The 115,343-nt window shown below is 33.3% G+C and carries 106 protein-coding genes and 9 pseudogenes; 73 read left to right on the top strand and 42 right to left on the bottom strand.

Features of this window, described 5'->3' with window-relative positions; translation table 11 throughout:
* Positions 1-478 precede the first annotated feature (478 nt).
* Positions 479-622 (top strand): hypothetical protein, encoded by a 144-nt coding sequence (locus AC0L8O_RS27425; RefSeq protein ID WP_251683047.1) that lies wholly within the window; start codon positions 479-481, stop codon positions 620-622.
* 576 nt (positions 623-1,198) lie between these two features.
* On the opposite strand, the pseudogene AC0L8O_RS27420 reads toward AC0L8O_RS27425, so the two are convergent.
* The 6 genes and pseudogenes from AC0L8O_RS27420 to AC0L8O_RS27395 all read right to left on the bottom strand — a co-directional run.
* Positions 1,199-1,474 (bottom strand): annotated as a pseudogene (locus tag AC0L8O_RS27420) (P-loop NTPase family protein); the annotation flags it as partial.
* 101 nt (positions 1,475-1,575) lie between these two features.
* The gene (locus AC0L8O_RS27415) at positions 1,576-2,463 is read right to left on the bottom strand and encodes a serine/threonine-protein kinase (RefSeq protein ID WP_251683046.1); all 888 of its coding nucleotides are present in this window, start codon (positions 2,461-2,463) and stop codon (positions 1,576-1,578) included.
* 455 nt (positions 2,464-2,918) lie between these two features.
* Positions 2,919-4,178 carry a group II intron reverse transcriptase/maturase gene (gene ltrA / locus AC0L8O_RS27410; protein ID WP_368657309.1) on the bottom strand — a complete coding sequence of 420 codons (1,260 nt, stop codon included), beginning with the start codon at positions 4,176-4,178 and terminating at the stop codon, positions 2,919-2,921.
* A gap of 660 nt (positions 4,179-4,838) precedes the next feature.
* The gene (locus tag AC0L8O_RS27405) at positions 4,839-11,564 is read right to left on the bottom strand and encodes a LamG-like jellyroll fold domain-containing protein (protein WP_251683045.1); all 6,726 of its coding nucleotides are present in this window, start codon (positions 11,562-11,564) and stop codon (positions 4,839-4,841) included.
* 214 nt (positions 11,565-11,778) lie between these two features.
* On the bottom strand, positions 11,779-12,936 hold the full coding sequence (locus AC0L8O_RS27400) for a hypothetical protein (RefSeq protein ID WP_251683044.1): 1,158 nt from the start codon (positions 12,934-12,936) through the stop codon (positions 11,779-11,781).
* 437 nt (positions 12,937-13,373) lie between these two features.
* Positions 13,374-13,849: pseudogene (locus AC0L8O_RS27395) on the bottom strand (transposase); the annotation flags it as partial.
* A gap of 46 nt (positions 13,850-13,895) precedes the next feature.
* On the opposite strand from AC0L8O_RS27395, the gene AC0L8O_RS27390 reads away from it, so the two are divergent.
* A complete protein-coding gene (locus tag AC0L8O_RS27390; protein ID WP_251683043.1) occupies positions 13,896-14,162 on the top strand; it encodes a hypothetical protein in 267 nt (88 codons plus the stop codon).
* Positions 14,163-14,184: 22 nt separating this feature from the next.
* Positions 14,185-14,421, top strand: coding sequence for a hypothetical protein (locus AC0L8O_RS27385; protein ID WP_251683042.1), 237 nt, complete (start codon positions 14,185-14,187; stop codon positions 14,419-14,421).
* Positions 14,422-15,927: 1,506 nt separating this feature from the next.
* Here AC0L8O_RS27385 and AC0L8O_RS27380 read toward each other — a convergent pair.
* From AC0L8O_RS27380 to AC0L8O_RS27290, 19 genes are all read right to left on the bottom strand, one after another.
* On the bottom strand, positions 15,928-16,422 hold the full coding sequence (locus AC0L8O_RS27380) for a peptidase M23 (RefSeq protein WP_251683041.1): 495 nt from the start codon (positions 16,420-16,422) through the stop codon (positions 15,928-15,930).
* Between the two features lie 18 nt (positions 16,423-16,440).
* The gene (locus AC0L8O_RS27375; protein ID WP_251683040.1) at positions 16,441-16,818 is read right to left on the bottom strand and encodes a hypothetical protein; all 378 of its coding nucleotides are present in this window, start codon (positions 16,816-16,818) and stop codon (positions 16,441-16,443) included.
* Positions 16,819-16,887: 69 nt separating this feature from the next.
* On the bottom strand, positions 16,888-17,058 hold the full coding sequence (locus AC0L8O_RS27370; protein WP_251683039.1) for a hypothetical protein: 171 nt from the start codon (positions 17,056-17,058) through the stop codon (positions 16,888-16,890).
* A gap of 50 nt (positions 17,059-17,108) precedes the next feature.
* Entirely contained in the window at positions 17,109-17,279 is a 171-nt protein-coding gene (locus tag AC0L8O_RS27365) for a hypothetical protein (protein ID WP_251683038.1), read from the bottom strand.
* 93 nt (positions 17,280-17,372) lie between these two features.
* Positions 17,373-17,522, bottom strand: a complete 150-nt coding sequence (locus AC0L8O_RS27360; protein WP_251683037.1) for a hypothetical protein — start codon at positions 17,520-17,522, stop codon at positions 17,373-17,375.
* Between the two features lie 12 nt (positions 17,523-17,534).
* Entirely contained in the window at positions 17,535-17,687 is a 153-nt protein-coding gene (locus AC0L8O_RS27355; protein WP_251683036.1) for a hypothetical protein, read from the bottom strand.
* A 182-nt stretch (positions 17,688-17,869) separates the two neighbouring features.
* Positions 17,870-18,775 carry a hypothetical protein gene (locus tag AC0L8O_RS27350; protein ID WP_251683035.1) on the bottom strand — a complete coding sequence of 302 codons (906 nt, stop codon included), beginning with the start codon at positions 18,773-18,775 and terminating at the stop codon, positions 17,870-17,872.
* An 11-nt stretch (positions 18,776-18,786) separates the two neighbouring features.
* Positions 18,787-19,767: a hypothetical protein gene (locus tag AC0L8O_RS27345; protein WP_251683034.1), complete on the bottom strand. Its 981-nt coding sequence runs from the start codon at positions 19,765-19,767 to the stop codon at positions 18,787-18,789.
* Positions 19,757-21,307, bottom strand: coding sequence for an ATPase, T2SS/T4P/T4SS family (locus AC0L8O_RS27340; RefSeq protein WP_251683033.1), 1,551 nt, complete (start codon positions 21,305-21,307; stop codon positions 19,757-19,759). Before AC0L8O_RS27340 ends, AC0L8O_RS27345 begins: the two co-directional genes overlap by 11 nt.
* A 2-nt stretch (positions 21,308-21,309) precedes the next feature.
* Positions 21,310-22,491, bottom strand: a complete 1,182-nt coding sequence (locus AC0L8O_RS27335) for a CpaE/TadZ family protein (RefSeq protein ID WP_251683032.1) — start codon at positions 22,489-22,491, stop codon at positions 21,310-21,312.
* Between the two features lie 19 nt (positions 22,492-22,510).
* Positions 22,511-23,239 (bottom strand): hypothetical protein, encoded by a 729-nt coding sequence (locus AC0L8O_RS27330; RefSeq protein WP_251683031.1) that lies wholly within the window; start codon positions 23,237-23,239, stop codon positions 22,511-22,513.
* A complete protein-coding gene (locus AC0L8O_RS27325; RefSeq protein ID WP_251683030.1) occupies positions 23,236-24,783 on the bottom strand; it encodes a hypothetical protein in 1,548 nt (515 codons plus the stop codon). The genes AC0L8O_RS27330 and AC0L8O_RS27325 overlap by 4 nt, the downstream gene beginning before the upstream one ends.
* 379 nt (positions 24,784-25,162) lie before the next feature.
* On the bottom strand, positions 25,163-25,756 hold the full coding sequence (locus AC0L8O_RS27320; RefSeq protein WP_251683029.1) for a hypothetical protein: 594 nt from the start codon (positions 25,754-25,756) through the stop codon (positions 25,163-25,165).
* A 2-nt stretch (positions 25,757-25,758) separates the two neighbouring features.
* Positions 25,759-26,166, bottom strand: coding sequence for a hypothetical protein (locus AC0L8O_RS27315; protein ID WP_251683028.1), 408 nt, complete (start codon positions 26,164-26,166; stop codon positions 25,759-25,761).
* A gap of 457 nt (positions 26,167-26,623) precedes the next feature.
* Positions 26,624-27,469 (bottom strand): coiled-coil domain-containing protein, encoded by an 846-nt coding sequence (locus tag AC0L8O_RS27310; protein ID WP_251683027.1) that lies wholly within the window; start codon positions 27,467-27,469, stop codon positions 26,624-26,626.
* A gap of 469 nt (positions 27,470-27,938) precedes the next feature.
* Complete coding sequence (locus AC0L8O_RS27305; RefSeq protein ID WP_251683026.1) at positions 27,939-28,388, bottom strand: S1 domain-containing RNA-binding protein; 450 nt, start codon at positions 28,386-28,388, stop codon at positions 27,939-27,941.
* Between the two features lie 260 nt (positions 28,389-28,648).
* Positions 28,649-29,161 carry a hypothetical protein gene (locus AC0L8O_RS27300; RefSeq protein ID WP_251683025.1) on the bottom strand — a complete coding sequence of 171 codons (513 nt, stop codon included), beginning with the start codon at positions 29,159-29,161 and terminating at the stop codon, positions 28,649-28,651.
* A 126-nt stretch (positions 29,162-29,287) separates the two neighbouring features.
* On the bottom strand, positions 29,288-29,755 hold the full coding sequence (locus AC0L8O_RS27295; RefSeq protein WP_251683024.1) for a GNAT family N-acetyltransferase: 468 nt from the start codon (positions 29,753-29,755) through the stop codon (positions 29,288-29,290).
* A 177-nt stretch (positions 29,756-29,932) separates the two neighbouring features.
* Entirely contained in the window at positions 29,933-30,127 is a 195-nt protein-coding gene (locus tag AC0L8O_RS27290) for a hypothetical protein (protein ID WP_251683023.1), read from the bottom strand.
* A gap of 245 nt (positions 30,128-30,372) precedes the next feature.
* Here AC0L8O_RS27290 and AC0L8O_RS27285 point away from each other — a divergent pair, with 245 nt between their 5' ends.
* Positions 30,373-30,801 carry a DUF3888 domain-containing protein gene (locus tag AC0L8O_RS27285; RefSeq protein ID WP_251683022.1) on the top strand — a complete coding sequence of 143 codons (429 nt, stop codon included), beginning with the start codon at positions 30,373-30,375 and terminating at the stop codon, positions 30,799-30,801.
* A gap of 159 nt (positions 30,802-30,960) precedes the next feature.
* On the opposite strand, the gene AC0L8O_RS27280 is transcribed toward AC0L8O_RS27285, so the two are convergent.
* The 6 genes from AC0L8O_RS27280 to AC0L8O_RS27255 all read right to left on the bottom strand — a co-directional run bounded on the left by AC0L8O_RS27280 (position 30,961) and on the right by AC0L8O_RS27255 (position 38,397).
* Entirely contained in the window at positions 30,961-31,371 is a 411-nt protein-coding gene (locus AC0L8O_RS27280; RefSeq protein ID WP_251683021.1) for a hypothetical protein, read from the bottom strand.
* A gap of 305 nt (positions 31,372-31,676) precedes the next feature.
* Positions 31,677-32,243, bottom strand: coding sequence for an HD-GYP domain-containing protein (locus AC0L8O_RS27275; protein ID WP_251683020.1), 567 nt, complete (start codon positions 32,241-32,243; stop codon positions 31,677-31,679).
* 23 nt (positions 32,244-32,266) lie between these two features.
* A complete protein-coding gene (locus AC0L8O_RS27270; RefSeq protein WP_251683019.1) occupies positions 32,267-33,220 on the bottom strand; it encodes a hypothetical protein in 954 nt (317 codons plus the stop codon).
* Positions 33,220-34,122: a S1 RNA-binding domain-containing protein gene (locus AC0L8O_RS27265; protein ID WP_251683018.1), complete on the bottom strand. Its 903-nt coding sequence runs from the start codon at positions 34,120-34,122 to the stop codon at positions 33,220-33,222. Before AC0L8O_RS27265 ends, AC0L8O_RS27270 begins: the two co-directional genes overlap by 1 nt.
* A gap of 185 nt (positions 34,123-34,307) precedes the next feature.
* Positions 34,308-37,109 carry a type IV secretory system conjugative DNA transfer family protein gene (locus AC0L8O_RS27260; protein ID WP_251683017.1) on the bottom strand — a complete coding sequence of 934 codons (2,802 nt, stop codon included), beginning with the start codon at positions 37,107-37,109 and terminating at the stop codon, positions 34,308-34,310.
* Positions 37,081-38,397, bottom strand: a complete 1,317-nt coding sequence (locus AC0L8O_RS27255; protein ID WP_251683016.1) for a replication-relaxation family protein — start codon at positions 38,395-38,397, stop codon at positions 37,081-37,083. The genes AC0L8O_RS27260 and AC0L8O_RS27255 overlap by 29 nt, the downstream gene beginning before the upstream one ends.
* 1,119 nt (positions 38,398-39,516) lie before the next feature.
* On the opposite strand from AC0L8O_RS27255, the gene AC0L8O_RS27250 reads away from it, so the two are divergent.
* From AC0L8O_RS27250 to AC0L8O_RS27180, 15 genes are all read left to right on the top strand, one after another.
* Positions 39,517-39,825 (top strand): cell division protein FtsZ, encoded by a 309-nt coding sequence (locus tag AC0L8O_RS27250; RefSeq protein ID WP_251683015.1) that lies wholly within the window; start codon positions 39,517-39,519, stop codon positions 39,823-39,825.
* A 22-nt stretch (positions 39,826-39,847) separates the two neighbouring features.
* On the top strand, positions 39,848-41,161 hold the full coding sequence (locus AC0L8O_RS27245; protein ID WP_251683014.1) for an FtsZ/tubulin family protein: 1,314 nt from the start codon (positions 39,848-39,850) through the stop codon (positions 41,159-41,161).
* Positions 41,162-42,142: 981 nt separating this feature from the next.
* Positions 42,143-43,108: a hypothetical protein gene (locus AC0L8O_RS27240; protein ID WP_251683013.1), complete on the top strand. Its 966-nt coding sequence runs from the start codon at positions 42,143-42,145 to the stop codon at positions 43,106-43,108.
* A gap of 250 nt (positions 43,109-43,358) precedes the next feature.
* Positions 43,359-44,204, top strand: a complete 846-nt coding sequence (locus AC0L8O_RS27235; protein WP_251683012.1) for a tyrosine-type recombinase/integrase — start codon at positions 43,359-43,361, stop codon at positions 44,202-44,204.
* 133 nt (positions 44,205-44,337) lie between these two features.
* The gene (locus AC0L8O_RS27230; RefSeq protein ID WP_251683011.1) at positions 44,338-44,934 is read left to right on the top strand and encodes a hypothetical protein; all 597 of its coding nucleotides are present in this window, start codon (positions 44,338-44,340) and stop codon (positions 44,932-44,934) included.
* 3 nt (positions 44,935-44,937) lie between these two features.
* Positions 44,938-45,603 carry a hypothetical protein gene (locus AC0L8O_RS27225; protein ID WP_251683010.1) on the top strand — a complete coding sequence of 222 codons (666 nt, stop codon included), beginning with the start codon at positions 44,938-44,940 and terminating at the stop codon, positions 45,601-45,603.
* 19 nt (positions 45,604-45,622) lie between these two features.
* Positions 45,623-45,838, top strand: a complete 216-nt coding sequence (locus AC0L8O_RS27220) for a hypothetical protein (protein ID WP_473449822.1) — start codon at positions 45,623-45,625, stop codon at positions 45,836-45,838.
* Positions 45,839-45,846: 8 nt separating this feature from the next.
* Positions 45,847-46,482, top strand: coding sequence for a hypothetical protein (locus tag AC0L8O_RS27215; protein WP_473449820.1), 636 nt, complete (start codon positions 45,847-45,849; stop codon positions 46,480-46,482).
* Positions 46,483-46,688: 206 nt separating this feature from the next.
* Entirely contained in the window at positions 46,689-46,961 is a 273-nt protein-coding gene (locus tag AC0L8O_RS27210) for an HU family DNA-binding protein (RefSeq protein WP_251683008.1), read from the top strand.
* Positions 46,962-47,310: 349 nt separating this feature from the next.
* Positions 47,311-47,556 (top strand): helix-turn-helix domain-containing protein, encoded by a 246-nt coding sequence (locus AC0L8O_RS27205; protein WP_251683007.1) that lies wholly within the window; start codon positions 47,311-47,313, stop codon positions 47,554-47,556.
* The gene (locus tag AC0L8O_RS27200) at positions 47,525-48,541 is read left to right on the top strand and encodes a hypothetical protein (protein WP_473449818.1); all 1,017 of its coding nucleotides are present in this window, start codon (positions 47,525-47,527) and stop codon (positions 48,539-48,541) included. The genes AC0L8O_RS27205 and AC0L8O_RS27200 overlap by 32 nt, the downstream gene beginning before the upstream one ends.
* Positions 48,538-49,005, top strand: a complete 468-nt coding sequence (locus AC0L8O_RS27195) for a hypothetical protein (RefSeq protein WP_473449816.1) — start codon at positions 48,538-48,540, stop codon at positions 49,003-49,005. Before AC0L8O_RS27200 ends, AC0L8O_RS27195 begins: the two co-directional genes overlap by 4 nt.
* 550 nt (positions 49,006-49,555) lie before the next feature.
* On the top strand, positions 49,556-49,771 hold the full coding sequence (locus AC0L8O_RS27190) for a hypothetical protein (RefSeq protein ID WP_473449814.1): 216 nt from the start codon (positions 49,556-49,558) through the stop codon (positions 49,769-49,771).
* 59 nt (positions 49,772-49,830) lie between these two features.
* A complete protein-coding gene (locus AC0L8O_RS27185) occupies positions 49,831-50,832 on the top strand; it encodes a DUF3854 domain-containing protein (protein ID WP_473449812.1) in 1,002 nt (333 codons plus the stop codon).
* 542 nt (positions 50,833-51,374) lie between these two features.
* Positions 51,375-52,118: a YwmB family TATA-box binding protein gene (locus AC0L8O_RS27180; protein WP_251683004.1), complete on the top strand. Its 744-nt coding sequence runs from the start codon at positions 51,375-51,377 to the stop codon at positions 52,116-52,118.
* A gap of 298 nt (positions 52,119-52,416) precedes the next feature.
* On the opposite strand, the gene AC0L8O_RS27175 is transcribed toward AC0L8O_RS27180, so the two are convergent.
* Positions 52,417-54,993 (bottom strand): heavy metal translocating P-type ATPase, encoded by a 2,577-nt coding sequence (locus AC0L8O_RS27175; protein WP_251683003.1) that lies wholly within the window; start codon positions 54,991-54,993, stop codon positions 52,417-52,419.
* A 12-nt stretch (positions 54,994-55,005) separates the two neighbouring features.
* Entirely contained in the window at positions 55,006-55,305 is a 300-nt protein-coding gene (locus AC0L8O_RS27170) for an ArsR/SmtB family transcription factor (RefSeq protein ID WP_372496281.1), read from the bottom strand.
* A gap of 243 nt (positions 55,306-55,548) precedes the next feature.
* Here AC0L8O_RS27170 and AC0L8O_RS27165 point away from each other — a divergent pair, with 243 nt between their 5' ends.
* The 14 genes and pseudogenes from AC0L8O_RS27165 to AC0L8O_RS27100 all read left to right on the top strand — a co-directional run bounded on the left by AC0L8O_RS27165 (position 55,549) and on the right by AC0L8O_RS27100 (position 68,066).
* Positions 55,549-56,229 carry a DsbA family protein gene (locus tag AC0L8O_RS27165; protein ID WP_251683001.1) on the top strand — a complete coding sequence of 227 codons (681 nt, stop codon included), beginning with the start codon at positions 55,549-55,551 and terminating at the stop codon, positions 56,227-56,229.
* Position 56,230: 1 nt separating this feature from the next.
* Positions 56,231-56,668, top strand: coding sequence for a disulfide oxidoreductase (locus AC0L8O_RS27160; protein WP_251683000.1), 438 nt, complete (start codon positions 56,231-56,233; stop codon positions 56,666-56,668).
* Between the two features lie 30 nt (positions 56,669-56,698).
* On the top strand, positions 56,699-57,283 hold the full coding sequence (locus tag AC0L8O_RS27155; protein WP_251682999.1) for a copper resistance CopC family protein: 585 nt from the start codon (positions 56,699-56,701) through the stop codon (positions 57,281-57,283).
* Positions 57,280-58,377: a copper resistance D family protein gene (locus AC0L8O_RS27150; protein WP_251682998.1), complete on the top strand. Its 1,098-nt coding sequence runs from the start codon at positions 57,280-57,282 to the stop codon at positions 58,375-58,377. Before AC0L8O_RS27155 ends, AC0L8O_RS27150 begins: the two co-directional genes overlap by 4 nt.
* A 166-nt stretch (positions 58,378-58,543) precedes the next feature.
* A pseudogene (locus tag AC0L8O_RS27145) lies at positions 58,544-58,913 on the top strand (ArsR/SmtB family transcription factor).
* A 28-nt stretch (positions 58,914-58,941) separates the two neighbouring features.
* Positions 58,942-61,035: a heavy metal translocating P-type ATPase gene (locus tag AC0L8O_RS27140; RefSeq protein WP_285844064.1), complete on the top strand. Its 2,094-nt coding sequence runs from the start codon at positions 58,942-58,944 to the stop codon at positions 61,033-61,035.
* A gap of 772 nt (positions 61,036-61,807) precedes the next feature.
* The gene (locus tag AC0L8O_RS27135) at positions 61,808-62,140 is read left to right on the top strand and encodes a carboxymuconolactone decarboxylase family protein (protein WP_251682995.1); all 333 of its coding nucleotides are present in this window, start codon (positions 61,808-61,810) and stop codon (positions 62,138-62,140) included.
* A gap of 24 nt (positions 62,141-62,164) precedes the next feature.
* Entirely contained in the window at positions 62,165-62,893 is a 729-nt protein-coding gene (locus AC0L8O_RS27130) for an AMP-binding protein (RefSeq protein ID WP_251682994.1), read from the top strand.
* Positions 62,894-63,011: 118 nt separating this feature from the next.
* Entirely contained in the window at positions 63,012-63,950 is a 939-nt protein-coding gene (locus AC0L8O_RS27125; protein WP_473449808.1) for an AMP-binding protein, read from the top strand.
* Between the two features lie 81 nt (positions 63,951-64,031).
* Positions 64,032-65,026, top strand: a pseudogene (locus tag AC0L8O_RS27120) (flavin-containing monooxygenase).
* A gap of 15 nt (positions 65,027-65,041) precedes the next feature.
* The gene (locus AC0L8O_RS27115) at positions 65,042-65,302 is read left to right on the top strand and encodes an acyl carrier protein (RefSeq protein WP_251682991.1); all 261 of its coding nucleotides are present in this window, start codon (positions 65,042-65,044) and stop codon (positions 65,300-65,302) included.
* Positions 65,299-66,468: a LuxE/PaaK family acyltransferase gene (locus AC0L8O_RS27110; protein ID WP_251682990.1), complete on the top strand. Its 1,170-nt coding sequence runs from the start codon at positions 65,299-65,301 to the stop codon at positions 66,466-66,468. The genes AC0L8O_RS27115 and AC0L8O_RS27110 overlap by 4 nt, the downstream gene beginning before the upstream one ends.
* Positions 66,469-66,876: an iron-sulfur cluster assembly scaffold protein gene (locus tag AC0L8O_RS27105; RefSeq protein ID WP_251682989.1), complete on the top strand. Its 408-nt coding sequence runs from the start codon at positions 66,469-66,471 to the stop codon at positions 66,874-66,876.
* Entirely contained in the window at positions 66,873-68,066 is a 1,194-nt protein-coding gene (locus tag AC0L8O_RS27100; protein WP_251682988.1) for a cysteine desulfurase family protein, read from the top strand. The genes AC0L8O_RS27105 and AC0L8O_RS27100 overlap by 4 nt, the downstream gene beginning before the upstream one ends.
* Before the next feature lie 65 nt (positions 68,067-68,131).
* On the opposite strand, the gene AC0L8O_RS27095 is transcribed toward AC0L8O_RS27100, so the two are convergent.
* Positions 68,132-69,316 (bottom strand): YhgE/Pip domain-containing protein, encoded by a 1,185-nt coding sequence (locus AC0L8O_RS27095; RefSeq protein WP_251682987.1) that lies wholly within the window; start codon positions 69,314-69,316, stop codon positions 68,132-68,134.
* A gap of 185 nt (positions 69,317-69,501) precedes the next feature.
* Between AC0L8O_RS27095 and AC0L8O_RS27090 the strand changes: the two genes are divergently transcribed.
* On the top strand, positions 69,502-70,110 hold the full coding sequence (locus AC0L8O_RS27090) for a TetR/AcrR family transcriptional regulator (protein ID WP_251682986.1): 609 nt from the start codon (positions 69,502-69,504) through the stop codon (positions 70,108-70,110).
* A gap of 65 nt (positions 70,111-70,175) precedes the next feature.
* The gene (locus AC0L8O_RS27085; protein ID WP_251682985.1) at positions 70,176-70,499 is read left to right on the top strand and encodes a nucleoside triphosphate pyrophosphohydrolase; all 324 of its coding nucleotides are present in this window, start codon (positions 70,176-70,178) and stop codon (positions 70,497-70,499) included.
* A 1,210-nt stretch (positions 70,500-71,709) separates the two neighbouring features.
* Here the strand turns inward: AC0L8O_RS27085 and AC0L8O_RS27080 are convergent.
* Positions 71,710-72,342 (bottom strand): hypothetical protein, encoded by a 633-nt coding sequence (locus tag AC0L8O_RS27080; protein ID WP_251682984.1) that lies wholly within the window; start codon positions 72,340-72,342, stop codon positions 71,710-71,712.
* 74 nt (positions 72,343-72,416) lie between these two features.
* Positions 72,417-73,796: an alkaline phosphatase gene (locus AC0L8O_RS27075; protein WP_251682983.1), complete on the bottom strand. Its 1,380-nt coding sequence runs from the start codon at positions 73,794-73,796 to the stop codon at positions 72,417-72,419.
* A 580-nt stretch (positions 73,797-74,376) separates the two neighbouring features.
* Here AC0L8O_RS27075 and AC0L8O_RS27070 point away from each other — a divergent pair.
* A complete protein-coding gene (locus AC0L8O_RS27070; protein ID WP_251682982.1) occupies positions 74,377-74,607 on the top strand; it encodes a hypothetical protein in 231 nt (76 codons plus the stop codon).
* 639 nt (positions 74,608-75,246) lie between these two features.
* Here AC0L8O_RS27070 and AC0L8O_RS27065 read toward each other — a convergent pair.
* Both AC0L8O_RS27065 and AC0L8O_RS27060 read right to left on the bottom strand, forming a co-directional pair.
* Complete coding sequence (locus tag AC0L8O_RS27065; RefSeq protein WP_251682981.1) at positions 75,247-75,453, bottom strand: capping complex subunit for YIEGIA; 207 nt, start codon at positions 75,451-75,453, stop codon at positions 75,247-75,249.
* A gap of 2 nt (positions 75,454-75,455) precedes the next feature.
* Entirely contained in the window at positions 75,456-76,364 is a 909-nt protein-coding gene (locus AC0L8O_RS27060) for a YIEGIA family protein (RefSeq protein ID WP_251682980.1), read from the bottom strand.
* A 405-nt stretch (positions 76,365-76,769) separates the two neighbouring features.
* Here AC0L8O_RS27060 and AC0L8O_RS27055 point away from each other — a divergent pair, with 405 nt between their 5' ends.
* The 14 genes and pseudogenes from AC0L8O_RS27055 to AC0L8O_RS26990 all read left to right on the top strand — a co-directional run bounded on the left by AC0L8O_RS27055 (position 76,770) and on the right by AC0L8O_RS26990 (position 88,281).
* Entirely contained in the window at positions 76,770-77,114 is a 345-nt protein-coding gene (locus tag AC0L8O_RS27055; protein WP_251682979.1) for an ArsR/SmtB family transcription factor, read from the top strand.
* A gap of 15 nt (positions 77,115-77,129) precedes the next feature.
* Positions 77,130-78,428, top strand: coding sequence for an arsenic transporter (locus AC0L8O_RS27050; protein ID WP_251682978.1), 1,299 nt, complete (start codon positions 77,130-77,132; stop codon positions 78,426-78,428).
* 25 nt (positions 78,429-78,453) lie between these two features.
* The gene (arsC, locus tag AC0L8O_RS27045; protein WP_251682977.1) at positions 78,454-78,873 is read left to right on the top strand and encodes an arsenate reductase (thioredoxin); all 420 of its coding nucleotides are present in this window, start codon (positions 78,454-78,456) and stop codon (positions 78,871-78,873) included.
* 84 nt (positions 78,874-78,957) lie between these two features.
* Positions 78,958-79,326, top strand: a complete 369-nt coding sequence (gene arsD / locus AC0L8O_RS27040; protein ID WP_251682976.1) for an arsenite efflux transporter metallochaperone ArsD — start codon at positions 78,958-78,960, stop codon at positions 79,324-79,326.
* A gap of 21 nt (positions 79,327-79,347) precedes the next feature.
* Positions 79,348-81,119 (top strand): annotated as a pseudogene (arsA, locus tag AC0L8O_RS27035) (arsenical pump-driving ATPase).
* Positions 81,120-81,137: 18 nt separating this feature from the next.
* On the top strand, positions 81,138-82,085 hold the full coding sequence (gene trxB, locus AC0L8O_RS27030) for a thioredoxin-disulfide reductase (RefSeq protein ID WP_251682974.1): 948 nt from the start codon (positions 81,138-81,140) through the stop codon (positions 82,083-82,085).
* A gap of 14 nt (positions 82,086-82,099) precedes the next feature.
* Positions 82,100-82,528 carry a protein-tyrosine phosphatase family protein gene (locus AC0L8O_RS27025; RefSeq protein WP_251682973.1) on the top strand — a complete coding sequence of 143 codons (429 nt, stop codon included), beginning with the start codon at positions 82,100-82,102 and terminating at the stop codon, positions 82,526-82,528.
* Positions 82,529-82,548: 20 nt separating this feature from the next.
* Entirely contained in the window at positions 82,549-82,824 is a 276-nt protein-coding gene (locus AC0L8O_RS27020) for an adhesin (RefSeq protein WP_251682972.1), read from the top strand.
* Positions 82,825-82,972: 148 nt separating this feature from the next.
* Positions 82,973-83,428 carry a MarR family winged helix-turn-helix transcriptional regulator gene (locus AC0L8O_RS27015; RefSeq protein ID WP_251682971.1) on the top strand — a complete coding sequence of 152 codons (456 nt, stop codon included), beginning with the start codon at positions 82,973-82,975 and terminating at the stop codon, positions 83,426-83,428.
* A gap of 55 nt (positions 83,429-83,483) precedes the next feature.
* Positions 83,484-84,542: a flavin-containing monooxygenase gene (locus AC0L8O_RS27010; protein ID WP_251682970.1), complete on the top strand. Its 1,059-nt coding sequence runs from the start codon at positions 83,484-83,486 to the stop codon at positions 84,540-84,542.
* Positions 84,543-84,777: 235 nt separating this feature from the next.
* Positions 84,778-86,154, top strand: a pseudogene (locus AC0L8O_RS27005) (NAD(P)-binding domain-containing protein).
* A gap of 75 nt (positions 86,155-86,229) precedes the next feature.
* On the top strand, positions 86,230-86,439 hold the full coding sequence (locus tag AC0L8O_RS27000) for a hypothetical protein (protein WP_251682969.1): 210 nt from the start codon (positions 86,230-86,232) through the stop codon (positions 86,437-86,439).
* Positions 86,430-87,692, top strand: a complete 1,263-nt coding sequence (locus AC0L8O_RS26995) for an MFS transporter (RefSeq protein WP_285844050.1) — start codon at positions 86,430-86,432, stop codon at positions 87,690-87,692. The genes AC0L8O_RS27000 and AC0L8O_RS26995 overlap by 10 nt, the downstream gene beginning before the upstream one ends.
* An 86-nt stretch (positions 87,693-87,778) precedes the next feature.
* Positions 87,779-88,281 (top strand): annotated as a pseudogene (locus tag AC0L8O_RS26990) (GNAT family N-acetyltransferase).
* Positions 88,282-88,567: 286 nt separating this feature from the next.
* Here the strand turns inward: AC0L8O_RS26990 and AC0L8O_RS26985 are convergent.
* Entirely contained in the window at positions 88,568-89,530 is a 963-nt protein-coding gene (locus AC0L8O_RS26985) for an arsenic resistance protein (RefSeq protein WP_251682966.1), read from the bottom strand.
* A gap of 129 nt (positions 89,531-89,659) precedes the next feature.
* Here AC0L8O_RS26985 and AC0L8O_RS26980 point away from each other — a divergent pair, with 129 nt between their 5' ends.
* Together AC0L8O_RS26980 and AC0L8O_RS26975 are read left to right on the top strand one after the other, a co-directional pair.
* Positions 89,660-90,220 (top strand): bifunctional transcriptional activator/DNA repair enzyme AdaA, encoded by a 561-nt coding sequence (locus AC0L8O_RS26980; RefSeq protein ID WP_251682965.1) that lies wholly within the window; start codon positions 89,660-89,662, stop codon positions 90,218-90,220.
* Positions 90,221-90,596: 376 nt separating this feature from the next.
* A pseudogene (locus AC0L8O_RS26975) lies at positions 90,597-91,875 on the top strand (IS110 family RNA-guided transposase).
* A gap of 711 nt (positions 91,876-92,586) precedes the next feature.
* Here the strand turns inward: AC0L8O_RS26975 and AC0L8O_RS26970 are convergent.
* Positions 92,587-92,985, bottom strand: a complete 399-nt coding sequence (locus AC0L8O_RS26970) for a FixH family protein (protein WP_251686042.1) — start codon at positions 92,983-92,985, stop codon at positions 92,587-92,589.
* A 60-nt stretch (positions 92,986-93,045) separates the two neighbouring features.
* Between AC0L8O_RS26970 and AC0L8O_RS26965 the strand changes: the two genes are divergently transcribed.
* From AC0L8O_RS26965 to AC0L8O_RS26935, 7 genes and pseudogenes are all read left to right on the top strand, one after another.
* Entirely contained in the window at positions 93,046-93,147 is a 102-nt protein-coding gene (locus tag AC0L8O_RS26965) for a PCYCGC domain-containing protein (RefSeq protein WP_251686078.1), read from the top strand.
* A complete protein-coding gene (locus AC0L8O_RS26960; protein ID WP_368659689.1) occupies positions 93,110-93,223 on the top strand; it encodes a PCYCGC motif-containing (lipo)protein in 114 nt (37 codons plus the stop codon). The genes AC0L8O_RS26965 and AC0L8O_RS26960 overlap by 38 nt, the downstream gene beginning before the upstream one ends.
* A 268-nt stretch (positions 93,224-93,491) precedes the next feature.
* Positions 93,492-93,698 (top strand): hypothetical protein, encoded by a 207-nt coding sequence (locus AC0L8O_RS26955; RefSeq protein ID WP_473449800.1) that lies wholly within the window; start codon positions 93,492-93,494, stop codon positions 93,696-93,698.
* Positions 93,699-93,777: 79 nt separating this feature from the next.
* A complete protein-coding gene (locus AC0L8O_RS26950) occupies positions 93,778-94,020 on the top strand; it encodes a FeoA family protein (protein WP_251686044.1) in 243 nt (80 codons plus the stop codon).
* A gap of 1 nt (position 94,021) precedes the next feature.
* On the top strand, positions 94,022-94,738 hold the full coding sequence (locus AC0L8O_RS26945) for a FeoB small GTPase domain-containing protein (protein WP_251686045.1): 717 nt from the start codon (positions 94,022-94,024) through the stop codon (positions 94,736-94,738).
* A gap of 2 nt (positions 94,739-94,740) precedes the next feature.
* A pseudogene (locus AC0L8O_RS26940) lies at positions 94,741-96,113 on the top strand (nucleoside recognition domain-containing protein).
* Positions 96,114-96,576: 463 nt separating this feature from the next.
* Positions 96,577-97,500 (top strand): cation diffusion facilitator family transporter, encoded by a 924-nt coding sequence (locus AC0L8O_RS26935; protein WP_251686047.1) that lies wholly within the window; start codon positions 96,577-96,579, stop codon positions 97,498-97,500.
* A gap of 29 nt (positions 97,501-97,529) precedes the next feature.
* On the opposite strand, the gene AC0L8O_RS26930 is transcribed toward AC0L8O_RS26935, so the two are convergent.
* Positions 97,530-97,853: an ArsR/SmtB family transcription factor gene (locus AC0L8O_RS26930; protein WP_251686048.1), complete on the bottom strand. Its 324-nt coding sequence runs from the start codon at positions 97,851-97,853 to the stop codon at positions 97,530-97,532.
* A gap of 345 nt (positions 97,854-98,198) precedes the next feature.
* Here AC0L8O_RS26930 and AC0L8O_RS26925 point away from each other — a divergent pair, with 345 nt between their 5' ends.
* Positions 98,199-98,399 (top strand): hypothetical protein, encoded by a 201-nt coding sequence (locus AC0L8O_RS26925; protein ID WP_251686049.1) that lies wholly within the window; start codon positions 98,199-98,201, stop codon positions 98,397-98,399.
* Positions 98,400-98,612: 213 nt separating this feature from the next.
* On the top strand, positions 98,613-99,461 hold the full coding sequence (locus tag AC0L8O_RS26920) for a cation diffusion facilitator family transporter (protein WP_251686050.1): 849 nt from the start codon (positions 98,613-98,615) through the stop codon (positions 99,459-99,461).
* A 13-nt stretch (positions 99,462-99,474) separates the two neighbouring features.
* Here the strand turns inward: AC0L8O_RS26920 and AC0L8O_RS26915 are convergent, their stop codons facing one another.
* Positions 99,475-100,320: a COX15/CtaA family protein gene (locus AC0L8O_RS26915; RefSeq protein ID WP_251686051.1), complete on the bottom strand. Its 846-nt coding sequence runs from the start codon at positions 100,318-100,320 to the stop codon at positions 99,475-99,477.
* Between the two features lie 612 nt (positions 100,321-100,932).
* Between AC0L8O_RS26915 and ltaS the strand changes: the two genes are divergently transcribed.
* From ltaS to istA, 12 genes are all read left to right on the top strand, one after another.
* The gene (gene ltaS, locus AC0L8O_RS26910) at positions 100,933-102,873 is read left to right on the top strand and encodes a lipoteichoic acid synthase (protein ID WP_251686052.1); all 1,941 of its coding nucleotides are present in this window, start codon (positions 100,933-100,935) and stop codon (positions 102,871-102,873) included.
* 220 nt (positions 102,874-103,093) lie between these two features.
* Positions 103,094-103,411, top strand: coding sequence for an ArsR/SmtB family transcription factor (locus AC0L8O_RS26905; protein WP_251686053.1), 318 nt, complete (start codon positions 103,094-103,096; stop codon positions 103,409-103,411).
* Between the two features lie 385 nt (positions 103,412-103,796).
* Positions 103,797-105,127, top strand: a protein-coding gene (locus tag AC0L8O_RS26900; protein WP_473449796.1) for an IS3 family transposase whose coding sequence is annotated in 2 segments (ribosomal slippage) — positions 103,797-104,175 and positions 104,175-105,127 — 1,332 coding nt in all. Because the reading frame shifts where the segments join, the coding sequence is not laid out codon by codon here.
* An 850-nt stretch (positions 105,128-105,977) separates the two neighbouring features.
* Positions 105,978-106,925, top strand: a complete 948-nt coding sequence (qoxA, locus tag AC0L8O_RS26895; protein WP_251686055.1) for a cytochrome aa3 quinol oxidase subunit II — start codon at positions 105,978-105,980, stop codon at positions 106,923-106,925.
* Between the two features lie 60 nt (positions 106,926-106,985).
* The gene (gene qoxB, locus AC0L8O_RS26890; protein WP_251686056.1) at positions 106,986-108,929 is read left to right on the top strand and encodes a cytochrome aa3 quinol oxidase subunit I; all 1,944 of its coding nucleotides are present in this window, start codon (positions 106,986-106,988) and stop codon (positions 108,927-108,929) included.
* Positions 108,930-108,932: 3 nt separating this feature from the next.
* Positions 108,933-109,529 carry a cytochrome aa3 quinol oxidase subunit III gene (gene qoxC / locus AC0L8O_RS26885; protein WP_251686057.1) on the top strand — a complete coding sequence of 199 codons (597 nt, stop codon included), beginning with the start codon at positions 108,933-108,935 and terminating at the stop codon, positions 109,527-109,529.
* Between the two features lie 2 nt (positions 109,530-109,531).
* Positions 109,532-109,816, top strand: a complete 285-nt coding sequence (gene qoxD / locus AC0L8O_RS26880; RefSeq protein WP_251686058.1) for a cytochrome aa3 quinol oxidase subunit IV — start codon at positions 109,532-109,534, stop codon at positions 109,814-109,816.
* Positions 109,817-110,354: 538 nt separating this feature from the next.
* Positions 110,355-111,065 carry a ZIP family metal transporter gene (locus AC0L8O_RS26875; protein WP_473449793.1) on the top strand — a complete coding sequence of 237 codons (711 nt, stop codon included), beginning with the start codon at positions 110,355-110,357 and terminating at the stop codon, positions 111,063-111,065.
* A gap of 802 nt (positions 111,066-111,867) precedes the next feature.
* A complete protein-coding gene (prsW, locus tag AC0L8O_RS26870) occupies positions 111,868-112,512 on the top strand; it encodes a glutamic-type intramembrane protease PrsW (protein ID WP_251686060.1) in 645 nt (214 codons plus the stop codon).
* Between the two features lie 1,092 nt (positions 112,513-113,604).
* Complete coding sequence (locus AC0L8O_RS26865) at positions 113,605-114,012, top strand: BlaI/MecI/CopY family transcriptional regulator (RefSeq protein ID WP_473449791.1); 408 nt, start codon at positions 113,605-113,607, stop codon at positions 114,010-114,012.
* Between the two features lie 304 nt (positions 114,013-114,316).
* Positions 114,317-114,577, top strand: a complete 261-nt coding sequence (locus AC0L8O_RS26860) for a hypothetical protein (protein ID WP_473449789.1) — start codon at positions 114,317-114,319, stop codon at positions 114,575-114,577.
* Positions 114,574-115,343 (top strand): IS21 family transposase (gene istA, locus AC0L8O_RS26855; RefSeq protein WP_473449787.1); only part of this gene is annotated, 770 nt, incomplete at its 3' end. The genes AC0L8O_RS26860 and istA, both read left to right, overlap by 4 nt.

Here is a 115,343-nt window from a genome sequence, read left to right as displayed (position 1 = left end):
AAAAAAACGATGAAATCTTTTATCCGAATGAAATTCAAGTGCTTCCACCATACAAGAATGAATAACATCTGATAGTGTTTCCTTAATTGGATTTAACCTGTCATTTACCCCATAAATCTTAATTTGTCCATTCTCATTTCACCATTCTCTTCTTAACTAAACTCAGCTAACAATAATCACTATTCTATTAAGAAATTGAATATTCCTTCTTTAAGAATTCTGCTTCGTTTAAGTGTAACTCTTCACAATATTAATTTCATTCTAATTGGGTGTTTTTGCCCATCCCCCCGAAAAGGTGGATTAAGGTATCTTCCGAAAAACAAATCCCCGTTAAATAGAGAAAGGGCGCTTCCTTTATGCAAGAAAAGCGCTCTATTGTTGAAGATTACTCCTTCAATATTTCCTTGAATTACGAACAAACCACATACTTATTTCCTTTAATGCAAAACATAAAATAAACGTAAAAAGGAGAATAATTATGTTCCCAAATTATAAAGGAAAACTTTTAACAATTATGTGGATGGGTGTTGGCTCTGCATTACTATCTAGTATATTTAGTGCTATCCTTATAAAAATTGCTCTTGATACAAACAAACGAATCAAAAATAACTCTACCAGCTAGGTTTGTCCTAGCTTTTTCTATGTCGGTATTTCCATCTAATGTTCATTTCCCTTGAACTCCGACATAAATCGTAAGTTGATTTTTATACAATGTATTGGTATTTAAATGTTATCTCTCCACATACCTTTATATGGGAGGTCTAGTTACATTTGCCCTTTTAGCTTTTAACGATGAATCACATGTCTTTCACAATATAATTTGTTCGTTTGCAGGTCTTTTAATTTTAAGTTTGAGTCACAGATTTTTAAAATAAAAAGTGGAAAAACAAAACCTTAGACTAATGATGCAGTTATAAAAATCAATTTAATTTCAAGAACTGCTTATGTCGCTTTTTCCATCAATTCTATATTTTTCAAATCAGAAAAAGCACTTTTCATTGTTCCAGAAAAGCGCTTCTATTGCTGAAGATAATAAAAAATGATTCTTTTTAATTTCATTCTCTTATCTCCATTACTACCGTATCAAATAAGTTACCATCTACATAAACCATAAAGGCCCATTCTCCAGCTTCACTAACCATAACATTTGATGGAGTATGTGAATCAGCTCCATTGTTAGGACCTGCAAAACTTTTCGTTGCGGAATCCATAGGAATATAACACAATCAAAATAACTTTTAAAGTTATCACCCCAACCACACACTGCACCAGAAAGAATCCAGTCTTCATTTTGTGATAAATCATTTTCAAGCATCTTTCTTCTTTCAGGTACTTCTCTTTGTTTAGTGAATTTAGTTGTCCAAAAATAATCATCGGTATCAAGATGTCTATAAGGTAAAACTTTTGATAATGAAGAACCTAATGTCGAAGTTCCTGACCCCGAAGCCCCCATTATGTGAATTTTACTTTTCATTACTTCTCCACCTCAAGTTACTTTTAGTATCATAAAATTATTCGTTTTCAGCATCGTTAAGAATAAAGGATAACTTTTTTTGTGAAGTCACCCTTTTACTATTATTGATTTAAAGCATCCTCCCAAGCATAGTAGAAGTCTCTAACTGTTGAGTATCTTTTATTGCGATCTTCTTTGACTGATCTTAGTGCTACTTCATATAGAGCTTGATTTGCATCCCATTTTGAAAAAGAGCGATCCATTTCACCACCAAGTAATCCAAATGCTATTGCACCCAGATTAAAGACATTTGTAATAGAATCAATCGGAGAGCCAAGATCATATTCTTCTGGAGATTTTGAACGATTTGATCCCCAAAAATTCTTGCCTATATCATTAATAGAAGGCGCCTTTCGATAAAAATCAATATCGCATATTTTTGTTTCTCCATTTTTGAAATCATATAGGATACTTCCATCATAGAAATCTACCGCAACATAATTTTTCGATTCTACATAAGTATGAAAAGAAAAGATAGTATCTAAAGCTTTTAAGCGTTTTTCCAATTCTAATTTCTTAAATCGATAAAAAGGTGATTTGTGATTTGTATATTTTGCTACACCACCGTACGACCAATGTGAATGCAAACATTCCCCTTCAAACCATTGAAAAACTACTGCAAAACCATTATCGGTAGAAAAGAAATCGATTAATTTTATTAGGTGTGGATGTTCTAACGATTGATAAACAGGTACAGCTTTTTTTAAACGTTCAATAGCATCTTGTGGATTTCCACTAAAATCAATAGGTTTTGCACCAGCATATTTAACAAAATACTTTTGCCCATCCTTTTCAACACCGAAACTTATATTTCCTGAATCTTGTTGGTCAAATACACAAAAAACATGTCCCAACTGTTTTAACCAATCAAAATTATGCTCTTCTTGTAGTTGAAAATCTACTTTATTAAGTGACAATGTAATTGGATTTGTTTGTTGAACATTTTTCAAAATATGATCCTCCTATTGTAAGGAATCACGTAGTTTATAGGGCTTGATACGCTTCCCTTAAATTAATTGAACCCCATTTGTAGTTATCATCATTTTCATAAAACAACGCCACCTTTCGAAATTCCTAAAGAAAATTATACCATTTTATTACAAAACCTAAGCAAATTATTTTAAACTTCATTGTTAGACTAAAATTCCTTATTAAGTATAATCCTTCACACACTTGTTATGGTATATTCTGATCTTCTCCAATCAGGCCTGATTGTTAAATAAATCTATGTTTTTTGTATCTACATTATTTTCCATGGTTGATCTACAGATAAAACGATAAATAATTACTTTACTTTCTTGCTTTAATGATGAAATAACTTTACTATTCAATCGAGTAGGAGGGGGTGACTAACCCCCGACCTCTCACACCACCGTACGTACCGTTCGGTATACGGCGGTTTCAATTAAGTCGAACGTAATATTTGATACCTTGTAAACAAACTTTTGAGCCCTTGATTTAACCAGTAGTGGTTATCAAGGGCTCTATCTAGTATTGGGCTTTTGGCGATACGCCAATAACCCAGCCTAGTATTTGCCCATTCCCATGCCTTATTAGGCTTAATACCTAACTTCTTTAAGTTTCTATGTTTAGTTTTAACTTTCTTCCATTCTTTCCATCGAATCATCCTAAGTCTTCTCCGAATCCATCCGTCTAACTTAGCTAGAACCGAGGGGGTATCAGCTAATTGATAATATCCTAGCCAGCCTACCAAGTAGCGGTTTAGCTTTTCTATCCTATCTTTCATGCTGATAGACCATTTTCTCGAAGTGATTTCTCTTATTCTCTGTTTAAAACGTTGAATACTCTGTTTAGCGATTCGGACTTTTGGTTCCTTTCGATGAAAGGTGAAAGTGAAACCTAGAAACTTACGTTTCCATGGTCGGTCTACTGCACTTTTCTCATGGTTTACTTTTAGTTTGAGTTTTCTCTCAATGAAAGTTGTGATACTTTCCATGATTCTCTCTCCTGCTCTTCTTGAACGAACATAGATATTACAATCATCTGCATAACGAACGAACCGCAATCCTCTTTTCTCGAGTTCTTTATCGAGTTCATCTAAAACGATGTTTGACAAGAGAGGGCTTAGTGGCCCACCTTGAGGGGTGCCTTCCGTGTTAGGACTGACAAGTCCTTTTTCCATTACACCTGACTGTAGGTATCTTCGTATTAATTGGAGCACTTTTGGGTCTTTAATGCGGTGGTTTAATATTCTCATAAGTCGGTCATGATTCACTTTGTCAAAGAATTTCTCTAAGTCGATATCCACAACCCATCTATACCCTTCTTTGATATAGCGTTTTGCTTGTCGGACTGCATCATGACCACGCTTATTGGGTCTAAAACCGTAACTTTGTCTAGAGAACGAGGGATCCAACTCCTTATTGAGTACTTGCGCAATAGCCTGTTGGATGAAACGATCTATCACTGTCGGAATTCCTAGCTTCCTTACTCCTCCGTTCGCTTTCGGGATTTCGACTCGACGGACGGGTTGGGGAAGATAGGTACCCTTTATCAGTTCGGTTCTTAAAGTACTCCAGTGTTCCATGAGATGAGACCGTAGGGTTTGTACGCTCATCCCATCTACCCCATGACTTCCTTTATTTCGTTCCACTCTCTCGAGTGCACTTGTAACGTTCTGATATGATAAGATTTGTTCCATCATAGATTTCAAACTCCTACGTGAATCAGCCATTCTTCTTGTGTGGGGTTGCTTTCAGCCCTTCTAATGTCCCCCGTGGATTCACCACTTCCTCCATTAGGAAGGATAATGTTTCTGCTTCATCAAGCAACACGTACGCCAAGTGCTGATTCTTCTTAATTGATTCAGTCCTTCCCAACGGTTCTAGATACCACTAGTACTATGACTTCTGCTGACTTCTGACTGTTCAGCTATTTATCGCTAAATAGGTTACCGAGTGTGCTCGGCTTTCCAGTCAGACCTCCCTGGGTAAGAATGCAATCTTTCCCTCCACCTATCTGCTTCATTTACTTGATATCGCCTTCGGCAGAATGGACTTTGTTTTGTTTTGCAAACTCATCCAACGATACCCTAGCCTCATATGAAGTTTGTGTTCCTCAGACCGGAGGTTTGCCGCTCGCTTCCTTCAGATTCCACGTCACCATGGACACCCTTGCGTTAAGCTAACTGCTACTTCTGCCTTCACAGTTCGGGACTCTCACCCTATAGATTGCACCCATGCCAGGCGCACAAAAAATAGAGAAACGACCAAATCGTTTCTCTAAATATCACTCAGTTAAACCTTTTTTTATGAGTTACCATTCCGAAGAAGTTGAAAATTTACACGTATTTACTATAAAACCTCTAGAATGATTTATGGAACTTTAACCTGTCAAAGATATCCCCAATAATATTTACAATCACTGTATGATTTCTTACTTGACCGTTAGAATAATGTACCTCAAACTCAAAAGTAACAGGACCCACCCTTAATTTAGTGTTAGGTTTGCTAAAGATTTCTTCTAGATAAGTTCCAGTATATACAACAGGATCAGATGTACCTGAGAGAGTAATGGTATTTGTAACAAGCTGGCCATTATCTCTGTTTCCATTAAAAGTTACGGTCACTTTTTCTACAGGAGCGGCTGAGGTTACTCCTTTTAGCACAAATGGTTCTCCTGAGTAGAAGTCATTAGGCTGATTTCCTTCATCACTATGAATAGTTTTCCATTGATCTGTATGATCTACAAAACCTTCAAGAGTTAGAGGTTTAACAGGAATTGTTGCAGATACGGAATCTTTACCTCCATAACCATCTGAAACTGTTTGATCAATTCGATAGTTTCCTACTTCTGCAGGTACAAATTGAAAGTCCTTTGTTGTATACTGACTTGTTATTCCTGAAGGACTGGTCACTTTGTAAGAATGACTAAGTGCGTCTCCATCTGGATCACTCGCAAGGCTTGACACCTTCACTGCATCCCCTTCTAAGTACTCATTCTTATCAGTTTTAAAGTTTGCTAAAGGTAATCTATTAATTACCTTTACGACTTTTGTTACCTCATCTATATCACCATATGGATCTGTTACTACCACTTTAATCTCCCAATTTCCTCTTATTGGCAAGATCTTACTTGGGTTTTTAGCAGTAGAAAATACAGTGAATGACGAATCTGTTGGAACTTTATAAGACCATTCATACGTCAAAGGATCATTGTCTGGATCTGTTGATTGGTCTGTGAAAGAAACATTAGTATCAATATAAACTGTAGTTGGACTATAATTGTATTCAGCAATTGGTGTTCTATTCAATACTTCTATTTCATCCTCATATGTTTCAACATTCCCATATTGATCACGAACTGTCTGTGTTACTCGATAATAACCAACTTGATCAGGAACGAACTGTGGATCCTTTTTGGTACTAGTAAAAGTTGTTTCATCAGGACGAATAATATCATACTCATATGTTAAAGTAGATCCAGTTTCCCCAAATGCAGTTGAAGTGATTGTTACTTGATCTCCACGATAATAAGGAGATTCATGAATAAAACCTGGGGTTAACTCTCTTTTAATAACTTCCACATAGTCTTCATATGTTGCTTTTTTCCCTAATGAATTTGTAACAGTTTGAACAATTTTATATTCACCCAGTTGGGAACCTAAAAACTCTGGATTCACAGATGTTGGAGTGAATATCGTACCATCAGGTCTTGTTATTACATATGAATGTGTAATAGCAAGGTCATCTTCATCATAAGCTACAGATGTTAATGTGATAGTTTCATCTTTGTAATAAGGAGATTGATGTGTAAATCCAGGTATAACCTTACTATCAATAATCTCAATTGACTCAACATGAATGGATTCACCATCTAAGTCGACAGCTTCAAGTTTAATGTCATAATTCCCTGGTAGCTCAAATATTTTCGTTGGATGTTCGTCGTTAGACATAAAACTGTATGAACTGTCTGGTTCATTAGATAGTTTTGAATACCAAGTGTACTGTATTTCATCATTATCTATTTCAGTAGTCTTATTTGTGAAAGTTACAATTTCACCTTCATACTTAGGAGTCGTAGCATCAAAATCTGCAGCTGGTGGTGTACCCACAACATTAATGGTAATTGCCACTGAATTTGTAGTATATTTCACTGATTTAGTGGAAATGACAGATTCACCATATAAGGAAACAGATTTTAATGTGTACGTATAAGAATTACCTTTAATAACATCTTTATCTACAAAAGAATTATTTGTTCCGTTGTAGACTAATGTTCCGTTTCTATAAAGTTGATAAGATGTTTTTGGTTCGGGTTGCCACATAACTTCCAAACCATCTTCACTTGTTTGGTAATACATGGGCTTTGATGAAAATCCACTTAAAGTCGCATCATTATTTAATGGTGAAGAATGAGTTGTCTGGTCTAATAACTTTCCTGTTGTTGACTTGTTCGTATTCCAGTATCCTACTAAACCAGTTTCATGACCTCTAATGTCCATACCCATGTACCTTTGAATTTGACTCTCTGACCTCTCATGATTCCATATACGAACACCCGTTAACTCTCCTCCGAAGATATGACCAGTACTAGAAAAGTCGCCACCAACTCTAAAGTTAGAAGATGCATAACGTTTCTTAGTGGAATCACCATCTTTCGCAACAGTGGTTAGTGTTTGCTTTACTCCATTAAAGTAAAGTGCGCTATTACTGGGGGTCGGAACGTCATTTGGGAAAACTGCAGTCACGAAAACCCATTTATTCTTCAATGCAGTATAGTCGGAACCGGTAACACCAACACAGTCACCGTTAGTATTAAATCCAAAGCAACTCAGTGAGTCACTAAAGTACAAATGGTAGGTTGTTGAAAAGCCAAATGGTACTACATTTCCAACCCCATCCCATTTCATCCAAAACTCTACTGTATTCTTCCCTAAGTTAGTTCTGTTGACGTCCACACCTTCCATCTCAGCGTATGTACCTGTTCGATCAAACGTTTGAGATTCAACTGGTGGGGAAGCAATAGCTACTAAACCTTGCTCAAACCCACTTAATGATATATTCATATCGGCATTAATCTCTTCCACAGACCTTTCGTGATTCCAAACGCGAATCTCTGAAAGTTCTCCAGGCATTTTATATTTATCGTCAAATGTCCATCCTGATACTTTCATTGTAGGAGAAACTTGTGAGTAATCGTCATGAACTGATAGGTGATCAGTAAAATTAGTTGTTAGTTCCTGTTCCGTTCCATTTATATAAAGTTTAAGTTGATTCTTTAAAGAAGTATTATTTATATTCCCATTAACAAAAACTGCAGCTACATGAACCCATTTGTTTCTCAAAGGTTCTGAAGAAATTCCTATAACATCACCTTTTCCTGTATTAAATCCGAAGAATCCTGATTTATAGTATAGATCATAACTATCAAACCCAATTGGCATAAATTGATGATCAGTCCCATCCCATTTCATCCAAAATTCTACTGTTGTCTTACTACCAGTTCCTGAAGATAAGTTAGACGTATCCATAGTGAATGAAGACTTAATATCCTCATTAAATTGATATGAATTTTTGTAAGGCTTAGGGAATTCTTCTTCAATAGTTGGGATTGCATGTAATACGAGACCTTCTTCGTTCCCTTCAACAACAGTATGGATATTATCCACTACTTGCTGCTTTGATCTTTCATGATCCCATACTCTTACTTCAGCTAATTTACCAGTGAATTTATACAAATCGTTATCTGTGTACCCTGAAAGTGTCACATTACTGTATATAATCGAATTTCTATGAATTGTAGAAGAACTAAAGAATTTACTTGTAAGTTCTTGTTCCTCACCATTAATGTAAATTTTAAATTGACTCTTAACTGAAGGATCATTTGGATCTCCATTTACAAAAACAGCGGATACATGAACCCATTTATTTTTAAGTTTGTTTGAAGGGAAACCAATAACATCCCCTGCCCCAGTATTAAAACCGAAATATCCATTTATAAAATAAAGATTCAATCTATTAAATCCAATAGGCATCGAGCTATTGCTTCCATCCCAATACATCCAAAACTCAACAGTATTTTTCTTGCCAGATCTTGAATCGGTCTTTACGTTTTTAAAACTTAATGATGTATTTTCAGTTCTATCAAATGTAAAATACCGTTCATTTGGAATACTTGCTTTAGGATTCTTCAATACATCAAAACCTGGCGAAACTGTTCTTTCTGGGTCAGCTATCATTTCAATTGTATGTGTTCCTCTTTGGAGGTTACCTAAATTCTTCGATATATATTTAGTGTTAGTTGTTGAAGTAAAGCCGTAATTTTCAATAATACGAGATTGTATTTCCTGACCGTCAACTTTAATAGCATGTTGAACATTATTCGCTGTTGCCAGACCAATATTTTTAAATTCACCAATTACTTTAACATCTTCATTAGGTCTAAAAGTTGTAGTTTTGTCTGAAGGAGTCTTATAATAAGTGAAAATTCCAGTACCTCGGATGTCAGGTGCATTTATGGTAATTGTAATAACTTCACCTTTATTATTCTGCTTACTACTTTCAGTAAATTTGTTATTAGGATCAGCGACAGCATAGATCTTATAAACACCCGGTAACAATGGTTCTGCATAAGCATTATTAGATAGATCTAGATAACTACCAAAAAATCTTGTAATCCATCTACTTTGACCTAAGTCATAACCAGCAGTAGTCATATTTGGAGTTGCTTTACCATTTATATAAACTTGATGTTCATAACCATCCTCCATTGGAGCTTCCCCGATATTTCGGAAAATAGAGCGAAACTCTATACTTTCACCATACTCATAAACATATCTTTCATTTCCGGTATCATCATAAGCCTTCGTGGTTTGTGCGGAAATATCTGGTAAGGGTTGTGGCTTAACTTTGAATGTAACAACTGGAGTAGCATTATTACCCTCATTTGTCTCATCAACTTCATGATATGGATCAGCAGTTGCATAAACTTTATACGTTCCAGCAGGTAAAGATTGATATGTTTTTACTATCCATCGTGTTTGACCGGCAGGATAAGTTCTCGTACCAGAATCTTCCTGAATAACACCATTAAGAAACTGAGCATGTTCAACTTCATAATCAACAGTTACCTCACTGTCATTCTTTATATAACCTCTAACTGTTATAGGCTCACCCTCAACAAATTCATATTTTTCGACTTCATTTTTATCGAGTACTTTTGTTGCAGTTCCCCTAAAGTCAGGTTTAGGTGGCTCTTTAACAGTAATGGTTATAGTTGGTGTCCGATTATTTGATTCATTCTTTTCACTTATCTTATTCTGATAGTCTGCAATTGCATAAACCTTATATTCACCTGGTTTTAGATTCTTATAGGTTTTTGTTATCCAACGATTTTGATTAACAGGATAATCTACTTCTGTTACATTCCCTTGGAGTATGCCATCAAAAGAATGAGTATGTGTTACATTATTAACGGCAGCATCTCCAATATTCTTCACGTATCCCGTAACAGTTACAGGTTCACCGTATTCAAATGTGTATTTTTCATTACCATCAGAATCAAAAGCTTTTGTATCATGTCCATTCAGATCAGGCTTGGTATCTATTATCCTTATCGTTATAGCTCTTGTGTTATTATCACCTTCGTTACTTTCCTTTATCTTATTATTTGGATCGCTTTTAAAGGTAAAGGTGTAAGTTCCAGGTGCTAGACTTCCATAAGCTTTATCAACAGTTTCAGTCTCATTAACAGAATAAGATTCTTTTACGTAACCTTGCCAGCTACCATCTCTCGTAGCTGTGTGCTCTACATTACTTACACTTTTCGGCCCATCATTTTTAAACGTTCCTCTGATAACAATTTTCTCATTATCCTTAAATGTGGTTTTTGATTTTCCAGAAGCATCAAGAGCTTGGATGTTTTTGGCACGGATATTCGGATAAGCTGGCTCAAATATATGGATTCCATCAGTACCATTTGTCATAATGACATTCTTATCTCCTCCCCCAACAGTGATACGTCCGAAGTTAGAACTTCTTGGCATTTTGTATGAGGATTTCCCGCCATTATACCATCCATAAGCTGTTCCATTTCTCTTGCGGCTAATAATATATCCATCCGAGCGTACAAAAAGAAATGTACCATTCGAGAGCGCTGTTGGAGCTGAAGCTATCCCTTTATTAGATCCGTAGATTTTCCAGTAAGCTCCGGTACTAGGATTAACTCTATACACATAACCATAGCCGTTCTTGCTGTGATTGAGAGTGAAAATAACTTGTCCTGTACTTTCATCTAATGCAGGCATTCGAGCGACAATTCCTTTAGTTCCGTAAGCATTGTGAACTCCGTTTTTTACACTAACAGAATTATTGCTACCATTGTAGGTTATAATCCGACCAAACACATCGATAAAGTATGCTTTATAGCCATCAGGTGAGACAGCAGCAGTTGGTACTGAATAAGTAACCTTTTTGACAGAGTAAATTCCTCTTGAATGAGGGTTAATAACAACTATTTTTCCCGGTGTGGTATTAACACCAATAACAATCCTATCACCTGAACTACCTCGACCTAAAAGTGTTGGTGAACTTGTGATTGTCCCACCTGTTTCGTAGTTCATAAATGGAAAAACCGAGGAATCAATCACATTATATCCAAAGATCTTTTGATTTCTTGAACCAATATAAACATCTCCGTTACGCCAATGTAATGGTCCACCAGCAAATACATTAGATCTTCCTGAAGCTTGGGTATATACTTCTTTAATTTTACTACCAGTGTTTTTATTTAATATGATTGTCTTAATACCAGCTGGTACTACAAGTCTATCTCCAACAACCACACTATTAGAAGCATGACCTTTAAGATTTCCAAGACTACCAGATATCCAGATTGTTTTTTCTTCACCTAAATCATAAGCTACAATTCTACCGGTTGAAGTGGAAATTATATACGCTATATCTCCAACAACTATTGGAGTACTATCGCTGTTTTTTAGATGACCACTAGGCGCAATTAAATCTGTTTTTACATAGGGAAACATATGGTCCTTGATATAGTTTGTTCTTCGTTCATTCAAGCTCTTCATTGGAAAGTCTGCAGCTTCAATAACTGGCAACATAGACGAAGTAAGCAGTATGTATATTGTAAAACTAATAAAGAACTTTCTTATTATAAATATCACCTTACTTTCATTAGACAGTTGATACACATTTTTGGTATGTATCCCTATGACAAACAAGAACCTTTTTCATTTCTTGCCTGTTATAGATATACATAGGAGATAAGAGAGGAAGTCCCTCTTATCCAAAGATAGAAAAAATTGAAGAGAAGAATGATGCTATGGAATCTCCAATCTTTTCGAAGAAGCCTTTCTCTTCCTCTTTGCTTTCTATATTTTCCTTTGGTAGCTCATCTTTGTTGCTATTAATTTCTTCTTTTATTTCATTATTTTTTGTATTTTCCAGTTCAGTTAGTTTCTTAGATAAATAGATAAAGTCTTCGTCTTTCTCTAATGATTTAAATGAATTACTTGATAGAAATTCTTTTAGTTCTTTTATCTGTTCTTTTGAGAAGTTAGGAAGCGGTTCTTTGTTGTTTGCAAGTTCTCCTAGTGCTAAATAGATCTTTACCTCAATATGTAAATCTTTATTTTTCTTTTTAAATTTTTCATATTCACTGTTAATTGCCTTAGTCAATACCAATTCATTTTCTGGTTTGTCTTCTTCGGTTGAATTTGTTGTATCCTCTTCATTTGCATCAGTTGTACCGTTTTGTTCATCATCTTGATTAACGTTAGCGGAGGCAACTACTTTACTTGTTTCAGTTATAGATGACTTTGAAGAACTATTCGAGTTGCTGCTGTTATTGGAAGTTGATTGATTTTTATCTGTTTCCCCGTTAGATGCTGACTTATTTGAGGAAGAATTACTCTGCTTGTTAGATGAACCTGTATTTGTTACTTCTTTTTTAGTTGTAGTTATTGTTTTAGACTCTTCTGTTGTTGTATTTTGCTTCGGTTTACTAGTTTCCTCTTTAGGTTTAGACGATGGCTTAGTATCGGGCTTAGGTTGCGGTTTTGGCTGTGGTTCTGGCTCTGGCTCTGGTTTCGGTTTTGGAGCTGGCGTATTTTGTACATCTGTCTTAGGTAGTAAACCAGCATTTCCGAATGCCATTGTTATTGGGTTATCACTAAATGCTTTATAACTTGTCTCATTAAAGTAATTACTTAAATATCCTCCACCTATGTACCAATCACTTGTTTTACTATTTTCGATATCTCTCACTTTGTATTCAATACCTAAGTCGTCCCCCATTCGGGTTGCTTTGATAAAAGTAACTTCTTGGTAACACCCCGAGCATCCGTTTGGAACTTTAAATGTTGCTGCTTGTGCATTTGGGGTTACCATAAGTGCTGCAATAAGAACTCCTACTATTAATCCAAAAAGCTTCTTCATCATTTAATTCACTCCTTATATTATTAATGTTACTCTACCTTCTAACTGAAATAAAAAAGCGGACTTTATGCATAAAGAAATAGAAGGTTTCCCTTTTTCATCCTTTTAGCCCAAAGACCACTTTTGTTTATTATGTACCCGCTAACCTCTTAAAAGGTTGCAATAAAAATGTATACTATAAATTACATTTCTATTATTAATCTAATAAGTAAAAATAGAGTGGAATTTTAGTGGATAAAGGAAAAGCTATGTACCATTTATATATGCTATATCACCATCCACTTTAGGTATTCGAAAAAGTGAAGATGGTTTGTAGTTATTTTATAAATTACAATAAAAAACCCCACAACAGTATACCTATTTTGGATAGGTAATATTGTTATGGGGTTTGCCCGATATATTAATATGTGTATATTATACTAGTAATTAGGGATAAATGGAAGCCTACTGGAACCTCTTTTGCTGATTCGGTTTTTGGTGGCTGTAAACTTACCAGATTCGAATACACTAGGATCAACTACAGCGAAAGCTACGAGCTTTTTAGGATCAGTATATCGATCTATCTCTCCAATTTCTGAAATGATTGTCGCCGCGATCTTTTCTCCTATACCAGGGATAGATTTGATAATATTAATTCTTCAACACCTTTAGCGAGGGCATCTATCTCGGACTCTAACTTGGATAGGTGCTCTTTGTATTAAAGAATGATATTGATATACATACCTAGACTTAAAATATGGCTTTGATAAACGGTCTTTTCAAACGGATTTTGATTTACTGCAGCCTTGAGCTGAGTAGCTTTTTCTTTAGCCCATCGATGGGAACGACTTTTACATAACTCAGCAATTTTGTCGGCAATTGTTTCTTCACTTGACTCTAAAATATCTTCAGATGAGGGAAACTCTGAAAGAGTTAATGGCGTAATAATATTAACAAAAAGAAATGAAAGATGGGAAAAGACTTTGGAGTTCCAAACACAAGGGGTAGGTTTAGATTATTCAGGTGTTGCTGATATTACTGGTGATGGTATTAAAGAGTATCTCTTTGATGCCAAATTTGGTGCTTCAGCAGGAAAAAAACTAGAGATTTTTAATTGGAATCATAATTCTTTAAAGATGGTAGCTGAAGTTCCGTATCATATGATGGAGCTATTAAGTAATAAGAAAAATGGTATATCCGTTTGGCAAAGGTACATTGCAGATACCTATTTTGTAGATGTTCTTGAATGAAATGGAGAAAAATTCGTTCAAGATGAAGAACTATACTATAGACACTATCCTGTTATTGAAAAATTTTGTAACCGGAAAATATCAACAATGGATGCGTGGTTCTATTGGTATACACTCGCAGATGCTGAAATATAGGCAAATTCACTTGGAAAAGCAAGGGAAGGGAACTTCATTAGCAAAGCAATTATCATTACCTGATGCAGTAGAAAACTTTGAAAAATTAAGTGATAAGCTGGAAAAGGAGAAAAAATCTTATTAAGCGGTTATCCTTTAATCTTAACTCTAATAAATTTATCTTTTTGAAATATAAAAAATAAAATTATTAGAGTTAGAATAGTGGTAATTATTGTTATTAAAGAAATAAAAGAGTCATACTCCATTACTTTCATGAACAAATAAGAAAGAGTAATGTTAAATGAAATAATTAAGGCTAAGTTTAAAACTGAGTTTATTTGTATTTTTTGAGGAAGAACTTTTTTGAAAATAAACAAACTAAATCCAAAAGTTATTAAAGGTATGATGGTGAAACTAAGAGAAAATAGAGACGAATACATTAATGAAGAGAAAATTTCATATTCTCTTTCAAATCTATAAATATACTGCAGGTTTAAAAATATAATAAATATAATGTTATAAGTTATTATAAAAGAAATAATCTTTTTGAACGTTTTCATTTTTCCTCCTCCGATTTGGAAAATATCTACTTTTATAATACTACATCCTATAAATTGTTAGTTCAACACCAGATACAAAACTTTGCATGAAATAGTATATATTCTCTATATTTCCCGTTACTTACTTCTATTCTTTGGTGTCAAAACTTAAAGAAACTTGATTTTTGGTCGAGAGGATGCACGTAAATGCAAGTAAGTCGGATATTGTCCCTGATTTAGCAACTGGGCACTTTAGTATAGAGGGAATAAATAATGATGAGAATGTCTCTGCAACGCGAAGAAAACTATTGCTATAAGCGCCCCCTTTCTTATTGAATTAAAGGGCAATGAAGAAAGCGAACATGTCAAAAACGACTTTCTATCGAAAGGTAAAAGAATACCAAAAAATATCTGAGGAGTGAGGAACATATCGGATTGAGAAGTAAATTGTTGTTGTTACCGTTCTGAAACAAGCAATTTAAACGAATAACATTTGTAAGTAATATCTACAAACCTCTGAAAGCCAATCCGGTTGCTTTTATTTTCTTATTTGTTGTTGACTGTTATCTAATTGATAGCAGTCCTTTTTGATTAGATATGTTCTGATAATTAAAAAGAAATTAACCAGGTTCATTTGGATAAATTCACATAAAATATTTACAAAATATTCTAAGGTGAGCTATCGATGGAAGGGTTATTTGGTCTAATTATTTAGGCCATTTTTTCGTTCATGCGAACTGTATATTATCATCATGATTTTTTGATTGTGTAATTTGGACTTAAACATGCTCTATTCTGAATAAATATAATGTGTCATGTTAAATCTGATTTTGACTGTTATCCTTTGATAGTAGTCTTTTCAGAATTGGATTACCCCAATTCCCTTTCCCATTTTAAAATTTAATTGTATCTAGTTTAGGTACTTTAATTTGTAGCTGCAGCAACAAATTCCAATTCAGTATAAAAATCGTGAAGTTCAGTTGTTTTAACTTAAAAAGACCGTTTTCATATAGGAAATGGCCTTTTTTATACTTAATATGGACGTGTTAATATATTTAAGAATAATGACGCATATGACATTAATGAAAACAAGCAAAAACAAAAATAAAACTCTATTTACGATATTCGTAAACGACTGCCTTCCTTATAGTTATCCCTTCTCCTGCAAAATATCTTGGACTTTTTGTTGCTAAAACTGCAACGATACTTGGCCCATTTAAAGTATCAATAATATCAAAATAAGGATTATTATAAGTGAACGGGAAGGTAGCGTTAGTATCATCAATAAACTCAATATGATCTATGTAGAGATCTTCTTTATAGAATGAGGTTGATTTAGGTTCATAATAATAGCCAGCTGAAGAAGTAAGATCCAGGGTATAATTAAGACTATTTTTTAAGTTTTCAAGTGCTTGCTCTTGATCAAACACAATTTTACCTTGACTTAATTGTGACTCATCAAGGGCTAGCGCTGCGTCATGTACAGCTAATTCAAGTGCGTTTTTAATTTGTCGTGTTGCTGTTTTATCAGAATCAATGTTGTACTGCATAGACATTAAACCTGCAAAAATCAAAATTAAAAACATAGTTCTCAACGTATTAGCCATACCATTATCACGCCCCTGTTAATCAATGTACTCACTTAATATTTTGGTATTTTTTTTAATTGTTTTTGGACCAGAATTAAAGATTTCAAATAAGAAAATTGGTCCTCTAGGAACTTCAATGCTTGCGGTTAGATAGTTTTCCCTATATGTCAATGAAGTTGTAGCGGATATAACGATCTTACTGGAATCAAAATTATAATTATCAACTAATTCTCTTTTCATTTCGTTGATGATTGTAGGTGTAAAACGCCCTTCAATAGCTGCCTTTTTTGCACTTTCTTGAAGTACAACCTCTACAGCTTCTCTATGTAAACTATCTATGTAAGAAAGTATTGGAGCAAACATGATATTTGCTGCGATTATTAACGTCATCCATTTTGCTAAAACTCCTGACATACAAACTCTCTCCTTAATGAAGACTTGGAGGAGATTCCCCCTCCGTGTTTTAAAAATGATATCTATTATTTATGGTGTAATTGTTGATGTAGTAGGTACTTCATCCGTTACATCATCAATCAATGCTTCATATTGGCCAGCTTCTTTATCAGTCATTGTAAAGGCAACACCGAAGAGAAGAATACCAATACACAATGCAGTCACTCCAATTTTCAAAAACGTACTTAATGTTTGATTCATAGTTTAATAGCCTCCTTGTAATTTTTAATATAGAATGTAATAAGAACAATTTATGGCGTTACTGAAGATGTAGTAGGTACATCATTTGTGACGGCATCAATCTTAGCCTCATATTCTCCTGCTTCTTTATCTGTCATTGTAAAAGCAACGCCGAATAGAAGAATGCCAATACACAAGGCTGTTACTCCAATTTTCAAAAATGTACTTAATGTTTGATTCATAGGTTATGCCTCCAACTAATAAATTTATTTTTTATAAATTAAAAGAGATGTTTTTCCACTACTAAAAAGCTAATTAGATATATTTCTTTCCCTTTATGGTAGGGTGATTCTTTTATCATCCATCTCTTGCTTATATTCTCCGGCTTCCTTATCAAGCATGTTAAATGCTACTCCAAAGAGAAGAATACCAATACACAAGGCGGTCACCCCAATTTTTAGGAATGTACTTAGGCTAGTATTCATGTTTGCCCTCCATTATTTATGCTGCAGGTTATATTCATCTTCTAAAACATTGATATGATCATCATTTTTATCAGCTAGAGATTGATAAACAATTCCTATAATAAGAACTGATAATATTGAAATGGTTATGGTAAGGGACATGAAGGTAGATAGTGTTTTATTCACAAGGAGACACCTTCTTTAATTGTGTTCAATATATTTGTTTACATCATTCGTAATGTCGCTCATAGAAGCAAAGAGAGCACCGAAAATAAGCAATCCAGTTACAATTGCTGTTATGGCAATTTTCATAAAAGTAGATAACGTAGTATTTATGTTCGTCACCTCCTTAAACGGTTAAATAAGACCTATAGAGTATTGGCTTTCATTAGTGTGCTTACCATAACAATAATGACTACTAAGAAATTTAAGATAATAAGAAAATGAGTGGTGTTTATTGGTATAGAAGTGAGATCCTTTGTAATCTTCATTCGTCTTCTATAGTTTTCAATTTGAGAATTAACAAACATTGTTCTCATTCCTTTAAGTGAATTCAATGCTGTTTCGCGATCAACGTCATCCAGTGTTTTGATAACTGGAATGAGAGCATTTGATTCTCTTGTACCTATTTCTTTTGCAAACTCTTCTAATGCTACCTTTGGACCCTGGTCGTTCCCCCATGCTGTTAATACTTTTGTTAGTGGAGTATCAATCACTGTAAAATAGGAACGTAAATCTCTTAAGATGTTGTAAGTATTTATTCTGCTAACATTCATCATTTCAAGCTCGTTAATTATAAGGTCATAGAGCATGAATATTTCAGCATTCTTTTTGGCTTGCCTATATTCAATTACTCGTTTCATTACATAATAGAAAAGAGTTTTAAAGTTTGGGTTAAATGCAATGAAAAATACCGCTATTGCTAACATAGCCCAAGTTCTCAAATCCCCTTTAAATAAAAAAGGAACAATCACATAATTTACAAGAAGTAAGAACAGGATCGAGAAGAATATGATGTTATAAGTCAATCCATTAAGGCCAAGAGGGTATCCCGCTTTCATTAGCCAATCCTCTGAAGTCGATTTTGAAGCAGATTCTAATACTTTTACTCTACCTTTTTGAACTGATTGCTTTACCCTTAGTCGATCTTGAATTCTTTCAGTATGAGAGGTTAAGCCCATATAAACTAAAATGCCTGCTAAAATTGATAAAACAATCACTATAAGGTAACGGATATAAGGTAAAAACTTAAAAATTAATGCACTCTCTTGCATTTTACCCCCTCCTAAATATCATTTTTTGGTCTTTTTAAGAGAATTGATAAGAAGACAGAGAATATTACCCCTATAAACGAAATGGTTAACAGCAATAAAGTCCAAAAATTTTGAAATTGTAACTGAAACCAATCTTGTGCTCCTGAAACTGCATAACCAAGCCCAAGAGCTGCAACGAAAATAGGAACAGTTAAATAACCATTATAAACAGAGTCAAGAGTTTGAGATTTTTCTTGTTCAAGCATGCTTTCTGTTTCTTCAATTTGCCTTGTTAATACAAGCAAGGTACTAAGCACATTTTCGTTATGAAGATAAGACTTCAACATAATATTTCCTAATCGTTTAGACCATGAGCTTCCAGCTGTGTATACAAATACTGAAATGCTTAACTTAAGTTCTTTTTCATTCCGGGATACTTGAAGATCTGAAATTAAACGTAAGAATACAGATCTTAATTTTTTATTCTGTACGGTCTTTTGGGTTTCTACTAAGGCATAATACATATCATGGCCGTGAGCATTGTATTGTTGAGTAAGGGTTTGAACAATCGTGAGGAACTCTTCCCCCATTAAATAACGTAATTTCCTCAGTCTGACTTGAAGAATCATATAAGGGATGCTACCGACTAGTAGGCCCATTGCAATAGAAAGAACAATGTCATGAAAGTTATATAATATAAAACCAAAAGTAAAGATTGATAGAGTTGCTGTGAAAGCCCAAAAAGCTAATACATCGTTATCTGTACTTTCCTTGCTTGTTGTTTTAATTAAAAGGAATATATGTTTCATTAAAGGATGTCTATATTCTGTTGTTTTCTCATTTTCTAAAGCCATACGAATCTTTCTAAGACGATTCTTGTAATGAAGATGGTTCATTTTTTCCTTAATAGGTACTTCAAGTATCAACTTAGCTAGGAATACTCCACTTATAAAAATAATGAGATACAGAATATAAATAACACCATCTGACCAGAACCAATATTTAAACTCCATTGACATCTTCTCCTAAAAGATCAATCAGTAGAGAATTTGCTATATTGTGGTAGTCTGACATTGGAGAGACTGCTTGGCGCTCTTTTAACAACCTTACTAACTTTTTTGTTTCCTCCAGATTTTCTTCAGCCATTTTAGATAGCAATTCCTTCGAGATATTAGCGGAGTAATAGTATTTCTCTGTAACTCGGCTGTACTTAATTAAATCATTAGTTGAATATGATTTTTTCTCTTCATTCCAAATGATTTCTGTAACTCCGACAACACGTTTTCTTCTTCTATCTCGATCTGTACCCATCGTGTATACGATATCTATACTTTTAGCAACACGAGCTACTTCATTTTCAAAGGAGCGGTTAGGAAATTCATCAAGTAGGTGTCGTGTAATCTGTGGTACAACATTTTCAACATCCGTTAAGTGGTATGTGGATGCTGCGCCACGTTCACCACGCTCACAAGCTTGAAGATAACCCTCAGTTTCTAAAGATCTTATTTCCCCTACAACAATGAAGTCGTGCTCCATTCTTAGTAACCTTGGAATTGCTAAGTGAAGATCTCCTTCTTTTGCTTGAACTTCAAAACATAGACGATCAGGCATTTGTTCACTTAATGCAAGCTCAAAGTGTTTTTCAATAACAGCCATAACATAATAAGGATCACGTTCCCTTAGAAGTGATTTCATAAAAGTTGATTTTGCCGATCTGACACGCCCAGCAATAATAGTGTTGGGCATTGTTCTTGACAGTGCTTTATGTATTTCAATATCTTCAGTTGGTATAGTGTTAAGCCTTGCTTGTTCTTCTAAGCTTATGTCTTTAACGATGAAACGGCGAAACATAACATAATTATCCCGGGACCGTGGTTTTTGAATCATTGTTACACGATCACCATTTTCCTTTTCAACTTCAAGCTCAGGTGTTTGTTCATTGATAATTGCGTCTTTGTTTCTCATAGTGAAAGTACGTTTTATACGTTCAACATCTTCTATTGAAGAAAAGCGTTCTTCTTGTTTGATAAATTTCCCATCAATATCTATCCAAAGTTCTTGTCCACGAATAACTGCTGCTTCTGAGTTTGGATATTGCTCCCACTTCTGCAACAAGCTTATCCCCCAAACTTCATGGAATACTGCTTCTGCTAGATTTGAATAAAAAGTAGAATAATCTTTTGAAGTAATATTGTGCCTTCTTAGGATTTCGGTAATTTTCGAAATAAAATATGCCATTTCCTTTTCATCACCAATGACTGCTTTATGCTGTCTTTCTAAGAACTCACTCTCTTTGTCTTTTTGTTGTTCGTTTGTTAAGTTGCCATCATTAGAGAGATTTATAAGATTATTGAACTCTTCTCGAACAACTTTACATATTTGGCTAAATGCTTTTTTTCGTTCAAAGGTAACAAATTCCTCACTCTGTAGACCCTTTTGTTCAAGTTGTCCATTCACCCACTCCGAAACATCATATGGTTCAGAATTAGTACCCAAAGAAGATTCAATATCTTCTACAGCTTCAATAAAAAGGACTTCAGTTGATGATTTCATCCTTAAGCCCCCTCTTTCTTCTTAAAGAAACCAAAGAACTTATTGTTACTATCATGAGAAGTAAGTTTCTTTTCTGGTAGCTTTGCTTCAGAAATTATAAGGTTGCATATGGATTCTAATGATTTGCGATAAGCATTTTTACCTTCCGATAGATCATAAAGCAATTTCTTTTGGCGAATTGCAATTGGCCCCAATACTTCTAAATCAGGTATCATCGCAATCTTTTGCATTTCTAACTCTTCCTCTAAGTCATTTTCACTAATAAGTGACATATTCGGTTGATACTTATTAACAATCAACATGAAATCACTTTTAGATGCTCCAATTGGTTCAAGAAGTTGTTGGAACACATGAGGGAAATACCCTCTGTAACCTTTATCCTCTTGGTTAGTAATAACAAATTTCAACTCACTAGATATAAAAGCCTGGGAAGCGCAAGCTGTATCGAAATGTGTACCTCCATCTATTAAAATCACGTCAAATACTTCTTTGGCTACATCGATTAAATGTGCAATTTCCTCATTCGTGAAATATCTCTGAAGCTTAATATCGCGATTACCAGCTAAATGGTAAAAATCTTTATATCGGAACAAAGCTTCTTTTAACCTGGATTCTGTTAGACTTTTAGTCTTTAAATCCACTTTTAGATCGTTCAAATACTCGCCTCTGTACTCCAAGAAGTAATCTGAGGGATCCCATGCATTAAGACTAAGAACTAGCACTTTACCTTGAATTCGTTCAGAAAGTCCTCTACCCACATTAAGTACTGTTGTTGATACGCCAGCTCCGCTATGTGTCCCAAAGAAACTGATGATTCTATTACTGGCATAGCCCTTTTGATCGGTTAACAACCTAACAATTTCACTAGCAACTTGTTCAGGTATTAAGTACTCATTTATAGCCACAACTTTATGAGCAGCACATACACGTTTGATATTTTTGGTGGAAATAACATTTGTTACGTTATGAAGCTTATAGAAGATCGGTATATCCGGAAAAACATCTCTGACTCTTTCAAGATCTGTATATGGGATATTTTGTCCATCAACCAGTAGAGCAGTTACTTGAATACTTGTATTATTGTCATCCTTTACTCTGTCAAATACTAAAGCTAATTCGACTTGTTCATAGCTCTCAAATAGTTGTTTGTAATTATGTTCTTTGCTGACAATCGCTATCTTCATAAAAAGGCTCCTTCCTTGATTAGTTGTAGGTAATATATAATTTGTTTTTATTTTCAATAATCTCTTTCATTAATTTTTGAAAATCTTCTTCATTTAGAATGACCTCTAAATCAGAAATAGTTCCGGTAGCGTTTAGTCGTTCAGATTCACTACTTTTTGCCGTACCTTCACCAACTTCATTGATTACTTCCCGATTACTTGAATCCTTTGCATACACAACAGTTACATTTTCAAGAAGTGGTTTTTTTAGTAAGCTAGCATCAGCCTTGGGTTCTCTGACTCCATCAACATTTGAATTGTTTGATTCTTTAACAAATGCTTCATCTACAAGGTAAATATCTATTCGGTCCTTCCTTCTTAAAGATCCTGGCTGAGCATAAATCATTTCACTCATGATGGGTCTTATTGCTTCCCCCTCTGAAGCATCGGGAACTAAGTTATTAAAATCAATCATCTTTTTTGAAACAATTGAGTTTGAAACCATAAGCTGAGATGAGTCATAACCAATAATTGAAGGTAGATCGTGTGGGTAAAGAACGTCATCGATAAGGTCTTTTTTATCTCTTCTCTCTATAAGAAACATGTTTTCCGTTAATCTCTCATTTTTTTCAATATCTGCTCCTGGTTTCACCACCACAACTTCAACACTGTCTATCTTGTCTTTAATAAAGATGTCATATATGGGAGTGAATGCAGCAGCAGTAACGAATGTTAAAACCCCCAATGTTACTTTTGCTTTGGGTTTCATTTAAAATCCTCCTGCCCTCTTTCAATTTTTATACTTTTATTAAATAAGTCATTAAGAAGTTTGCCATTTCTTCCTCGTTTCTTTAAGAAATCTTTTGGAAGCATGTCCTCTATAATAGGTTTGAGTGCTTCTTTTATAATTTTTTGATTTTTGGATGAGTCATTGAAGAATGCTCCTCTATAATGACTTTCAAAAATATCGTTTGGTGAGAAACAGGGAATGTACGTAATCATCTTTTCTGCATAAAGAGCATTAATCATAGGGTTATCTAGAAGTTTCTTATCGAATCGATTTCCAATAATGTGTGTTTTATCATCTTGTAACATCTGCATGAAGTTCTCAGTCACTACATTGTCTGGGTCTTCTAAAAACTGAATGTTTGATATATCTGGCTCTAAAATAAAGTACGTATGTGTTGCTATATCGTATAAATCCTGGTATATATCTTGATTCCAATCCGTTCCAACATCCAAGATTGTTACGGTTGATTGAGAAGCTAATAGAATCTTCACATAAACTTCGAAAGGTATTTCTTTCATACCGTAAATAGGTTCATTAGTTGGATGACGGACAATCATATTAACCTCATCAACTTCCCAGTCATAAACACTTGTCATTTTTGGATCTATTTCTTTTGTGAATTGATAAAACTTACTGCGATAATCAGGGTTCCTTTTATGTCCAATAAAGCGGTCAAAGGAATAAGCTGTAGAATAAGGACTTTCTATATAGGACACGCTAACCCCTAATTTAGCTAATTCTCTTGCTAACAAGTGAGAAACAAACGTGCTACCAGAGCGTGAAAATGGGCTACCTACTAATATTGTTATTGCTTGAATTGGAACACCCACGATTTTCTCAACTTGATTAGTTATTTGAATGTTATAATCCCGCTTAATCACATTCTTTGTCTTAAGTACTACTTTCTTTTCGATCTTTTTCTCAATAATTTTTTTTACAATAACTTTTTGAGGACGTTCTTTCTTCTTTTCCTCTTTCTTGATTTTTTGAACCTTCTCATCGATTGTATCTTTCGACTCACCTTGTTCTTCTTCCGGTTCACTATTATTTTCAACTTCACCGCTGTAGTTAAATAATCGAGGGGTAATTTGTTGTATGAATTTTGCTGCAAGAGAATAGCGTGGTTTATCTTTTAATTGATCCATCATTTGCTGGATATCAATTGCTCGTTCATTGAATATATCAAGAACGTTTATACTCACTAAGTAACTTAGGAATGTATCATCTCTTGGGCGTTCACATAGAAAAACTATTCTTATTGAATCATCGTATTCTGCCCTTAATGACTGAATGAAATTTAACCACTCTTCTTGACGTTCTTCTACCTCAGTTTGTTCACTTGGAAGATAGTGATCATGAACAATAAGGATATCTGGCTTATCAATTTCAATAACTTCAGACATGTAGCGGAAGTGCATAACTTCTTGGTCACAAAGTGTAAAAAAATCACGTTCTTTTGAAAAATTCCTTTGTAAAATATTGCTGTAAGCTCCACCACCGACGGCTAATAATACTTTTTTCATGTGTGAATTCCTAACTTTCTAATAAACGCAAAAAGCCCCCGAAAACCTTAAGATTATTGATTAATAATCTGATGTTTTCGGGGGCTTCCCGTTATATTTATTTATACTGAAGTATGGGTGTTGTAAATGTTTGTCGATCCTAGTAATGGGTGGTAACTAGGATCTTCTTCAGAAAAAAGAATCCTTCTTAAATCTTAAGAAAGGACGTTAACTAAGGAAATCTTATCATTTAGTATTTTAGAAGTCAAATAGATTAAAAATTAGTAAGTAATACATCTATTGTTGCTTATGGTACATCCTCCTATAAAAATAATAAGGAGGATTATATTGGTTTTCATTCGAAAATAAAATCTCCCTTACTGTCAGACCGTTTAAGGTATTATTTTTCGCCTATAAGATGCTCTACAATTTGGTTGAAGGCATTTTTACTTAGTCCCTTTTTATAGCATGTAATAAAGTCACAGATTAAGATTTCAATAATGCTTCGAACATCAAAAGGATATTCAACATTTAAATCCTCCAAATCAGCTACAAATACTTCAAGTCTAAGCGCCAATTTCCTATTTAATTGAAACTGAATACCAACGGTTTTTGTTTCTGATTTAGATATTAACTCGAGTTCTGTCTCATACCTTTTTACAATTGGTAGTCTTTGATCCCTCGCAAGGAGACCTTTATATACAGTGATGGGGTCATATTTTTTTCTTAAACCAATTAAAAAATCCTCAATTAAAACCAATACAAGGCTGTGAAAGTCGAAGGTAATACCGCTTTTTTCTGATATATCCTCACATAACAATTCCCCTCTAAGGAAAATGCTTGATGGTAGCTCTATTTCATATTCCTGGTAGCTTTTTTGAGTCATTAACCTTAAAAAGCGATTGGTTATTTTTTGAGAAAAGGATTTCGTACTGGCAGCAAGGTTAATTTCTTCTAATGCGGAGTTATAGACGTTAAGTTTTTTATGACTCATCGTTATTCGATTCCTTCCGCTTTAAGCATTGTAATAAGAATACGGTGTGCAGCTTGCCTTCGACTACAATCCCATTCGATCGTTAAAGAATCAATTTTTTCAGTTGAGTTGAGATTTAATTTTGCTGGAAAGGATTTATCAGAACTTGAAGGATAATCAACTAATGGAAAATGGGTACCCAGCTGTAAACCTCTTTGTATGAGATATGTACATAGATGTGTAGGATACATTTTCTTCTCTTTGGCCACTTTTCGTATAAGCTGCCTTTCCTCCAATGTGAGTGGAATTTTGATGTTTGTCTTCTTATCGCTTCTAGTAGCCCTCTTCGGCTTGTCTACCGGTTGTTTCCGAACATTATGATTAACCTCTTCATTTGGTGCGTCTTTTCTAAAAATAGGATTTAATGTCATCTTACACCCTCCCCCTCTCCCCTTTAGCCCCTTTTTCCTCCATTAAACTAGGGTCAAAGAGTCATATAGTTATATAATCAATCTATTCAAGATGACAGAGAGATAGTACGTATAAAATCATCTTTTTTGGACAAGTATGGTAAGAACGAACATTTCCTACGAAAGAGGTTAGAAATATGTGGAAACATAAGAGTTTAGCTGAGCAAGGCGTTTCTTCTAGTGACGCAAAAAAACTTGCTAAATACGCTAAAAAGAACCGAAAAAAGATAAAAAATTTAAAAGTTGTTAAATAGAAATGAAACAAAAAAGGAGATGTAATACAAGCAATGAATGACTTGTTTACATCTCCTTTTTACATCATATATTAACGAATGTTGACTTCCCTCTATTTCTAATTACCCTAAGAAAGTTCGACTTGATGGATTATTTACTGAGGAATTTTATAGCGTCATATGTACTATTCTCCTTCAGAGATACGATTTAGCAATGAACTATTCTCTATACGAAGTTGGTTAACCTCACTTTGTAATGCTTCAATTTTATCGTAAAGTTCTTTTTGATCACTTCTATTCTGGTCATATAGTTGCTCCCTTAGTTCCCGTTCACTTTGCAACAAAGCCTTCTGTTTATCTATTTCAGCTTGTTCTTGAGCCCTAGTCAGATTCATTTCATATTGCAAGCTGGTACTTCGTAATTTTTCCTGTAACTCTTTAACTTGAGAAGCTAGATTTTCATTTTCTTCTTTAACAGGCTCTTGTTCTTCCAACTTATTTAATAATCCTACAATCTGCTGATTTAATTTATCTTTCTCTTCCTTATGTTCTACTTTCAATTCATCCATTTGGTGCTGGGATCGTTCTTTGTCTGACACGTTTTCTTCTCTTAATCTTTGTTGGTCTGCATCCAATCTATTTTTCTCGCCTTCAAGGCGCTCGATGTCCTTACGTAATTGGGTTTCTAATTTATCAAAACCATCTACTTTATTCTGAAGTTGTAGTATATTGCTATTAGCATCTTGAATGGTTTGTTCTCGTACTTCTAATGACTCCTCAAGGGATCTAATTGATTCTTTGTATTGCTTCTCTTTATTTTCATGGTCTTTAATCGTTCTCTGTAAATTCTCATTCCAATTATTTTTTTCAACAGCAATCCTGTTCATTTGATTAATAAATGTATTAGTGATAAGATTCGTGGCATCTTTTAGGGCAGATACGTCGCTAGAGAAATGTTTTCTAAGATCAACAGAAATTTTCTCTTTATCTAGGACTAATTCATTCGTAGATAGCTTTTGAACAATTTCCACAAACCATTCGTTATGATCTTTACCCGATTCTTTAATCAGTTTATCAACGATTTCATGAGTTTCTGGTCCAACTCTAAACCCTTTAACCTTTTTTTCGAATTTTTCCCCTATATATTAAATCTCCCTTCAAACATAACTTATACCTAATATTATAAACATGTGTTAATACAAAAAAACACCTGTTAACATAAATTTACTTTATGTAACAAGGTGTTAACGGAGTTAACCTTAATAAATTTAGTATACATGTAATAATTGTTGATTTGAAAAGAGTATAAAAATACCTCACAAGATAGTTTGTTAAGGTAATGGGTTCTTATCCTAACTATATTTTTATATTATAAAATAGTTTGATCATTTTCTACCCGTTTAGCTCCACAATCGCGCTTAGATCTGAACAAAGAAGGCAAGCCAGTTTATTCAGGCTTGCCTCTAATTTATATGATGAATTATTTAAAAATGCTGCAGGTTATCCGCGTCTTCCGCCTCTACCGCCCTGTTTTGCTCCAGTGTTACGATTAAGGGTAAACAAATTCTCTTCACTAGTCTTTAAAAAACGAGACATCTTATCTTCAAAACTTTCCTTTGATTTGAAATTGCCTTTTGAACGAAAGTCTTTGGAACGGCTATCAACGCTTCTTTGGAGTGGTGGGCGTTGTGAATAAGAAGAGGTTTGTCCTTCGGGTCTATCTATAGCTTTTTTGATGGACAAGGCAGTTTTTCCGTCTTTCTCACTAATCACTTTTACTTCAATTTGGACGCCTACTTTAAGATGGTCATTAACATCTTTTACATAGCTATCTGCTACCTCGCTAATATGCACAAGACCTCTTGAGCCTCCAGGTAATTCTACGAATGCTCCAAAACTAGTGATTCCTGTTACTTTACCTTGTACCTTGCTCCCTACTTCAATTGACATAAAAATAATGTTCCCCCTCAATAAATGTTAAAAACACTTCATTATAACAAATCGAGTGAAATAATAATATCAATTGGAGTTGTTTTCCTCTTATTTGTTCTAATTTGTTCCTTCTAACCAAAAGCAAAAGCACATTTCTAATGCTTAGTTTTCCATCGAATGGTTCTTCTGAATTTAATTTTGGAATTTCCAAAAATCAATACTATTGTTTAGCAGGGTCAAATAAAAAAATGCGCTAATCCTTATTAGAGAATTCCGCTCTATTGTTTAATACTTCTACTTTTAATGACTGTTTCTCCAGGAGTAAATGCCTCCCATTGATTATATTCGGTTTTAATGTCGGTAATTAGCCAATTAGTATATGGGGATTCATTTTTCTCAACTGTAATTACCTTTTTCCATTTACCAAAGTTTGCATACGAAGTAAGTAAATTATAAGAAACAGTGAACTTTATTTTTGTGTCGTTAAGAATCTCTTTACTTTCAATTTGAAAATTATCAACCCACGGACTTGATTGACCTGTACCCCAGCCCCTTTTCTCATATTGAGCTCGACTCTTCTGTTTTAGTGAAGAAGATAGCATAGCAAACTGGACAGCACCACTTCTATTTTCAACACCTAATATCCATAATTCTACAGCCTTATTAGGATCCTCAACACGTAACCCAGATAAAAATGAAGTTACTTGTTTTTCGCATTGGCTCTCAGTTTCAGCAACTGAAGTTGTAGTGTTTAGAACAAAAATTAAAAGCGAAAGGAATAATATACGCATATAATCACCTCTATGCTTAAGTTTTCCATTCAATCAAATATATTATCCCTTTTCTAAAAGGCAACCAACTTCAATTTAAGCGCTCTATTGTTGAAGATTGGACGTAGTAATATCAAGAAATTGTTATCAAGTAAGAGTTCCTGAAAACCTCAAGACTTTTCCGTTCATTTCAGATTTTATTTTCTTCATACCGTTCTTAAGATAAAAAGAAATTGCGTTATGGTTACTTGGTGAAACCCTTAGATGATATTCATTCACTCCATTATTATTAAAGAATTTAAGTGCATAGTTGTGAAGTAAAGTACCATACCCCATACCTCGTTTTTCAGGAATTAGATAATATAAGTTAACATAACCAATTTGCTTTCCATCATATTCTTTCAACGTTAGTTCAAGTTGACCAATAGGCTGCTGATTTTCTACAGCTAATACAAAACCCTCTGGGTACCTCTTCGACTGTTGTTTTAACCAGTCCAGATAATCTTCTTCATTTCCAAAATCATTATCAGATCCAAAGCTAACAATAAAAGAATCTTTTCTAAATTGGATTACATAATCTCTATGTTCCTTTAGATCAATTGGTATGTATTCCATACAATCACCACCCATACACGAATAAAAGTTCTTCAAATAAATCTAATTAACTTCAAAATTTAATGCTTAACATAATAGAAGCGTTATCCTTATTCATGAATAGCGCTTTATTGTTGAAGATGGTTATGGAACTAAAGCTACCCGATAGCTTAATAAGCATATCCGTTTATTAAAGTATTACTTGTCTTTTTTAGCATCAAACTTTCTTGAACTGTAAAGACATAATAATCCAGATACCAGAGAAATGAGAAAAGGAATAATTGCAAGTAAAGGCATAATAATTGCCCAATAAAGTAAATATGCACTTATTGCGAATATTAAACAACTCACTATAAATAAAAAACTCGATGCAAACTCTTTTAATGCAAGCAAAGTATCCACCTCCCTATATCACATTAATTTTAGCATTTCCTTTTTACCTAAATGCTTCTTTAGTCCAAGAAATTCTATAAAAGGAGTTTTAATCCTTCGCTTTACTACTTACTAAACTACAATGGTTTTGTGTTTTCTTGCTCTTGTTACATATTTATCGTTAATATGACATTCTCTTAACGATACAAGAATTAATAATTTACTTACAAATTGTAAACATTAATTTAAAAAGGATGTTGATTAAAATGTATAAATTTATAATAGTTTCTTTAATATTTACTCTAACGTTTTTCTATTCCAATGAAGTGTATTCACTTACACAAATCGAAAATATAGACAATGCTAAAGCAAGTAACCCTACTGAAGAGTTTATTGTCAATATTTTCGCTAGAAAGATAATAGATGCTATAAGAGATAACTACAGTTTTAGCGAATCTGAATCTGTAGGATTTGAATTGATTAACCTAGAGGTAAATGAAGTCTCAAATGAAGAAGAGTCTTATTACGAGATAAATTTCAAGGTAAACATTTTAGGGGATAAATCAAAGCATATAAGTGTAGACAAATTAACTTTTAAGCTAACAAATAGTTCGAATTTATTCTATAACTTTTCACCTGAAGAGAATATTATAATGGTAAATTATATAAAAGGTAAACCATATAATAGCAATTAAAAATCATTTCTTGTTAGCCTATACTGCCCTGTTAGTTTAAGAGTAACTCTTCACATTCTCAATTTCATTCTAATTGATCTTCTCCAATCTGGCCTTATTACTGAATAGGCGCTAATCCTTATGAAAGGATTGCCCCGTTTGCGGATATACGAAAATTGGTTAACCCTCAACAAGCCCGTAGTATTTAAAAAGTTTACCTTCCGATTCTACAAGTAAAATTGGTCCTCCAATTTCTTCTTTTTCTTTAACCGAAAAGATTTTTGCAACAACAGGCAATTTGTTCGACATTTCATCTTCAAAGTTTGTATCTGTATCGTTTTTTGTTTTTATTTCTCCTACCTGTTTGTCTTTTGTTAAGGTTAGTTCTTCAACCCAATCAATTCCAGTCTGATAAATCACTCCATCGAACTGAAATATATCAGCTTCAGGGTCTAAGTTTAAAACCTCTTCCGCATTAGGATTTTCAGTTTTATGAACTTTTACTTTACCTTTATCCGATGAATTAGAACATCCAACAGCAGTTAATAAAACGAAAATAGCCAAACCAAAAAATAATCTTGATACTCTCACGTTATCCCTCCTTGGATTGTTAGACGGATAAAGGCTAAATAAGTTACCTAGTTGTTCCGTTAAATGGCCCGTTTGCGGAAAAAGGTGTCCTCAAAAGCTTGTATAGAACTAATTTTCAATCTGTATAAAAAATCTACTCTTGTCAGACTTAATAGTTAACATTGGCCGATGGTGTGGTTCCAAACCTACAATTAAAGTTAAAACACCTTATTTAGGTAAATTGTAAAATATGTGATTCATGTTTTATAAAAAAAGTAGTTCAATTAGAAACATTGTTAACTGAACTACTTAATAAAACTATAAATTTATTTATTTTTCATCATCTTTATAAAAGGGTCAACCAACATAGGATCATAGTGCTTACACCGGAGGTATAAAATTTCATTTAGTGCTCTCTTATGTGTATACGCCTTTTGATAGCTTCGTTCATTAGTCATGGCATCATAACTGTCAACAATACGTAACATTCTTGCTTGTAGCGGAATGTCCATTCCTTTTATTCCATATGGATATCCTGTACCATCAAAATTTTCATGATGGTACAGGAGTCCATCTAAAAAGGTCTTTGAATAGTTCAGTTCTTTTAACAGCTCATACCCATAGATTGTATGTTTAAAGAACAATTGTCTTTCATATTTTGTTAGAGGGCAAATTTTATTTAAAACATCAAATGGTATTTCTAATTTTCCTATATCGTGTAGTGTTCCTAATTCAAACAGTTCATTCAATAATGTATCATCTAAATTTAAATAAAGGCCGAACTTATAAAGGAGATCAGCAACTCTAAAAGAGTGTTGATATGTATAAACATCATGAATAAATAACTTCTCAATAGAGTCAAAGAGACCTGGTTTTTCCTTAACTTGTTTCATTAGGTTTAAGCCTCCCTCTCCATTCATTTGAAAAACGATAGTTCTTTACGTACAAGAGCTTCTGATGTGGGTAAATAAAATGATGTAGCTAAACTATCCTTTACAAGGTCTTCCTCTACACAAATAAACACTTTAAAGGGTAACGTATCTAGCAATAGTTCTCGTTGAATAACTTCAGCAATGGAGAGAGTAGAAGTAAATATTGTTATAATTATGTTGTTTTGTTCAAAACCATCAACTTTGATGTTCTTATTATTGTTCTCATAAACTGTCTTCCACTGTTTAAGTTTATCGCGTAAGAAACCTAGGAAATCTTGATTCATCTGAGCTCTTTCAATTAGAAAATTCAATTTACCCCTAGGTGTTTTTATCTCCGCTATACCAAGCGGTTTACGAATTAGTCTATTGTTTTCTACTAAGGCATTCCATTTCCAATTTGCAATTGCTTTGCGTTCAACCAACTGACATCTTAACTCATTCATCGCTACGTAGCGCTGCACAGCACCAATGCCAAGAGAATCCCACTTATTAGGATCCATGAAGAACTCATGATTATAATAGTGTTTTAAAAGTTTGTATCCAGCTATTCCAATAGTGAATGGAGCGGGAGGTTTATATTTTTCCTCCTCATCCGATCGTATTCTGACTTTCCACCTATCAACCAGTCCATATATCCGAAATTTATTTAGTTTTTTGGATACGTCTGAGCGACTCATCTTTGAAGACAAATATCTTCTTAATTGTTCTTCGTTACAACAAATAGCGTCACCTAAAACTTTAAGAACCATCATGTCCTCTTCTTTAATGATTCCTTTTATACATAAAGATAAAACTGCTTCAATCGTCGTGTAAGGTTTGTACCCCTTTGGTAATAACTTATATCCAGAAAGTAAAGGGTGATCCCAAAAAGGTATCTCCCCTTCTTTTGAAAAGAAATAAGGAATTTCTTCAATTTCAGTATTCGTTTGGTTTGTCATTACTCAAACAAAAATCCGCCAAGATCTTTACGATTCTTTTTACCTCTTGGATATCCTGTGATCACGACTTTACAATGGCGGTTCTTTTTATCAATAGTTCTAATTCTGCATGTTACAATATCACCAACTACTGGTTCTTCAATATTTGAAGGTTTTAATCCTTTTACCTCTAGACCATTGTCCAGTTTGATGAATATTCCATGAATCGCATGAACGGTTGTAACTTTACCTGCTATAGCCCTTGCGTTTCTTAACGGTTCTAATTGATTAAATGGATCTTCTGTTGTTGCTCGTTTAGATACTTGTACTAAATTACGTTCCTTATCTATTCTAATAACCTTTACATCAACTGGAGTGCCTCGATCTACAAGACTAGCAATATCACGTACACGTCCGTGATCCCAGTCATTTCTTCTCATAAAACAGTCCATACCATTTATACGAACAAAAATGTTTTGAGTCTCCGGATTATAACCTGAGATAACTCCTTGGTAAGTAGTCTCACTTAGCTTATCTTTTTGATCTGCATTAATTAATTCTTCCCAGAAGACCTCTTTCTTTATTTGATCTGCTTCTCTAACGCTTATAAAAGCTATTTGATCATCAAGTAAGATATCTTGAACAATAAATTCTTGAAAAGAACCAACAAAACCAGATAATGAGCGAAACTCGTGTTCTGAGAATTCATGAGCTGAGCAGTAAGCCTTTATAGAGCTATTTTCAATAAGGAACTCAGCTACTTCCATTTCTTTTTGAACGTATTTACCTTCTTCTAATACTCTAGTGCTCTTTGTTGAAACCGATGTAACAACCCCTTTTAAAATCTCTCTATTTCTGCGTGCAGCAGCTAAAACCTCTAGTTCAACATCATCTGTCCAAGACTGCTTTAATGTGCCTTCCATAAAAAACCTCCTGAAATGTGTTGTAATAGTGAAGAAAATATAAAAAAGCACCCAAAAACATGCAATAGCGCTAACTATTGTTGTTTTTGGGTGCTTCCCAAATATATTAAGAATGTTATATTTTTCACTTTAAATTTTGTTTTATTGTATATTACATCCTAACAGAATGCAATCGTCATTAAAAGTTATTCTTTGTAATCATTCAAAAACTCATCAAGATCTAGTTCACCTTTTGGTGAGGGAAAGGCATTCTCAGTTTCTAACGTTATATCAGAGACATGTTTCTTTAATTCTTCGAACATTTGCTCTTGGTCAACTGATAATTCGCTCGTAGCAGTTACCTCACTATTAACTTCTTTCCCGAAGATTTCATCGAGAAAATCATCACCTGATTGTGAGTCTACCACACTAGGAATATCATACGGAATATCATACTTCTCTTCTGCAATTGAAGTGGATATAGGATTTTCGTTTTCATAAATCTTAACAGCAGTAATCTCCGAATCCTCTTCTATATTAGATAATGATCTTGTAGTTACTTCAGTATTATTATCTTCCCTTTGATCAATAATTGTAGGTACTTCAGTATGATTAACATTGATAACTTTAGCAGGAATAGTTCTTCTATAGCTCCTTAGACGATCAGTTGAGGATTGGTCAATTTTATATTTTACACTTACTGGTTGCTCTTGGTGATAATTCCATTGAGTCTCAAAATCATCGGAATCTAATTTTTCTTTCTTCTCTCCCTGTGATTGAGTATCATTTACCTCGTCTTCATCTAAAGGAGCGGTTATAAGATCTAGACTTGGATCTTCATGACCATTTAGTGATTTATTTCGCTCTTTCAACCATAGCCAACCATAATCTTCATTCACTGTGAATCTAGCCTTCTTAAATTCTCTTTTTGGAACAAAGTTTGCATTAACCTGCCGAACCGGTATCGGTCGATTTTTAACGACTAACTTAACAGCTGCCTGGAAAGGTTTTTGATAAATAATATCGTTCGGTGACATAATAACTTCCCTTTTTTTCGTGTAATTGCTGCCTGCTCTAGTTACAGGTGATTCTTGAAGAGGTGAAACAGACTGTTCGCTCATTGATTCTTCAAATACATCTTTTTCTCCGAAAATACCTGAAAATAGATCAGCATCAAATTCAGGAATATCACCATAGACCATCTTATGCCTAAGTGTTCCAAGTAAAGTATGCATATATTTATCACCGTATTTATCAGCCAGCTGAGCAATTGTTTGAGCTACTACTGTCACAATAACTTTATACTTACGAGATTGTGCTGGAAACTCCTTGAATGGAAGATAGATATAATCAGGGAATTCATCAACTAAAATATGATGATATGAACTTATATTTGGTTCACGTCTAAACACCGCATTTTGTAAATTAAGTAATACTAATTTACCAAGTACATTGGACAAATTTGCAAGTTCCCCCTTAGCGGTATTGCATAATAAGACACCACCGAATTCCAAGTGCTTATCGAAATCAAAATCAGATTTTCCAAAAAGAACACGACGAATTAATTTGTTTGCTCCAATATCATTAAGAATATTCCTTAAACCTTGAACGTATTCAGCTTTTGCATCGTAATAAACAGTATCCCCTCTAAATTCACCTTCTTTAACAACTTCAGCTTGTGCATTTTTCCCACCAGATGTTTTGGGTAATAGATTTGAGTCGAACCATTTATCAATCTGCTTAACTATATTCCAATGGTTACGTTCGTCACGATCTGTTATTGATTCAATATTTTCAGGGAACGTTTTCTTCAAGGTAACATGCATTCGTCTAACTAATTGAGGATCATCATACATATCAAGAAGCATATCGAATGTCACTTCTTTATTAGGATCATGTAATTTTAATAAATAGATATAATGCTTAAGATGGTTTCTTTCACTTTGTTGGAAGAAGAAGTTTCCTCCATTTCCTCCTTCTGCTAAACCTTCAATAACCATTGCGAATGCTTCTGCTACTTGTTCAACTGGACCCTTCATAGGGTTAATACTTGGTGTATCAGGATTGGTCGGATCAATATAAAAGACTGTTTCTTCCGGGATATTATGAGCTCTAACTAAATCGAATGTTTTCTTGCATAAATCATTGGATGGTTCAATAACTGTTATTCCATTGAGGTACATTCCTTTTACTTCTTCAGTATGGTAATCCGCCCTCTCATAGATACTTGAAAATTCGTTAATGAATTTTGTCATCCAATGAAGATCTTGATTCAATGTTGGAAGTGCTAACGCAGCGGTTTTACCACTTCCGATACTACCTATAATTACGTTATTTAGCGTTCGATCTCGTCCAGGTTGTATGAGTAATTCTTTTGTAACGGAATCAGGACCAAGTATAACGTCTGGCCAATGTTCTTCTGCTCCCATCATAAAGAAAAATTGTAAATGTTTTTGCTTAAATTCAAATTCAAAGAATATTTCTTTAAATGTATAGCTATGTTGGGAATACTGTCCAAAAAGCCATATAAGAAGTAATACCACGACTATAAGAGGTATAAATACGAGTAATACCATTAAATTTTGGGGATTACCGACTAAAACACCATGCCAAATATTCGTAACTTCAAGTTCCGCTACGTGTTTAAGGAGGTAAGGAACAACATTGTTATAAACAGGAGCAGTTAGTAACCATGTATAATAAGCGGTAATACCAGAAATACAAGTGAAAAAGATAATTACTCGCCAAGCACTACCTTGATATATTTTGAATTTGGTAGATATGAGCCATGTTCCTATACCAATTATAGTTATCATTATTAAACCTAATAAACTTGGTTTTAAAGGACTACCAAACAGAAGAAATACTGGGATGTCTTCTGTGAATTGACCTATCAATAATAAAGTAATGTTTGTTATCGCCCTAATGGATAAGATTAAAGTCAAAGTAATTAAAATGGAAACCGTCCAAAAAGGTAATTTACGCATAAGAGTGGAGTTGTCCTTCATAAGTAACTCCTTTCATTGCAGTATATAATCCGCTTTTTATATAGAATACAGGTTCCTTATTTAAGTTTTTCTTAAGTTCCTCGATATCCCCTATTAGTACATTGGGTGCAACAATCGAAAGGATATCATTTACTCTTTGATGACTCTCTTTATAGAGTACAAGAATCTTGCCAACTGGAACGTCAAATCGATTTTCTAAAGCAAGTCGAGATAGATTGTTTATCTTTTCCAAAGTTTGAGCGTTCCCTTCCTCAGCTAGTACCGCTAATACATTTTCTTTCACAGTTCCTGATTTATTGGAAATGCACGCTGCAAAGTCTGCGTAATACTCATGTTTTATGCTAGATTTCTCATAAACGCTATGTAGCGGTAATTTCTTAACGCTATATCCAAAGTAGTTATTGTGCTCTCCAAGAAGTGTGAACACTGTATTAGGTTCTAATCTTTTCATCCGCTCTGAATAAGGTTGTAGCCCAAGTATTACGTTGTTAAGCACGTTATGGACACGCTGTAGCGGTAGAATAAATACGGTTAAATTCTGAATGTGTAAGTCGTTTAAGTAAAAAAGTGTATTTTTCATATTTCCAACTCGTTTATTTCGTACACTACCGTAATTTTTCCTTGTACGAAAACTATCGTCAATGATTGTTAAGAAAACAACGTGTCTTTCGTTAGGGTTTTGCTTGCTGTATTTGATATATCTTTGAACCTTATCTTTAATGACACTAAGGTTTTCATTACCTGTATCAAATTCAATATTAAGATGCAGATTTCCTAATTTTAGTATCCAATCTGGTTTTACTAAAGTAAGATCGGGATTTTCTATATCTGTATATACGTATTGAGTAGGTACCAGAGATTCTATTTCAATAGAAATATTTTCAACGATTGCTCTAATAACGACTTCTTGGGTACCGAGAAAATGATCAATATTAGTAATACTAGAGAACTTGCTTATTTGAACATCGTCCCAGGAAGAAGGTAATAGACCATGCTGTATTAAAGTGTCTATTCCTTTCCTGGTAATTCTATAATACTTATATCGAAATCCATCGATACCTAATGTATATTCATAATCCTTAATTAGCTGGTAGTCCTTACGCCACCTTCGTATCTTCTCACTAAAGCTTTTTTCTTTCGTATTTGGTTCAAGAGCTTTTCTGTACATGTAGAGTTGCTGTGTTTTTAGCAATCTTTGGTTTGCAAGAAAGAGCAATGTGTTTAGATCATTATCGGATAATCTTGCTCCCTGACTTCTAGGGGAATGGTTTTTCGCTAGTAATTTCACATTATCAACCTCCAAAAAAAAGAACCCTCAACAAATAACCTATTTCAGGTTAAAGTGAGGGTTCTTTCCCATTTATTTTATTTGGTAACTATTATACATAAGGGTATAACTAAATTCTAGAACTATTGGGATTAGTGAATAAAAACACATATTGAGACTTACTTTAAGGTGAAATCAAGAAAAAGTATATGTTATTGGTTTCTTTTAGGATGAGTGTTACAGATTATTTAGGGTAAAAATGTTACTTTGTGAGACTTAATAAATACCAAGAAAAATATAGGGTAAAATGAGGTGTATTTTGTAAATAAGTCTCCCTTGGAAAATTGCTATAAATGTTAATATACCAAGGGTGTTGATTGTGGGGCCCATCCAACAGTCCAAGTCCAACATACTTTTGTTGTGTTTGGACTGTTGGGAGTGCTCCATTAATCGTTTATATTGCCCTTGGTGTTACCCATGGATTTAATATACAACCTTTGTCAAAGGGAAGTGTGAAAAATTGCAGGGTTTTTATAAAATACCTCCCCTTTTTCACAAAAAGTAACCAGAAGACCTGATGACCCTGAGATAACAATGAAATTTTTGACTTATATTTATAAAGAACAAGTAATAAGATACTGGAGGAGTTGTTTAAGTTTAGATATAATCTTATAAAATAGTAAAAAAATTGAAGTTGATAACCAAATGTTTTCCACCTTAGCATCATTAGATCTTGAGATACAGCTTCACTTCGTAAAGTAATATAAACCCGATTTTTATTGTTGCAGTAAATGCGTAAATAATTGCGGCAATACATATTTTGATGATAACAATTTTACCAAATTAATACAAATGCAGTTATTAGCTATAAATTAGCGTTTTTAAAGCTATAAATATAAGTTTGACTTTTAATCTATAACTATATATTTTAAATCAAAATATATTGCGGTAATAATTTACGCAATTCACAAACGCATATATATCAAAGGTTTTATGGATTGAGTATGCATGAAAGTTTTGGGTTGACTGGATAGTTTTGCTAATGTATCCTTATGTTATGATTCTATTTCCGCAATAACTTCCGCAATAATTACTGGTAATAACGTCAATTATTGCGGAAAATGATTTGAGGAGGGTCTTATGACAAAGGAAGAAATATTAGACATTCTTAAGGAACGACTTGGAGAAGCAATATATATTCTTATCGTTCTTAAAGAAGGTCCATTATTAAAAGAACAAATTAAGGAACGGGCTAATGAGTACTATAAATCTAAAGGTAATAGCGATGCTGATTTAATCCCTTCTCGACATATACTAGATATCTATACAGCTAGATTAGAAGGTGCAGGTTTAGTGAATGTAAGTGAGATTGGTAGAGCTAGAGTTTACGAACGTTCCCAACTAGCTGAAGTATTAATAAATCATATTAAAATAAGGCCTATAAAATAATTCATTGAAAGGATGTAATACTATGACTATTACAGTTAATCAACAGAATTTATTGGAAAGATCTGATATAAATTTCTCTTTAAAGTTTGGCTATCTAGGACTAGGTATGGGTGGATGCTCAATTGCTGCTGAGTGCGCTAACCTAAAAACCAATGTAAAAAATGGACACTTCCCCTACAACGGATTATTAATTAATACAAATAACATGGACTTCGAAAAAATAAATGTTATTAACCCTAATATTGAAAAACTCCAAATTGGTAATGGTAAAGGTGCAGGAAGGGATATTGAAGTTGGAGAACAAGCATTTATTGATAACCAAGATGAAATTATAAGTGTTATCAAAAAGCAATTTTCCGATAGAGATTTCATCTGGATTGTTGCAGGTTTAGGTGGAGGAACTGGAACAGGAAGTGTTATTGAATCTATAAAATCTCTACATAATAATGGATTTAAGAAAAAATTCGGATTAATTCTAACCCTTCCACGTAATAAAGAAGGCTCAACAGTAATAAGCAATGCTCTTGAACGACTCCAACGTATTTCAAAAGCAATGCAAGGTTTGGGTTCTATTATCCTTGTAGACAATCAAAAGCTATATGATAAATTCATAAAAGAGAATCCTGAATCTTCACTAGCTGACTATTTAAAATTCAGTAATACCTTTGTTGCAGAGACTCTTCACGAATTAAATGTTGTAACAGCAAGTTTTAAACCATACGGAGATTCTCATTTCGATTCAAGTGAATTTGAAAACTTAATTAAGACCCCTGGTATCCTATCTCTTTCTAAATACTCTGTCAAAGATTCTAAAATTGATCTTGCCAACGAATCAAGTTACGTACCAGAGTTTACGGATTCCATTAATAACGGTACTCTTTCAGATGGTTATAACTTAGAAAATGCTACAAGAGCCGCAGCAAGTGTTATTGCGAATAAACCTACTGCTCAAAGGGTCTTTACATTAAGTTTTACAGATAAAATTGAAAATATTATTGATGATAAATCACCTCTTGCTGGTGAGAAACCAATTGCAACATATATAGATGATAAGGCTAAAGGTGTACATTTTTACACTGTATTTGCTGGTCTTAAATTACCTAAACGTATTAATGAGCTGGTCGTTGAGAATAACCGTTTATCAGCGCTACTTGAAGAAAAAGACGAAGAAGATGATGTTCTCGCATCCTTACAGACGTTCAAAAGAAAGAAAAAACAAGAAGATGATTTTGATGATCTTGATTCTCTTCTAGATAGTAACAATAATGATGATGAATTAGATTTTGGGGATACGAAGTCTAAGCAAGAAGAATATGATCCAATTAATGATTTATAAATCTTATTAAGAAGTCTCCTTTTGGAGGCTTTTTCTATTATTTTAAAGTCAATAAATTACATTTTGGTTCATATTATACATTTGGTTGGATGTTATGTAATCTTTATTTGCCTTTCCGAAGAAAACATAGATTTCAACTAGGTTTATAAAGGTTATTAACCCTCTAATTTAAGTCCAAGATGATACACCTTTCGTACAATTCGAAGCTTTCTACATAACAACCACAGAATGTTTTCATTTTGAACTCCCCTTATGAATTTCTGTTGTATACATTGCGGTATGACTCCATTTCATATTTGAACTTATAAAAGCTTATTTTACAGGATAGTTGCCTTTATTCACATAAAAGGACAACAATAAAAGCCTATGATCACCCAAAAGTGATCATAGGCTTTTATAATACGTTAATCAATGTGTGAAGTGCCCCCGTAATAATGATAATTAATGAAAAAGCTACAATACCTAAGTCAATTTTTCGTTTTGTAGCTTCCTTTATGGAATAAAGCAAATAGATCACCCTTTTTATTTTGTTTATATACTATCCACTTTGCCAAAATGCATTAAAAGAAATCTTAATTAGCTATCGCTACGCTACGTTCCCTTCTTGTAACGCTAATAATAACAAGTTTTCTGTTAAATTACTGTAATTTAGCGCTGCGTAAAAATCAATGACATTGCACACCGCTACTAAGTATTACCGCTACATAATTATTGCGTTATTTACTGTTACTCATTGTTGTTTATCGGTTAAATGGCGTTATAGCTCTATAAGTTTCGATTGATTGAGTCGTCGTATATTTTGCTGAGTTTGAATGTAAATGAATATATTGTATAGCTGCTTAACGATTGCGTTCCGCTTCGTTTCCTGGTGGAAACTATAGCGTTATGTAGCGTTGGATTGCTGTAACGCTTGAAAAATAAAGGTTTTGAAGGTATTATTGATATTAAATTGTAGAATCCTACAAAATAGGGGGTGACATAATGGTAGAACTTGATATAAGAGAACTCCTTGAAGGTGAATTTGAGGGTGACAATGTAAGGAAAGAGATAACTTATGCTAAATTAGAAGAAGATTTATATACTGATGGGATTTTAAGTATGCATCCAGATACTACGTATAGTACAACAGAAGCTGCTAAAATTATTGGTAGATCGGACTCGACAATCCGAAATTACTTCAGGACTGATCTTGATGAATATATTGAAGCTGAACGACATGGGAAGTTTTATAGGTTAAACTATAAAAGTATTTTCAAGTTACATATGATTTTACTTCTAATCGAAAAAGCAGGTAAATCTACTTCAGATATTTCATATTTTGTTGGTATTTCTCCATCAGTTTCTGTAAGTAATGGAAAAAGGACTGGTAGGGTAATAAATGAAGAAAATTCGGTAGATGAATATAATAACAGACTTAAGCAGATGGAAGAGGTCATTAAACACTTTCATTATCAAATAGAAACTAATAGCAATCACTTAAAATATTTAACAGAAAAAGATAAGTTAAGTAGTATTAAAGAAGAACTTGATTTCTTAGACAGTCAGTTAATTAATGCGGAATTAAGAAAAGATCAATTAGAGTTAAAAAGACAGCTTGTTATTTCTGAAGAAAAAAATTACCGATTATTAGATATGTCTTTGAGAAATACTCAACAAAATAAATCCAGTGGATTTATCGGTAACTTATTGTCAGCTTTTAAAGGGCAAGAGCAGGTTGATGTTGAAAAGGTAATCCTAAATGCTAAAAACGAAGCTGAAAAAATCGATGCTTCTGCGAAATCTGCTGGTATTGAACAAGAAATCCAAAAGATACAACAAGATATTGAAAGTATAAGAGAAAAAAAGGTAAAAATTAAAGAAATGTATGATCAGCAGAAGAGTATTACCGATAATTCACTGAAAATGATTGAGGTTACTTCTGTTAAAACTGAAGAGAATGATGAATAAATTTAACCCGATTTTCGGGTTTTTTTCTTGCCGGAATTTCTGGTATGAATTAAAATTTCCTTGTTGACTTAATTTACTTATCAGAGAAATTTAGGGTATTATTTTACCGCAAAAAGAATGGTCAAAGATCATTGGTTAACAAGGTAATTTTAATTGAGTAATACAAAGAAAACACGTTTTTATGAATAAAAAAATGATATAGTTGAAGTAGATTAGTTTGAAAATAAAATCTTTAGAATGGAGTAGAGGGATGCTATTTGGTTATGAAAAACATCTGGTCGAAAATAACAAGAGTTTAGATACAATTGAAAGCTACACTAAGACAATCAATCAGTTTTTTACATACGTCGATAGTATAAAAAAGGTGAAACCCGAACTCCATGAAATTAATCCAAGAGATATTAAAGGTTTTCTTGATTATAAATTGAAGGTTGGAAAAAATTCAGTTTCAACTATAAATAAGCATTTAACTATACTAAGTGGTTTTTTTGATTATTTGTGGCAATCAAATAAAATACCGGTAGATCCTGCAGCAAAAATCAAAAGGTATTCTGACTCAACTCAAAGAGTAAAAACATTAGAATATGAATCCTTATTAGATGTGAAAGAGAAAGTTTTAAATAACACAAATTATTCTAATTTAAGAAAAGCTATCTTTATACTAGCTATGAAAGGGTTTAGAGCTCAACAGTTCCAGATAAAGAAAAGTAATATAAAGGAAACACCAACTAATATTATTACAATTAAGTTAGAATCGCATGAAGTAGAGTTAAGTAAAGAGGATTCTGAACACTTTATAGCATATCTCTATGATTCTTACTTCAATACAAGCGACTTCCTTTTCATAACAAAGAAAAAAGGTGAGAAGTATGTACCTATTGAGTTAATGTCAATATATACTCATTTAAATGCAATTAGTAAAGATTATGGCTTTAAAGAAAAGCTTAATTTAAATGATATGAGGCATGCTTACGTATTTTATCTTAGGAATAAAGAACAATACTCGATTGATAAAATTAGTAACACTTTTGGTATTAATTATGAAAGTGCAGCTCAGTTATTAAAGAGTACAATAAACTTATATGAAACTGGTTGAATTATAGGATAGTAGCATTTACAATAAAAATTACAATTATATAAGATGGATGGGAAAAGCCCAAATAGATAGTTATCTTACCAAGATAACAGGTTCTATTTGGGCTTTTTTGTGTAAAAGGAGGCTATAAGATGTGCTTGCACATGACCTAAAGCAATGTCAAAGAAAAAGCTTAATAGATTTAATAATAGCAGCTCTAATTAGCAATGGAGAAATAACAAGAGGAGACGAAGCAATGGTGTTTACCTGTTCTTTTAATATTGAAAAATCATACTATTTACTTAGTTATTTAAAGCAATATTCCCTACAAGATATAGTTTCTGTTAAATCAAAAAGAGAGCAAATTACTATCATAAGTCCTATCTTGGAAGAAGTATATGATGATTGGTACGAAAAAGGGGTTAAGAAATTTAGTATCAAAGGTGATAACTCATTATTAACATTTAATTCAATTATAACAAGTATTAATCTTTTTGGAGAAAGAAAAGTAGAGGGTGTTTCCATATTTACTTCAACTGATAAAAGATATTTAAAAAACCTTGCTTATTCATTAGAAAAGATTCTTGGAACAACAGTTCTTCCGTTAAAAAATAACATTAAGATACCTGATTTTACTTCATGGTTTCTAAAGTCATACAAGTATCTATCTGTTTTAAATAGTGCGGAAATGAGTAACTTTTTAACCAATCAAGAGAAGAAACAGATTATAAGGGAAGTCAAAGGAGAATAAGATATGTACTTTGCAAAATACCTAATGTTATCTTCTATTGCCTTTTTATTATCAGCATGTACTGAAGATGAGTTAGTGAAAAAAGCCTTGGAGATGAAAGAAGAACAAGCAAAGGAGATTATTGCTGCCGAAAATGAAGAAAAAATGGTTACTGAAAAACAAAGGCAAATCTTAGAGGACTTGAAAAAACCATTAAACGATGTGTTAAAAGATAATGAATTGGAAAAACAAGATATTCTTGCTGCAGGTAGTACTATAACTGCAAAAGAAAGTTACTCTGATCCAACTGAATTTGCAAGATTGACAGGAAGAATGTTATTCGATTTTAATAGCAGTTCAATCTCACCAGAAGAGTATTATACATTTTTAGAAAAGTATGCTTCGAAGCAAGTGCATGAGGATCTTCTGAAAGATAAAAATAATGCCATTATGATTTTTGAAAACATTCAAAACATCCTCAACGAACAGAAGATGAATAATACAAAGTATGCACTTACACAAGTAACTCTTAATCAAAACGGAAAGGAAGCTTACTTCTATAGAAAGGTAAGTTCCGATAATGAAAATCAATATTACGTTACAACTTTAGTTTTAGAAGATGATGTTTGGAAATATGATTCAGATGAACCATCAATGCCGTTTGAAGAAGACAATGAAAAAATAAATTGAGAATGTGGAGGAATAGTAATTGGAGAATATTAAAGAAATGAATTTATATGATTATACTGAACAAAAAATAATGAGTCACTATCAGAATAATCCTGAATTCAACAAGACATTCATAAGATTGGAAAGGTATTATCAGACTAAATTAGGTCTTACTGTAAAAGAGAGTCATTTAGAGAAATTTAAAGAGCTTTTTTTTCAAGCGCTAAAGCACAATTCTTTAATGGGTATTTTATAATTCAAGAGTTGCTATCCAAGGAAGATACTCTGATTAAGGATGAATGGTTAACCCAACCAGATGGCTTTATCACTCAGCAAATTCCTCAATTAATTAGAGACATAACTCATGAGGAAGATGAAGTTATATATTCCCCAGATATGAGAAAATTTAAGATGTGGATGATAACTACTTATGAAGATGTGTTAGGCGATCTAAATCAAACAGCCTTCGATATACTTTGCCTTGGAGCTAAACAAGCTCTATTAGATTTAAGAGAAAATAGAGGATTGCAACCATTAAGTGGAAATGAAGAGATGGGGGTCCTTTCTGATTTTGCAGACTTAAATTTTATTACACCCCAGGTATTTTTAGATATTCAATTGATGTCACAGAGTACGGAGTCATGGAATTTACACTTTTGGGACTCTGTTAAAACGAGTGATATTAAGGCTGGTGAGGTAACCTTGATGACTATTACTCAAGATGTGAAAATTATTTATGACTTGAATATTTTATTATCTAAAAGAATTTATGAAAGTGAACGGAAGGTTATTATAGAATCAATACTTTACTTAGTAATGGAGAGAAATGATATACCTAGAGAACATATTATGTTAAGATACGCAACTATTGAAGATTTTTATGTGTTTGTTCAACGATAATATGTACTTAAATATTAAACCTCCGATTGAATATTCTCCCCTTAATTAGTGTGGAAAGTTGTTCTAAAGTGAATGATAACACACTAGTTTATAATACGTTAAAACAAGTGAACTGAGAAAATCCATTCTTTCTTAAGATGGATTACTAAAAGGTTATATGATATATTTTAGATCTACATACTATTTTTAAAAGTTGAGGTGCCAAGATGAATAAGACTGATTTAGTGAAAGCTGTATCATCACAAACTAAGTTAACACAAAAAGACGCTGCAAGGGCTGTAGACACAATATTTGATACAATTTCTAATAACTTAGCAAACGAGGAGAAAATCCAATTAATAGGATTTGGTACCTTTGAAGTTCGTGAACGTTCAGCTAGAAAAGGCCGTAATCCGCAAACAGGTGAAGAAATAGATATTGCTGCATCAAAAGTTCCTGCTTTTAAGCCGGGTAAAGAACTGAAGGACGCTGTTAAATAAAGTAGATATTTAGCATAAGTCTGACACTCAAAAGATCCGAGTTGTCGTCTAAAAAAGGGCCCGTTAACCATGTTGCTTGGAAACAAATTAAAGTAAATGAATATAAATTATGTTTACCTGTTCTTAAATATATGCTCAGTAAAAAATAATCGCAACAAATGAATACATAAAGCATATTATCATTTTTTTCATGTTGAGAAATGTGAAATAACTGGATACATAACTATATGACAACAAAATACTATGCGGAATCGCTAAACGATAACCTATATTTTAGGCTGCTGTTTAGCGGTTTTTTATTTATATAAAATTACACTTTTTTAAGTTTGATAAGAAAGGTGAACGTTAAATGGTAGGGAAATTAAGTGAGATAGAAGTAGTTAAAAATGACGTAGAAAGATTAATCTTATTACGGAAAAGGTTAAATAAAAGTCAATATCAACTTGCAATGGACATTGGTATTTCTGCTAGTTATCTAACTCAGATTGAGAATTATAAATTCCCTTTCACTAACCAGTTGAAAAATCGTATTAATAATTTCTTGAAAATGAAGGAAGAGTTGAATGAAGCAGATTTATTTAGCAATTTCAAGTGATGTGGAATACCTTATAAGCGAGCTGAAGGAAGCAGATAAAATTAATGAATATACTTATAAAGTAATAAATAAAAAAGAGATAAAATCAGCTCTTAAAGAATTTTATTTCCTACTTATAGTGGATCAGGACCATTTAGATGAAAAAATTGTATCAACTATTATGAAAGTTAATAAATCAACCTCTAAGTTGTGGTACATACACTCGAAATATAAAAATGAAATCACAAATCATATTTCAACGTTTACTGATATAGATTCTCTTATTCAATTTATACAGCTATCTGATCTAACTAATAATTCCTTATTTCAAAATGTATCTTCAGATGGCGATAAAGAAAATATCTTAGGTCATGATGCGGTTAACAAAGAAGCTGAGAACCAGTTGGTAACAGAAATAAAGGACACAAATAGGAGTGGTTTAGATATAAAAAAGGCACAACCTGAACCTGTTAAAGTCTCTAATATTAAGGGGAAAAGGGATTTGTCGAGATCCGACGATAGTATGGGAAAAGATACTTTCCAGAAAGGCTTTTCAAAAGAAGAGGCTGACGAACTAAAGGTTCTTTCTTCTGATATAGCTACTGAAAATAATGGTACAGAGGATGAATCCAAAAAGGCTTTTTATGTTAAGAGAGCTGCGGACATACGGAAAGAATTGTTTAGTGAAATGAAATGGTCACAAAATAAAACTATTGGAGTATGGTCTCCTTTACATAGATTAGGTACAACAACGTTCATAATAAACTTTGCCATATATCTTGGGAGAATGAAGGTTAACACAACTGTTATTGAGTCTTTAACTAAATATCAAATGTTAAATACGACTTTAACTAGGTACAAATCTAAACCCTTGAATTGGAGTTCTTATATTGAGGCTCTTCATGACAGCACCGTACAGGGAAAAAAGTTAACTGGGAGTATGAAAAGGTTACTTGGTTTCCGCTTGGTGAAATCGATAAAGATATTGAATGGGCAGACTTTATGATAGATGAAATTTTTAAGAACGTAAAATACTTTGATATAGCACTTGTCGATTTACCTGGTGGTCCAATGGATGACTATACTTTATATACATTAAATCATGTTCAAGAGTTGTGGGTACTGGTTGATGATTCTGTTCACCAAATGGTAGCTTGGAAAAATTATATTCACCAATTACAAGAGGATTATGATATTGACATTAAATTAATATTTATAAGGGCTTTTCCCTTCAGTAAACCTAAAAAATTAGCAGAAGATCTAGAAATACACCTTTTTGAGACAATTCCAGATTTATCTCAAGCAGCAGCTAAAAATCACTATATGAAGTATCCACTATTAGACTATAAAAATGTTTACGAATTACTTCAACATCCATTTGAAACACTAGGAAAACATTTAGTTGAAGAATTGAATACGAAAAAACCAACTATAAGTAGGTTACTATCAAAATTCCGCTCTTTATTTTAGATATCACCTTGATTGCTTTTTGAGTATAGTGATATAGTTTAATATGTTAACTATTATTTTTTTATTTAATTGCAACCATTTAGGGTTAGCGGGATTCTATTAAACTATAAGCGGTCTTTGGGCTCGTAGATTAGTACTTTATGTGCTTTTTCTGTCGTCCAGAGTCCGCTTTTTTTTATGACTTTGGGGGTGTGAGTTTAGATATTAAATTATAACATAGAGATTAAAGAAAGTTTCTTATAGGTGGTATAAGATCAATTCTACTAGGTACAAGTGTCATGGCTCCATTAGCAACAAATGGTTTTGTTAAAGGTGACTTAGTGAGTGGGATTTTAAAGGTAAAAATTATTCAAGTGAAAATAATCATAGATAAAGAATCTAACAAGATTCTAACCTGTTTCTGTTATTGAATGCATGACTAGCCGTTTACGGATTACGAAGGAAGGCAGTAGGCCATTTTTGAATTATTCATTTACTTATATTCAGGCACCAGAAAACTAATAGTTATAGGTTAGGGGAAAATCGAAAAAATTTAAGGAGGGCAATTCATTTGCATAATTCTATGAGAAGAACAAAGGTCAAAAACTGGTTTGAATTTTATCGAGTTGCTTGTCCTGTATGTGGTAAGACGGGGGGTTGCTTGATGCATAAAGATGGTGATGCTGTTGCTTGTATTCGTGTTAGTAGCGACCGCTACTTTAGTAAAAATTCAAGTCTACCAAGTTATCTTCACTACTTAAAAGGTGAAAAGAAAAGAAAAAAATAACTACTCAAGATATCCCTGCTTATTCAGGGGAAGAAAAACTTAATGATGAAGCTTTAGATATGGCATTTAGAGCACTTTTAAATTGTCTTGAATTAAGTGGGGAACATTATAAGCATTTATCTTCTCCGGCTCGCGGATTGACAGATGAACAAATTAGATTAAGAGAGTATCGTTCATTTCCAAAGCAACCTTGGAAGGTTGCAAAAGAAATGCAAAATATACTTAGAACTTCAGACTTAAGTGGAATTCCAGGGTTTTACCTTGCTGAAGGAAAATATGGTCAGTTTTGGAGCATAAGCGGTTCAGAAGGGATTCTTATTCCTTTTAGAAATGTTAAAAATCAGATTGTGGGATTTCAATATCGCATTGAGAACCCTCCAAATGAAGTTAAAATTCAAGAGAGAAAACAAGGTATACAAGCTAACGTCATAAAACAGCCTAATCTTGTACAAGTGTCTTATGAAGGTGAAGTTTTATGGGAAAGGGAATTAGAGTTAGAAAAAAATGAAACCGTTATGTATGATTGCGAAATTGTTGGTTGGGTAAAATTAAGAAGAGGAAACCGCTTTTTTTGGTTAAGTTCTGCTAAAAAGAATAAAGGAACAGGTGCTGGAGCTGGGTATCACAGTCCGCTTCCTGTTCACGTTTCGATTCCCTCCTCTAAACTGAAGAATTGGGATGTTGGACATACATTATGTGCAAGCAGAGTATGGTTAGGAGAAGGAGGATTAAAAGGGGATATTTCGGTAGATCTTATAGAAAAACTGTATTATACGGAAGAGTTGGAGAATATCGGGACAACTTTTTTATCCCTTCCTGGTGTCAATGCTTGGAGATTAGCTCTACCTATTCTTAAGGAAATGAATGTCGATCAAGTTAACATTTGTTTTGATGCAGATGCAGTTAACAATGTATATGTCCGGCAACATCTTTTTGATTGTGCTAAACAACTTAAACTAGACGGATATAAGGTTCATATAGTTCTATGGAATTCTTCATTAAAAGGAATAGACGATTTGCTAATAAGTGGTGCTATACCAAGTATTAGAGAAATAAAATGATCTAATTGTTGTATTAAAAAAAGTTGTAAACTATATAAAAAAGTCATGAACTTTTAAAAATAAAGTTATAAACTGCTTGTTAGAAGTAAAAGGATGTTTGGTTTATGAAAAAAATATTTTGCTGTTAACCCTAAACTAATAATATTAACTGTACCTCTACTTTATTCGTGTAGGGGTTTTTTATAACTATTTTTTGCATAGAGCATGGATATGATTTATTTAATTCTTTTACTAATTAGAGAATAGAGAAGAGGTAATATTAAGTGATCTCAATTTTCTAACCATATAATGAATAAAATTTTCTAAAGTATTGTCGCGGGGTATTATTGTAATATTTAAAATTATTAAAAAATTTCCGACGTTTAGAGAGTTATTTTCTGTAGAGAAAATAGCTGTAACTACAGATTACATTAATAAACATCGAGACACAGATAAGAGAGTTTATTATAAGTAATCATTAGACACTATTATATTATTAATCTAAATCTATTGTATACTTACATTGCTCTTTGGCAATTATGTAACTAAGGAGTGTGGAGAAGATGAGAAAGAATGGAGTTAATTATATAGTATTATTTTCTTTTTTAATTTTAATATTTGTCTGTATATATAACGTTAAAGCAACTGGGAATACAGATGTAGATGAAATAACTAAATTATTGGAAGTAGCTCAAAAACAGGATATTAATGTAAATGAAATAAGAGCTTATATAAAAACACCGTATATTGAATTCGATGGAATAGATGAGGTATCTAATGCTGTGTCACAAATAATTAAAACGGAGAAAAATGTACATTGGACAGATGCAATTTCTTATGATGGACACTATCAAGTTATTGGAAAAAGGGTACGAGATTCCAAAGGTATAGAAGAAAGAATCATCATAACCTATTTTAGGTCGGGAAACAAATATAACTTGAGTAAAAATTTTGATGTTATTTTATATTCGAAAAATAATTCAAAAATAATTCTTTCAGAATTAGACTACTTGAAAAAAGAAGCCGATCAAAAATCATTTTATACAGTCATAGGTACAAAGAATTTAAAAGAAGACATTCAAAAAGAAGCTAAACTTTTATTAGATAGTTATAATGGAAAAAAAGTAGAAGGCTTAGTTGAGCAAAACTTCGTATCATTATCAGCATTCTCAAAGGAATTTAAGGAAAATATATCACTAGGAAAGAATAAATTGATGAATTTACATATAGGTATTAGGAAAGAAGACAGTCAGAGTAATAAAGCAACATATACTATTGCTACACCGGTTATTACAACTGAGTATTAAGCTTTTAATCTGCTTATCCTATAGTAAATGCAATCGATTATCAGATTTATTAAAGAGAAAGTTCAATTTGTATTAAAATAAATGATATTCTATTTTTCCAGGCATTTAAAAACAGTATTATCACAACCACACAAAAATTGAAATGACTGAACTAAATAACTTGATCAAAGATGGGGTATAAAAGATTAACAGAAATGATCAATTATGTTTGGGCAAAGCAAATACTACCTTCCAAATAAGGAATAGGTAGTACTTTTTTATTTGCTGCACTTTCTTAAGGTGGAAATATGCAATCTTATTAATCTTTTATCTTTAACAATCGTATTGCGTTTAAGATAACAATTAGAGCAGCTCCCGTATCGCTCAACACAGCAATCCATAGAGTAAGCCAACCAGGAAAAATAAAAGCTAATGCAACAAACTTAACGATTAAGGAAAACCAGATGTTTTGTTTAATAATTCTTAATGCCTTTTTGCTTAACTTAATTGTATGTGGAAGCTTTTCTAAATTATCGGCCATTAATACGATATCGGCAGTTTCCATCGCTGTGTCGGTACCTGCACCACCCATTGCAATGCCGAGATTAGCAGTTGCCAATGCTGGTGCATCGTTAATTCCATCCCCAACCATAGCTACTTTATAACCTTCGCTCTGCAACTTTTTAACACTGGAAACTTTGTCTTCAGGCAATAATTCTGCAAAATAACGATCTACTCCTGCTTCTGAAGCAATCATCTCTGCTGTTCCTTTGTTATCACCAGTTAACATTACTACTTGACTAATACCAACTTGTTTAATACCTTTTATAGCGGAGACAGTTGTTTGTCGTATTGTATCTGAAACAGCAATAATACCTAATATTTCTTTTTTAGTACCAATAATGACAACGGTTTTACCCTTATTTTGAAAGTCAATAACATTGTCTTTAACTCTACTCAATGGCGAGTTTATTTCCTCAAATAATTTTAAATTTCCGGCATAATGTACGGTATTTTCAATTGTTGCTTGAACACCTTTTCCAACGATACTTTTATACAGTTCTCCAGATTTCATTGGTATGCCTTTATCCTTAGAAAATTCAACGATTGATCTTGCAATAGGATGTGTTGAATAATCTTCTAGGGTACAAGCTATTGATAATAGTTCATTTTCTGAAATGTTTAATGCCAAGACCTCAGATACTTTAGGTTTTCCTTCTGTCAGTGTTCCGGTTTTATCAAATGCTATAGCATTTAAAGAGCCAGCTGCTTCTAAAAATGTGCCACCTTTTATTAGAACACCATTTTTAGCTGCATTACCAATGGCTGATACAATAGCAACAGGAGTAGAGATAACAAGTGCACAAGGACATGCCACAACTAAGAGTTCTAGGCCTTTGTAAAACCATTCTCCCCAAGTTCCAATATTGAGAAGGGGAGGTAAAACCATAACTAACAAAGCTAGTATAAAAACAATAGGTGTATAGATACTAGCAAACTTATCAACAAATGCTTGAGTTGGAGCTTTTTGTTCTTGTGCTTCTTCAACTAAGTGAATAATTTTTGCAATAGTAGTATCTTCAACTAGTTTAGTCACTTTTATTTCAAGAGAACCATTTTCGTTAATAGTACCAGCGAATACTTTATCACCAACTGCTTTATCAACCGGAATTGATTCCCCTGTTATAGGTGCTTGATTAACACTAGATTCACCATTAATTATTTCTCCATCCAGAGGAATTTTATCACCAGGTTTTACGACGAATACTTCTCCAATATCAATATCTTCAACTGGTTTTCTAACTAATTGTGAATCTACTTTAATCCAAGCCTCTGGTGGAGCTAAATCAATTAAATTACGGATAGAGTTTCTTGTTTGTTCAATAGATCTATTTTGTAAGAAGTTACCTAATGCGAACAACCAAACAACTGTAGCACCTTCTAACCACTCACCTATCAATGCTGCACCAATGGCAGCAACAGACATTAATACATTCATATCTAATGAACGACTTTTAATTGAATAATAAGCACTTCTAACAGGTTTATATCCACTTAACAACATTGCAATCGCATATAAAAAATTAGACATAATATCGTTAATTCCGGTATAGGATCCGATAAATCCAAGAGCAATCAATATTCCTGAGACAATGATAGTACCATTTTCATTTTTTCCTTTAGTTGTTTCAACGCTTCTTCGATTGTTTGAAAGAGGGGAAGCTTTAAAGCCTATTTTCGATACCTCATTTATTATAGCTTCTACACTGTTTTCGTGTTCAATTTGCATTTTACCTGTTGAAAAATTTACACTTACATTCTTAACTGTAGGAATAGTATTTAGGTGATTTTCGATGCTTTTTGCACAAGCCCCACAATCCATTCCTTCGATTGAATAAGATTTAATATTTGTATTTTGATTTAATGGTTCAATAGAATATCCTAGTTTTTGAACTTCACTTTCTACCCTATCTAAAGGAATATTTTCCTTTCCGATTAATTGTAGTTTTGCTGTACTGTAATGCACTTTTACTTCTTCAATACCGTTTATTCCACTTAACCCTTTTTCTATCGTTAATGCACAGGAAGGGCAATCCATTCCTTGAATGCGGTATTCTGTTTTGTTTGTGGATCTTCTTAGATCTAAATCGTGATTTTCTAATTTATTACTACAACAATTTGACTGAATTGTGCTTAATTCGGTATTAGGATCACTACTGCAACAAGTAGTTTTCTCATCAACTCTTTCATCAGCATTAACTTGGCTACTACAGCAGGTATCATCTTTTATTTTAACTAGAGTATCACCTTGTTTTGAAGAACTGCTACAACAACTATTCGTGTTATTTTGAGTAGCTAATTCTTTACTATTAGAACCACAACATTTCTCTGACATTACAACCACTCCTTATTCTATATGACGATCGCAACAAGCTACATCATTTTGAACGTCTGCTAGGACAACATCAAACATTGTAAGTAAATCTCTAACTTTTTCATTTCTTAAGCTATAATATATATATTTCCCTTCATGTCTACCCACGATAATTCCACAACCTTTTAAGCAAGCTAAATGTTGAGAAATATTAGATTGGTTCCCTTTTAATTCTTCTACTATTTGTGATACAGTCTTTTCTTGTTCTGTAATGCACTCAAGAATCTGTATACGAGTTTTATTTGAAAAACCGTTTAAGAATTTTACCTTCATATCCACATCAGTTTTTAGCAATAAATTAACCTCCATTCACATTAGACAATACTAATATGTTTTGATATCATCATATTAGCAACATCTAATATATTGTGTCAAACTTATGAAGCAATCTGACAGAAATTTTTGAAAGTTTTTTGAAATGTTTATAGGAGACTAAATAAATAATAAATAAGATGTTAGACTGTTGTTGCTATAGTAGTTTCAAAAATAACCTAAACAAATTCAAGAGGTGTAAAGATGGCAAAAAGTAAAAGTTCACCATTTAAAATTGCAGTTATTATAACTATAGGCATTTTTGTATTATTTTCGGCTTTGGTTGTACTAACTAATATGAAACCGGAATCTAACGGAGGAACATCATTTAAAAAACAACCCACAATTGAGGGACAACCAATATTGGGACAATCGGATGCTTCAGTTTCTGTTGTTGAATTTGGGGATTTTAAGTGCCCTTCTTGTAAAGCATGGGGGGAAACTATATATCCTCAGTTAGTAAAGGATTACGTTGATACGGGTAAAGTAAAATTCTCCTTTATTAACACATTATTTCACGGTGAGGAATCACAACTTGGTTCATTAGCAGCAGAAGCAGTATTTGAACAAAGTCCTGGTTCTTATTGGGAATTCCATAAGGCCCTTTTTGAAGCACAGCCAAGCGAGGATCACGATTCCTTATGGATAACTAATGAAAAAATATTAGAAGTGGCAAAAAATGTTCCAAACATTGATCTAAATCAGTTGAAAACAGATTTAGAACAAGAAAAACAATTAGCAGAACTTGATAAGGATACTAAATTAGTAGAAGAGTTCAAAGTTCAACAAACACCAAGTATAATGGTAAATGGAACTATGCTTGAGGATCCGTTTGATTATGAAAAGATAAAAAGTCTAATAGATACAGAGTTAGAAGGTAACTAAGATGACTCAAATAAAGAAAAATAATGAACAGTTATTATTATATATAGCTTGGTTTGTTTCTATTGTGGCTACCCTTGGTAGCCTTTATTTTAGTGAGATTCGTGGATTTATCCCCTGTGAACTTTGTTGGTATCAAAGAATTTTAATGTACCCACTTACATTGATCCTTGGAGTAGGCACATTTCAGAATGATTCTACCGTAAAGAAGTTTGTACTTCCGATGTCAATAGTCGGTGGTTTCGTTTCTTTAATGCATTATTTGGAGCAGAAAGTTCCGGGATTCGGGGGAATAAAACCTTGTGTGAATGGTGTTCCTTGTAGTGCGGAGTATATCAATTGGTTTGGTTTTATTACCATACCATTTCTAGCATTAACTGCATTTTCGATAATTACAGTTTTAATGATTCTTATAATTGTTAAAAATAAAGGTGATAAGTAATTATTAAAATGCATATTTGGAGGAATTTATTTGAAAAAGTTATCAATTCTATTATTTTTGGTGTTTCTAGTATTCTCATCGTCTGTTTCGGCACATACTGGATTAGAGAAGTCTTTCCCATCAGATGGACAAATTATAACAGATGAACTTCAAGAAATCACTTTAGATTTTGCGACGAAAATTGAAAAAGGTAGCACTTTTAATCTAATATTTGAGGACAGTAGCGAAGTTCCAATCGAAAATATTCAAATCGGAGAAAATAGGTTATCGACTAATACAATTGAAACATTAAAGAATGGAAATTACACAGTTAATTGGAAAATCGTTGGAGCTGATGGACATCCAATTGAAGGTGAGTTTAAATTTGTTGTTGCAAATGAAAATAATGAACTAAATGATGCAAATAACATAGAAGATGAATCGAATGGACCATCAACTACAACAGAAGAAGGAAACTCAAATGAAACACCTTCTACAGCAAAAGAAGAAACAACAGTTTCAGAGGAAATAGAAGAAAGCAACGAGTCGAATACAATTATACCAATTGTTATCGGAATACTATTATTGATTGGTATTGGAACAACAATTTTGCTCTTAAGAAAAGGTAAAAAATGATATACATTCTTTATGTAACAGAAACATTATTATATTTATGTTTTTCTATCTTATTAGGTAGCTTTATTATTCAGTTGGTTCCAGAGAATAGAAAACCTAAAATTAGTATTGATAAACGATGGCTTCAGCTCTCTATTCTTTGGATTGTCTTTTTATCTTTAATGCCCATTATTCAATTGATTGTATTATTTTATGGGGAAATAGGGCTGGCACTTACTATCCAAAACATATTTTCATCTTTTGAGCTAGGTAAGGCATGGACATTTACATTACTTATTACAATTTTCTTTTATTTATTTGTTTCGATCTTTCCTGTCTTGAATAATAGACGATACACAATTATATCTATATTATTCACTTTGTTTCTTATTTTAACAATAAGTTGGGCAAGCCATCCGGCTTCTCTTACAGAGTGGTCAGGATTCATTTACCACTTTATTCATTTTACAGCAGTAAGTGTTTGGGTTGGAACTTTACTTGTAGTTAGCTGGTTTTCGAAAACTGATAAGAATTGGTTGCCCTTTTTGAAGTGGTTCACACCTGTGGCCATGGTTTGTCTTGGTTTAACAATAGTAACTGGATTCTTTATTATGACATTAATTGTTGATCTTAAAGACTATACTAATTCTTGGACGATTAATTATGGTCAATCATTATTAATTAAACATATCATTATAGTACCAATTTTTATATTTGCTTTTATAAATGGTATTTGGGCGAAGAAAATGATTAAAACAGATAAAAATTTCAATCCTATACCTTGGGTAAAAGCTGAAAGTTTTATATTAATCCTTATATTTGCAGCAACTGGGGTTTTGGGTCAACAAGAACCGCCTCATGACATCGAAACAACAGTTAAAAGTAGTGGATTATCACCACTTTTTGAACTCGTTTATAACGGGAATTTGCAATCACCGATAAATATTCAATTTGGTTTTAATTTAATGAATATTTCATTGTTTATATTGTCTTTGTTCTTTTTGTTCATTGTATTATTAGCTTTTTTAAGAAAAGCACCTGCGATTGTTTCGTTCTTAATGAGTTTGTTATGTGCTATTTCATTATATTTTGCTTTAATGTCAGGTATTAGTTAAAAACTTATGAAAAGAATAACAGGATAAAAGAGTACTTAACAATATCAAAGGTTAGTACTCTTTTTTTGTGTAAAAATTCACTTCATTCAAATGATTGTTTGAATATGCATTAAAAAGGGGTATACTATAATCAAGTGAATATTTGAATGAAAAGAGGATGATAGTAATGATTAAGAAAGATACTTGTGAAATTTATTGTTATGATGAAGCAAAAGTCAATAGAATCCAAGCTGAATTGGCGAAAGAGGATATAGCTAGTGTTGCCCAATTATTTAAAGCACTTGCAGATGAGAACAGAGCAAAAATTTCTTACGCCTTAAGCCAAGATGATGAGTTATGCGTTTGTGATATTGCAATTATCATTGGTTTTAACTGTTGCGACAGCATCCCATCACTTACGAACTCTTCATAAACAAGGGATTGTTAAGTACCGCAAAGAAGGTAAATTAGCGTTTTATTCGCTGGATGACGAACATATTAAGCAGTTAATTGTTATTGCTTTAGCTTATAAGAAAGAGGTGAAGGCAAGTGTCTGATCAACAAACAAAGCTCTCTGAAAAAGAAATGAAAACATACCGTGTTCAAGGATTCACTTGTACCAATTGTGCAGCTATTTTTGAAAATAACGTCAAAGAATTACCGGGAATTCAGAACGCTAAAGTAAACTTTGGAGCATCAAAAGTTTATGTTCAGGGGAATACAACAATTGAGGAACTAGAAAAAGCAGGAGCATTTGAAAATTTAAAAATCAGGGATGAAAAAGAACAAAGAGTAGAAAGTGAACCTTTCTGGAAACAAAAAGAAAACATTAAAGTTTATATTTCAGCAATATTGCTTGTTGTTAGTTGGTTTTTAGGGGAGCAATATGGAGAAGAGAATATTCTTGCGACAATTGGTTATGCAGCATCCATTTTAACTGGTGGATATTCGCTATTTATTAAAGGACTAAAGAATCTAACCAGATTACAGTTCGATATGAATACCCTAATGACTATTGCGATTATCGGTGCTGCGATAATTGGTGAATGGGGCGAAGGGGCAACCGTTGTTATCCTATTCGCTATCAGTGAAGCATTAGAGCGTTATTCGATGGATAAAGCTCGTCAATCCATTGAATCATTGATGGAAATTGCACCAAAAGAAGCGTTAATTCGTCGTGGGAATGATGAAATAACGGTTCACGTTGATGATATTCAAGTAGGAGATATTATGATCGTAAAACCTGGTCAAAAATTAGCGATGGATGGATTAGTTGTAAAAGGTACATCTACGTTAAATCAGGCGGCTATTACAGGTGAAAGTGTTCCAGTAACAAAAACAATTGATGAAGAAGTGTTTGCAGGAACACTGAATGAAGAAGGAATACTAGAAGTTAAAGTAACAAAACGAGTGGAAGATACTACACTTTCCAAAATCATCCACCTCGTCGAAGAAGCTCAAGCAGAACGTGCACCATCTCAAGCTTTTGTTGATAAGTTTGCGAAATACTATACACCAGCTATTGTAATTTTAGCTCTTTTAATTGCTGTGATTCCTCCGTTATTTGGTGGAGACTGGAGCGAATGGGTTTATCAAGGTTTAGCTGTATTAGTTGTTGGTTGTCCGTGTGCCTTGGTTGTTTCAACTCCTGTCTCAATTGTAACAGCAATAGGAAATGCAGCGAAAAATGGGGTTTTAATTAAAGGTGGTATCCATTTAGAAGAAGCAGGAGCTCTTAAAGCCATTGCTTTTGATAAAACAGGAACATTAACAAAAGGCGTTCCAGCTGTAACCGACATAGTGATGTATGCTGGAAATGAAAATGAAATGATGACCATAACTGCAGCAATTGAAAAAAGTTCACAACATCCTCTTGCTTCAGCCATTATGAGAAAAGCAGAAGAAAATGGATTGAACTTTAATGATGTGACGGTCGAAGATTTCCAATCTCTTACTGGTAAAGGTGTAAAAGCCAAAGTAAATAATGAAATGTATTATGTAGGAAGTCCAAATCTTTTCAAGGAATTACACGGAAGCATTGAAAGTGAAAGAAATCAAAAGATTACTGAAATGCAGACTCAAGGAAAAACCGTGATGGTTTTAGGAACGGAAAAAGAGATCCTTTCATTAATTGCTGTAGCAGATGAAATGAGAGAATCATCAAAACTAGTCATAAATAAATTAAACAAAATGGGAATTGAAACGGTAATGCTGACTGGTGATAACGAACGTACAGCAACAGCCATCGGGGAACAAGTTGGTGTTTCTGATATTAAAGCTGATTTATTACCTGAAGATAAACTTAATTTTATTAAAGAACTTCGTGGAAAACATCAAAGTGTAGCAATGGTCGGGGATGGTGTGAACGATGCACCAGCACTTGCAGCTTCAACTGTAGGTGTAGCTATGGGTGGTGCAGGAACTGATACAGCGTTAGAAACGGCTGATATCGCATTAATGTCTGATGATTTAAATAAATTGCCATATACAATCAAATTGAGTCGTAAGGCTTTAACCATTATTAAACAAAATATTACCTTCTCTTTAGCAATTAAATTATTGGCATTATTCTTGGTTGTGCCTGGCTGGTTAACTTTATGGATTGCAATATTTGCCGATATGGGAGCAACATTACTTGTAACTCTAAACAGTTTAAGACTATTGAGAGTTAAGGAATAAAATAATAATTTTTTTAGAAATATAAACATAGTGTATATCTTAAATATAATTCTTAAATTAAAGGTTCCTTTCGGGACCTTTTTTACTGAAAAATCACATGAGAGTTACTGCAGTTTTCACTATATTTTTTTAAAAACATTTCGAAGGATCGATCTATTTTCCACAAACTCTTCTATATTTTTAAAAATATATAGGATAATTTTTTAAAATCGTCATTTATAACTGAATATGTTAGATAGGACTATTTATTTAATATAATCTTTAAGGATTTCAAATTTATAAGCATTTTATAATGGTAATAAAATGCTATCCATACTAATCAACAAATATTTATATTTTGTATAAAAACTTACATTTTTAATTTTTTTGTAAAATTTTTTTCGCTTTCTTTCAAATTATTCTCTTAATAAAATTTTACTAATATAGATTTTGCCAAAAAGTATTACTTTATATTTAAAAATAAATTAGTTAATTAGTTATATTTGTATACGATAAGGGGTCTAAAGGTAATTGTAAAGGAAATATTAAGCTGGATAGATAATCTAACTACGCTGTTGACAAAAAAAATAGCTCAATTACAATCCAATTTGTAAAGTTTTCTGTGGTAATAAAAGGAAAAAATTACAAAATATATCAAATTTGAAACCTATAGTAATATTGTCCTATAATAATTGGAGGTGATCTAACAGGATCTAATAAAATATTTTTTTAGTGGTTTGAAAACTTATTTCTTGTGATTTAAAATTTCAAATTTGAGAGGAGAATTTTTATTATGGCAGATGATACTTTGTATAAATTATCGTATTTAAGTAAGTTAGGGGAATTAAAAGAAAGGTCTCCACAAGTAGCGCAAAAGTTTATGCAGTTTGAGCATGAAGTATTTAATAATGGTGAAGTACCAACTAAGACAAAAGAGTTAATTGCTATAGCTGTTGCTCATACAACTGGTTGTCCTTATTGTATTGAAGCTCATGTTGCTAAATATAAAAAACTAGGTGGAACAATGGAAGAAGTAATTGAGGCGATTGCTGTTGCAGCTGCACTTAAAGCTGGTGCTGCAATTAGTCATAGTGTAAATGCAATTAATGCTTTTGAGAGAAACTAATATAATTTTGAGAGGGAATTATATATGATTCAAACTAGTTTAAATAAGGATATTAAATATTCCTCTTTAATAGATTTATTGAATGAAAATGTTAAAAAGCACCCACATAAAGTAGCATATAGATACTTAAATGATGAAGAAGAACAATCGATTTCATATGAGCAATTACTGATAAAATCAAAAAGAATTGCAACTTATTTGCAAAAACAAGGGTATTATGGGAAACGAGCATTAATTATGTATCCCTCGGGTTTAGAATATATCACAGCATTTTTAGGATGTCTATATGCGGGTGTCATTGCAATACCTGTATATCCTCCTACCCTAAGTAGAAATATGGATAGAATAAGAAGTATTTTAATAGATGCTTCAACCAACATTATTCTTACCACTTCACAGCTATACGCCAAAGTAGTAAAACATTTTAATGAGGAAACGACCTCAATGGACATAAAATGGGTTTGCATTGACGAGATAGTACTCCCACAACCAGATCAATGGACACAACCAAAAGCTAATGGAGATTCCATTGCATTTCTACAATACACATCAGGATCTACCTCAGCACCAAAGGGTGTTATGATCTCACATCGAAATATTCTATATAACGAAGAAATGATAAAACAAGCATTTAATAATGATGAAAACACAATTGTTTTAGGGTGGCTACCTCTATACCATGATATGGGTTTAATAGGGAATATACTTCAACCATTGTTTTTAGGTGGAACAAGTATTTTAATGTCCCCATAGGTGGAACAAGTATTTTAATGTCCCCAATGGATTTCTTACAAAAACCATATAGATGGCTTGAAGCAATTTCAAAGTACAAAGCCACAGTTAGTGGTGCACCTAATTTTGCATATGAACTATGTGTAAAAAGGTTTCTGAGGAACAGAAAAATCAGATTGATTTAAGTTCCTGGAGGGTAGCATTTAATGGTGCAGAACCTATAAGATATGAGACTTTAGAAAATTTTTCTTCAGCTTTTAAGGTGTGTGGATTTAAAGAAAATAGTTTTTATCCGTGCTATGGAATGGCTGAAGCTACTTTGCTTATCTCGGGTGGTAATAGTAATGACTATCCAATTATTAAAAACTTTGATTCGCAATCCTTAAAAAATAACAAAGTACAAGAGTCAATTGAAACCCGTGAATCTTCTGTGATAGTGAGTTGCGGAAAAACCAGCATGGACCAAGAGATCAAGATAGTTAACCCAGAGACAAACAACCTTTGTTCAGAAAATGAAGTAGGTGAGATTTGGGTTAATGGTCAAAATGTTGCAAAAGGTTATTTCGGAACAGGGGACAATGAGAATTTTAATGGACTTATAAATGGTAATAATACGAAGAAGTATCTGAAAACTGGTGATCTAGGATTTATTCACGAAGGTCAATTGTATATAACAGGGAGATTAAAAGATGTCATTATCCTAAGGGGAAAAAACTATTATCCCCAAGATATTGAATTAACAACTGAAAAAGCTCATATTGGAGTTCGTGAAGGTTGTAGCGCTTCCTTTTCAATAACTAAAGATAATGAAGAGAAACTAGTAATTGTTGCAGAAGTCGAAAGAACGTATAGACCAAGAGGATCTAATCAACAAAATGAAAAGCTAGATGATAATAATATTTTAAAGAGTATTCGTAAGAAAGTGATGGAAGATCACAGTGTACAACCATATTATATATGCTTAATAAAGACGGGCTCTATTCCAAAAACTTCTAGTGGAAAAATTCAAAGGAATGCTTGTAAACATGAGTTTCTTAATGATGAATTAGAGATCTGGTATACCGATAAAAAAGAGTAGATATGATTTTTGAAAGGATATGTTTCTGTGGTAAATAGATTTAACACAATAATAGTTGGAGCGGGTCAGGCCGGATTAGCTATGGGGTATTATCTTAGAAATAGTTCTAACTCATTTATTCTATTAGATAATCACGCTAGAGTTGGGGATTCTTGGCGTTTCCGTTATGACTCTCTAAAATTATTTACACCTCGATCATTCAGTGCACTACCAGGTATGGAATTACCAGGTAATCAAGAAGGTTATCCAACAAAAGATGAAGTTGCTGATTACTTGGAAAAGTACGCTCAACAATTTAAGTTACCTGTAAAACTCAATACAAAAATTACAAAAGTTACTAAACATGATGGTGACTATCACATTGTTACAAATTCTGGTGAAGAGTTTTTATCTAAGAATCTTATAGTTGCTACAGGGCCTTTTCAAAAGCCTTTTATACCTAGTTTTAGTGAAGAAATACCAAATGAGATTTTCCAAGTTCATTCTGCAAGCTACGAAAATCCTTCTCAACTAAAGGAAGGTGCGGTGTTGATTGTTGGAGGCGGCAACTCGGGAATGCAAATTGCAACTGAATTAACCTCCACAAAGAGAGATGTGAATATTTCGTTAGGAAAGAAGCCTAAGTTCTTACCATATGAAGTACTCAACAAAAGTATTTTTTGGTGGTTCAATGTACTCGGAATCTCAAAACTTACTGTACATTCAAAATTGGGTCAAATTCTTAAAAAGAATGATCCTATCATTGGTAAGGAAGTAAAACCTTTGATTAAAGAAGGTAAAGTAAAGATATATCCAAGAACTGCTGGCTATCGGGATGGAAAAATCCATTTTGATAATGGTAAAGATATGCAACCTCAAAATATTATTTGGGCTACTGGATTTGTACCTGATTATGATTGGTTAGATATATCAAATATTTTTGATAAAAAAGGACTACCTATTCACGAAAGAGGAGTAACAAAGGAACCGGGTTTATTTTTTTAGGACTATCGTGGCAATATAGAAGAGGATCGGCATTATTACTGGGCGTTGGAGAAGATGCTAAATACTTAGTAGGAAATTTGAAAAGCAGTTGAACTTTGGAGGTAAATATGGAGAAACAAGAAATGTTAAAGGTTATTCAAAATTCAATCACATCTTTTACGCCATTAAAAGCTGAAAATATTACTTTAACTAGTGATATGTCAGGAGATTTAGCACTCGATTCTGCTGACCGTGTAGAACTAGTTTTGGATTTAGAAGAAAAATTTAAGATTAAAATACCTCAAGATGATTATAGCTGGTGCAAGACAATAGACGACTTGATTACCCTTATAAACAAAGTCAAAAATTCTCAGGAGGTAACACAATGAATTTAGCTAAACAGTTACGCGATTTAGGATTAAACCCACTTAATACTTTAGTAGGTAGCTCCCATGATTTATACAAATTGCCTTTTGATACTGTTAATCAGTATAAAGGAAGTATCATTGCTGAGAATTTTAAGCACCATTATGAAAATAATGAGTTTTATAGAGATGTGTGTAAGAAAAAGCAAGTAACTCCAGATGACATTAAAGGTTTCGATGATTTAGTTAAAATACCTCTGATTCCAGTACAAACGTTTAAACAATGTGATTCTCATCTATTAATGACTTCTAAGTTGAATGAAGTTGAATATGAGATGCGTAGCACTGGAACAAGTGGTATTCCAAGTGTTTCTAGACGTGACAAAATAACGGTTGATAATGCTTTTGAAAGTGTTGTATCTACTTATAGAGAATTTTTCCAAATTTCAAGAGGTATGGGATTATTCCTCTTTCCTCCGACTGAAGAGATGCCGGAAATGGGTATGGTTAAAGCACTAAATATATTTAATGGTTTACTTGATGGTGCACAAAATGTTGTGAAACGTATTACATTTAACCCTGAGAGGGCAGTAGAATTACTTAATTCGTGGGAAGGAAAACATACTCGTCATTTAGTTGGACCTCCTTTCTTAATTTATAAACTTATTAAACATTGTATGGACAATAATATTAAATTAAATTTAGAAAAGAAAAGTTATATTATAACTTTAGGTGGATGGAAGAGATTTACTGGTGAAGAGATTCCAAGAGAAGAGTTTAATAAACTTTGTAATGAATATTTAGGTGTTGAAATAAATAATGTTCGTGATATGTATGGTTTAGTAGAAGCTAATATGCTTGCAGTTGAATGTGAACATCAAGAAAAGCATGTTCCACCATGGGTTCATTTATCGCTAAGAAATCCTCGAAATGTTTTAGAAGAAGTAGAGTATGGTGAACGTGGTGTAATTGCTATATATGATCCAACTTGTACCTCGTATCCAGGATTTGTGCTTACTGAAGATGTAGGTTATTTACGTAAGGATACAGAATGTGAATGTGGAAGAAATGGACAAAAGTTAGTGTATATTTCACGTATGCCAGGTGTTGAGGTAGGTTGCTGTGCTATTAACTTAGAGAAGTTTATAGAAGAGAAAGAAAAGCAAGTGGTTTTGTCAGGAGGAGAGTAAATGTTTAATGACATTATCTGCGAGCATTTTATGAACCCAAGAAATATAGGTGAAATGGAGAATCCACATTATGTAGTTGAGATTGGAAATCCTATTTGTGGTGATACCGTTCATATGTTTTTGCAAGTAGAGGAAAAGCGAATTACTAATGTATCATACAAAGCTTATGGATGTTCTACTTCAATTGCAACTGCAAGTATTATATCAGAAGTAATAAAAGAAAAAGAATTTGAAGAGCTTGCTTCCATAACTCGTGAAGAAGTTATAGAGTGGTTAGGTGAACTAGAACCATCTCAATATCATTGTATTGACATTGGTTTAAGTATTTTGTCTAAATGTGCTAATCCGACACAAAAAAGTCTTGAGAAAAAAGAATTTCTAGTAGAAGGTGAAGGTGCATTTAGGTGATAAATAAGGGTACTATTTATCTTGATTACAATGCTACTACACCACTTGATCAAGATGCATATCTGGCAATGGTTCCTTATTTAACGAATTTTTATGGCAATCCATCTAGTATATATAATCTAGGTAAACAGGCAAAAAATGCAATATCTGAAGCTAGAAAGAATGTTGCATATTTAATGAATGCGGAAGAAGAAGAAATTATCTATACCAGTGGAGCTTCTGAATCAAATTCTACTATATTAATTGGAATTGCACTTAAGAACTTAGATAAAAAGCATATCATTACAAGTGCTATTGAACATCCTGCTATTTTACAGGCATGTAGGTTTCTTAAAGAATTCTATGGATTCACAATTACAGAGTTACCGGTAAATTCCAATGGTGTTGTTGAAGTAGATGATGTATTGAAAGCTATAAATGACCAAACTTGTCTAGTAACGATCATGATGGTAAATAATGAAGTTGGTTCAGTACAGCCTATTGAAGAAATAGGTAGGATCTGCTATGAATACGGAATTCATTTTCATTGTGATGCTGTTCAAGGAGCAGGTAAATTAGATATTGATGTCAAACAGATAAAGATTGATAGTCTCTCTATTTCGGCACATAAAATATATGGACCTAAAGGTATAGGATGTCTCTACATAAGAGATGGTATAGAAATATTCCCCCTCATTCATGGTGGTTCACAAGAAATGGGAATTCGTTCTGGAACAGAAAACGTACCTGGTATTATTGGATTTGGAGTTGCAGCAAAAGTTGCAAAACTGAATTTAATAGCAAATTATCAGCATATAGTTGAGTTAAGAGATACATTTCTGGAAGAATTAAAATGCCTTCCTGATTGGTCAATTAATGGGAGTTTAAATAGCTCCGTTCCCTCTACTTTAAATATAAAGTTTTCTGGTATAAGGGGAGAGGCATTAGCAGCTGCACTAAATCAGTTTGGAGTATGTGTTTCTATATCCTCAGCTTGTAGCTCATCTTCCTCAAAATTGTCATATGTCCTTAAAGCTATGGGGAAGTCAGATGACGAAATTCGAAGTTCAGTAAGAATTAGTTTTGGTAAATATACAACTCAATTAGAGCTCATTGAGGCTGTAAATGTAATATCTAAACTTGTGACACAATTAAGACATGTCTCAAGCAAATACTCTCCTATAAAAGAGGAGAGTGTGCATATCGGATAATGGAGAAAATAAAAACTCTCGTTAATATATGCGAGAGTTTTTTGTATTTATAATTTACATTGGGGTTAATTCGAATTAGAAATTTCAACATGCTTCTCTTTTTTTCTTTGTTTTTTGAAAATTGAGAGTGTCATAGTAATAAGTGAGCCTATGCCAATATAGATGAGTATAGTTAAATATTCTTTAACATTATTATTATCGAAGAAAAATATTCCTCTAAGCCCTTCAACACTAAATTTTAATGGGATCCATGAATATAGTAACTCTTTAGTTGAGTTTGGTAAAAATTCAGTAGGTAAATTCAATACTGGGATTGAAAATAAAAACATTAATAAGATAAATGGTGCAGCTATAACTCCAATCCAATTGAATAATGTATTTTGTAACAAAAAGAATACAAAACCACTAAGAAGAAGGAATAAAAATGCGTCTTCCATATTAGGAATACTTACATCTAAAATGTATTTTGCAAACAGTAATATAGAGGACACTATAACTAAAATAAATAATAAGCCACCAATTAATTGACTTATGACAGAGGATAAATTTATTTGAGAATTCGTTGTTTTCTTCAAAGTTATGAAAAGTATTAAAGAACAAATAAATATCGAAAGCCATAGGATTTGTGTAAATAAAACTGGTGTATTTCCATTGGCTGTATGGGTATCCACATTATTTATTACTTCCTTTTTTATTAACAATGGATTGATCACTTGTTCAATTTTTTCAGGAGGTAGTGATAAAGATTGAGCTTGTAATTGACTAAATATAATAGATTGTATCTGACTATTCATATCCATTCCAATTTGATCGATTATTTGGCTGACTGTATTGGATGCCGTGTAATTCATTCCTTCGTTAATAATTACTTCAACTTGAGGTTGTTGTTGACTAGGTTGAAGTATTGAAGCGATATTTAGGGATGTATTTTCGGGTATTACAATTGCAGCATAATAGGCTCTATCATTCATTTTACTTAATGCTTCTTCTTTGCTTTGTACAATACTCCATTTAAAGGGAATTTCCTGATTGGTTATTAAATTCTCTTTAACTGTTTCACCGAAATTTAATGTATTATTTGGTGATTTAACGCCTTTATCTTCGACTACTAATGCAATAGGCAAATCATTTGGTTTAGGATCTACAGTTGAGCCCATGAAACCAATCATAAATATGCTAACTACAATAGTTATACCTAAAAGTCCACCCCAATAGATTTTTTGAGAAAAGAATTTTTTAAACACTTTCATAATTATCAACCCTCCAAAAATAATCAACAAATTGTTGTATAAATAACTAAATGTTATTTATAATTTCATTATAATTACCATAGCTTGATACTCAATAATCAATTTTCTTAGATTTATCTGATATACGACAAATTCAGGGGATATGTCTAGTAAATGAGAATTTATTTTTAGGGGGAGTAGTATCATTGCCAACAAAAACGGATTTAAGAATAATACGTACAAGAAAGTTCATTAAGGAGGCATTTCTAGATTTAATTCGAACCCAAGGGTATGAATCAATAACCATACAAAATATTGCTGATAGAGCATTGGTAAACCGGGCCACATTTTATCTGCATTATAAAGATAAACAGGATTTATTGGATCAATTAATTATTGAGATATTTGTTCAATTAGCTGAGGCTATTAAGCCTTGTAGGTATGTTCAAAATAAAATGGTGAAACTTACAAACTTCCAGTCAATGATAGAAACAATCCTAGTTCAGATTGTTGAAAATAGAAAGTTTTTTAAAGTAATGATGATTGAAAATGGAGTTAATGGGTTTAATACAAAAATGCAGGATGTAATTAAAGATAAGTTTAAAGAAGAGTTTTTATCTCATGGACTTGATGAAAAATCAATTGGTATTAATCCAGAATTATTCACCACCTTTATTTCATCAGCTTTAATTGGTGCGATAGGTTGGTGGCTAAAGGAAGATTTACAATATTCTACTAAGCAATTAGCTGCGCATATAGTTAATTTATGTTCTATGGGTCCTTTAGGAACAGCTGGTTTTCAAATTATTGATTAAATGTAGTCTTGAGATATTTAAGATTTGTTGCTATTAAAAAGGATTTCACCAAAGGAGTGGTTAAAATGCCAGTATATAATAAACTTGTTAGAGATAAAATCCCGCAGCTTATTGAAGAAGATGGCAAGCTTTGCAGTATCCAAAAGCTTAATCAATTACAATATCTTCAAGCACTGAAAAGTAAGCTTGAAGAAGAGGTAAGTGAGTATATACATTCGGGAAACGATAATGACTCTATTGAGGAACTAGCGGATATTGTTGAAGTAATATATTCATTAGCTAAAATTCATGGGAAGAGTTTTAAAGAAGTAGAAGAGTTTAGAGAAGCAAAATTTAAAGAACGTGGTGGATTTGAAGACAAAGTGTTATTAGTTGAAGTTTTTGATTAAGAAAGATTTATTACTAGGTAACTATAAATTGCTTTACAAAGAAAAAATACATCTTCTTTAGGTATCATGGTAAAGAACATTGTTTGCATAGCAAAATTATAACGGAGATACTAGAAAGTAAATGTGGAAGCGCTTGACATCTTCATCTAGGAAAAACTTTAATTAGAATATATTTAGAAGGAAAATTTATACCGCTTAATTTACCTGTTTAAAAGCCACACTCTTTATCGAGATAAAACAGTTTGAAACGGCTGGTGAAGTTTAAGGACACTTTTTCACTCTTCAAAATTCAATTGGTGTATCACAAAGCCTAGATTAAATAGAAGTTGTTCTGAAATGGATTTTGTGCTTGCGCACTTATCAAATTTTTCAATCTTTTTGTTTGCCCAATGTAGAGAACGAGTGTTACAGAATACATTTAACTGCTAAAGTTTCACTATCAGCTTTCAAAACCTCTTCAGAGTAGGAAATGTTTGTAACGTTATATATGAACATTACTTCTCTTGAGTTTACGTATTTCTTAGTTACGATTGATATGATAGTCGAAGCAGTTAATAATTTGTGGTTATAAATACAAGCGGCCCATATATTAATGATTGTAGTATTTTTAAAGCTAGAGAATTTCACAGAGATTATACAGATGAGAAATATTTCAAGGAGATTCACTCTTGGTTTGGTGTTCATGCAGTAAATGGGAGTATAGTTGAACTTAAGGGTTTTATCAAGAGAGTTCGTTTTTTTAGTATAGGGTCATCTAATAGGTATAATATTAAAGGGAGTTTTCCATAAGGCTAAATTTAAACAATAGAAAAGCTGAAGAGGCGGATCTAAAAAGGTTTAGATTGAAGATCTAATGAAATTCGTGGTATTGAGGTAATATAATTTAACGAAATTAAGCACGAGATTGATCTTCTGTATTTCACAGAAAAGAAGAGACTGAAAATATCTCTTTAAACTCTGATCCACCGGTATCGATCTTAACCAATTAAAAAAACTGCATTTGTAAGCAGGGAATGGGCGACGGTGGTTACTCCGAGACAGATCGGGGTAATTACTGTGTTTGTAACAAGAGATGAATTAGATACCATGATCGCGTTTTGCTGCTTTAGTCGTTTAAAGAAATAGCAGAAATAAAACGACTAGCCCACCCTGTCATTTGGCCATGCATATGAAATGAGTTTAAATTTAAAAAGTATGTTTATTATTCAGCCTAAAACTCAATCTTTATTTTTTGTGATCCATGTACTTTTTTGCCATTTTGGTCAAAAACGTCGCTTGTTGTGATTTCAATCCACTTGAGATCATCAACTGATTTTTCAACGATAAAGCCTAGATTCCCTTTTTTACTGGCCTTACCTTCGAGTTCACCATTTAATTCTTCAAGATAAATATCTTTTTCCCAATCAAACTTTTCACCAGTGCTTGTCTCTAACAGAGCAATCGGGGTAAAATTAACGTTTTCTGAGGATGTATTCTCAATTTCCACAAACATTTTAACAAAATCAAATTCCTCATCATGTGTTAATACTTGAAAATAATCTATCAGACTATAATCAGGCTTTAAGTGAATTAATTTCATATCCTTTATATCAAGTTGAACAGGTCCAATCTTATGTGTTGTATCAACGTAATTTATTGCCTTTAATGTTGCTTCACCCTTTTCATCCGAAACAGTTTGACCGGCTTTTCCCAGTGAACGATCATCAGTTACTTGAGGATTTGAATAATAATCACTTAAATAATCAGTAGGTATATCTTCCTTTTTCACAAGTTCAGTAGCATCGTTAGAACAACCAACTAAAAATAAAGATAAACATAATAAAAGAGCAATTATTTTTCCCATGAAGACCCCTCCATCCTTTTAAAAAAGAAGGGCCGACTTTTGGAGCTCGTCAAACCCTTCAACTTGTTTTGTAATTATTTATCGTTTATCACCGTTTTATTTTTTCTATCTAAAATGTCAAAAATAATTTTTGCGTGGTCTGTGTTTTCAATTTGTCCTGCAAAACGGTTAGATGAAGGTCCAAATGCATACACAGGCACGTCTTCACCAGTGTGTCCACCAGTTGTCCAACCTGTGTTAGAGCGTTGGTCAAAGATCTTTTCAATTGCATTATCAATATCTGTTACATTATCTCCAGCATCTTTTACTGATTGAATTTCCTCATTTGTTAAATCAAGGTCAATATAATTTTTTAACGTCTCTTCTACAGACGCACCGTTTGCAATTTCTTGTGCCATGAAGTCAGGTGTACGTTTGGCTGCTTTTATCGGCTCACCAAACCAGTTATAAATTCCATTAGCACCGATTGAATATCCACCAGTTGAGTGGTCAGCTGTTGCAACAACTAACGTGTGCTTATCCTTTTTTGCAAATTCGATTGCTGCAGCAAATGCTTTTTCAAAGTCTTCCATTTCACTCATTGCACCAACGATATCATTGTCATGTCCGGCCCAGTCGATTTGGCTTCCTTCAACCATCAAGAAGAAACCATCTTTGTCTTGGTTTAAACGCTTAATTGCAGAAGTTGTCATATCTTCTAATGAAGGGATGTCCTCTGTACGATCAAGCAGTTTTGGCATTCCACGCTCAGCAAACAATCCTAGAACTTGTCCACTTTTATCCTTTTGTAACTCTTCTTTGTTTGTTACATAGCTAAATCCAGCCTTTTGAAATTCTTCAATAAGGTTACGATCTTCACGAGCAAATAAATCTGTTCCTCCTCCTAGAAGAACGTCTACTTTATGTTTACCATTTACTAACTCATCAAAATAATCGTCTGCGATTGCATTCATATTCTGACGGCTTTCATCATGAGAACCAAATGATGCAGGTGTAGCATGAGTAATTTCAGATGTAGCAACTAATCCTGTCGCTTTTCCTTTTGCTTTAGCAGCCTCTAAAACTGTCTTCACTTCAGAACCATCATTGTCAACTGAAATGGCATTATTGTAAGTTTTAATACCAGCAGACATGGCTGTTGCAGCTGATGCAGAATCAGTTATATTTTGTTTTGGATCTTCAGGGTAAGTCATTTGTTGACCTACTAAATATTTATCAAGCTCTGTACGGTCAACAAATTTACTATCAGGACTATCTTTTAGATAACGGTAAGCAGAAGTATATGAACCTCCCATCCCATCTCCAATTAAAAATATAACATTTTTTATTTCAGCATTATTAGTTTTGACTGTTTTTGCCTCAGCAGTAGAAAACGTACTACCTAAACTTCCAAGGACAACAGTAGACATAACAGCTATTGGGAATAGCTTCTTCTTAAATTTCCTATTTAGCATTTGTTTTTACCTCCTTATTTTTGACTAACAAATGCGATTATAGGTAACTAGTTTTAAGGTATCTTTAAAGAGATGTAATTGTATTGTAAATGAATAAAACAAGTTAATTAGACTTATTTATTTAAAAAAGCAGTAATGTAGAGCGTTTACATTTTTCCTTTTATAGGTGTTTGTATCTATCAGGGTAATAAAAAATGGAACAACGAAGGATTATTTAACAATTTTCTAGTATTTTTTTAACAATAAACACTTTACAATACTTTTGCGTTAATGAAATAAAATTTACATTTATTCAGCTTTTTAATCCTAGTTTACTAAAAAGAGGTAGTGTGAAGCAGATAGGGTATTAATAAAAGGGGACTGCTCACATAAAAGATGTAGTGAATCTTATCAAAAATTCTTACGTATAGGATGGATGGCGTGAGTTGCTGACATAGTATCTGGCGTAGAAGGCACTGATACCACGAACAGCTTTATTGAAACTTAAAGTTTTTTCTATGTTCATTTCTTTATTTTTTATAAAAGTATAATAGATTGGTAATTATTTAGATAAAGGATTTAAACAAGAGTGAGATAAACAGTGTCTAAACAAAGCAAATCAACGTTTTCTGATTTTGTTAATAGAGATCGTTTTGAACTAAACTCTTATGTTGCATATTTGATCCATCAAGCTGTTGCAGAACATTCTAAAGATGAAAAGCGACCTTGTTCATATGTTATGGTGAACAAGGTCGCTTACTTTTGTCATAACACCTCTGTTAATCTGCTTAGTCAACGGCAAGCAAATGTTATCGTCAATTACAAAATCTAGTTTGATTTGTATTGGTAATTGCTGATTTTCCGGAATTATCTTCCCCAACAATTACATTAACCCCTCATCTTCAGCAATTAAAAAGCTTATGTTGGAGATTTAGTACCAATTTAAAATAAGTAAACTATTATCCAATTATATAAAATAGTGAACAGCTTAAAAGGAAGGGAAGGAAGCTCCCTATTGATTAATTTCGTATATAATATCTAATAACACAAGTAAATATGAGTAGTTGTTGAAACGTCTCAAATCCTTGGTAACATTTGATTTTGACGTTTTTTTATTAGGTCAGGAACGAACGATAAATGTTATTAACACCTCTTGGAGTATGAAACACTATTTTCAACTTTATCCATATCTTTTTCTTCCTCAATCGGACCAAATTAACCGGTATAGTCCAGGCTGCACAATTATGTGAGTATTTTGTGGATCACTACATAACATTTGAACACGTTTATAAGAGTGACCTGCTACCATCAAACGCTGAAGGATGATCGAATTGATGCATGAGAGGAAAATTATAACAGAAACAGCACTACCCGGGATTGTATGGAGAAATCGGAGGGAGGTACATTACAGTAGTTATGGATAAGGAAGCAAGCCTATAAAAAATAAGATTAGTTCCTTTTAGTAACTAAATTATACTCTCAAAACTAAGTAGTCTCCACTTTTCAATTTCACAACATCAGCCTTCATTGCCTTTGCAACATCTTGGACCATCACTTTTTGTTGCTCCTCATTTTCTGCCAATAATGAAAGTTGCTTTCCTCCCAAAAATCGTTCTTTATGTAAAGTAATATAAGCAAGGATTTCGTATCCAGGTCTTTCCGATGATTCACGTCCCAATTCTATTCCCTCCCAACCAAGTTGGTTTTCATGACAGAATGACTTTTCTTTGTACTTTCAAGTAGAGGTGTTTTCTTCACAGCCTCAATTAATTTATCAATATCCTTAATAATTGGAACAAGCGTAATGACAACTCTACCTTCTTCATAATCTTTCCTTGTAAAGTGATACCTTTTGACTCCAATCGCTCTTGTCGATTCAAAAAGTGCTGCTTGTCTTTGCCCAAAGTTATCCAGAGCAATACGAAAGTGATTTGCTCTTGGGTGAATGATAACCGCCATTCCTTCTTTTTGAAACATGTTAGCAGCATTTTCAGAACCTAGAAGGTTTGATACATAGATCCCATCAACAAATAGCTCAGATTCTTTTACTTCAACCTTTCCTTCATAAACTTCAGCAATATCCCCAATTGTTTTCCCTTTTGAAAATCGTTTTAAAATGAACAATACAATGAAACCAAAAATAGAACCTGACAGGATGTTTATCCAAATTACATCGCTGTTAACAATTTGAATGGTTAAAGCAGTTACAAAAGCCACAATAAGTGAAAAGTAGTTTCTTGCTTCAAAGGTTTTAGCTATTCCATCAATATAAGCATCACCGCGATAAGCATACTCCGTATTTTCTAAATCCTTTAGGCTTTCTCTTTCAGATTTTCTAACGTCCCTAAATTGTTGGATAGCAAGAGTAAGAAAGGTAACAGCTACAAAGTTTTTTGTCATTAATGCTGGAATAGCAACAGCCCCTAAAGCTGAGGCAACAAAGCCTGTAAGTAAATGAATGAGATATCCATTTGGGTAGCTGGGATACTGTCTAAAATCTTCTTTAATTGTTACAAATCGAGCTACTGTTCCAATGATGACCGCTGTAAGTATCATCACAATATGTTCAGTTGAGATCATATCTTTCATAAGATCACTCCTTATTATATAGAAACAGTATGGTACAATTTTTTATATTTCATAAGCTAATTTTGTACTTGAATTTATACTGGTCCTATGAAAACAACAGAATAAATACTATATCTAAGTAAGAATTATTTTTATTTTAAAGATATATGTGCATATAATCATGAAAGGGAGAGGGTTTAATGGGACATTCACATAGCCTTGGTCAAGGACATAGTAGTCATCATCATAGAAGAAATAAACAGCTTTAAAGTGGTCTTTTCTAATTATCACTACCTAAGAGTCGAAAGTGGATATGTCTACTAATTTAAGAAGATGGTTCTAATACTATTAAACATACTCTAACCTATTGAATATATAAGTGAATTATTATATAGTAATATAAGGATACTATTGGAGGTGCTTAGAATGTTAGAAACAACAATTGAAATAGATAAAGCTGCGACGATATTAAAACTTTTAGGTGACAAAACAAGATTATCAATTGTAAAAATGTTAGATACAAATGATTGTTGTGTATGTGAGTTTGTCGAAATTTTTAAAGCAAGTCAACCTGCAATTAGTCAACATCTTCGCAAGTTAAAAGATGCGGGAATCGTAAAAGAAGCAAGAAGGGGACAATGGATCATCTACTCATTAAATAAGAATAGTGATTACTATTCATTCGTTCAAAATTTACTTGAACACCTTCCTAATCAAGATTATCGAATCAAAGAATTAGAGGAACAAGGATTACGTATTTCGTGTGAATAATGGAGGGATTATTAAATGACATCAGTAATTTTGGCATCCGTCATCTTTTTACTCACACTTACACTAGTCATATGGCAACCAAAAGGACTATCGATTGGCTGGTCTGCTTGTGGTGGAGCCATTTTAGCTTTACTAGTAGGTGTTGTAGATTTTAAAGATGTAATCGATGTAACATCAATTGTTTGGAACGCGACCTTAGCGTTTATAGCTATTATTATTATTTCTCTAATACTAGATGAAATTGGCTTCTTTGAATGGTCAGCTTTGCACATGGCTAGGGCTGCTAAAGGTAACGGTATTAAAATGTTTGTTTATGTAAGTATTCTTGGAGCTATTGTAGCTGCATTCTTTGCAAACGATGGAGCTGCCTTAATTCTGACACCTATCGTACTAGCAATGGTAAGAAACTTAAACTTTAGTGAAAAAATGGTCTTTCCATTTATTATCGCTAGTGGTTTTATCGCAGATACAACATCTCTTCCATTAGTAGTTAGTAACTTAGTGAACATTGTATCAGCTGACTTCTTTGGGATTGGGTTTGTTGAGTTTGCATCTAGGATGATCATTCCGAACTTTTTCTCATTAGGTGCAAGTATTTTGGTTTTATTTCTCTTTTTCCGTAAAAGCATACCTCGTAACTACGACTTAACTCAGCTAAAAAAACCTGTTGAAGCCATACGAGATGAAAAAATGTTCAAATTGTCTTGGATTGTTTTGGGTATATTACTTGTTGGGTATTTTGCAAGTGAGTTTATTGGAATTCCTGTATCTATCATCGCTGGTATTGTAGCCATCTTCTTTTTAGTTATGGCGAAAAGAAGTCCTGTGGTAAACACAAAAACAGTCATAAAAGGGGCACCTTGGGCAATTGTCTTTTTCTCAATCGGAATGTATGTTGTTGTTTACAGCTTGCGAAATGTTGGGCTAACAAATGTATTAGCTGACTTAATTCAAGTAACAGCAGACCAAGGGTTGTTTGCGGCGACAGTTGGAATGGGCTTTATTGCGGCAATCTTATCGTCAATCATGAACAACATGCCTACTGTTATGATTGATGCACTTGCCATTTCCGATACTAATACAACAGGTGTAATGAGAGAAGCTCTTATCTATGCAAATGTAATTGGTTCAGATTTGGGACCAAAAATTACACCAATAGGCTCTTTAGCTACTTTATTATGGCTTCATGTCTTATCTTTAAAAGGTGTAAAAATCTCTTGGGGCACTTATTTTAAAACAGGGATTATCCTAACCATCCCAACATTGTTTATTACCCTTGTTGGTTTATATATTTGGTTACTTATCATCCACTAATCTTATTTTAAAAGGAGAAATGAACATGTCTAAAAAAACAATCTACTTCTTATGTACAGGAAATTCTTGCAGAAGCCAAATGGCAGAAGGATGGGCAAAAAAGCATTTAGGTGATGAATGGAATGTGTATAGTGCAGGTATTGAGGCTCACGGTTTAAATCCAAATGCAGTGAAAGCAATGAAAGAAGCTGGAATTGATATTTCAAATCAAACTTCAGATATTATTGACCCTGAAATATTAAATAATGCTGATTTAGTCGTTACGTTATGTGGCGATGCAGCAGACAAATGTCCAATGACACCACCACACGTTAAACGAGAACATTGGGGATTTGATGATCCAGCTAAAGCAGAAGGTACAGATGAGGAAAAATGGGCATTTTTCCAACGTGTACGTGATGAAGTTGGAGAAAGAATTGAACGTTTCGCTAAAACTGGAGAATAATATAAAAGCTAGAAGCCGTGAGATTTCCTCTCGGCTTTCACTTAAATGAATGTATAAGTAAATTCTTATATCTTAATAAAGGGGATGAAACTTATGAAAGTTGAAATATTTGACCCAGCGATGTGTTGTTCAACAGGTGTGTGTGGTCCGAGTGTTGATCCTGAATTAACTCGTGTTGCATCAGCTGTTTACTCACTAGAGAAAAAGGGATTTGAAATAAAAAGATATAATCTTGCAAATGAACCAGGTGTTTTTGCTCAAAATAATGAAATTACTCAAATTCTTACTGAAAAGGGACCAGATGCTCTTCCTGTAACTCTCGTTGATAACACAATAAAAAAAATTGGTGAATACCCAACAAATGATGAACTTTCTGAATGGTTTGGCGTTAAGACTGATGAATTAAAAGAAAAGCCTAAGACTAAATTATCGATTAATTTAAAGCAACTGTAATATAGGGAAAGAAGGGATAGAATGTATCAGCCTTTTAATCCGAAAAGTATCAATACTCCGTATTTATTCTATACAGGTAAAGGTGGAGTAGGTAAAACTTCTACTGCCTGTGCATCAGCTGTTGCATTAGCCGATGCGGGTAAAAAGATATTACTTGTCAGTACAGATCCAGCTTCTAACTTACAGGATGTATTAGAGATTGAATTAACGAATACACCAACATTGATTCCAAACGTACCTAACCTTTATGCTTGTAATTTAGATCCAGAAGAAGCTGCAAAAAATTATCGAGAAAAAGTTGTAGGACCTTATCGGGGTAAATTGCCTGAATCAGTAGTTGCAACAATGGAAGAGCAATTATCTGGTGCTTGTACAGTAGAAATAGCTGCTTTTGATGAATTTACAAGTTTATTAGCCGATGAATCCACTGTAAATGAGTATGATCATATTCTTTTTGATACGGCACCAACTGGACACACGTTAAGGCTATTACAACTTCCAACAGCATGGAGTGGATTTTTAGAGGAAAGTACACACGGTGCTTCATGTTTAGGACCTCTATCGGGTTTAGGAGATAAGAAAGATTTGTATTCTAAAACAGTAGAAGCTCTGTCAGACTCAACCAAAACAACGCTATGCTTAGTAAGTAGACCAGAAGTATCTTCTTTAAATGAGGCTAATCGAGCATCAATAGAGTTAAAGGGAATTGGAATAAACAATCAAATACTCATTATGAATGGCTTGTTAAAATCCTATGTTCCAGATGATGCTGTATCAGCAGCTTTTTATCATCGTCAGCAACTTGCATTGAAATCTGTGCCAGAGGAATTGAAACAAGTCCCTAATTATTCCCTCCCATTTGTATCGTATTCCTTAACAGGCATCCAAAATCTTCGTTATTTATTTAAACAATATTCTTTATCTGAATCAGAAATGAAAAATGATTTGGATTACGATATTTCTTTCAATGAACTAAAAGATGTGATTAATGATCTATCAGAGTCAAACAAAAGAATTATTTTTACTATGGGAAAAGGAGGAGTAGGTAAAACAACCGTTGCATCAGCAATTGCAGTCGGTCTTGTAGAAAAAGGACATAAAGTTCATTTAACAACAACAGATCCTGCTTCCCATTTAAATTATATGTTTAAAAATAATAAATTAAATAAAGATCTGACCATTAGTTCAGTTAATCCTCATGAAGAAGTTGAAAAATATAAGAAAGAAGTTCTTACAAAAGCCAGTAAAGATCTTGACCAAGAGGGACTTGCTTACTTAGAAGAGGATTTAAACTCACCATGTACTGAAGAAATCGCTGTTTTTCGAGCATTTGCCGACGTTGTTGCAAAATCAGAACAAGAAATTGTCGTGATTGATACAGCACCAACAGGACACACTTTGTTGTTATTAGATTCAGCACAGAATTACCATAAGGAACTTGCTCGTTCTACTGGAGAAGTACCTGAAAGTGTGAGCAAATTGCTTCCAAGGTTAAAAAACCCACAAGAAACGAGCGTAGTAATTGTTACTTTAGCTGAAACAACACCTGTTTTAGAGGCTGCGAGACTTCAAGAGGATTTAAAACGTGCAGAAATTCAACCAGATTGGTGGGTAATTAATCAAAGTTTATTTGCTACAAAAACCAAAGATCCCATTTTAAAGGGTAGAGCTGTATCCGAAAAAAATGGATCCAAAAGGTTAACGAGGAGTTAGCAACTCGTTCTGCCATCATTCCTTGGATAAGCAAGGAGAAGATAGGATATGACGAAATTAAAGAGTATGTCAGATCATAACATATTTGGAGGATTACTATGGAGAAAGTGATCATTTTAGGAACTGGACCAGCAGGGTTAACTGCTGCTATCTATTTAGCACGAGCAAATATGAAACCTATTGTTATTGAAGGGGATCAACCAGGGGGACAATTAACACTAACAACTGAGGTTGAAAACTTTCCTGGTTTTATTGATGGTATTACGGGACCAGAATTAATGGATAACATGAGAAAGCAAGCAGAGCGTTTTGGAGCTGAATTTAAAAGAGGTTGGGTAACTGAAGTTGATTTATCAAAGAAACCTTATCGCTTACAAGTCAATGGTTTAGGTGAGATTGAAACTGAATCCCTTATTCTTTCAACAGGTGCATCAGCGAAACTGTTGAACATACCAGGGGAAAAAGAAAACATCGGTCGAGGCGTAAGTACCTGTGCAACCTGTGACGGATTTTTCTTTCGAGGTAAAAAAGTTATTATTGTTGGTGGTGGAGATTCTGCAATGGAAGAAGCAAATTTTTTAACGAAGTTTGCTAGTGAAGTGATTATAGTTCATAGAAGAAATGAACTTCGTGCGTCAAAAATCATGCAGGATCGTGCTAGAGAAAATTCAAAAATATCTTGGGCACTTAATCAAACTCCTCTAGAAGTTATGGCAGGAGAAAATGGAGTTACAGGGCTAAAGGTAAAAAATAATGAAACAAATGAGGAAAGAATCATTCAAACGGATGGCATTTTTGTTGCGATTGGGCATACACCAAATACATCATTTTTAAATGGTCAAATAGATACAGATGAAACAGGATATATCAACGTTATATCTGGAACAACTGAAACCAATATACCTGGTGTTTTTGCTTGTGGCGATGTACAAGATAAAAAATACCGTCAAGCAATTACAGCTGCGGGTACTGGATGTATGGCTGCTTTAGATGCTGAAAGATATTTAGAAGGAAATGCAATTCATGATTGGAGCAAATCTCTATAATAGGAGGAGTTATTATGACAACAAAAAATTACCATGAATTAATAAAAGATCGTATTTATATCGGTGGTGCAGATGATATACATGATGTGATGAAAAATGAAAAAGTCGACGTAGCATATGATTTAAGAGCAGAGGCATCAAAAGAAGAATCACCATATAATCGTGTGCACAGTCCAATTGTTGATGACGCAGACCAACAAGATGAATCTGTTAAGAAATCCATTGATCATGTAATTAATGCATATAATGAAGGTAAAAATGTGTATTTTCACTGCCAAGGAGGAAGTAACCGTACAGGTACTGTTGCGATTGGAACACTTTTAGCTTTAGGAAAAGCAAAGACAATTGAAGAAGCAGAGGATATAGCAAAGACTGCAAGACCTAAAGTTAATGTTAAACCAGAAATGAAGGAAACATTAAAAAGAATTTTTCCAAATGCTTAGTTAGAATAGGGGGAAAAGTTATGAAAATAACTGACGGAGCTAAAGAACTGTTAGAAAACTTTTTAGATGAAAGAGGTGCAGAAGGAATACGTTTAACTTCTGTAGCCGGATGTTGTGGGCCACAATTTACTATATCTTTAGATTCACCAGAGGGTTCAGATACAGTGAAAACTATTAATGGTATTAAAGTGGCTATCGATTCACAGATTTCTGGAATTGATGAATTAACTTTAGATAAAGAAGAAAATCAAGACGGCGTAGGATTAGTATTATTAGGAGCTAGTAACTGTTGTTAATATAAGAATTAAATGAAGGGAGAGGAAATAATCCTCTCCCTTTAAAATTCAATTAAAAGATACTTTATGTAAATAATAAACTAATAAAGTGAATTATTTGCATTTTGCAAATAATTATTGTATAACTAAATGTAAGAGGTGAACGTATATGAAAGAGGAAAATCTTCGCGAACTATTTCAGACTATGACCCGAAGATTTGGTTTTTTGAATAAAAACTGCTGTAGTGCAGGAGGGTTCGATATTTCCCTTATTCAAAGTCATATCCTTTACGAAATAGATCGTCAACATAAACCTTCGATACAACAAATTGCAGAAACGTTGGGAACTGATATTACAACCTTTAGTCGTCAGATACAATCACTTATTAAAATGAACATGGTGAAAAAAACACCAGATCCTGATGATCGACGGGTTTATATTCTTTCCCTAACAACAGAAGGGAAATTTATAGCAACTATGATTGACCAACAAATGAATTCTTATTTAAACGAAGTCTTCTCTCATATGAACGGATTTGAAAAAGAGACGGTTATTCGTTCCATCAATTTATTAAATGATGCAATGGCAAAATCTAGCAAATGTTGTACTACTCCGATGGGATAATTCCCTTCCTCTTTTTAACAAATACTTGCAAATTGCAAATAAAAGGAGTGTTAATATGACGAAAGTTTGGGATACTATCGTAATTGGTGGAGGGCAGGCTGGTCTTGCATCAGGTTATCATTTAAAGAAAAAGGGCTTAAAATTTTTGATCTTAGAAGCCAATAATCAAGCAATCGGATCCTGGCCAAATTATTATGATAGTTTAAAGCTCTTTTCCCCATCCCATTTATCTTCATTGCCAGGTTTGAAGATGCCTGGAAAGAAGAATCACTATCCTTTAAAAAATGAAGTGATTTCTTATTTAGAAGAATACACTAAAAAGTTTCAATTTCCTATTGAGACAAATAAAAGAGTTTTAGATGTTATGAAACACCGTAAGGGATTTATAATTCATACTCAGACAGGTGAGACTTATCAAACACGAACGATCATAAATGCTACGGGATACTTTCAAAATCCATACATGCCAGAGATTATGGGAATTGATATTTTTAAAGGGGAAGTACTTCATTCATCAACATATCAAAAACCAGATCACTACAAAGGTAAAAGAGTAGTGGTCGTAGGACGTGGTAATTCTGCTGTTCAAATTGCGATTGAGCTTGCAGAAGCTAGTCATACTTCATTAGCTGTGCTACAGCCAGTTAAATTTGTAAATCAAAAAGTACTGGGTATTGATATGCATTTTTGGTTAAGGGTTACAGGTTTAGACACTTTCCCATTCTGGAAATTTGGAAAGAAGGTTCCCATTCCGAGCGCTGTTGCAGACTTAGGTGATTACAAAGCAAAATTAGAAGCTGGAAAACCTGAACAACAACAAATGTTCACTGCTTTTCATTCTGATGGTGTAATCTGGTCAGATGGAACAAAGGAGTCAGTAGATACAGTTATTTTTGCAACCGGATATCTCCCCACCCTAACATACCTAAATAATATTGGAGCACTAGACACTGATGGGAAACCTTTACTAGTTGCTGGGATCAGTACCACAGTTCCTGGTATTTACTTTGTTGGATTGGAAGGTCAGCGTTCATTTGCTTCTGCTACATTAAGGGGAGTAGGCCCTGATGCACATTATGTAGTTAGAAAATTAATTCAATATTTAAAGATGTAAATTAATTGTAAGTAATGATAGAGCATTTAAACAAATTATATTTAGATAATACTTGCAAAATGCAAATATTTTTAGAGTGAGGTAATAAATGAGTAAATAGTAATTTTCAAAACCTTGATGTTCTGAGCTTAAAAACCTGCTGAGCTAAAGAATTTATATCTAATATTGATATTTCTTAATGGAAGTAAAATCTTTATTTTTGTATTAAATTAGTTTATTTAATAGGAGGATTTATATGTCTAAAATACAATTATCACTAAACGTAAAAAGCTGTTGTTCATCACAAACGAGTACGGTTAACACTAATATAAACAAGAATATGTTGGATCAATTACCAGTTGCTATTATTGGTAGTGGTCCTGTAGGTTTAGCAGCAGCTGCACATTTAATAAACAGAGGAGAAACATTTTTCATCTTAGAGGCTGGTGAACAGGTGGGGGCAAATATTTTAACATGGGGACATGTTCGGTTATTTTCACCATGGCGTTATAACACGGATAAAGCTGCTAAAATCTTACTTGAAAAGCATGGCTGGAAACATCCTGATTTGGATTCGTTGCCAACTGGATATGATTTAGTGAACGAATATTTAGTACCACTGTCAAATGTACCTGAAATAAAATCTTCTTTGCATTTAAATACAAAAGTATTATCTATAGCTAAGAAAGATATGGACAAAATGAAAACAGCAAATCGTGACAGTGTTCCGTTTACTATTTATGTGGAGAAAGAAGGCGAATATAAAACGTTCGAAGCAAGAGCAGTTATAGATGCTTCAGGTACTTGGGGAAACCCTAATCCTACTAATTCTAATGGGATTATGCTAAAGGAAGAAAAATCTTTACAGTCTCAAATATTTTATGGTGTACCGGATGTTTTAGGAAAAGAAGTTGTACGTTACGCCAATAAACGAGTGGCAGTTATAGGCGGTGGGCATTCAGCGATTAACTCTTTATTGGAACTAGCAAAACTAAAAGAATCTTATCCAGAAACAGACATCATTTGGATCTTAAGAAAACAGATGGTTCAAGACGCATATGGAGGAGAAGACAAAGATGCTCTTGCAGCACGAGGAGCTTTAGGAAGTCAGATCCATCGAATGGTTGATGCAAAAGTAATAACTGTTGAAACCCCATTTTTTATCCAGTTTTTAAAAAGATCTAAAAAGATCATTGATATAATAGGAACCTAAAATGGTAAACAGCGAATTCTTACTGCAATAGATGAATTGATTGTAAATACTGGTAGCCGACCAGATCTCACCATAATAAGTGAAATACGTACTTCTATTGACTCAATAACAGAAAGTGTAGAAGCATTAGCTCCTTTGATTGATCCTAATATTCATAGTTGTGGAACTGTTCGTCCCCATGGAGAGAAGGAACTTCGTCAACCAGAAAAGAATTTTTACATCGTAGGTTCAAAAAGTTATGGTCGGGCTCCTACATTCCTGATGGCAACAGGTTATGAGCAAGTCCGATCTATTGTTGCATACCTTTGCGGGGACAATGCTGCAGCAGACAAAGTGGAATTGGATCTTCCTGAAACAGGTGTATGTAGTGTAAATATAGACACTAAAAACCTTTCTGACGAAACAGGAACCTGCTGTTAAACGGTATCCGGGGAGTCAACTGCTCTCCCTCTGAACTTATTCAGTAAAGCACACTTAAAATGAGGAGGAATAAAAGTGGTAATTAATCATGCGGGAGTATTGAAGAAAGAATATTTTATTGCTTATTTGAAATTAATTATCAATGCTTTTGAATGCTCCATTGAACAGGCTAAGGCAATAACCTTTGAACGGTTATTTGGATTAAATGAAAATAGCCTTGGCAAAGAAACTTATCTACATTTCCTTAATGCTTATGAAGAAATTTGTAAAAAAAGATGTTTTTAGTTTCAAAAAACAAGCCTCCTTCGCAAAAAGTCATTATAAATGTTGCGATCATTACAGCACTCAGTTTATTAGGGGATTCAATGTTATATATTGCATTACCTATCTACTGGGAAGAAGTAGGATTGAATTCTATCTGGCAAGTAGGAATTCTCCTTTCTATTAATAGGTTCATAAGATTACCTTTTAACCCTATTGTTGGATGGATTTATAATAGAATTACATTGAAAACTGGTCTTTTAATAGCAGTCACTATTGGAGTAATCACCACAATAGGTTATGGTTATTTTAAAGGATTCTTTGCTTGGATGATTTTACGCGCATTATGGGGAATAGGTTGGTCATTTTTCCGAATCGGCGGACTTTCTACTGTAGCATTTTATGCTGATAAGAACCATCGTGGAGAAGCGATGGGTTTATATAATGGCATTTATCGTTTAGGTAGTTTATTAGGAATGTTAGTTGGGGGAGGATTTTTTCCCATAATGGGGATACAATACGTCTCCGTAATTTTTGGATTTCTATCTCTACTAGGGCTACCAATAATCTTATTATCATTAAAAACTGATTCATTTACAAATATTAAAGATACAGATTCCTTTATTGAAACTTCTATACCTTTTAATCTTGCTTTTAGACAGAAGTTTGTTATTATTCTAAGTGGCTTTTTTATCACTATGCTCATACAAGGTGTATTAACCTCTACACTCAGTTCAGTCATTGAACATAATTTTGGAAATGAAATAGAGATATTCGAGATGGTATTAAGTGTAACGCTTTTATCCGGTCTCATACAATCAGCAAGATGGGTGTGGGAGCCTTTTTTAGCAAGGATCTTTGGTATTTGGTCGGATGGACCAATTGGTAAGGTGCCTATTTTTATATTTTCTCTATTCTTTTCTGGTTTGATATTTGGAGCAATATCAAATGAACTACCATTAATTGTTTGGATCATCGTCACACTATTAGTGTTAATGAGTGCTACTGTTATAACGACATTAACAGATGCAATAGCTATAGATATTTCAAAAACTTCAAATGTCGTTTCGTTTCTTACATTATATTCTATTGCTCAAGATATGGGTGCAGCTTTAGGCCCGTTTATAAGTTATTTGGTTATAGAATTAAAGAATGGCTTTAAATATCTCTATTGGGGTGGAGCTGGAGTCTTAGCTACGTTGGCAATACTTTGGACATTCTATTACTTTTATGAAAAAGCTATTTTTAATGTAGATTCAAAAAAATCAATTTCTTAAATTTCAGCATTTGTAACATATGCTAACTTTTTAATCAAAAGAAATAAATGTTTAATTTATATATTTTAACTGAAGTAGGTGTTAAAATGAAAAATTCAATAATTATTGATAAGATGCTTCGGGAAGATTGGGAACAAGTTCGAGAGATTTACTTAGAAGGAATTGCTTCTGGAAATGCAACCTTTCAAAAAAAGCTCCTTCATGGGAGGAGTGGAATCACAGTCACATATTAGATTGTCGTATTGTTGCACGTTCAGACGCTCAGGTTTTAGGGTGGGCAGCATTAAGCCCTGTCTCAAGTCGGTGTGTATATGCTGGTGTGGCTGAAGTAAGTATCTATGTGGGCGAAATTAATAAAGGAAAAGGAATCGGAAGTGAACTATTAAAATCTTTGATTGAAATAAGTGAACAGCATGGATTTTGGATGTTACAATCTGGTATTTTTCCTGAGAATGTCTCTAGTCTCAGATTACATAATAAATATGGGTTTCGGGAAGTTGGAAGACGAGAACGTATTGGTAAAATGAATGGTGTTTGGAGAGATGTAGTTTTACTTGAAAGAAGAAGTAAGGTTCAAGGTATTAATTAGTAAAACAATTAATTTTTGGGTACGTCACTAGCATTGTTGTTTTATACGAAAGGTAGATCATTAATAACAAAAATAGGTTATTTGAAATAGATTGATCAGAAGTCATGTTTTAATACAAATGATTTTCTTGTCGGGCAATCAAGTGCGAATGAGTAATAACATTTGCATTTTTTCTAAAGGGCCAAATTGGAGAAGTTCCCTTAGAAAGGAATAAATGATTTTAAAGGATTACACATTAACTAACGAGGAAGTTTATTTGAAGAACTGCTAAGAAAACAAGGAACTTCTATTGTTCCTTGTTTTCTCTTCTTCTGATTTTTAATAAAACTTGAGCAAGAATCGCCAATACAGGTAATTCAATCAATGGACCGATAATTAGAGCAAGGGCAATTAATGGTTGGTCAGGAAATGCTGTAAGAACTATAGCAAGGGCAACAGGAGAATTTCTTGCAATGATAGTCATGCTCAAGCTTACGGTATCTTGAAAATTGAATTTAAATACTTTTCCTACTGTTTGAGCTAAAATAAAATTAATAACGAAAAATAGTAGGAGAGGGATAAGCATAAGTAAAATAACTTCAAGATTATTTAACAAATAGTAGCCTTGCGATGCAAACATCGAAACAATTGCTAGACATAAAAACACAATTTGAGAGGAAGCAAAGAAAGGAATTATTTTCTTCTCTAATAATTCTTGCCTCTTCTTTAAGAAATAACGTGTAAGGCTCGCCAGTATAAATGGAACAAATAAGATTAAGACTACACTTTCTAGAATTGTTGATAATTCAAGAGTTTCCATTTTGCCTGCAAAGATGAATAAGTAGATTGGTAATAGAATAATTTGCAATATTAAATTAACAGGTAGAACAGAGGTAGAAAGTGACATATTTCCTTTTGCAATGGAAGTGAAAATTAAATACCAATCTGTACAGGGTGTTACCAATAACAAGATGAAACCTAGCCATAGAGCAGGATGTTCTGATAAGAAGATTGCACCAAATCCCCATGCTAATAAGGGTGTCCATAAAAAATTAAGAATGACATTCGTGCTTAAAAACTTTATGTTTTTAAAAGCATTTTTTAAGCCTTTTATTGGGATAGTTAAAAAGAGTCCATACAACATAAATAATAGAAATGGAATGATAAAAGATTCTGCATGTCTTTCTAAAAAAGCAAATTGTCCTAATAAGAGTCCAAGGCCAACAGCAATTAATATGATGACAGATTGAAATTTTTCAATGAGATTCATTTTTTAATTCCCCTTAGAATTAATTAGGGTAGATGTGCACAACATACCGTTACTTACAAATGTACATTATTAATTTTATATACGCATTATGAATATTGACCCCCAATTTAGAAAGGAGATAGATTTAAATTGAAAGAAGAGGAATGGGAGGCGATTAAAAATAATGATAAAAGATATGATGGTTATTTTTACTATGCTCTTTCAACCACAAAGACGTTTTGCCGTCCATCATGTACATCTAGAACCCCGAACCCAAAACATGTGAATATCTATAAAGATGTAGATTTAGCCATCAAGGAAGGGTTTAGACCGTGTACTAGATGTAAACCTTACTTAAAGGATTGGGAAGGGTATAAAGAAGCAGTTTCAAAAGAAGTCATGAAATATATTCAAGAGCATTATAGAGACAAATTTAGTCTAAAAATAATAGGAGAATCTTCACAGAAAAATCCACACTATATACATCGTAGTTTTAAAGCAATTAATGGTATAACCCCTTTAAGATATTTACATATATTACGAGTTAAGGAAGCCAAAAGATTACTGAATAATACTGAGCTATCTATCACGGATATAGCACTAGAGGTAGGATATAATGACAGTACTCAGTTTTCAGTAAAATTCAAGGAATTTACAGGTGTTTCCCCTTCAAAGTATAGAGATAAATTGTTGAACAAAAGAGTACGTTAATGAAAGAAGGTTTAACCTACTTATTTAACAATCTTTATATTAGATCTTCCGAAATAAAGCGCTTATCGTGAATGAATTAAATTTCGCAATAAAAGCCGCCCGAGAACATCTGGAGACATAATTTATATTCGAGAATCGAAAAAATCCAATTGTGCCGTCAATACGCGTCAATCCAAAAAGGATTGACGCTCTTTTTGTTGAAGTTATTGCACTAGCGGAGCAGGTTTGTGAAAGATGAGACATCTTAATTAAAGGAGCATTCCTGTTAGAAGGATTTTCGGGCACTTGAACAAAAAAGAGCCCTCTTGGTATATACGGGGTGTCAAATCGTGCACCGAATTGACCCCTAACTTAGGTAACCAAGGAGGACTCCAACATGGATTTTAAACAAAACCAGAAAATAAATCAAGTCACCGAACAAACACTCGTAGTAGGAATCGATATTGCCAAGCGGAAACACTTCGCCTTGCTTTGTCGATGACCGTGGGCGTGTGCTCCAAAAATCTTTCTCGGTATTACAGTCTGGCGACGGTTTTCAGAGATTTTATCAGCGTATTTTGGATGCCATGAAAGACTTCGGAAAAACGGAAGTCATAGTTGGGATTGAACCAACAGGGCATTACTGGCTTAACCTGGCCTATTTCCTTGAGGAACGAGGCATCCCCCTAGTCATGACCAATCCTATGCACGTCAAGCGATCAAAGGAGCTGGATGACAACCTGCCAACCAAACATGACCGTAAGGATGCACTAGTCATCGCTCGCTTGATCAAAGATGGGCGCTTCAGCTATCCTCGCATCCTAAAGGACATGGAGGCTGAACTCCGTGTGGGTTCAACATTTAGAAGCAAGTTGACAGAGGAGCTGGGAGCCGTTAAAAACATGATCATTCGCTGGCTGGACCGTTATTTCCCTGAGTTCACCCAGGTCTTTCCGTCATTCGGGAAGATGGCAATGGCTGTCCTGGAATGCACTCCATTTCCGGCTGATCTTCACCAAAAACAGCCGGATGAGGTATTGGCAATTTACCGTCAGGTGGAGGGGCTCAAATCCCCCCAACGGCCAAAAGCAGTACGACTCATTGAAGTTGCTTCTAACTCCATCGGAGTTACAGAGGGACGGGAGATGGCCCGTATAGAAATTGCCACTCTCGTTCGCCGTTACCACCAGTTGGAACAGGAGATTGAAAGCATTACGCAGCACCTGGTCGAGCTTGTTAAAACATCAGTAGAATATGAATGGCTCTCAACGGTACCTGGACTTGGAGATACGACCATTGTTGATTTACTAGCTGAAATCGGAAGCTTCTCACACTACGAAGATCCACGCCAACTCATCAAACTCGCGGGATTGACATTACGGGAAAACTCCTCCGGTCAGCACAAAGGACAAAAGAGAATCTCTAAACGGGGCAGGAGAAAGCTACGCGCCCTCCTATTCCGAGTCATGATGCCGATGGTTCGCCATAACGATGCCTTTAGAAGGCTGCATGAATATTACACAAACCGTAAGGATAATCCGTTACGCAAGAAGCAATCCATCGTGGTACTATGCGGGAAACTCTTAAAAGTTCTTCATGGGATCAGCACGAAGCACAAAGCGTTTGACGCAAAGCGAATGATGAAGGATATTCCTGGCCTCGCAGAGGCTATGTAAAGTCCTGCATCCCCTTAAACGACCTAGACAACAGGATGACACGGAGAAGCTGGCACTATATCATCCATTCGACCTTGAGTCCCTAAAGGAGCTTCGCTAGCCTCTGCCTTATGACTAGACCGAACGAAGGAATGTAGGCACTTGGATGCCCAGAGACATGGGAGGGTACGTCATCATAAGCTACGCAGAGATCCATTGTGCATCGTATACTTTGTGATCACTACTTTACCATCATTACCCAGTAGTGACCGCGTAGCGTACCCACTAATTGTAAGAGAATCACATATTTATTAAATTCTGTTAGGGTGTTTGTCGAAAAATATTTTTTTGACATCCCACCAACGGGTCAAACCGTTGATATATCAATATTTATAGAGGGAGAGTGAGTAGTTGAAAGAAAAAGTTATTGATTCTTATTTAATCCCCAAAAATTCCGAGGCATCAAAGTCTCTATTTTTTAGTTTTTTAGCACTGTTTTCCTCTAGTCATTTATATATACAACTAAATATTCTAAAAACAAAACCAAAGGATATAAATTTATTGTATAGTCTTGTTCCTTTAACAAGGATATTGAGATTTGGGGGAAATACGCTAAAAACGATAGAATGGTGTCAATGTATAAAATAAGAGCTTGGAAATACCTCCAAAGCTCTTATTTATTAGAACTTTCTACTTGTTGTGATCAATACTTATTTAGTAGCTATTACATAATTATTGAACCATTAATTCATTAGTAGGCATTGTATGTAAATCTCTTGCAGTTGTATGAGAGATAATAAAATACTTTCCTGTTTCTTTAAATGAGTAGAATGCGGTATATTCTCCGTTTTTCTTATTATTTGCTTCAATTTTTTCGTGTTGATCTTTTGATTGTCCATCTTTCCATATTTCAAATTCTACTAAGCTTGCATCATCAACAAGTTCTTCTCCCTGCGAAATGATAGCGATCAATTGAACTTCTTGGTTAACTCTTACAGATTCAGGACTTGTTTTAAATGATACCTCAACAATTTCTGGTACATCATCGTTTGTAGTATTGTGTGGATCCTGATTATTATTACAACCAATTAAAAGGAATAAAACCAAAATTATAAATGGCCACCTTCTCATATAGTCCCTCCTAATACAACAAGATTTTAATATATATTAACATATCGATAAGTTGAGAACATCCCTTGTTACTGTGTCTGTGGTGATTATGGAAATCATAAAAGTAATTACAATTGCTTTGTTTATGAAAGTAAGGAAAATGGTGCAATTATTGGGGGATGATCATGGAACAAGATGTGGAGTTTGCTTAGAATTTGCTGCTCAATCAGTCCTTGATTATCAAGGGGGAAAACGATAAAAGTAATTCATTTAAAAATCGATAATATGGATAAAAAAGGTTAAGTAGAACCAACTCTAACTCCAGAAGTATAAATAGTAATAAGCGTTGTCAATATTGGGCAGTTTTTTTGAAATAAATTTGACAATATGTGAATATATTCATATTATAATAATTAAAGTTGCCTTAGGGAAAAATATTAAGTATAAGCAAAGATTGTTTAATTGAGTAAATGAATAATACACAGTTTGTGTATGGTTTAAATAAAATAACTTGCTTGAAGGGAAGAATGATGATGGGAGTTAGACTTGCCTTTAACTTAGGTAACGGAGAATGGCTTGAGATGAGAAGGTGTGATTGCAATCAAATTTATGCTTATTTGACGAATGAAAAAGTTGATATAAGTGACCGAGAAATCGGTCAATTTGGTGAAAAGCAATTAGGTGAAGCATTATGTAATCTTCTGTATTCCTTAAACACTAAAAAAAATGAATAATATGACTTTGTCAATAGGTTATGCTTTTTTTACACTAAAAGTTGCCCTAAGGAAAAATAAAAAGCAAGGAGAAAAATATATGGATAAAACTAAAAAAATCTCTTTATATCAAGGGGAAAAAGGAAGCTTAATTAAAATCACTTCATTATTACTGGAAGGTGTTATGAGAAGGCGTTTATTAGATTTAGGTTTTGTACCAGGGGCAATAGTCGAAGTGGTTAGAAAAAGTCCATTAGGTGATCCGATCGCATTTCGTGTTAGTCAAACAACGGTTGCTTTAAGAAAAGAGGAAAGTATGAAAATTAAAGGAGAGTTGATGTAGAATGACTAATTTATATCGAATTGCTTTGGCTGGAAATCCTAATACTGGAAAGAGTACATTGTTTAATGCCTTAACTGGTCTAAGACAACATACAGGTAACTGGGCTGGTAAAACCGTTTCATTAGCTGAGGGAGCAGTAAGCCATAAAGATAAGACTTACAAAATGATTGATTTACCTGGAACTTATTCACTCTTTTCAAATTCAACAGATGAGGAAGTAGCTCGTAATTATATTGTATTTGAAAAACCAGATGTAACACTAGTCGTGCTAGATGCTACATCTTTAGAACGTAACTTTAATTTAGCATTGCAAGTGTTAGAAATGACAACCAGTGTAGTAATTTGTATCAACTTGATGGATGAAGCAGAGAAGAAAGGTATTAAAATAAATGAGCTTCTTTTAACAAAGCGACTTGGAGTACCTGTTATCAAAATATCTGCCCGTAATAAGAATGGTTTCCCAATGCTTTTAGATACAATTGATAGAATCGTCACTGGAAAAATTGAGTGTAACCCTGTACAAACATCTTATAACGAAGAGATTGAAGAAAAAATAAGTAAAATAGAATCAAAAGTTCGCAATTTAGTAGAAGATCAAATTTCATCTAGATGGTTAGCTCTAAGGTTATTGGACGGAGACGAAGCACTTCTTAATGAGTTAAATAAAAGAATGGAGTTAAAGGGTGTAACGAACGAGAAGAGAGTAAAGGAGGCATAATAATGAATATAAAAGAGCTATATATAGAGGCTCAAGAATTATCAACACCAGAATTAAGAGATGAAATTGTTTCTAATTTATATAAAAGAAGCCATCAATTGTGTAACGAAGGTGTTTCCTATACAAAAACAAAAGGGGATGTTAGAACAGAAAAATTAGACTCCATTTTTACATCTCCGATTTGGGGTTTCCCAATAATGCTTATCATGTTAGGGGCTGTTTTTTACTTAACCATTGCTGGAGCCAATATACCATCCTCCCTGCTTGCTGAATTTTTTGGATGGATAGAAGGATATTTAACAACATTTTTTCAGGCTATTCAAGCACCTGATTGGCTACACGGACTTCTCGTTTTAGGATTGTATCGGGGTTCTACATGGGTAATAAGTGTTATGCTCCCACCTATGGCGATTTTTTTCCAACTTTTGCCCTTTTAGAAAATTATGGTTACCTCCCGAGAGTCGCTTTTAATATGGACCGTTTATTTAAACATGTTGGTGCACATGGTAAGCAATCGTTGACAATGGCTATGGGGTTTGGCTGTAATGCAGCAGCTGTAATGTCTTCTAGAATCATTGAGTCTCCGAGAGAAAGAATGCTTGCGATTCTGACAAATAATTTTGTTCCATGTAATGGAAGATGGGGTACCTTAATTGTATTAGCCTCTCTATTTATGGCTGCAAACTTTACTGGTGGATTAAAATCTCTTGTCACGACAGGTGTCATTGTCGGTATTGTTATGTTTGGGATTATCGTGACATTTTTTGTATCTTGGGTTTTATCAAAAACAGCACTAAAAGGTGTTCCCACGCATTACACATTAGAATTGCCTTCATATCGTCGTCCAAAGTTTTTTGATACTGTGATTCGTGCTTCTTTAACAAAATCATGGACTGTATTAGTTAGAGCAGTAAAAGTTGCTGCTCCAGCGGCAGTATTAACATGGGTCATTGCAAATATTTACATTGGAGATACAAGTATTTTAATGCATATGGTTGGCTTCTTTGATCCTTTTGGTCAAATGTTAGGACTTGATGGTTACATTATATTAGCGTTTGTTCTTGGTTTGCCTGCTAATGAAATCGTATTACCGATTTTACTAATGGGTTATCTTTCAACTGGTTCATTAACAGAAGTGGATAGTTTGGTGGACTTAAAACAGATCTTTATTAATCAAGGTTGGACATGGATAACCGCGTTAAACATGATGTTATTTTCACTCCTTCATTATCCATGCGGTACAACGTTATTAAATATTTATAAAGAAACAAAGAGTAAAAAATGGACTTTACTTGCATTCCTAATTCCATCAGTGCTGGCCATATTAGTTCCATTTATTATTTTTCAAATAGCACAGTTGTTAGGTTGGGTTTAGTAATAAACAGAAAAACCGATGAAAAGCAGTGAATTAATAAAATTTCACTGCTTTTCATCGGTTTAAGTACTTACCTATCAGTATTTTTTTCATTAAATATTCAGCATCTGTTCCAACTCCTTGTAGAAGAGTAGAACCTCTTCTATATTGCCAAGTTAGCTCTTAAAAAATAAACCAGCTATCGATGTAACACCTCTTTGATGAATCCAGGTAATGAATTATCCCATTGATAATCCAGAATGACCTGCAACAATTATTATCACATCATATATCATCATACATTCTCCCTTAAATAAAATGATTACTGTTATAATTTCCAAACTATAGCATAAATCCTTTGTTTTATGGATAAATAGGCTAATAATATTTAATAGGTTTGAAAAAAATAATATTTATATTGCACTTATTAATTACATTTGCAATAATATATATGTACATATATTCATATAAAGGAGAGGGTTACATGGGACACTCACATAGTCATGGTCACGGTCATCATGGTCATCATCATCATACGAGTAATAATAAAACTGCTCTTAAGTGGTCTTTTCTTATTATTTCTACCTACATGGTCGTTGAAGTTATTGGTGGGATTATGACAAATAGCTTGGCATTACTCTCAGATGCAGGTCATATGTTAAGTGATGCTGCTGCATTGGGATTAAGTTTTTTAGCCCTAACATTTGGAGAAAAAGGTGCATCACTTTCTAAAACATTTGGATATAAACGTTTTGAAATACTGGCAGCATTTATCAATGGGATTACACTCCTTCTCATATCTCTTTATATCTTTTGGGAAGCATATCAAAGGATATTAAATCCACCAGAGGTTGTTAGTATGGGAATGCTGCTTGTCTCTTCCATAGGATTGGTTGTTAATATTGTGGCAGCATATATACTAATGAAAGGTGACAAGGATGAGAATTTAAATGTACGGAGTGCATTTTTACATGTGCTTGGTGATATGTTAGGATCGGTAGGGGCTATTGTAGCTGCATTACTCATTATGTTTTTTGGATGGAACTTAGCAGATCCGATTGCAAGTATCATTGTAGCAGTATTAATTATTATTAGTGGTTGGAGAGTCACGAAGGATGCTTTCCATATTTTAATGGAGGGTGTTCCAACGAATATAAACGTTGAAAACGTGAAAAATACTTTACTAATGATGGAAGAAGTCAAAGATATTCATGACTTACACATTTGGTCAATTACATCTGATTTTCCAACTTTGAGTTGTCATTTAGTCGTAGGTCCAGGAATTAGTCATCAAGATCTCCTTTCAAAAGCCAAAAAAATATTACATGATGAATTTCACTTGCATCATACGACCATCCAAATTGATGTTGAAGGATATAAATGCTCAGATGGAGACCATTGTAATTAAAAAATAACCGAGCCCTTTTAGGGTTCGGTTTAAGTATGTCTTGCATGATCTATAGTCTGTTTTAGGACGTCAATAACATGTTCGTCATCGTGGTAGTAGTACATCGACGTACCTTCTCTCCTAAATTTAACAAGTCGAACATTTTTTAAAAAACGAAGCTGGTGTGATACGGTAGATTGCAGTAATGTTAACTTATCAGCAATTTCGTTAACAGAATGTTCTCCCTTAAATAATAAATTAAGGATTCTAAGACGAGTTGGATCTGAGAGTGCTTTAAACGTTTGAGAAACAATAAATAATGTTTCTTCATCTAAATCAAAATCTGGACTGGATTTAATTTCATCTTCATTCATAAATTTAACTCCTTCTAGCTTTATATATATTATTATAGATAAGTCTAATGACATTAACAATTAATTCAATAATTGAAGAAAATAGTTTAAAGTTTATAAAATTTAACATTATAGTCCCAATTAATAAGACAACCATTATATGATGATAAAGAGTCATTAATATCCATTCTTCGGATAGTTGCTTTATTCACAATTGGATGGAAGATTATGGGGAAGTTCAGCATACAATTATGGAGAAATACCATATTAAGGTTGAAGATCATCTAATAGAAACAAAAAGTAAGCAATCAAATAACTTAAGGATATTAGTAAGATTATTTTATTTGGCTAAAGGAGTGAAATCACATGAAACGTTTTAAATTTGTTATTCCAATGACAATTGTAGTATTCGCATGGGCACTATGGATACTTGAAAAGGATCATTCAACTGTTCCGTTGTATATCCGTATATTAATTTCATTAGGTGGAGCACTAGTTTCTGGTATTTTGACTTATTTTCTAATGAGACAGGATTCGGGTAAAGTTGATGAAAAGGTAAATAATTGAATGAGATTTCGTTGAATAGATCCTCTTACTTATTATATAAAAATCTAGTTAGAAATTATTTCGTTCGAAAGCCACTGACCAATCAGTGGCTTTTTGTATTTTTTTATGTTCATTTAAGCTATTTGTAGAGAATGGTTTATTTTGGAATTATGTTTGGATCCATTCAGATTAGGATAAATGTTAAGGGATGTAATGTAATTAGGAGGTATTTATATGTCAAAAAAACATTCATCAACTCAGAACACAAGACTAGCCTTTTTTCTTAACTTAGCTTTTACAATCATTGAATTTATTGGTGGATTCCTAACTAACAGCATGGCAATTCTCTCTGATGCTACTCACGATTTAGGGGATAGTATTTCACTGGGAACAGCCTGGTATCTACAACGGCTATCAAATAAAGAAAGTGATGGAAAATACAGTTTCGGATATAAACGGTTTTCTACATTAGGAGCTTTGATAAGTGGGATCGTATTAATAATTGGATCTATTATTATTTTGACTAAATCAATTCCTCGACTATTTAACCCTTCACATCCTGATGCTCAAGGCATGCTCTGGTTAGCATTATTAGGTGTAGTATTGAATGGATTTGCAGCATGGAAACTACATAAAGGAAAATCAATGAATGAAAGTGTACTTTCGTGGCACCTACTTGAGGATTTACTGGGATGGATTGGAGTTCTTATAATTAGTGTCGTTCTCATGTTTAAAGATATTCATATACTAGATCCTATTTTATCCATAGTAATTTCCTCTTTCGTATTATACAATGTTATTCGTAAATTAATGAAAACAATGAAAGTTTTTCTAAATGCGGTACCAGAAGGGATAAATCTGGACTCCATACAGAAACAGATGATGGAGGTAGATAGAGTTAAAAAGGTTTCTCATCTTCACATTTGGTCAATTGATGGGGAGGTTAATGCAATGTCAGTTCATCTTTATTTGAGTGAAAATATGTGCAGTGATGAAAATGAGGAATTAAAGAATCAAATAAAGGATATTGTAACTGACCTAAAGGTAACACATTCTATAATCGAAACTCATTTAAAAAAGTGAGTAGAAAGGTTATCTACTCACTTTTCATTTGATTAAAAAAACATATAGCTGTCATGTAGCTAAGGAGTGCTAAAGTCAAAATTGTTAATATCATGTGAACTGAAGAAGTGAAGGGGCTTATCTGTTCTGATTTGGTTATGAACCCACCTATTGTTGTAAGGAAGGTTAAAGAAATTAAGAGTAATGCCTTCTTTTTAAAAACCTCCCATTTAAAAGTAAGAAAGACAGCATAACTTATATAAAATAAAATAAGCAACCCTAAAATCCCATGTATGAAATAAATAAGGTAAGAAAGATTGAATCTGTTCATATGAATTTGAAAAATCTGTTGGCTAAGTTCAAAATGTTTAAACAAAGCACCAATTAAGATTTCAAATAAAAGAAAGAAGAATCCTTTTAATAATGGCTGTCTGATCAAGTTAGTTTTCTTTTCAAAGGATGATACATTTAAACCAACATGAAGAAAGATTAGTGATATTAATAAGAACAAACTAAACATGACATCAAGTGTTGTAAAACCAGTAGGAGTTCCAAATAAAACATTTAATCCTCCAATCATTGACTGGATAAACAACAAAGATAATGCGAATAGAGAGAAGAGTCGAATTGTTCTATTCTTTGACTTTTTCCATGCAATTATGAAGTTAATAAGGATAACAAACCCAAGTAACATTGTGAATAAGCGATGTGAATATTCTATAATAATATGATAATTAGTAATATCAGGAATGGGTTGTCCATTGCAGAATGGATAATCTGTACCACAAGCATCTCCTGAATTAGTAGCAACGACTAAATTTCCTAATATTAGGGCTGCGATTGTTATAACAATAGTGAATAAGGAGAATGTATTCTTCATAGCTGTCCTTTCTATGTTAATATATTTACATATGTTCATATATTAGCAGATATTATTTTAATGTTCTATGAAAAATACAGAACTTCTAAATAAAAAGTACCTAGACAAACAAATAACTTTGGACTTTAAAAAAATTGACAATTTAATGAAGGATTATTAAAATCTATTGAATGGTATATGATTATATGGTCAGATTTATTATAGATTGATATGGAGGTAAAAATAATGATGAACATGTTTATAGTTACAAGTGGAACTATTTTTGTTATTTTAATTGCTTATGTTTTATTTTTGTTTTTATCTTACAGAAAAGGAAACCAAAAGTCTTCTAAGAAAAAATAATAAATTATACACTTTAGCGTTATTGATAGAATTTATAATAAAAAGGGAGTGTTCAAAATGCTATCTACTGTTATCGTTTATCTAGTATTATCTTTGTTATCTTTTGGAGTCATTTATATCTTTAAGAAAAAATCTGATAAAGAATTGAAGCAGCTTGAGGAAAAAAATAAAAACTAAAGAAAAAATACATTGGAAAAATCACTTCTTTTCAACTTATAGTTAATAAATAAAAGGTTGAGTAATAAAAAGGTGTTAGAAGGTAGGTATGTAATGAATAACTTTCATCAGAAGATTCGAGATGTCTTTCATCATTTTTGGTTTTTTTTGTTTTTAGCTATAATTTTTCTCTGGATAAAAACATTTATTATTCAATTAACACAGTTTGACTTAGGGTTAGAAAATACAATTCAGCAGTTTTTATTATTCCTAAATCCATTAGGATCTTCGATGTTTTTATTAGGATTTTCTTTCTTGTTTAAAGGAAGGAAAAAGTATTTAGGGCTTATTATTATTGACTTATTGTTAACAATTCTTTTATATGCTAATACCTTGTATTACCGTTTCTTTAACGACTTTATCACATTACCAACGTTAATGCAGACTCAGAATTTTGGAGACGTAAGCAGCAGTGTAGCTACATTAATAAAACCATATGATTTTGTATACTTTATTGATATTTTAGTTTTAATCTTATTACTCACTTTTCGATTTGTGAAAATTAAAAAAAGGGAAACTAGTAAATGGAAAGTTTCTATTTTATTTTCAGTAGCATTGGTAATATCGATGATAAACTTAATTTTAGCTGAATCCGACCGACCACAATTACTGACAAGAGGATTTGATCGAAACTATATTGTAAAATATTTAGGAATGTATAATTACACTCTCTATGATGCAGTTCAAAGTACAAGGGCATCTGCACAAAGAGTTTTAGCAGATAGTGACGAACTAACAGAAGTAATCAATTTTACAAAAGCAAATTATGCTGAGCCAAATCCTAATTATTTTGGGGCTGGAAAAGGTATGAATGTAATTTACCTACACCTTGAGTCAATACAAAACTTCCTCATAGACTACAAATTAAATGGAGAGGAAGTAACACCATTCTTAAATTCATTAACTAGTGAAGAAAATACTCTTTATTTTGATAATTTCTTTCACCAAACTGCTCAAGGTAAAACAGCAGACGCTGAATTTATGGTAGAAAACTCTTTGTATGGGTTGCCGCAGGGTTCAGCCTTTACCACAAAAGGGTTAAATACGTACCAAGCTGCTCCCGCTATTTTAGGTCAGCGAGGCTATACATCTGCTGTGTTCCATCCGAATTCGGGAACCTTTTGGAACCGAAATGAAATTTATAAATCGTTAGGGTATAACAAATTTTTTGATGAAAGCTACTATCAAATAAAAGAAGAAAATAAAGCTGATTACGGTTTAGAGGACAAGCCGTTTTTTGACCAGTCAATTCAGCTCTTGGAAACATTACCTCAACCTTTTTATACAAAATTTATAACAGTATCCCATCATTATCCTTATAATATGGATCAAGAAGAAGCTACAATCGCACCTCATACAACTGGTGATAGGTCAGTGGATAATTATTTTCAAACAGCTCGTTATGCAGATGAAGCATTAGAACAATTCTTTACGTATTTGAAGAAGTCAGGCTTATATGATAATTCCATCATTATTATGTATGGAGACCATTATGGAATTTCTCAAAACCACAACAAAGCGATGGAGAAAGTTCTCGGAAAAGAAGTAACACCATTAGAAAGTGTAGGTTTACAAAGAGTACCATTGTTTATTCGTGTTCCTGGTATCGAGGGTGGTGTTAATCATGAATTCGGTGGACAAATTGATCTTCTTCCAACTCTTCTTCATTTGCTAGGAATTGATACCAAGGATTATATCCATTTTGGTACAGATTTATTGTCTGAACAACATAATCCAATTGTTCCTTTCCGAAATGGTGATTTCGTGAGCCCGTCCATTACATTTGTTGATGGAAAATATTATGATTCTAATACGGGTACGGAACTAAAAGAAATGCAGATTGAAGAAGCTAAAAAGTTTCGAGAAAGTGTGGAAAATAAACTTTTATTATCAGATAAAGTAGTTAATGGGGATTTATTACGTTTTCACGTACCTAAAAATTTCACCCCAGTAGACCGTTCAGAATATGATTATAATTCCTTTCCAAATAATTAATCAGAACAGAAATGAAAATTAATACTAAAGGTTGCCATAGGAAGCTTCTTATGACAGTCTTTATTGAAGTTTTACCATTTGTGATAGACATTTTGTGAGCGAATTACTTCTTTGTGGGAATAGCATTACAGATCATTCACTATACAAATTACTGCACAACAGGTTTTTCTTGAACAAACGAAAAATTGACATATTGAAATTTATTAGTTAATTTAATATCATGGAAAATCAAATTGAGATATTTAAAGCATTGTCTAACAAAACAAGATTAGAAATATTGAAATGGCTGAAGGATCCTCTGGAACATTTTGATACTGAATCTAGCGATATTATAAGAAATATAAATGAAAGGGGAGGAGTAAGCGCACAGGACATCCAAGAAAAGGCAAAGATGTCGCAATCTACTATTTCACACTACTTAAAGGTGTTACAAAAAGTGGGCTTTCTAGAATCTAAACATCATGCTCAATGGACTTACTACCGAAGGAATGAGGAAATGATAAAAGAATTTGCCTCTTATATAAATAATGATTTTTAAGCTCACTGACTGTAGACAAACTCATTAAAATAGAGTTTGTCTACAGTCTTTTTTGATTTAAACTTTTATTAAAGAAAATTATTAACAAACTTAAAACTGTTCATTAAGCTAAAGAGAGTATTAAGGTCTAAAGTCGAGAACTAACTTCCCATTAAAACCTTCTATGAAGAATTAAATCTATTGGAAATCCGCTATATTTTCCTCTTATGCAAGAATTTGTTTTTGTGATGAAGGTGGAAAATTCAAGAAAGAAATTCTGTAGAATGAACTGAACCCCGAATAGTAGACACTTTAAAAAAAGTGTATCTATTCGGGGTTTTTTGTTTTTTATAGCTTAAAACCCCGTTATACTAGAGCTTATATTTAAGAAACGGGGAAACGATTTATGAGTAAGATTATTTTTAATGAACATGAACGAAGAGTTTTAGAATCCAACCCTAATGTCTCTTCTGTTTCAGATCGAGCAATTCAGTATACATCTGAGTTTAAAATTCAAGCTGTTAAAGAAAATTTAGACGGAAAAGGACCAGCTCAGATTTTTATTGAAGCTGGATTTGATTTAGAGATGATTGGAATTAAGAAAGCACAAAGTGCACTTAACCGCTGGAGAACTACATATAAAATATACGGAGAAACAGGCTTTTTAGAAGAACGTCGAGGAAAAGGAAGTACGGGTCGTCCAAGTTCTAAAGAACTTACGGCTGAGAAGAAGTTAGAGAAGGCTGAAACACGGATCAAGCTTTTGGAAGCTGAACTTGAGCTACTAAAAAAGCTCGAAGCACTAGAAAGGCAGGCGAAGAAAAGACGGTTTTAACACCACGAGAGAAGTATCAAGTCATCAACGAAGTCATTCGTCTCTATCAGTTGAAGAATTTGACAGGTTATTTGTGTGAATTAGCAAGTGTGAGTCGAAGTGGATATTATAAATGGCTCAAAAACAGTGAGAGTCAAGCACTCCGTAAGGAGCAGGACTATAGGGATTACCTCTTACTTAAGTCTATATATGATAAAGCGAAAGGAAAGATTGGATATCGAGGCTTATATATGGCTTTAGCCGATATGGTACACAAGCCTATGAATCATAAAAAAATCCTTCGATTGATGCGAAAGTATAACTTTTTTGCGAAAGTAAGACGTGCAAATCCTTACCGAAAATTGGCGAAAGCAACAGAAGTACACCGTACAGTGCCAAATCACCTAAATCGAGAGTTTGAACAGGTTGAGCCAGGAAAAGCATTGGTAACAGACATGACTTACTTACCGTACCGAGGAGGAGAAACGGCTTATTTATCCTGTGTAAAAGATGTCGCTACTAGAGAAATTGTTGCTTATGAACTCTCCACTAATTTACGAATGAACATTGTGTATAGAACTTTATCAAAGCTAAAAGAAGCATTAGATGGAAATGTGCATCCTGAGGCACTCATCCACTCAGGTCAAGGGGTTCACTATACAAATCCTGAGTACCAGAAACGAGCAAAAGAAATTGGGTTACTCCCATCCATGTCACGGCGAGGAAACTGTCTAGATAATGCACCTATGGAGTCCTTTTTCGGGCATTTAAAAGATGAAGTAGATTACAAGGAAGCACGTAACTTTAATGAATTAAAACTCATGATTGATGAGTATATAGAGTACTATAACACCAGCAGAAAGCAATGGAACCTAAAAAAGATGACTCCGGAGGCTTACCGAAGTCATCTAATCGCTGCATAAATAAATAAAATAGTATCTTCTTTTATTAAACTGTCTATTTTATAGGGTTCAGTTCAGAACGTACCCTCTTTATCATTTTAAAATTGGAAGCCTCATTACAAAATTTCACCTACATACAAAAAGTATCCATGATGATCATATAAGCTTAAAGTTTGGAAACAACTAACCAATACTTGAGGTAAATGACAAAATTTCATCAGTTCTAGAAGTGAAAGTTATTTAGGTACAATATAATTTGACGAACCAACAATTTATAAAAACTTTAAATTAAAACAATTCCATTTATTCTATTAGTTAAATAAGTCACCAAGGTTTCGCCCCAAATAGTAAGTTTACTCCAAAAAAATCAATCGTTATTACCTTACAGCCAAACTTCAGCATTGAAGAAAAAATAATCGGAATCGTCCCTTAAAAGAATACACACCTTCTGATAAATATTTAGGTAAAGAAGTCACTGTTAGCATTCCAATGAAAAATGTTCAAAAGATGTACTTAAGAGTATTTCTAACTCCTTAATTCCAGAAATAGCAAACCAAAGAACTAGAGAATTCCTAAATCTATCTTAGAGTTTAGAGAGTCCGATCTTTAACACTTCCCCACCTTTATAAGAAGATTCTACCAAAATGGAAGGGTTCATTCCAAAATAGTGAACAATTTGTGATAAATATATAACGAAAAAGTGACTAATAGTTGAACATTACATGAAACATGATTTTACTAATAAACTTATTTAAGAACGTCTGATATGATGTGATTATTGATCTTGTGTGATCTTTCACATGTTTGGTATTTTACTATGCTGATATAGGTATAAAAAGAAGCTTATGTGAAGGAAAGAAAGGAGTATTATATGAAATTAAAATGGACTATGTTCACGATTATGGTTTCCATAGCCGCATTTTTATCTGGATGTGAACCGTTAATGGTTTTAGATCCTAAAGGACCGCAGGCAGAAAGGTTAGCAAGTGACATTTTACTATCAATGGGAATTATGTTGTTTATTGTTCTTGTTGTATTTGGACTTTTAATTTATATGTTAGTAAAATACCGTGCGTCTAATATGCCGGATGACTATGAACCACCGCATATACATGGGAATAAATGGGTCGAAACAATTTGTGTAGGTATACCAATTATTATCGTTGCTTATTTATCTGTTGTTTCTGTTCAAAGTAACTATATTGTCGAGGCAAAGCCGGAAGGTTACGGAGAGAAAGAGCCTTTAGTTGTTTATGCATCATCTTCTAACTGGAAGTGGCACTTTAGTTACCCAGAAGAAAACATTGAAACAGTAAACTACCTATATATACCAACTGATCGTCCACTTGAATTTAAGTTATATTCACATGGACCGATTACAAGCTTCTGGATTCCTCAGCTTGGTGGACAGAAGTATGCAATGAATGATCACATTACAACACTTCATCTTGCAGCAGATTCACCAGGTGAATATATGGGGCGTAACTCTAATTTTAGTGGTGAAGGATTTGCAGAAAATACATTTAATGTAACAGCTATGAGTCAGAAGGAATTTGATGAGTGGGTGGATGAAGTTAAAGAAACAGCTGATCCACTGACAGAAACAGAGTTTGATGAATTGTTAGAGCCAGGTCATCTTGGTCAACTAACATATACAGGGACTCATTTAGAGTTTGCGCCACCTAACAATGGACACCACAGTAAAGAGGAAGATAAAGATTCAGCAGAATCAGCTGAAACAGAAAAATCTGATATAAATTCAGATGAAGACAATTCAGAAGGCTCTAATGACGAACAATCTGAACACATGAATCATTAATGATAAAACTCATGATTAATAACGTTAAAATAATTAATTTCCGAAAGGAGTCACAAACGAATGGATTTCTTTGATCGTTTTGCCGTACCTCATCCAAGTTTTGCGATCTATGCAGCCATGGTTGCTATTGGTTTAACTACGATTGCAATACTTGCTGGATTAACGTACTTTAAAAAATGGGGTTACTTGTGGCGTGAGTGGTTAACAACAGTTGACCATAAACGTATCGGTATTATGTATTTAATTTCTGCTTTGGTTATGTTATTCCGCGGTGGTGTAGACGCGATTATGATGCGTGCACAGCTTGCCGTTCCTGATAATACATTGCTGGATTCACAGCACTATAACGAGATTTTTACAACTCACGGGGTTGTTATGATTCTCTTTATGGCAATGCCATTTATCATGTTCTTCATGAACTTAGTTGTTCCACTGCAAATTGGAGCACGTGATGTTGCATTTCCACGTCTTAATGCATTAAGCTTCTGGTTGTTCTTTATGGGAGCTATGTTATTCAACATTTCATTCGTTGTTGGAGGATCACCTGACGCGGGTTGGACTTCCTATTTCCCACTAGCTAGTGAGGAATTCAGTAAATCTGTCGGAACGAATTATTATATGATTTCGATACAGATTGCCGGTATCGGAACCCTCCTGACGGGTATTAACTTTATTACGACGATCATGAAAATGAGAGCACCTGGTATGACATTAATGAAAATGCCGATGTTCACATGGTCTGCTCTTATTGCAAACTTAATCATTGTTTTCGCTTTCCCTGTATTAACAGTTGCACTTGCAATGGGAACGATGGATCGTTTATTTGGTACACATTTCTTTACTTTAGATAACGGTGGAATGGATATGCTTTGGGCAAACATTTTCTGGGTTTGGGGACATCCTGAAGTTTATATCTTAATTTTACCAGCATTTGGACTATACAGTGAGATTATCTCAACATTCTCCGGACGTAACCTTTATGGCTATAAGTCAATGGTATGGTCAATGGTGTTAATTTCATTGCTATCTTTCTTAGTATGGGCACATCACTTCTTTACAATGGGTCAAGGTGCGTTTACAAACAGTATTTTCTCAGTAACAACAATGATCATTGCAGTACCAACTGGCGTAAAGATCTTTAACTGGTTGCTTACGCTGAGAAAAGGTAAGATTCGAATGACTACACCAATGCTTTATTCAATGCTTTTTATTCCACTTTTCACATTAGGTGGGGTAACAGGGGTAATGCTTGCGATGTCAGCAGCTGACTACCAATACCATAATACAATGTTCTTAGTTGCTCACTTCCACAATGTTATTATTCCGGGTGTAGTGTATGCTATGCTTGCTGGATTAACATATTACTGGCCGAAAATGTTCGGCTTTATGTTGAACGAAAGAATTGGGAAATGGACAGCATGGTTACTTTCTATCGGGTTCGTCCTAGCATTTATCCCAATGTATATTACTGGTTTAGACGGTCAAGTACGTCGTAGCTTCACATATTCAGAATCAACTGGATTTGGACCATTAAATATGGTTTCATTTATCGGTGCTGGGATTATGGCAATTGGTTTTGCGTTAATTGTATATAACATCTATTACAGCATTCGTTATGCACCAAGAAATATCGGATCAGATCCATGGGATGCACGTACACTTGAGTGGGCAACACACACTCCAGTTCCAGAATATAACTTTGCTATTATACCTGAAGTAAAATCAACAGAAGCATTTTGGGATGCAAAAAAACATGGTCATGAGTTATTTAAAGGAGATATAGAAAAGATCCATATGCCAAATAATAGTGGAATGCCATTCATTATGAGCTGTGTTTTCTTTGTATGGGGCTTCTCATTAGTTTTCAGCTTATGGATTCCAGCAATTATTGCAACAATTGGCATCTTTATCTTTATGACATTACGTTCTTTTGAAAAAGATCATGGACGTTATATCTCTGTAAAAGAAATCAAAGAAACTGAATCAGATTTGCGAGGTGCTTAAGTAATGAAAATTGATAACTCGCTACCACTAGAATATAGTACTGAGGAAAACCGTTTAAAGATATTCGGATTTTGGATTTTTCTAGGTGCGGAAATTATGTTGTTTGCAACACTTTTCGCTTCTTATTTTACACTATATAATCGCACGGGTTCTGGTCCTGATGGAGCGGAGATCTTCCAGATTACCCCTGTGTTACTTGAAACAATTTTGCTTTTAACAAGTAGTTTTACAATTGGTTTAGGTATTCATGCGATGCGTCTTGGTCGAGTTAAGGCCATGATTACTTTCTTTATTGTGACACTACTTCTTGGATTGGGATTCTTAGGAATTGAGATCTTTGAATTCGCAACATATGTTCATGAAGGTGCAGGTATTGGAACGAGTGCATTTACATCTACTTTATTAACAACGCTTGGTACTCACGGTGCACACGTTACGCTTGGATTATTCTGGGGATTATTCATTGTTATTCAAATTGTAAAGCGTGGTTTAACTCCGGAGAATGCAAATAAAGCTTTTATTTTCAGCTTATACTGGCACTTCCTAGATGTTGTTTGGATCTTCATTTTCAGCTTTATCTACCTGAAAGGAATGATGTAAACATGAGAGAGTTATTTCCGATGAAACAAGTAATGGGATTTGTCTTCTCATTGGTGCTTACGGCAGTTGCACTTGGTGTTTACTTCTTCAATATGTCATTTGCATTAGGGATGACAGTCTTATTAGTAACAGCATTTTTACAAGCTGGCCTTCAGTTAGTTGTATTTATGCATGCAGGTGAAACTGAAGATAAAGCATCAATCTATACAAATATTATTTACGGAGTAGTTATTGCTTTAGTAACGGTTTTTGGTACACTATTAGCAATGGTTTGGGATATGAATTAATAAAATTAGGTATGACTCATAACGAGTCATACCTAATTTTATTATAAAAGGCATTCGGTTTGAATTTATTCCGAATGCCTTTTTGAATTCCATTTATTTTCCCGATAAATTTTTTGTGATAGAGACCCCCTCAGTCTCTAATTTACCAAATGTTTACAAGGCTATAACCAGGTAGTATCTTCTTCAAATTCATCTCAGGTAAGCAATGCCCCTTGAATTTTAGATCCACTGAAAATGCAATTTACAAGCCCCTGGAACAACAGGTGGAGTTACATGGAACAATAAGTTAGCCTCTACTATTTGAAGTGCGAGTGTCATAGCAGGAGATTGGATGCAAGTTGACCTTTATCACCTTTGTTTGCAGGTATTATATTAGAACGAATAGTTTAGTTTATAGATAATTAGATTGAAGTAATACTAAATTTAAATTTTTATCATATGTTTGAATGAACATTTAATCACTTTAATATAATTCTTTAAGGTACTGCTTTTTATGTGTAAACCTTATTATTTATTAATCCTACTAGGAGTGAATTTAATGGGGAATCCTTCATTTTTACTAAGTGGATATATATTTATAGGAACCACTTTTGGTGCATTATTGAGCTACTTAATTCTCAAGATAGAAGTTATTAAAATTCAGTATTTATACATATTATGTGGTGGAATAATTATTGGAATTCTTATATTTGATTTAATACCTCATTCAATAAATGAATACCGATTAATAAGTGTCTTATTAGGTATATTAGTTGGAGCAATTGGATGTATTATTATCCACCAGATTTTACATAATATTACATCGTATTCTGAGAGATCAAGATTATCCATATTAATTGCAATCATGTTGCATACAATCCCAATTGGGTTAGCAATAGGTTCTTCATTAACATCGGATCTAATTACTTCAACACTACTATTGACATTGCTAATTCATCAAATTCCTGAAGGAATAGTATTAATGATATCTTTTCGTAGAACGGGGAGGAAATTTGTTAGTTTCTTAGTTGCATGTCTATTATTATCACTCTTGTTTCTTGTTTCATCGTTTATAGGAGGTAAGATAGTATTCACATATAAATTAATGGGTGTTTTACTAGGGGTAGCAATCGGTTTTTTAGGGTTTACTGCAATTAAAGAATTTATAATTGATGCAAGGAAAGGAATAAGTAACGTGTTGTTTGTGATTTTATCTGTTTCAGGAGCGAGTTTTGTGTTACTTTTACATCAGTTGTTTAGTTTCCATTAGTAATAATATTTTTTAGGGTTTGTATTTAGAGTGTTGATGAGAAATACATAAAATAAATGGAAAATTTTTAAAAATAACTTTCTTATTTTTTATGTGATATTTTCAAAAAAGAAAATTAGAGGGATAATAAAATGTTTTAATTAAGGTTATAAAAGGGTTTTCAAAAAGATAACACTTAAGAATTGAACTAAACTATAAAGTATTACTGATATGCGATTTGTATCATTATCTATGTTTTATGGTTGTATTAGACTCTTTAATCCTAAAATTACAAAGTCTTTTTAACTTTGTCAATTGGGGTAGTAGTTCCTCGGTAACCAAGTAATAGTCCACCTTCTGTTGGTAACTCAATAAGATTTCATCATAAATACAATAAATAGGGAGACCTCTAAAAAAAGGGATGCAGCAACAGGCAAAACTTTTTAAATTTTTTTGGAAAAGAGGGTCTCTTAAGATGATTTCCCCTCAAGAAGAACTTTTTCGCATTACACTTTACAATATATGGAAATAGACAGGCCGTGATTTAAAACTACGAGGTCAGTAAGAGTTAAGAAATACTACTTCACAAGAAAGAAATACGAAGAAGAGGTATAAGTTGTAATAAATAAGGCTCTTATGCATTTTTATTTATATTTTGGATTAAAAAAAGCTTACTTTTATATATTTATTTTGAAAGATCATCCTATAATAATATTTATTTCATTTCACAATTTCCTGAATATAGTAAGTTATAATATTACTATATCATTAACTATTCAATAAGTAATATATACTGAATTAAGAAAGAATGTGGTTCTTGGGTATGGTAGCAATTATCTTTGCAGGGTTAGCCCCAGGTTTAGCGTTGATGATCTACTTTTATTTAAAAGATGAATCCGAGACAGAGCCGATCTCATTAGTAATAAGAATATTCATTTTAGGTGCAATGTTAGTGTTTCCAATAATGTTTGTTCAATATGTTTTAACAGAAGAACATATTTGGACATCCCCATTTGCACAAGCATTTTTATCTGCTGCTCTGTTAGAGGAATTTTTCAAATGGTTTATTTTGTATTTTACAATCTATAAACATGTTGAATTTGATCAACACTACGATGGTATTGTATATGGGGCAGCTGTATCTCTTGGGTTTGCAACGCTAGAAAATATTTTTTACTTGTTTGCAAACGGTCTTGATATAGCACTAGGAAGAGCTATCTTACCAGTTTCTAGCAGTGGATTATTTGGGGTTATCATGGGCTATTATTTAGGAAACGGGAAATTCTCCAATGATAGAGAAAACAAATGGATTTTTTACTCGCTTTTAATTCCTTTCATTTTACATGGTTTGTATGATTATATTTTAAAAAATTTTGAAAATTGGCTATTTTTTATCACGTTGTATATGACTTTTTTATGGTGGTTAAGTCTACGAAATATAAAAGTATCAAAAAGTTACGAAGGATAAGTTGTATAAAACGTTAGCGCATTAATGGGGAAACATACACACTTATATGCCAATATGGATTCCTCCAGATTGTAAATTTTGGACAAGTTGTAGGTAAGGTTCAACAGATTGTGATGAAGTGAAAAAAGATTCTCTCTCTTATAAAATGAATATTAGGTGACAAATACTCGATATTTGTTGATTCAAATATGATTATATGTTCATATTAATGCTATAGAGTTTAAATGGTAGTTTAATTGTGGACAGTTATTTTTCTCTTGTATATCAAATTTTGCCCTCCCTAATATTTTTTATTAGTGCAATTCTAATTATGTGGATGGTTTTTTATGAACTTTTAAATCACTTAAAGTTAATTAAACAGATATAAAATATGTTACTTCAACTGAGAAAAACGTTATTAGTTATAAACAGCTTTATGTATCAGATTTTATCTTTCTTTAACTTAATATAATAAATAATAGGAAAATGATACATTCTTAAAAAGTGGTCAAATAATTGAGTAAGAAATCCCTAAATAATTGAATAAAAGGATCCAATACTTATATTAAAAACATATTTTAAGAGTAACGTATCATGTGGTTACTGAAAATAATATTTGCATTGCTTTAATGTTACAAATCTTTTCTTTGGATGTAAGTAAAAATGTTAATATAAGGGCTGATATCTAATGAAAAAAGTTTTAATTTTATTTATTATTGTTAATTTCTACACTATTGTAAGACACCAGATATTTTTTTTGAATTATAATGACATATTGCTTTCCTATTTTCTAATTAGTATACCTATTTTTTTATTATTTTATTTTATAAAAAAAATACGTTATTATGTATCGGCGGACTACTAACTAGCATTAGTTCTTTAGTAATCTATTCTTATCATTTTTATTTTTTTAACTGAAAAAAGATGAATGAACATTTAGAAAGTCGATTAAATCTCCTGCATTTTTCCATTAATACTGGTGATTTAAGTTAACTATAAAAGTTTATAGATTGTTCAATGAAGTCGATGAAATTCCAAACAGTTAGTTGTAGAAAACTAGTTAGTTTGTATTTTCTGGTTCAAATTATTGTGGTCAATAGGTAGGTGAAAAAAGTGAACATAAACACTTTTAATTATAATGAGGTGGGATTAAATAGGTTTTTCGGCCCTTTAGAATCGAAAATTATGGAAATTCTTTGGGAAGGCTCTGAAATGAGTATAAGAGATGTTCAACAACGGCTTGAAATAGAAAAAGCAATAAATTTTAATACAGTTTCTACCGTTATGAATCGCTTGGTTAAAAAAGAAATACTAAAAAAAGAGTTCAAGGAAGGACGTCATTATTTAAGCCTATCAAAAAAAGAACAATTCCTTGAAGAGCAATCTAGGAAAATAACAGAAAATATAATGGATGAATTCGGAGAGTTAATTATTAACCATATACTTGAATCATTAGAAGATATAGATCAAAGTATACTGTATACACTTGAACAAAGAATTATTGAATTAAAAAGTCATTAATTGCATCTAACAAAGATTATTTTATTACGAGATAAATTAAAGTATTTTAAAACCAAAAGTATTAAAACCTTAAACACTCTTTTTCATTACTTTGAAAAAACGTAATTCATCATATATTAGTGATCTTTTGAGTTTTTATCACTCTTGTTTATTGCAAAATAGAAGTGCAGACCTTTGCAACAGAAAAATGCAGAGTCCTGCACTTATTTTAATAAGGGCATAAAAAAGACTTGCCAGTCACCCCAAGTCCCTCTAATGTAATGGTGTCGAATCAATACATGGAGGTTACGGAAGGATGCTAGCAATGTCTGATATTAATTGTATCAAAAATTTAAGAAACAACAAAGGACTATCAATCTCCCAAATACAGAAAATAGTGGGAGTTAACTGGCGTACTGCAAAGAAATACGCTGATGATGACCAGATTCCTAAAGAAACCCTCAAAGCTAGAAAAGGAATGATGTATGAGGAAAAATGGGGAGAAATGGTTGCCGATTGGTTGTTCGAAGATCAAAGATTAAAAGAAAATCTAGAAGGACAAATAAAGAGTTACATAACGAATTGATTAAATATGGATTTACTGGCTCATATAGAACTGTATGCAATTTTGTAAAAGAGTGGAAAAGCAGTCATCAAGAAGAACGTGATAAAGGACATGAAAGATTAGCGCACCCTCCGGGTGAAGCACAAGTGGATTTTGGAGTAATGGAAGCTGTTCAAGATGGGGATCTAGTAGATGTTCGAGCATTGATCATGTCTATGCCTTATAGCAACGCAGGCTTTGCAATACCTCTTCCATCTGAGAATCAAGAATGTTTTTTGCATGGATTGCAGGAACTGTTCATTCAAGCTGGTGGAGTGCCAAAGTCATTAAGAATTGACAACCTTACACCTGCAGTAAAACAAACCCGATCAAAAATGGAAGAGGCAAAACTAACAGATGAATTTATGCAATTTCAGAACCATTATGGCTTTGAAGTTCAAGTTTGTAATCCTAGAAGTGGCCATGAGAAAGGAAATGTAGAAAATAAGGTGGGCTATATTCGATATAACTTTTTCACTAAGGCACCTGTGATGAAAAGCTTTGAAGATCTAACCTTACAGTTAAAGGAAAAACTGGAGGAAGATCGTAAGAGGCTGCATTATGAGAAAGAAGTTCTAATCCAAGAGTTATGGGAGCAAGAGACCAAGTACTTACTAGCTTTGCCTGAGAAGGAATATCCAGTATTCAAAAAAGACCTGGCAAAGGTAAATAAGTACAATGAAGTGAAAATTGACAATTCCCTTATACATGTGCCACGTGCATTTAACTATAGCCAATTGCACCTACT

Source organism: Metabacillus sp. KJ11-3, from assembly GCF_055808295.1.
This window is presented reverse-complemented; position numbering and strand designations above follow the sequence as displayed.

What these genes read in the sequence shown, in the direction of transcription:
- AC0L8O_RS27425 (WP_251683047.1), top strand. Translation starts at nt 479, where the DNA reads ATGTTCCCAAATTATAAAGGAAAACTTTTAACAATTATGTGGATGGGT.
- ltrA (WP_368657309.1), bottom strand. Translation starts at nt 4,178, where the DNA reads ATGATGGAACAAATCTTATCATATCAGAACGTTACAAGTGCACTCGAG.
- AC0L8O_RS27405 (WP_251683045.1), bottom strand. Translation starts at nt 11,564, where the DNA reads ATGAAGAGCTTGAATGAACGAAGAACAAACTATATCAAGGACCATATG.
- AC0L8O_RS27400 (WP_251683044.1), bottom strand. Translation starts at nt 12,936, where the DNA reads ATGATGAAGAAGCTTTTTGGATTAATAGTAGGAGTTCTTATTGCAGCA.
- AC0L8O_RS27385 (WP_251683042.1), top strand. Translation starts at nt 14,185, where the DNA reads ATGAAGAACTATACTATAGACACTATCCTGTTATTGAAAAATTTTGTA.
- AC0L8O_RS27380 (WP_251683041.1), bottom strand. Translation starts at nt 16,422, where the DNA reads ATGGCTAATACGTTGAGAACTATGTTTTTAATTTTGATTTTTGCAGGT.
- AC0L8O_RS27375 (WP_251683040.1), bottom strand. Translation starts at nt 16,818, where the DNA reads ATGTCAGGAGTTTTAGCAAAATGGATGACGTTAATAATCGCAGCAAAT.
- AC0L8O_RS27370 (WP_251683039.1), bottom strand. Translation starts at nt 17,058, where the DNA reads ATGAATCAAACATTAAGTACGTTTTTGAAAATTGGAGTGACTGCATTG.
- AC0L8O_RS27365 (WP_251683038.1), bottom strand. Translation starts at nt 17,279, where the DNA reads ATGAATCAAACATTAAGTACATTTTTGAAAATTGGAGTAACAGCCTTG.
- AC0L8O_RS27360 (WP_251683037.1), bottom strand. Translation starts at nt 17,522, where the DNA reads ATGAATACTAGCCTAAGTACATTCCTAAAAATTGGGGTGACCGCCTTG.
- AC0L8O_RS27350 (WP_251683035.1), bottom strand. Translation starts at nt 18,775, where the DNA reads ATGCAAGAGAGTGCATTAATTTTTAAGTTTTTACCTTATATCCGTTAC.
- AC0L8O_RS27345 (WP_251683034.1), bottom strand. Translation starts at nt 19,767, where the DNA reads ATGGAGTTTAAATATTGGTTCTGGTCAGATGGTGTTATTTATATTCTG.
- AC0L8O_RS27340 (WP_251683033.1), bottom strand. Translation starts at nt 21,307, where the DNA reads ATGAAATCATCAACTGAAGTCCTTTTTATTGAAGCTGTAGAAGATATT.
- AC0L8O_RS27335 (WP_251683032.1), bottom strand. Translation starts at nt 22,491, where the DNA reads ATGAAGATAGCGATTGTCAGCAAAGAACATAATTACAAACAACTATTT.
- AC0L8O_RS27330 (WP_251683031.1), bottom strand. Translation starts at nt 23,239, where the DNA reads ATGAAACCCAAAGCAAAAGTAACATTGGGGGTTTTAACATTCGTTACT.
- AC0L8O_RS27325 (WP_251683030.1), bottom strand. Translation starts at nt 24,783, where the DNA reads ATGAAAAAAGTATTATTAGCCGTCGGTGGTGGAGCTTACAGCAATATT.
- AC0L8O_RS27320 (WP_251683029.1), bottom strand. Translation starts at nt 25,756, where the DNA reads ATGAGTCATAAAAAACTTAACGTCTATAACTCCGCATTAGAAGAAATT.
- AC0L8O_RS27315 (WP_251683028.1), bottom strand. Translation starts at nt 26,166, where the DNA reads ATGACATTAAATCCTATTTTTAGAAAAGACGCACCAAATGAAGAGGTT.
- AC0L8O_RS27305 (WP_251683026.1), bottom strand. Translation starts at nt 28,388, where the DNA reads ATGTCAATTGAAGTAGGGAGCAAGGTACAAGGTAAAGTAACAGGAATC.
- AC0L8O_RS27300 (WP_251683025.1), bottom strand. Translation starts at nt 29,161, where the DNA reads ATGCGTATATTATTCCTTTCGCTTTTAATTTTTGTTCTAAACACTACA.
- AC0L8O_RS27295 (WP_251683024.1), bottom strand. Translation starts at nt 29,755, where the DNA reads ATGGAATACATACCAATTGATCTAAAGGAACATAGAGATTATGTAATC.
- AC0L8O_RS27285 (WP_251683022.1), top strand. Translation starts at nt 30,373, where the DNA reads ATGTATAAATTTATAATAGTTTCTTTAATATTTACTCTAACGTTTTTC.
- AC0L8O_RS27275 (WP_251683020.1), bottom strand. Translation starts at nt 32,243, where the DNA reads ATGAAACAAGTTAAGGAAAAACCAGGTCTCTTTGACTCTATTGAGAAG.
- AC0L8O_RS27270 (WP_251683019.1), bottom strand. Translation starts at nt 33,220, where the DNA reads ATGACAAACCAAACGAATACTGAAATTGAAGAAATTCCTTATTTCTTT.
- AC0L8O_RS27265 (WP_251683018.1), bottom strand. Translation starts at nt 34,122, where the DNA reads ATGGAAGGCACATTAAAGCAGTCTTGGACAGATGATGTTGAACTAGAG.
- AC0L8O_RS27260 (WP_251683017.1), bottom strand. Translation starts at nt 37,109, where the DNA reads ATGAAGGACAACTCCACTCTTATGCGTAAATTACCTTTTTGGACGGTT.
- AC0L8O_RS27250 (WP_251683015.1), top strand. Translation starts at nt 39,517, where the DNA reads ATGACAAAGGAAGAAATATTAGACATTCTTAAGGAACGACTTGGAGAA.
- AC0L8O_RS27245 (WP_251683014.1), top strand. Translation starts at nt 39,848, where the DNA reads ATGACTATTACAGTTAATCAACAGAATTTATTGGAAAGATCTGATATA.
- AC0L8O_RS27240 (WP_251683013.1), top strand. Translation starts at nt 42,143, where the DNA reads ATGGTAGAACTTGATATAAGAGAACTCCTTGAAGGTGAATTTGAGGGT.
- AC0L8O_RS27235 (WP_251683012.1), top strand. Translation starts at nt 43,359, where the DNA reads ATGCTATTTGGTTATGAAAAACATCTGGTCGAAAATAACAAGAGTTTA.
- AC0L8O_RS27225 (WP_251683010.1), top strand. Translation starts at nt 44,938, where the DNA reads ATGTACTTTGCAAAATACCTAATGTTATCTTCTATTGCCTTTTTATTA.
- AC0L8O_RS27210 (WP_251683008.1), top strand. Translation starts at nt 46,689, where the DNA reads ATGAATAAGACTGATTTAGTGAAAGCTGTATCATCACAAACTAAGTTA.
- AC0L8O_RS27205 (WP_251683007.1), top strand. Translation starts at nt 47,311, where the DNA reads ATGGTAGGGAAATTAAGTGAGATAGAAGTAGTTAAAAATGACGTAGAA.
- AC0L8O_RS27200 (WP_473449818.1), top strand. Translation starts at nt 47,525, where the DNA reads ATGAAGCAGATTTATTTAGCAATTTCAAGTGATGTGGAATACCTTATA.
- AC0L8O_RS27195 (WP_473449816.1), top strand. Translation starts at nt 48,538, where the DNA reads ATGATAGATGAAATTTTTAAGAACGTAAAATACTTTGATATAGCACTT.
- AC0L8O_RS27185 (WP_473449812.1), top strand. Translation starts at nt 49,831, where the DNA reads ATGGCATTTAGAGCACTTTTAAATTGTCTTGAATTAAGTGGGGAACAT.
- AC0L8O_RS27180 (WP_251683004.1), top strand. Translation starts at nt 51,375, where the DNA reads ATGAGAAAGAATGGAGTTAATTATATAGTATTATTTTCTTTTTTAATT.
- AC0L8O_RS27175 (WP_251683003.1), bottom strand. Translation starts at nt 54,993, where the DNA reads ATGTCAGAGAAATGTTGTGGTTCTAATAGTAAAGAATTAGCTACTCAA.
- AC0L8O_RS27170 (WP_372496281.1), bottom strand. Translation starts at nt 55,305, where the DNA reads ATGAAGGTAAAATTCTTAAACGGTTTTTCAAATAAAACTCGTATACAG.
- AC0L8O_RS27165 (WP_251683001.1), top strand. Translation starts at nt 55,549, where the DNA reads ATGGCAAAAAGTAAAAGTTCACCATTTAAAATTGCAGTTATTATAACT.
- AC0L8O_RS27160 (WP_251683000.1), top strand. Translation starts at nt 56,231, where the DNA reads ATGACTCAAATAAAGAAAAATAATGAACAGTTATTATTATATATAGCT.
- AC0L8O_RS27150 (WP_251682998.1), top strand. Translation starts at nt 57,280, where the DNA reads ATGATATACATTCTTTATGTAACAGAAACATTATTATATTTATGTTTT.
- AC0L8O_RS27140 (WP_285844064.1), top strand. Translation starts at nt 58,942, where the DNA reads ATGAAAACATACCGTGTTCAAGGATTCACTTGTACCAATTGTGCAGCT.
- AC0L8O_RS27135 (WP_251682995.1), top strand. Translation starts at nt 61,808, where the DNA reads ATGGCAGATGATACTTTGTATAAATTATCGTATTTAAGTAAGTTAGGG.
- AC0L8O_RS27130 (WP_251682994.1), top strand. Translation starts at nt 62,165, where the DNA reads ATGATTCAAACTAGTTTAAATAAGGATATTAAATATTCCTCTTTAATA.
- AC0L8O_RS27125 (WP_473449808.1), top strand. Translation starts at nt 63,012, where the DNA reads ATGTGTAAAAAGGTTTCTGAGGAACAGAAAAATCAGATTGATTTAAGT.
- AC0L8O_RS27115 (WP_251682991.1), top strand. Translation starts at nt 65,042, where the DNA reads ATGGAGAAACAAGAAATGTTAAAGGTTATTCAAAATTCAATCACATCT.
- AC0L8O_RS27110 (WP_251682990.1), top strand. Translation starts at nt 65,299, where the DNA reads ATGAATTTAGCTAAACAGTTACGCGATTTAGGATTAAACCCACTTAAT.
- AC0L8O_RS27105 (WP_251682989.1), top strand. Translation starts at nt 66,469, where the DNA reads ATGTTTAATGACATTATCTGCGAGCATTTTATGAACCCAAGAAATATA.
- AC0L8O_RS27095 (WP_251682987.1), bottom strand. Translation starts at nt 69,316, where the DNA reads ATGAAAGTGTTTAAAAAATTCTTTTCTCAAAAAATCTATTGGGGTGGA.
- AC0L8O_RS27085 (WP_251682985.1), top strand. Translation starts at nt 70,176, where the DNA reads ATGCCAGTATATAATAAACTTGTTAGAGATAAAATCCCGCAGCTTATT.
- AC0L8O_RS27080 (WP_251682984.1), bottom strand. Translation starts at nt 72,342, where the DNA reads ATGGGAAAAATAATTGCTCTTTTATTATGTTTATCTTTATTTTTAGTT.
- AC0L8O_RS27075 (WP_251682983.1), bottom strand. Translation starts at nt 73,796, where the DNA reads ATGCTAAATAGGAAATTTAAGAAGAAGCTATTCCCAATAGCTGTTATG.
- AC0L8O_RS27060 (WP_251682980.1), bottom strand. Translation starts at nt 76,364, where the DNA reads ATGAAAGATATGATCTCAACTGAACATATTGTGATGATACTTACAGCG.
- AC0L8O_RS27055 (WP_251682979.1), top strand. Translation starts at nt 76,770, where the DNA reads ATGTTAGAAACAACAATTGAAATAGATAAAGCTGCGACGATATTAAAA.
- AC0L8O_RS27050 (WP_251682978.1), top strand. Translation starts at nt 77,130, where the DNA reads ATGACATCAGTAATTTTGGCATCCGTCATCTTTTTACTCACACTTACA.
- arsC (WP_251682977.1), top strand. Translation starts at nt 78,454, where the DNA reads ATGTCTAAAAAAACAATCTACTTCTTATGTACAGGAAATTCTTGCAGA.
- arsD (WP_251682976.1), top strand. Translation starts at nt 78,958, where the DNA reads ATGAAACTTATGAAAGTTGAAATATTTGACCCAGCGATGTGTTGTTCA.
- trxB (WP_251682974.1), top strand. Translation starts at nt 81,138, where the DNA reads ATGGAGAAAGTGATCATTTTAGGAACTGGACCAGCAGGGTTAACTGCT.
- AC0L8O_RS27025 (WP_251682973.1), top strand. Translation starts at nt 82,100, where the DNA reads ATGACAACAAAAAATTACCATGAATTAATAAAAGATCGTATTTATATC.
- AC0L8O_RS27020 (WP_251682972.1), top strand. Translation starts at nt 82,549, where the DNA reads ATGAAAATAACTGACGGAGCTAAAGAACTGTTAGAAAACTTTTTAGAT.
- AC0L8O_RS27015 (WP_251682971.1), top strand. Translation starts at nt 82,973, where the DNA reads ATGAAAGAGGAAAATCTTCGCGAACTATTTCAGACTATGACCCGAAGA.
- AC0L8O_RS27010 (WP_251682970.1), top strand. Translation starts at nt 83,484, where the DNA reads ATGACGAAAGTTTGGGATACTATCGTAATTGGTGGAGGGCAGGCTGGT.
- AC0L8O_RS26995 (WP_285844050.1), top strand. Translation starts at nt 86,430, where the DNA reads ATGTTTTTAGTTTCAAAAAACAAGCCTCCTTCGCAAAAAGTCATTATA.
- AC0L8O_RS26985 (WP_251682966.1), bottom strand. Translation starts at nt 89,530, where the DNA reads ATGAATCTCATTGAAAAATTTCAATCTGTCATCATATTAATTGCTGTT.
- AC0L8O_RS26970 (WP_251686042.1), bottom strand. Translation starts at nt 92,985, where the DNA reads ATGAGAAGGTGGCCATTTATAATTTTGGTTTTATTCCTTTTAATTGGT.
- AC0L8O_RS26960 (WP_368659689.1), top strand. Translation starts at nt 93,110, where the DNA reads ATGAAAGTAAGGAAAATGGTGCAATTATTGGGGGATGATCATGGAACA.
- AC0L8O_RS26955 (WP_473449800.1), top strand. Translation starts at nt 93,492, where the DNA reads ATGATGATGGGAGTTAGACTTGCCTTTAACTTAGGTAACGGAGAATGG.
- AC0L8O_RS26950 (WP_251686044.1), top strand. Translation starts at nt 93,778, where the DNA reads ATGGATAAAACTAAAAAAATCTCTTTATATCAAGGGGAAAAAGGAAGC.
- AC0L8O_RS26945 (WP_251686045.1), top strand. Translation starts at nt 94,022, where the DNA reads ATGACTAATTTATATCGAATTGCTTTGGCTGGAAATCCTAATACTGGA.
- AC0L8O_RS26935 (WP_251686047.1), top strand. Translation starts at nt 96,577, where the DNA reads ATGGGACACTCACATAGTCATGGTCACGGTCATCATGGTCATCATCAT.
- AC0L8O_RS26930 (WP_251686048.1), bottom strand. Translation starts at nt 97,853, where the DNA reads ATGAATGAAGATGAAATTAAATCCAGTCCAGATTTTGATTTAGATGAA.
- AC0L8O_RS26925 (WP_251686049.1), top strand. Translation starts at nt 98,199, where the DNA reads ATGAAACGTTTTAAATTTGTTATTCCAATGACAATTGTAGTATTCGCA.
- AC0L8O_RS26920 (WP_251686050.1), top strand. Translation starts at nt 98,613, where the DNA reads ATGTCAAAAAAACATTCATCAACTCAGAACACAAGACTAGCCTTTTTT.
- AC0L8O_RS26915 (WP_251686051.1), bottom strand. Translation starts at nt 100,320, where the DNA reads ATGAAGAATACATTCTCCTTATTCACTATTGTTATAACAATCGCAGCC.
- ltaS (WP_251686052.1), top strand. Translation starts at nt 100,933, where the DNA reads ATGAATAACTTTCATCAGAAGATTCGAGATGTCTTTCATCATTTTTGG.
- AC0L8O_RS26905 (WP_251686053.1), top strand. Translation starts at nt 103,094, where the DNA reads ATGGAAAATCAAATTGAGATATTTAAAGCATTGTCTAACAAAACAAGA.
- qoxA (WP_251686055.1), top strand. Translation starts at nt 105,978, where the DNA reads ATGAAATTAAAATGGACTATGTTCACGATTATGGTTTCCATAGCCGCA.
- qoxB (WP_251686056.1), top strand. Translation starts at nt 106,986, where the DNA reads ATGGATTTCTTTGATCGTTTTGCCGTACCTCATCCAAGTTTTGCGATC.
- qoxC (WP_251686057.1), top strand. Translation starts at nt 108,933, where the DNA reads ATGAAAATTGATAACTCGCTACCACTAGAATATAGTACTGAGGAAAAC.
- qoxD (WP_251686058.1), top strand. Translation starts at nt 109,532, where the DNA reads ATGAGAGAGTTATTTCCGATGAAACAAGTAATGGGATTTGTCTTCTCA.
- AC0L8O_RS26875 (WP_473449793.1), top strand. Translation starts at nt 110,355, where the DNA reads ATGGGGAATCCTTCATTTTTACTAAGTGGATATATATTTATAGGAACC.
- prsW (WP_251686060.1), top strand. Translation starts at nt 111,868, where the DNA reads ATGGTAGCAATTATCTTTGCAGGGTTAGCCCCAGGTTTAGCGTTGATG.
- AC0L8O_RS26860 (WP_473449789.1), top strand. Translation starts at nt 114,317, where the DNA reads ATGTCTGATATTAATTGTATCAAAAATTTAAGAAACAACAAAGGACTA.